At 71.2% G+C, this 115343-nt stretch carries 99 protein-coding genes, 1 tRNA gene, 1 other RNA gene and 1 pseudogene (1 of these 102 running past the window's edge); 27 read left to right on the top strand and 75 right to left on the bottom strand.

Going from position 1 to position 115343, the window contains the following annotated elements:
- Window positions 1-109: the 5' portion of a sensor histidine kinase gene (locus RS86_RS16765; RefSeq protein ID WP_045273409.1), read on the bottom strand. The gene continues 1160 nt to the left of window position 1, outside the view; 109 of the gene's 1269 nt are visible here — the first part of the coding sequence; it begins with the start codon at window positions 107-109; its stop codon lies beyond the left edge, outside the window.
- Window positions 110-205: 96 nt separating this feature from the next.
- Here RS86_RS16765 and RS86_RS16760 point away from each other — a divergent pair, with 96 nt between their 5' ends.
- Complete coding sequence (locus RS86_RS16760; protein ID WP_327037108.1) at window positions 206-679, top strand: DUF2871 domain-containing protein; 474 nt, start codon at window positions 206-208, stop codon at window positions 677-679.
- On the opposite strand, the gene RS86_RS16755 is transcribed toward RS86_RS16760, so the two are convergent.
- From RS86_RS16755 to RS86_RS16745, 3 genes are read right to left on the bottom strand one after another with little or no spacing between them, the layout of a single operon-like run.
- Complete coding sequence (locus tag RS86_RS16755) at window positions 645-1655, bottom strand: DMT family transporter (protein WP_235281810.1); 1011 nt, start codon at window positions 1653-1655, stop codon at window positions 645-647. The two genes, RS86_RS16760 and RS86_RS16755, sit on opposite strands and share 35 nt — an antisense overlap.
- Window positions 1652-2245: a recombination mediator RecR gene (gene recR / locus RS86_RS16750; RefSeq protein WP_045273408.1), complete on the bottom strand. Its 594-nt coding sequence runs from the start codon at window positions 2243-2245 to the stop codon at window positions 1652-1654. Before recR ends, RS86_RS16755 begins: the two co-directional genes overlap by 4 nt.
- A 56-nt stretch (window positions 2246-2301) precedes the next feature.
- On the bottom strand, window positions 2302-4737 hold the full coding sequence (locus RS86_RS16745) for a DNA polymerase III subunit gamma and tau (protein ID WP_045273407.1): 2436 nt from the start codon (window positions 4735-4737) through the stop codon (window positions 2302-2304).
- Window positions 4738-4901: 164 nt separating this feature from the next.
- On the opposite strand from RS86_RS16745, the gene RS86_RS16740 reads away from it, so the two are divergent.
- Window positions 4902-5081 carry a DUF1918 domain-containing protein gene (locus tag RS86_RS16740; protein WP_045273406.1) on the top strand — a complete coding sequence of 60 codons (180 nt, stop codon included), beginning with the start codon at window positions 4902-4904 and terminating at the stop codon, window positions 5079-5081.
- Window positions 5082-5159: 78 nt separating this feature from the next.
- Here the strand turns inward: RS86_RS16740 and RS86_RS16735 are convergent, their stop codons facing one another.
- The 5 genes from RS86_RS16735 to ffs form a co-directional block, all read right to left on the bottom strand.
- Entirely contained in the window at window positions 5160-7664 is a 2505-nt protein-coding gene (locus tag RS86_RS16735; protein ID WP_045273405.1) for a glycoside hydrolase family 65 protein, read from the bottom strand.
- Window positions 7665-7690: 26 nt separating this feature from the next.
- Window positions 7691-8428 (bottom strand): beta-phosphoglucomutase family hydrolase, encoded by a 738-nt coding sequence (locus RS86_RS16730; protein WP_045273404.1) that lies wholly within the window; start codon window positions 8426-8428, stop codon window positions 7691-7693.
- 114 nt (window positions 8429-8542) lie between these two features.
- Window positions 8543-9244 carry a hypothetical protein gene (locus RS86_RS16725; RefSeq protein ID WP_045273403.1) on the bottom strand — a complete coding sequence of 234 codons (702 nt, stop codon included), beginning with the start codon at window positions 9242-9244 and terminating at the stop codon, window positions 8543-8545.
- 87 nt (window positions 9245-9331) lie between these two features.
- Complete coding sequence (locus tag RS86_RS16720; protein ID WP_045273402.1) at window positions 9332-10936, bottom strand: HNH endonuclease signature motif containing protein; 1605 nt, start codon at window positions 10934-10936, stop codon at window positions 9332-9334.
- A 167-nt stretch (window positions 10937-11103) separates the two neighbouring features.
- Window positions 11104-11200: signal recognition particle sRNA small type (gene ffs / locus RS86_RS20205), an RNA gene on the bottom strand.
- Window positions 11201-11313: 113 nt separating this feature from the next.
- On the opposite strand from ffs, the gene RS86_RS16715 reads away from it, so the two are divergent.
- From RS86_RS16715 to RS86_RS16695, 5 genes are all read left to right on the top strand, one after another.
- Window positions 11314-12342 carry an AAA family ATPase gene (locus RS86_RS16715; RefSeq protein WP_082076852.1) on the top strand — a complete coding sequence of 343 codons (1029 nt, stop codon included), beginning with the start codon at window positions 11314-11316 and terminating at the stop codon, window positions 12340-12342.
- Between the two features lie 62 nt (window positions 12343-12404).
- A complete protein-coding gene (locus tag RS86_RS16710) occupies window positions 12405-13640 on the top strand; it encodes a DUF58 domain-containing protein (RefSeq protein ID WP_235281809.1) in 1236 nt (411 codons plus the stop codon).
- Window positions 13630-15945 (top strand): transglutaminaseTgpA domain-containing protein, encoded by a 2316-nt coding sequence (locus RS86_RS16705; protein WP_045273400.1) that lies wholly within the window; start codon window positions 13630-13632, stop codon window positions 15943-15945. Before RS86_RS16710 ends, RS86_RS16705 begins: the two co-directional genes overlap by 11 nt.
- A 145-nt stretch (window positions 15946-16090) precedes the next feature.
- On the top strand, window positions 16091-18022 hold the full coding sequence (locus RS86_RS16700; RefSeq protein WP_052680344.1) for a DEAD/DEAH box helicase family protein: 1932 nt from the start codon (window positions 16091-16093) through the stop codon (window positions 18020-18022).
- A gap of 27 nt (window positions 18023-18049) precedes the next feature.
- Window positions 18050-19078: a hypothetical protein gene (locus RS86_RS16695; protein ID WP_045273399.1), complete on the top strand. Its 1029-nt coding sequence runs from the start codon at window positions 18050-18052 to the stop codon at window positions 19076-19078.
- A gap of 25 nt (window positions 19079-19103) precedes the next feature.
- On the opposite strand, the gene RS86_RS16690 is transcribed toward RS86_RS16695, so the two are convergent.
- The 3 genes from RS86_RS16690 to RS86_RS16680 form a co-directional block, all read right to left on the bottom strand.
- Entirely contained in the window at window positions 19104-19814 is a 711-nt protein-coding gene (locus RS86_RS16690) for a DedA family protein (RefSeq protein ID WP_045273398.1), read from the bottom strand.
- A 108-nt stretch (window positions 19815-19922) separates the two neighbouring features.
- Window positions 19923-20819 carry a rhodanese-related sulfurtransferase gene (locus tag RS86_RS16685; RefSeq protein WP_045273397.1) on the bottom strand — a complete coding sequence of 299 codons (897 nt, stop codon included), beginning with the start codon at window positions 20817-20819 and terminating at the stop codon, window positions 19923-19925.
- Window positions 20820-20828: 9 nt separating this feature from the next.
- Window positions 20829-22211 (bottom strand): LssY C-terminal domain-containing protein, encoded by a 1383-nt coding sequence (locus RS86_RS16680; protein WP_052680343.1) that lies wholly within the window; start codon window positions 22209-22211, stop codon window positions 20829-20831.
- 160 nt (window positions 22212-22371) lie between these two features.
- Here RS86_RS16680 and RS86_RS16675 point away from each other — a divergent pair.
- Window positions 22372-22459 (top strand) — tRNA-Ser (locus tag RS86_RS16675).
- 166 nt (window positions 22460-22625) lie between these two features.
- Here the strand turns inward: RS86_RS16675 and RS86_RS16670 are convergent.
- Both RS86_RS16670 and RS86_RS16665 read right to left on the bottom strand, forming a co-directional pair.
- Window positions 22626-23315, bottom strand: a complete 690-nt coding sequence (locus tag RS86_RS16670) for a TetR/AcrR family transcriptional regulator (protein ID WP_200892828.1) — start codon at window positions 23313-23315, stop codon at window positions 22626-22628.
- A complete protein-coding gene (locus RS86_RS16665) occupies window positions 23312-25063 on the bottom strand; it encodes a glycoside hydrolase family 3 protein (protein ID WP_045273396.1) in 1752 nt (583 codons plus the stop codon). The genes RS86_RS16670 and RS86_RS16665 overlap by 4 nt, the downstream gene beginning before the upstream one ends.
- A 216-nt stretch (window positions 25064-25279) precedes the next feature.
- Here RS86_RS16665 and RS86_RS16660 point away from each other — a divergent pair, with 216 nt between their 5' ends.
- Complete coding sequence (locus RS86_RS16660) at window positions 25280-26635, top strand: MFS transporter (RefSeq protein ID WP_045273395.1); 1356 nt, start codon at window positions 25280-25282, stop codon at window positions 26633-26635.
- Window positions 26632-27432: a tyrosine-protein phosphatase gene (locus tag RS86_RS16655; RefSeq protein WP_045273394.1), complete on the top strand. Its 801-nt coding sequence runs from the start codon at window positions 26632-26634 to the stop codon at window positions 27430-27432. Before RS86_RS16660 ends, RS86_RS16655 begins: the two co-directional genes overlap by 4 nt.
- 144 nt (window positions 27433-27576) lie before the next feature.
- Here the strand turns inward: RS86_RS16655 and RS86_RS16650 are convergent, their stop codons facing one another.
- From RS86_RS16650 to RS86_RS16630, 5 genes are all read right to left on the bottom strand, one after another.
- Entirely contained in the window at window positions 27577-28185 is a 609-nt protein-coding gene (locus tag RS86_RS16650) for a GNAT family N-acetyltransferase (RefSeq protein WP_045273393.1), read from the bottom strand.
- A 66-nt stretch (window positions 28186-28251) separates the two neighbouring features.
- Window positions 28252-28905 (bottom strand): phosphatase PAP2 family protein, encoded by a 654-nt coding sequence (locus tag RS86_RS16645; protein ID WP_045273392.1) that lies wholly within the window; start codon window positions 28903-28905, stop codon window positions 28252-28254.
- Between the two features lie 109 nt (window positions 28906-29014).
- The gene (locus RS86_RS16640) at window positions 29015-29983 is read right to left on the bottom strand and encodes a carbohydrate ABC transporter permease (protein ID WP_045273391.1); all 969 of its coding nucleotides are present in this window, start codon (window positions 29981-29983) and stop codon (window positions 29015-29017) included.
- Complete coding sequence (locus RS86_RS16635) at window positions 29983-31332, bottom strand: carbohydrate ABC transporter permease (RefSeq protein ID WP_082076850.1); 1350 nt, start codon at window positions 31330-31332, stop codon at window positions 29983-29985. Before RS86_RS16635 ends, RS86_RS16640 begins: the two co-directional genes overlap by 1 nt.
- Before the next feature lie 116 nt (window positions 31333-31448).
- Window positions 31449-32780 carry an ABC transporter substrate-binding protein gene (locus RS86_RS16630; protein WP_045273390.1) on the bottom strand — a complete coding sequence of 444 codons (1332 nt, stop codon included), beginning with the start codon at window positions 32778-32780 and terminating at the stop codon, window positions 31449-31451.
- Between the two features lie 236 nt (window positions 32781-33016).
- On the opposite strand from RS86_RS16630, the gene RS86_RS16625 reads away from it, so the two are divergent.
- Entirely contained in the window at window positions 33017-34036 is a 1020-nt protein-coding gene (locus RS86_RS16625) for a LacI family DNA-binding transcriptional regulator (protein WP_045273389.1), read from the top strand.
- A gap of 67 nt (window positions 34037-34103) precedes the next feature.
- Here the strand turns inward: RS86_RS16625 and rplL are convergent, their stop codons facing one another.
- The 3 genes from rplL to RS86_RS16610 all read right to left on the bottom strand — a co-directional run bounded on the left by rplL (window position 34104) and on the right by RS86_RS16610 (window position 36437).
- Complete coding sequence (gene rplL / locus RS86_RS16620; RefSeq protein WP_045250549.1) at window positions 34104-34487, bottom strand: 50S ribosomal protein L7/L12; 384 nt, start codon at window positions 34485-34487, stop codon at window positions 34104-34106.
- A 48-nt stretch (window positions 34488-34535) separates the two neighbouring features.
- A complete protein-coding gene (rplJ, locus tag RS86_RS16615; protein WP_045273388.1) occupies window positions 34536-35024 on the bottom strand; it encodes a 50S ribosomal protein L10 in 489 nt (162 codons plus the stop codon).
- 414 nt (window positions 35025-35438) lie between these two features.
- Window positions 35439-36437, bottom strand: a complete 999-nt coding sequence (locus RS86_RS16610; protein ID WP_045273387.1) for a hypothetical protein — start codon at window positions 36435-36437, stop codon at window positions 35439-35441.
- Between the two features lie 299 nt (window positions 36438-36736).
- On the opposite strand from RS86_RS16610, the gene RS86_RS16605 reads away from it, so the two are divergent.
- The gene (locus RS86_RS16605; protein ID WP_045273386.1) at window positions 36737-37414 is read left to right on the top strand and encodes a YqaJ viral recombinase family protein; all 678 of its coding nucleotides are present in this window, start codon (window positions 36737-36739) and stop codon (window positions 37412-37414) included.
- 16 nt (window positions 37415-37430) lie between these two features.
- Here RS86_RS16605 and RS86_RS16600 read toward each other — a convergent pair whose 3' ends face one another.
- The 10 genes from RS86_RS16600 to RS86_RS16555 form a co-directional block, all read right to left on the bottom strand.
- Window positions 37431-37973 (bottom strand): hypothetical protein, encoded by a 543-nt coding sequence (locus RS86_RS16600; protein WP_045273385.1) that lies wholly within the window; start codon window positions 37971-37973, stop codon window positions 37431-37433.
- Window positions 37970-38614: an LPXTG cell wall anchor domain-containing protein gene (locus RS86_RS16595; protein ID WP_045273384.1), complete on the bottom strand. Its 645-nt coding sequence runs from the start codon at window positions 38612-38614 to the stop codon at window positions 37970-37972. Before RS86_RS16595 ends, RS86_RS16600 begins: the two co-directional genes overlap by 4 nt.
- Window positions 38611-39228, bottom strand: coding sequence for a signal peptidase I (locus RS86_RS16590; RefSeq protein WP_082076849.1), 618 nt, complete (start codon window positions 39226-39228; stop codon window positions 38611-38613). The genes RS86_RS16595 and RS86_RS16590 overlap by 4 nt, the downstream gene beginning before the upstream one ends.
- A 31-nt stretch (window positions 39229-39259) precedes the next feature.
- Window positions 39260-39922, bottom strand: a complete 663-nt coding sequence (locus RS86_RS16585) for a SipW-dependent-type signal peptide-containing protein (protein ID WP_235281808.1) — start codon at window positions 39920-39922, stop codon at window positions 39260-39262.
- 3 nt (window positions 39923-39925) lie between these two features.
- On the bottom strand, window positions 39926-40549 hold the full coding sequence (locus RS86_RS16580) for a SipW-dependent-type signal peptide-containing protein (RefSeq protein WP_045273383.1): 624 nt from the start codon (window positions 40547-40549) through the stop codon (window positions 39926-39928).
- A 215-nt stretch (window positions 40550-40764) separates the two neighbouring features.
- Window positions 40765-41916: an SseB family protein gene (locus RS86_RS16575; RefSeq protein ID WP_045273382.1), complete on the bottom strand. Its 1152-nt coding sequence runs from the start codon at window positions 41914-41916 to the stop codon at window positions 40765-40767.
- Window positions 41917-41981: 65 nt separating this feature from the next.
- The gene (locus RS86_RS16570) at window positions 41982-44483 is read right to left on the bottom strand and encodes an ATP-dependent helicase (protein WP_045273381.1); all 2502 of its coding nucleotides are present in this window, start codon (window positions 44481-44483) and stop codon (window positions 41982-41984) included.
- A 77-nt stretch (window positions 44484-44560) separates the two neighbouring features.
- Complete coding sequence (locus RS86_RS16565) at window positions 44561-45586, bottom strand: ABC transporter permease (RefSeq protein ID WP_045273380.1); 1026 nt, start codon at window positions 45584-45586, stop codon at window positions 44561-44563.
- On the bottom strand, window positions 45583-46551 hold the full coding sequence (locus tag RS86_RS16560; RefSeq protein ID WP_045273379.1) for an ABC transporter ATP-binding protein: 969 nt from the start codon (window positions 46549-46551) through the stop codon (window positions 45583-45585). Before RS86_RS16560 ends, RS86_RS16565 begins: the two co-directional genes overlap by 4 nt.
- A 47-nt stretch (window positions 46552-46598) precedes the next feature.
- On the bottom strand, window positions 46599-47597 hold the full coding sequence (locus tag RS86_RS16555; protein WP_235281807.1) for a glycerophosphodiester phosphodiesterase family protein: 999 nt from the start codon (window positions 47595-47597) through the stop codon (window positions 46599-46601).
- A gap of 87 nt (window positions 47598-47684) precedes the next feature.
- Here RS86_RS16555 and RS86_RS16550 point away from each other — a divergent pair, with 87 nt between their 5' ends.
- A complete protein-coding gene (locus RS86_RS16550) occupies window positions 47685-48647 on the top strand; it encodes a Bax inhibitor-1/YccA family membrane protein (protein ID WP_045273378.1) in 963 nt (320 codons plus the stop codon).
- A 72-nt stretch (window positions 48648-48719) separates the two neighbouring features.
- Here RS86_RS16550 and RS86_RS16545 read toward each other — a convergent pair whose 3' ends face one another.
- Together RS86_RS16545 and RS86_RS16540 are read right to left on the bottom strand one after the other, a co-directional pair.
- A complete protein-coding gene (locus RS86_RS16545) occupies window positions 48720-49994 on the bottom strand; it encodes an RNA polymerase sigma factor (protein WP_045273377.1) in 1275 nt (424 codons plus the stop codon).
- Window positions 49995-49999: 5 nt separating this feature from the next.
- Window positions 50000-50425 carry a YciI family protein gene (locus RS86_RS16540; RefSeq protein ID WP_045273376.1) on the bottom strand — a complete coding sequence of 142 codons (426 nt, stop codon included), beginning with the start codon at window positions 50423-50425 and terminating at the stop codon, window positions 50000-50002.
- A gap of 117 nt (window positions 50426-50542) precedes the next feature.
- Between RS86_RS16540 and RS86_RS16535 the strand changes: the two genes are divergently transcribed.
- On the top strand, window positions 50543-51217 hold the full coding sequence (locus tag RS86_RS16535) for a DNA alkylation repair protein (protein WP_045273375.1): 675 nt from the start codon (window positions 50543-50545) through the stop codon (window positions 51215-51217).
- Window positions 51218-51331: 114 nt separating this feature from the next.
- Here the strand turns inward: RS86_RS16535 and guaA are convergent, their stop codons facing one another.
- The 8 genes from guaA to RS86_RS16495 form a co-directional block, all read right to left on the bottom strand.
- Window positions 51332-52918 carry a glutamine-hydrolyzing GMP synthase gene (gene guaA, locus RS86_RS16530; protein ID WP_045273374.1) on the bottom strand — a complete coding sequence of 529 codons (1587 nt, stop codon included), beginning with the start codon at window positions 52916-52918 and terminating at the stop codon, window positions 51332-51334.
- Window positions 52915-53400 (bottom strand): DUF3817 domain-containing protein, encoded by a 486-nt coding sequence (locus tag RS86_RS16525; RefSeq protein ID WP_045273373.1) that lies wholly within the window; start codon window positions 53398-53400, stop codon window positions 52915-52917. Before RS86_RS16525 ends, guaA begins: the two co-directional genes overlap by 4 nt.
- A 106-nt stretch (window positions 53401-53506) precedes the next feature.
- Window positions 53507-58498 (bottom strand): ExeM/NucH family extracellular endonuclease, encoded by a 4992-nt coding sequence (locus RS86_RS16520; RefSeq protein WP_235281806.1) that lies wholly within the window; start codon window positions 58496-58498, stop codon window positions 53507-53509.
- 306 nt (window positions 58499-58804) lie between these two features.
- Window positions 58805-59569, bottom strand: coding sequence for an SURF1 family protein (locus tag RS86_RS16515; RefSeq protein ID WP_082076876.1), 765 nt, complete (start codon window positions 59567-59569; stop codon window positions 58805-58807).
- Window positions 59570-59657: 88 nt separating this feature from the next.
- Window positions 59658-60779 (bottom strand): GuaB3 family IMP dehydrogenase-related protein, encoded by a 1122-nt coding sequence (locus RS86_RS16510; RefSeq protein ID WP_045273372.1) that lies wholly within the window; start codon window positions 60777-60779, stop codon window positions 59658-59660.
- Window positions 60780-60991: 212 nt separating this feature from the next.
- A complete protein-coding gene (locus RS86_RS16505) occupies window positions 60992-62680 on the bottom strand; it encodes an ABC-F family ATP-binding cassette domain-containing protein (protein WP_045273371.1) in 1689 nt (562 codons plus the stop codon).
- Window positions 62681-62788: 108 nt separating this feature from the next.
- Window positions 62789-63340 carry an OsmC family protein gene (locus RS86_RS16500; RefSeq protein WP_045273370.1) on the bottom strand — a complete coding sequence of 184 codons (552 nt, stop codon included), beginning with the start codon at window positions 63338-63340 and terminating at the stop codon, window positions 62789-62791.
- A 211-nt stretch (window positions 63341-63551) separates the two neighbouring features.
- Window positions 63552-64196: a TetR/AcrR family transcriptional regulator gene (locus RS86_RS16495; protein WP_052680341.1), complete on the bottom strand. Its 645-nt coding sequence runs from the start codon at window positions 64194-64196 to the stop codon at window positions 63552-63554.
- A 97-nt stretch (window positions 64197-64293) separates the two neighbouring features.
- Between RS86_RS16495 and RS86_RS16490 the strand changes: the two genes are divergently transcribed.
- A complete protein-coding gene (locus RS86_RS16490) occupies window positions 64294-65778 on the top strand; it encodes a DHA2 family efflux MFS transporter permease subunit (protein WP_052680340.1) in 1485 nt (494 codons plus the stop codon).
- 169 nt (window positions 65779-65947) lie between these two features.
- On the opposite strand, the gene guaB is transcribed toward RS86_RS16490, so the two are convergent.
- The 5 genes from guaB to groES form a co-directional block, all read right to left on the bottom strand.
- A complete protein-coding gene (gene guaB / locus RS86_RS16485) occupies window positions 65948-67450 on the bottom strand; it encodes an IMP dehydrogenase (RefSeq protein ID WP_045273368.1) in 1503 nt (500 codons plus the stop codon).
- Window positions 67451-67614: 164 nt separating this feature from the next.
- Window positions 67615-68094 carry a hypothetical protein gene (locus tag RS86_RS16480; protein WP_045273367.1) on the bottom strand — a complete coding sequence of 160 codons (480 nt, stop codon included), beginning with the start codon at window positions 68092-68094 and terminating at the stop codon, window positions 67615-67617.
- A 155-nt stretch (window positions 68095-68249) separates the two neighbouring features.
- The gene (locus RS86_RS16475; RefSeq protein WP_045273366.1) at window positions 68250-69167 is read right to left on the bottom strand and encodes a helix-turn-helix domain-containing protein; all 918 of its coding nucleotides are present in this window, start codon (window positions 69165-69167) and stop codon (window positions 68250-68252) included.
- Between the two features lie 232 nt (window positions 69168-69399).
- On the bottom strand, window positions 69400-70359 hold the full coding sequence (gene rarD / locus RS86_RS16470) for an EamA family transporter RarD (RefSeq protein ID WP_045273365.1): 960 nt from the start codon (window positions 70357-70359) through the stop codon (window positions 69400-69402).
- 205 nt (window positions 70360-70564) lie between these two features.
- Window positions 70565-70861, bottom strand: coding sequence for a co-chaperone GroES (gene groES / locus RS86_RS16465; RefSeq protein WP_045273364.1), 297 nt, complete (start codon window positions 70859-70861; stop codon window positions 70565-70567).
- Window positions 70862-71248: 387 nt separating this feature from the next.
- Between groES and RS86_RS16460 the strand changes: the two genes are divergently transcribed.
- Complete coding sequence (locus tag RS86_RS16460; RefSeq protein WP_045273363.1) at window positions 71249-72457, top strand: THUMP-like domain-containing protein; 1209 nt, start codon at window positions 71249-71251, stop codon at window positions 72455-72457.
- A 6-nt stretch (window positions 72458-72463) separates the two neighbouring features.
- On the opposite strand, the gene RS86_RS16455 is transcribed toward RS86_RS16460, so the two are convergent.
- The 7 genes from RS86_RS16455 to RS86_RS16425 form a co-directional block, all read right to left on the bottom strand.
- The gene (locus tag RS86_RS16455; RefSeq protein ID WP_045273362.1) at window positions 72464-73684 is read right to left on the bottom strand and encodes a hypothetical protein; all 1221 of its coding nucleotides are present in this window, start codon (window positions 73682-73684) and stop codon (window positions 72464-72466) included.
- A gap of 4 nt (window positions 73685-73688) precedes the next feature.
- The gene (locus RS86_RS20000) at window positions 73689-74129 is read right to left on the bottom strand and encodes a hypothetical protein (RefSeq protein WP_052680339.1); all 441 of its coding nucleotides are present in this window, start codon (window positions 74127-74129) and stop codon (window positions 73689-73691) included.
- Window positions 74129-75238, bottom strand: coding sequence for a tRNA (adenosine(37)-N6)-threonylcarbamoyltransferase complex transferase subunit TsaD (gene tsaD, locus RS86_RS16445; protein ID WP_045273361.1), 1110 nt, complete (start codon window positions 75236-75238; stop codon window positions 74129-74131). The genes RS86_RS20000 and tsaD overlap by 1 nt, the downstream gene beginning before the upstream one ends.
- Window positions 75231-75842, bottom strand: coding sequence for a ribosomal protein S18-alanine N-acetyltransferase (gene rimI, locus RS86_RS16440; RefSeq protein WP_235281805.1), 612 nt, complete (start codon window positions 75840-75842; stop codon window positions 75231-75233). The genes tsaD and rimI overlap by 8 nt, the downstream gene beginning before the upstream one ends.
- Window positions 75839-76489, bottom strand: coding sequence for a tRNA (adenosine(37)-N6)-threonylcarbamoyltransferase complex dimerization subunit type 1 TsaB (gene tsaB, locus RS86_RS16435; RefSeq protein WP_045273360.1), 651 nt, complete (start codon window positions 76487-76489; stop codon window positions 75839-75841). The genes rimI and tsaB overlap by 4 nt, the downstream gene beginning before the upstream one ends.
- A gap of 66 nt (window positions 76490-76555) precedes the next feature.
- Window positions 76556-77710 (bottom strand): hypothetical protein, encoded by a 1155-nt coding sequence (locus RS86_RS16430; RefSeq protein WP_052680338.1) that lies wholly within the window; start codon window positions 77708-77710, stop codon window positions 76556-76558.
- Window positions 77707-79302: a sensor histidine kinase gene (locus RS86_RS16425; protein WP_045273359.1), complete on the bottom strand. Its 1596-nt coding sequence runs from the start codon at window positions 79300-79302 to the stop codon at window positions 77707-77709. Before RS86_RS16425 ends, RS86_RS16430 begins: the two co-directional genes overlap by 4 nt.
- Before the next feature lie 235 nt (window positions 79303-79537).
- Here RS86_RS16425 and RS86_RS16420 point away from each other — a divergent pair, with 235 nt between their 5' ends.
- Window positions 79538-80755: a chitinase gene (locus RS86_RS16420; protein WP_052680337.1), complete on the top strand. Its 1218-nt coding sequence runs from the start codon at window positions 79538-79540 to the stop codon at window positions 80753-80755.
- A gap of 252 nt (window positions 80756-81007) precedes the next feature.
- On the opposite strand, the gene RS86_RS16415 is transcribed toward RS86_RS16420, so the two are convergent.
- The 8 genes and pseudogenes from RS86_RS16415 to coaA form a co-directional block, all read right to left on the bottom strand.
- Window positions 81008-81919 (bottom strand): response regulator transcription factor, encoded by a 912-nt coding sequence (locus RS86_RS16415; RefSeq protein WP_045273358.1) that lies wholly within the window; start codon window positions 81917-81919, stop codon window positions 81008-81010.
- 117 nt (window positions 81920-82036) lie between these two features.
- The gene (gene tsaE / locus RS86_RS16410) at window positions 82037-82525 is read right to left on the bottom strand and encodes a tRNA (adenosine(37)-N6)-threonylcarbamoyltransferase complex ATPase subunit type 1 TsaE (protein ID WP_045273357.1); all 489 of its coding nucleotides are present in this window, start codon (window positions 82523-82525) and stop codon (window positions 82037-82039) included.
- Complete coding sequence (gene alr, locus RS86_RS16405; RefSeq protein ID WP_045273356.1) at window positions 82522-83631, bottom strand: alanine racemase; 1110 nt, start codon at window positions 83629-83631, stop codon at window positions 82522-82524. The genes tsaE and alr overlap by 4 nt, the downstream gene beginning before the upstream one ends.
- Window positions 83632-83807: 176 nt before the next feature.
- A pseudogene (locus tag RS86_RS16400) lies at window positions 83808-84155 on the bottom strand (holo-ACP synthase); the annotation flags it as partial.
- Window positions 84156-84354: 199 nt separating this feature from the next.
- The gene (glmS, locus tag RS86_RS16395; protein ID WP_045273355.1) at window positions 84355-86205 is read right to left on the bottom strand and encodes a glutamine--fructose-6-phosphate transaminase (isomerizing); all 1851 of its coding nucleotides are present in this window, start codon (window positions 86203-86205) and stop codon (window positions 84355-84357) included.
- A 95-nt stretch (window positions 86206-86300) separates the two neighbouring features.
- A complete protein-coding gene (locus RS86_RS20485) occupies window positions 86301-87170 on the bottom strand; it encodes a helix-turn-helix domain-containing protein (RefSeq protein ID WP_045273354.1) in 870 nt (289 codons plus the stop codon).
- Between the two features lie 155 nt (window positions 87171-87325).
- The gene (locus tag RS86_RS20680; protein ID WP_045273353.1) at window positions 87326-88363 is read right to left on the bottom strand and encodes a MauE/DoxX family redox-associated membrane protein; all 1038 of its coding nucleotides are present in this window, start codon (window positions 88361-88363) and stop codon (window positions 87326-87328) included.
- Between the two features lie 47 nt (window positions 88364-88410).
- Entirely contained in the window at window positions 88411-89361 is a 951-nt protein-coding gene (gene coaA / locus RS86_RS16380) for a type I pantothenate kinase (RefSeq protein WP_045273352.1), read from the bottom strand.
- A gap of 242 nt (window positions 89362-89603) precedes the next feature.
- Here coaA and RS86_RS20845 point away from each other — a divergent pair, with 242 nt between their 5' ends.
- The 4 genes from RS86_RS20845 to RS86_RS19995 all read left to right on the top strand — a co-directional run bounded on the left by RS86_RS20845 (window position 89604) and on the right by RS86_RS19995 (window position 93047).
- Window positions 89604-90113 carry a hypothetical protein gene (locus tag RS86_RS20845; RefSeq protein ID WP_045273351.1) on the top strand — a complete coding sequence of 170 codons (510 nt, stop codon included), beginning with the start codon at window positions 89604-89606 and terminating at the stop codon, window positions 90111-90113.
- Window positions 90114-90231: 118 nt separating this feature from the next.
- Entirely contained in the window at window positions 90232-91173 is a 942-nt protein-coding gene (locus RS86_RS16370) for a Ppx/GppA phosphatase family protein (RefSeq protein ID WP_045273350.1), read from the top strand.
- A gap of 43 nt (window positions 91174-91216) precedes the next feature.
- A complete protein-coding gene (locus RS86_RS16365; protein ID WP_052680336.1) occupies window positions 91217-92071 on the top strand; it encodes a hypothetical protein in 855 nt (284 codons plus the stop codon).
- Window positions 92072-92210: 139 nt separating this feature from the next.
- Window positions 92211-93047: an AraC family transcriptional regulator gene (locus tag RS86_RS19995; RefSeq protein WP_052680335.1), complete on the top strand. Its 837-nt coding sequence runs from the start codon at window positions 92211-92213 to the stop codon at window positions 93045-93047.
- An 18-nt stretch (window positions 93048-93065) separates the two neighbouring features.
- Here RS86_RS19995 and RS86_RS16355 read toward each other — a convergent pair whose 3' ends face one another.
- Together RS86_RS16355 and RS86_RS16350 are read right to left on the bottom strand one after the other, a co-directional pair.
- The gene (locus RS86_RS16355; RefSeq protein ID WP_052680334.1) at window positions 93066-94154 is read right to left on the bottom strand and encodes a PqqD family protein; all 1089 of its coding nucleotides are present in this window, start codon (window positions 94152-94154) and stop codon (window positions 93066-93068) included.
- The gene (locus RS86_RS16350; RefSeq protein WP_052680333.1) at window positions 94151-95629 is read right to left on the bottom strand and encodes a polysaccharide biosynthesis tyrosine autokinase; all 1479 of its coding nucleotides are present in this window, start codon (window positions 95627-95629) and stop codon (window positions 94151-94153) included. The genes RS86_RS16355 and RS86_RS16350 overlap by 4 nt, the downstream gene beginning before the upstream one ends.
- A 155-nt stretch (window positions 95630-95784) precedes the next feature.
- Here RS86_RS16350 and lepB point away from each other — a divergent pair, with 155 nt between their 5' ends.
- Window positions 95785-96498: a signal peptidase I gene (lepB, locus tag RS86_RS16345; RefSeq protein ID WP_052680332.1), complete on the top strand. Its 714-nt coding sequence runs from the start codon at window positions 95785-95787 to the stop codon at window positions 96496-96498.
- On the opposite strand, the gene RS86_RS16340 is transcribed toward lepB, so the two are convergent.
- From RS86_RS16340 to RS86_RS16325, 4 genes are all read right to left on the bottom strand, one after another.
- Window positions 96476-97528 (bottom strand): hypothetical protein, encoded by a 1053-nt coding sequence (locus tag RS86_RS16340; RefSeq protein WP_045273349.1) that lies wholly within the window; start codon window positions 97526-97528, stop codon window positions 96476-96478. The genes lepB and RS86_RS16340 overlap by 23 nt on opposite strands.
- A gap of 116 nt (window positions 97529-97644) precedes the next feature.
- The gene (locus RS86_RS16335; RefSeq protein ID WP_045273348.1) at window positions 97645-98148 is read right to left on the bottom strand and encodes a hypothetical protein; all 504 of its coding nucleotides are present in this window, start codon (window positions 98146-98148) and stop codon (window positions 97645-97647) included.
- 164 nt (window positions 98149-98312) lie between these two features.
- Window positions 98313-98627, bottom strand: coding sequence for a hypothetical protein (locus RS86_RS16330; RefSeq protein ID WP_045273347.1), 315 nt, complete (start codon window positions 98625-98627; stop codon window positions 98313-98315).
- 207 nt (window positions 98628-98834) lie between these two features.
- Complete coding sequence (locus RS86_RS16325) at window positions 98835-100331, bottom strand: helix-turn-helix transcriptional regulator (RefSeq protein ID WP_045273346.1); 1497 nt, start codon at window positions 100329-100331, stop codon at window positions 98835-98837.
- 149 nt (window positions 100332-100480) lie between these two features.
- Between RS86_RS16325 and RS86_RS19990 the strand changes: the two genes are divergently transcribed.
- On the top strand, window positions 100481-101521 hold the full coding sequence (locus RS86_RS19990) for a glycosyltransferase (protein WP_052680331.1): 1041 nt from the start codon (window positions 100481-100483) through the stop codon (window positions 101519-101521).
- Window positions 101522-101621: 100 nt separating this feature from the next.
- Here the strand turns inward: RS86_RS19990 and RS86_RS16315 are convergent, their stop codons facing one another.
- Window positions 101622-102434 (bottom strand): hypothetical protein, encoded by an 813-nt coding sequence (locus RS86_RS16315; RefSeq protein WP_200892842.1) that lies wholly within the window; start codon window positions 102432-102434, stop codon window positions 101622-101624.
- A gap of 22 nt (window positions 102435-102456) precedes the next feature.
- Here RS86_RS16315 and RS86_RS20840 point away from each other — a divergent pair, with 22 nt between their 5' ends.
- Window positions 102457-102672 carry a hypothetical protein gene (locus tag RS86_RS20840; protein ID WP_200892841.1) on the top strand — a complete coding sequence of 72 codons (216 nt, stop codon included), beginning with the start codon at window positions 102457-102459 and terminating at the stop codon, window positions 102670-102672.
- 10 nt (window positions 102673-102682) lie between these two features.
- On the opposite strand, the gene RS86_RS16310 is transcribed toward RS86_RS20840, so the two are convergent.
- Complete coding sequence (locus RS86_RS16310; RefSeq protein ID WP_052680330.1) at window positions 102683-103582, bottom strand: glycosyltransferase; 900 nt, start codon at window positions 103580-103582, stop codon at window positions 102683-102685.
- Between the two features lie 135 nt (window positions 103583-103717).
- On the opposite strand from RS86_RS16310, the gene RS86_RS19985 reads away from it, so the two are divergent.
- Genes RS86_RS19985 through RS86_RS16295 form a run of 3 tightly spaced genes read left to right on the top strand, consistent with a single transcriptional unit; the run spans window position 103718 to window position 108698 of the window.
- Window positions 103718-106942, top strand: coding sequence for a glycosyltransferase (locus tag RS86_RS19985; protein WP_152642214.1), 3225 nt, complete (start codon window positions 103718-103720; stop codon window positions 106940-106942).
- On the top strand, window positions 106939-107775 hold the full coding sequence (locus RS86_RS16300) for an alpha-1,2-fucosyltransferase (RefSeq protein ID WP_045273344.1): 837 nt from the start codon (window positions 106939-106941) through the stop codon (window positions 107773-107775). Before RS86_RS19985 ends, RS86_RS16300 begins: the two co-directional genes overlap by 4 nt.
- Entirely contained in the window at window positions 107772-108698 is a 927-nt protein-coding gene (locus tag RS86_RS16295) for a glycosyltransferase family 2 protein (protein WP_160299705.1), read from the top strand. Before RS86_RS16300 ends, RS86_RS16295 begins: the two co-directional genes overlap by 4 nt.
- 4 nt (window positions 108699-108702) lie before the next feature.
- On the opposite strand, the gene RS86_RS16290 is transcribed toward RS86_RS16295, so the two are convergent.
- The 5 genes from RS86_RS16290 to RS86_RS16270 all read right to left on the bottom strand — a co-directional run.
- A complete protein-coding gene (locus RS86_RS16290; protein ID WP_045273343.1) occupies window positions 108703-109806 on the bottom strand; it encodes a glycosyltransferase family 4 protein in 1104 nt (367 codons plus the stop codon).
- Complete coding sequence (locus RS86_RS16285) at window positions 109803-111620, bottom strand: ABC transporter ATP-binding protein (protein ID WP_045273342.1); 1818 nt, start codon at window positions 111618-111620, stop codon at window positions 109803-109805. The genes RS86_RS16290 and RS86_RS16285 overlap by 4 nt, the downstream gene beginning before the upstream one ends.
- Entirely contained in the window at window positions 111614-113878 is a 2265-nt protein-coding gene (locus RS86_RS20195) for a glycosyltransferase (protein WP_082076843.1), read from the bottom strand. The genes RS86_RS16285 and RS86_RS20195 overlap by 7 nt, the downstream gene beginning before the upstream one ends.
- Window positions 113871-114809: a glycosyltransferase family 2 protein gene (locus tag RS86_RS16275; protein WP_045273341.1), complete on the bottom strand. Its 939-nt coding sequence runs from the start codon at window positions 114807-114809 to the stop codon at window positions 113871-113873. The genes RS86_RS20195 and RS86_RS16275 overlap by 8 nt, the downstream gene beginning before the upstream one ends.
- Window positions 114806-115343 (bottom strand): glycosyltransferase (locus RS86_RS16270; protein ID WP_045273340.1); only part of this gene is annotated, 538 nt, incomplete at its 5' end. The genes RS86_RS16270 and RS86_RS16275, both read right to left, overlap by 4 nt.

Here is a 115343-nt window from a genome sequence, read left to right as displayed (position 1 = left end):
TGCCCGCACGCGCCGTGGTGACGACGACCAGCACCACCGTGATGAGGTGCAGGGCGAACCGCGCACCGCGCAGCATCCGCTGACGGGCGGATCCGGATGCGCTGCTCATGCTCCGATTCTCCCGCGTGGACGGGCCTTCTGCCCAGCGCGGAGCCTCGTTCGTTCGATGGATGCGCCCGGGAAGGGATGCGCGCAGGCTGGCATCATGACCTCTTCTGCCGACATCACCGCACCGTCTTCCTCCACGCCCGCACAGCGACGCGCTCTGACCCAGCTCTTCGTCGCCGCCGTCGTCTGGATCGCGCTGGGCCTCCTTGCGGGGCTGTTCTACCGGGAGTTCACGAAGGCGCAGGGCTTTCCGAACGGCGTGAGCGGGCAGCTCGCACTGGTGCACACCCACCTGCTCGCGCTCGGCGCGCTCGTGACGCTCATCGTGCTCGCCCTCGAGAAGACGTTCACGCTGTCCGCGAGTCGCCTGTTCTCCTGGTTCTTCTGGATCTACAACGCCGGCGTGCTCGTGACGGGCGCGATGATGGCCTGGCACGGGACTCTCGACGTGCTGAAGGTCGAGGCGTCGAAGGCGATCTCCGGGATCGCCGGTGCCGGTCACATCCTGATCGGAGCGGCCTTCGTGCTGCTGCTGATCACTCTGTGGAAGGGGATCCGTCGGGCGTCCTGACCTCCGAGCGGACGGCCGGGTCCCGCGGGGGCGACTCCACCGGCGGCACCGGCTCGGCCGTCAGCTCCACTGCGGTCTCGTCGACGGCGACCCTGGGTCGCAGCCGACCGCCGGTACCGGCGAACCAGCACCCGATGAGCACCAGCGGGAAGCCGATGATGAGGCCAGGGGTGAACGGCTCGGCGAGCACGATCGCCCCCAGGACGATCGCGATCACCGGGTTGACGTAGGTGAACAGCGGCGCGCGGACCGGGCCGACCTCCTTGATGAGGGCGAAGAAGGCCAGGAACGCGATCGCCGTGCAGATGACGCCGAGGGCGATCAGCGCGGCGATCGATGGCAAGGTCGGCACCGTGTGCTGGGTGAGCAGCGCGATCGGCAGGTAGAGGATCCCGATGAAGAGCAGCGCGAGCGTGATCGTGCCGATCGACGGCACGTGGCCGAGCTTGCGGGCGACGATGAACGGCGCGGTCGCATAGAGCACGGCGACCAGCAGCACCTCCCCCGCCGCGAGGAAGTCGACCTTGCCACCCGCGAGACCGGGGCCCGCGACCACGACGCCGACGCCGACGAACCCGACCAGCAGACCGATCAGTCGCGCCGGGCTCAGCACGCCGCGGTCTCCGCCCCCCAATGCGATGAGCGCCGCGAACAGGGGAACCGTGGCGACGAGCAGACCCGTCAGCCCGGAGGGCAGGGACTGCTCGGCGTGGCCGAGGAGGAAGAACGGACCGGCCATCTCGACGAGGCCGAATGCGAGCACCCAGGGCCAGTACTTCCACGCAGCTTTGATCGCGCCGCTGCGGATCGCGAACGGGAGCAGCAGGAGCGCGGCGATGAGGGTTCGTCCCGCGACCATCGCCGCCGGGGAGAACGACTCCACGACCACGCTGATGAGCAGGTAGGGCACACCCCAGAGCAGGCACATCGCGCCGAAGAGCAGCCAGCCGCGACGGCTGAAGCCCGTACCGCTCACAGCACGCGCCGCCCCTCGAAGGCGCGTCCGAGCGTGACCTCGTCCGCGTACTCCAGGTCGCCGCCCACCGGCAGACCGGACGCGAGACGCGAGACGGTGATCTGCATGGTGGTGAGCAGCCTGCTGAGATAGCTCGCCGTCGCCTCGCCCTCGAGGTTCGGGTTCGTCGCGAGGATGACCTCCTGCACGGTGCCGTCGGCGAGCCGCGTCATCAGCTGGGCGATGCGCAGGTCATCCGGCCCGACGCCGGCGATCGGGCTGATCGCGCCGCCCAGCACGTGGTAGAGCCCTCGGAATTCACGCGTGCGCTCGATCGCCGCGACGTCCTTGGCATCCTCGACCACGCAGATGAACTCGGGGTTGCGGCGCGGGTCGCGGCAGATCGCACAGCGCTCCTGCTCCGCGACGTTGCCGCAGATCTCGCAGAACCGCACCCGCTCGCGCACCTCGGAGAGCAGCTCGGAGAGCCGCTTCACATCGAAGGAGGGCGTCTGCAGGATGTGGAACGTGATGCGCTGCGCGGATTTCGGGCCGATACCCGGCAGGCGACCGAACTCGTCGATCAGTTCCTGGACGATGCCGTCGTACATCTCATGATCCTCATGATCGCTCGTTCACTTCTCCTGGTCGCCGCTGTCGCGGTTCCTCACTGGAACCGGGTCTGCGGCTCGTACGGCTCCTCGCGGAGGAACCTCGCGCCGAGCACCTGGCGCACCACCGCCTCGCCGTAGCGCTGCACACCGGGAGCGCCGGAGCGCGGAGCACGGTCGATGACCGCAGGCGCGGGAGGCGCGGCGCGCGGCGCCGGATCCGGCCGTGCCGCGGCGGCTGCGGGTGCAGGACTCGGATCCGCTCCGCCGACCTCGGCCAGGGCCTGTCCGACCGGAGCCAAAGCGGGCTCGGGGGCAGCGCTGTAGCGACCGGGACCGGCATCCGGGCCCGGATCGTCGGCGTCATCGGGGAACGGAGGTTCGTCGTCGAGGACGTCCCCGTCGTGCCCGGGCTCGTACCAGCCGGACGCCGGCATCGCCTCGATGTCGGCGGGTTCCTCGTCGACCGGGAACTGCGCCACCTGCGATGCGGACGCGGCGGGTTCGGCGTCAGGCGCGGGAGGTTCAGTCGCAGCGGGCGCGGAAGCGGCCGCTTCCGCCGGCGGGGCGGGCTCCGACTCCCCTTGCGGAATCGCGGCGACCGCCCACTCGGTGACGGGGGCGGCGGCCGTCGGAGCCGGGCGCTGCGGCGCCCGAGCCGTGCTCGACGACGGCGGGGGCGTCGCGGGCGATGCCGAGTCGGGTCCGCGCTCCGCGGGCTCGGCCGAGGTCTGGTCGGAGGGGCGCGGGGCCTTCCCGCTCTCTGCTAACTTCCGTTCGGGAGCCGCCGCGGGCAGCGGGGCCGGCAGGTATTTGACCTTGACGGCGAGCTCGCCCTCGATCGCGGTGCGCAGGTGGTCGGACGGGCCGTCACCGGGCTTCGTACCCTTGAACCGCGCGACGTCGTTCGGTCCGGGGAACCCGAGTGTGAGTACCTCGGTCTCGGCGTCGTAGGCGAGCGGCTGCACCGCGGTGACCACGAGCCAGGACCCGCGGCTGATCTTCTCGAGTCGTCCGAGCACCGCGGTCCAGGAGGCCCGGACCCGGTCGAAATCGACGGGACCGGCTGCGGAGGCCGACGCGGCCGCCGGGGCAGGCTCGGGCGTCGACTCAGCCGCCGAGGCCGGCTCGGGCTGGGGCGCGGGGGCAGGCTCGGGCTGGGCCACGGGTGCCGGCTCGGGCTCAGCAGCGGAGGCCGGGCCCGCAGCGTCCGCCGGGGATGCGGGCGGCACCGGGGCAGCGGGCTTCGCCGCCGGCGAGGCCGGGGCGACCGCCGCGGCCGGAGCCGGGGCAGCAGTCGGCGCCGAGGCAGCAGCAGCAGCAGCAGGGGCAGCGGCGACAGGCGCAGCAGCCGCAGCGGGGTTCGCCACGGGCGCCGTCTCCCCGCCCCCGGCGAGAGCCGTGAGCACGCGGGCGACGAGCAGCTCGAGATGCAGACGCGGCGACGTCGCTCCCGACATGTCGTCGAGCGCCGAGCTGACCAGGTCGGCCGCGCGCGACAGACGCGGACCGCCGAACGCCATGGCCTGGCCGCGCATGCGGGTCAGTTCGTCCTCCGGAACCCCGCGCAGCACCGCAGAGGCCGCATCACCGACCGCGGCGATCACGATGAGGTCGCGCAGCCGCTCCAGCAGGTCGTCGACGAAGCGGCGCGGATCCTGTCCGGTCTGCACCACTCGGTCGATCGCGGGGAAGGCGGCGGCTGCGTCGCCCGCGGCGAGCGCGTCGACGATCTCGTCGAGCAGCGCGGAGTGCGTGTAGCCGAGCAGCGCGACCGCGCGCTCGTAGCTGACGTCGCCGTTCTCGGAGCCCGCGATGAGCTGGTCGAGCAGCGAAAGCGTGTCGCGCGGGGATCCGCCGCCGGCGCGCACGACGAGCGGCAGCACGCCCTGGGCGACGGTCACGCCTTCCTCCGTGCACAGCTTCTCGACGTACTCGAGCATGGCCGCGGGCGGCACCAGCCGGAACGGGTAGTGGTGCGTGCGGGAGCGGATCGTGCCGAGCACCTTTTCGGGCTCGGTCGTCGCGAAGATGAACTTGATGTGCGGCGGCGGCTCCTCGACGAGCTTCAGCAGCGCGTTGAAGCCCTGCGGCGTCACCATGTGCGCCTCGTCGAGGATGAAGATCTTGAACCGGTCTCGGCTGGGCGCGAACGTCGCGCGCTCGCGCAGATCCCTGGCGTCGTCGACGCCGTTGTGGCTGGCCGCGTCGATCTCGACGACGTCGAGGGATCCGCCGCCGTTGCGCGACAGCTCGACACAGCTCGGGCACACGCCGCACGGGGTGTCGGTGGGGCCTTCGGCGCAGTTCAGACAGCGCGCCAGGATCCGTGCGGATGTGGTCTTCCCGCAGCCTCGCGGGCCGGAGAACAGATAGGCGTGGCCCACCCTGTCGCCGCGCAGCGCGGTCATGAGCGGATCGGTCACCTGCGACTGCCCGATCATCTCCCCGAAATTCTCGGGCCGGTAACGGCGGTACAGGGCTGTGCTCACCCGACAAGACTACGGTGTGCGTCGGACATCGGCGCGGGCCATCCGGCGCCGATGCCTGGACGTCTGCGGCGTCGGCGCCGACGCCCCGCCGGACGGTGCGGGAGAAGCCCCGGCGAACCCCTGCCGCAGCCCCTCGAACGGACGTACCCTGAAGGAGGAGGTGGATGATGACGCAGGTGGCAGCAGGCGACCGGATCCGCATCCACGGCCGGGTGGTGGGCGGCGCGGAGCGATCCGGCGTGGTCCTCGAGGTGCGCGGCGAGCTCCTCGTCGTGCGCTACGACGACGGGCACGAGGCGGTGCTCTCACCGGGCAGTGACTGCGAGATCAGGCACGGCGAATAGGCCGCGGGCCGCGAAGCACCGGCCCGCGGCGGGCGCCGATCCCCTCGAGAGTCTCGGGGACCGGCGCCACGGTCGGGACTACTCCCCCGATTCTCCGACGTAGCCGACGATCGGGATGGCCGAGGTCGTCGGAACAGTGGGCGACAGGATCGTGCCGTCCTCGCGGCGCGCCTGCGAACCGAACTCCGGGCGCCCGCGCAGGACAGGACCCTGGTCCGCGAGATGCACGGCGGCCGGAGCGTCGATCGACGCCGTGTGCGCGGCTCCGCGCACCGAGAAGGAGACCGGATCGCCCGAGCGCACCTCGACCAGCAGCTGGTCCGCGGTCAGCGTGATCTGCAGCTGGGAGCCGTGCCACTGCAGCGGATACGACAGCTCCGGCCAGTCGGTCGGCAGACGGGGATCGAAGCTGAGCTCGCCGTCGTGGTCGCGCATGCCGCCGAATCCGCACACGAGCGCCGTCCACACGCCACCCGCGGACGCCACGTGCACGCCGTCCGAGGCGTTGCGGTGCAGGTCGCCCAGGTCGACGTAGATCGCGTGCTCGAAGTACTCGTGCGCGAGGTCCTGGTACCCGACCTCCGCGGCGAGGATCGACTGCACGACCGCCGACAGGGTCGAGTCGCCCGTGGTGAGCGGGTCGTAGTACTCGAAGTCGGCGAGTTTCTCGGCCTCGCTGAAGTGGTTGCCCTGCAGGAACAGCGCGAGCACCACGTCCGCCTGCTTCAGCACCTGGAAGCGGTAGATCACGAGCGGGTGGAAGTGCAGCAGCAGGGGGCGCTGCTCGGGCGGGGTGGCCGGCAGATCCCACACCTCACGCTCGAGGAACAGCGAATCCTGCGGGTGGATCCCCAGCGCGGGGCTGAACGGGATGTGCATCGCGTCGGCCGCGCGCTCCCACCGCTCGACCTCGGCGGGCTCGATGCCGAGCCGCTCCACCGCCGCGTCGTACGCCTCCGGCGCATCCGCGGCCATCTCCCGCACCACGCGCGCCGCGAAGCGCAGGTTGTACCGGGCCATGACGTTCGTGAAGAGGTTGTCGTTGACGACGGTGGTGTACTCGTCCGGGCCGGTGACACCGTGGATGTGGAACGTGTCCACGCCCGCGGCGGAGCGCCAGAAGCCCAGCGTCGCCCACATCCGCGCCGTCTCCACGGCGATGTCCACGCCCTGACGGTAGAGGAAGTCGTCGTCGCCCGTCGCGCGCACGTACTTCCCGAGCGCATAGCTGACGTCGGCGTTGATGTGGTACTGCGCGGTGCCCGCGGCGTAGTACGCGCTGGCCTCCTCGCCGTTGATCGTGCGCCAGGGGAAGAGCGCCCCGCCCTCGTTCAGCTGGCCGGCGCGACGGCGCGCGGCGGGCAGCATGTGCACGCGGCAGCGCAGCGCGTTGCGCGCGAACTGCGGCGACGTGTAGGTGAGGAACGGCAGCACGTACACCTCGGTGTCCCAGAAGTAGTGCCCGCCGTAGCCGGATCCGCTCACGCCCTTGGCCGAGACGCCGGCGCCGTCGGCGCGCGCGGAGGCCTGCGCGATCTGGAACAGGCACCAGCGGGTCGCCTGCTGCAGGTCGTCGTGTCCGGCGATGCGCACATCGCTGCGCTCCCAGAACGCGGTCAGCCACTCGGCCTGCTTGGCGAACTGCGCCTCGACGCCCTCCACCGCGGCACGGTCGAGCGTGCGCCGGCAGCGGTCGATGAGCTCGCGCGCCGGCACGCCGCGGGACGTGTGGTAGCTCACGAGCTTCGTCACGCGCGTGGGGACGCCGGCCTTCGCCTGCACCCGGAACACGTTCTTCGCGATGTCGGGCTCGACGAGCTGCCGTGCGGTGTACTCGTTCTCGGTCTCGACCAGGTGGTCGGCGACCACGGCGAGGGTCATGCCGGAGTCCGCGACGCGATAGGCGAGGGCGGAACGCCCGCCGTCCTGCCAGTACTCGGCGGGCTGCAGCACGCGGTCGCCGATCCGCTCCGCCTTGCGCGGATCGAAGCCGGCCTTCTCCCCCGGGGATCCCGCCGCCATCGACGGCACGCCGCCGTACACGTCCTCGCCGTCCTGCCGGTTCAGCAGCTGGCATGAGATCGTCACGGGCGCGTCGGAGTTCTCGACCGTGACCTCGAGGCGCAGCACCGCGAGGTGGCGCTCGACGAAGGACACGATGCGCTCGTCGCGGATGCGCACCTGCTTTCCCGAGGGCGTCTCCCACAGCACCTCTCGGCTGAGGACGCCCGTGCGGAAGTCGAGCTCGCGGCGGTACTCGCGCACGTCCGCCTCGTCGAAGCTCAGCGGCTCGTCGTCGACGTACACCCGCATGACCTTGGCGTCCGGGGCGTTCACGATCGTCTGGCCGACCTCGGCGAAGCCGAACGCCTGTTCGGCATGGCGGATCTTCCAGGTCTCATGCAGCCCGTTGATGAAGGTGCCGTGCTCGAGCGCGTTGCGGCCCTCGATGTGATTGCCGCGCAGGCCGAGATATCCGTTGCCGAGACCCATGAGCGTCTCCGAGACGCCAGGGTTCACGTGCGGATAGGACGTCTCGACCAGACGCCACGGGTCGACGGGGAAGAGGTCGCGATCGATCATGCAGTGCTCTCCGTGAGGGGATCGGTTCAGGACAGGAAGCGGTCGAGGTCGTCCACGACGACGGTCGCGCCATGGGCGAGGAGGCTATCGGATCCGGCTCCGCGGTCGACGCCGACGACCGTGCCGTAGCCGGCCGCGGCGGCCGAGGCGACGCCGCTGGTCGCGTCCTCGACGGCGACCGCGGATGCCGGGTCGACGCCGATGCGCTCGGCGCCCACGCGGAACACGTCGGGCGCGGGCTTGGACGCGAGGTGCTCACGCTCGGCGACGACGCCGTCGACGATCACCGTGAAGAAGTCGCGGATACCGGCCGTGGCCAGCACCTCCTCCGCGTTCTTGGAGCTGGACACGACCGCCATCGGCACCTCCGCGGCGCGCAGCTCCTGAAGCAGGGCGAGGGATCCGGGATACGGGGAGATGCCGTCGCGGCGCAGCGCCTCCGAGAAGGCGACGTTCTTGCGGTTGCCGATCCCGCAGACGGTGTCGACCTCCGGGTCGTCGTCGACGGACCCCCACGGGATCTCGACGTTGCGACTGCGGAGCAGGCTCGCGACGCCGTCGTAGCGCTTCTTGCCGTCGACGTATGCGAAGTAGTCCTCGTCGGTGTACGCGGGAGCGATGCCCCAGAGCAGGAACACCTCGTCGAACACCGCCTGCCAGGCGTGCATGTGCACCTCGGCGGTAGGCGTCAGCACGCCGTCGAGATCGAACAGCACGGCGGCCGAGCGATGCAGATCGGGAAGCGCTGCGGGGGTGTCGGGCACGGCGGAGCCTCCGGGTGGCTGAGAACGGGATCTTTCGGATCGGCACGTCTGGGTGCCACCCTGTCCAGGGTAGTGCGCACGGGGTGCCGCGGGAAGGCGTGCGGACGTCGAAACTCAGGGCAGGGTCGCGACCTTCTCGGTGGTGACGACCCGCAGCTCGGGGATCCCTGAGCCGTTGTACACCGTGGTCCGACCCGCCGCCGAGGGCACCACGAACTCGATCCGCAGCACGTCGCCGCTTACGGCAGCATCGAGCACCCCCGGATCCGCCGTCAGGGCGACCGGATTCGCGGCGTCCTGCAGCGTGCCCTCCGGCTGGGCGACGCCGACGAAGCCGATGAGCCCCGTGGTGTCGCGCAGGCTCTGCGGAATGGTCTCGGTGCCGACCTGGATCTCGACGTAGGCCGTGTGCTGCTCCCCCTCATGACCGGCCGGGTCGTGGAGAAGGGCCTCCAGCTGTGCGGGATCCAGCGCGGGATACCCCGGGTCGGCCGCCGGGACGGGTGGGGCAGGTGACGCGGGCGCGCCTGTCTCGACGACCGGCTGGACGCCGTCGGGCGCGGACCCCTCGGACGAGGACTGCTCCGACAGCCCTGCGACGAGCCCGAGCGCGGCGGGGATCAGGATGAGCGCCGCGATGCCGATGAGGATGAGGGGCGTCCACGACCGTCGCTGCGGAGGCGTTTCGGGCGCCGGAGCGCCGGCGGGACGAGGGCGGCCGTCCCGATCGTGTTCGAGCGGCGGGATCACGTACGGGGCCGTGAGGTTCTTCGGCACCGCGGAGTACACGGTGGGCCTGCGCTCGTCGCGTCCCATGCTCGGACACTAGCGCGTCTGCCAGCCGATCCTTCGAACCTGGTTCTGTCTACCGGGCAACTCGGACGCGGTGAGATCTCCCCTCCTTCACCTCAGTGAGCCGAGGTGTTCGGCCCGCGGCTGGGTCACCCCGGGTGGGCCGAGGGCATCGGCGAGGGTCCGGCGGACGGTGCTGGGGCTGCCGCCGCGGTTGCGTGGGCGGTGCCAGGCGTCGTGCGGGTCCCACCAGTGTGGTCCGCGGATCTCGGGGGCGCCGTGGCTCATGCGGATCCGCCATCCCGAGGTGTCGAGGGTGCGGTGGTGATTCCAGCAGAGGGCGACGCCGTTACTGGTGTGGGTCGGGCCGCCGTCGGCATGCTCTCGGACGTGGTGGATCTCGCACCAGGTCGCGGGCACATGGCAGCCGGGGATCACGCACTCTCGGTCGCGATGCAGGATCGCGCGGCGTTGCAGGGCGTTGAAGATCCGCGCCGAGGTGCCGAGAGAGACGATCTGGCCGTGTTCGTCGTACAGCACGCGCTGGATCCCGCCGGCGCAGGCGGTGTGGTGCGCGACCGACAGGGGAACGTCGTCGTTCGTGCCCTCGATGAACGCTCTTCCGGTGCCGCGGGCGTAGTCCGCCGCGGACACGGAGACGACCAGTGTCGGGGCCGCGCCGCCGAGCGTGGGCATGTCCGCATGGGCGGCGGCGACGTTCAGGATGGCGGCGAGGTTGTCGTGGTTGCGCTGCGCCCGGGTGCGGGTGTCGACCGGGGCGGGCGGGCCGGCTTCGAGGGCCGGATCGAGCGGGTCGTCGTCGGGTTCGCAGAAGCGCACGTCGCCGCGTCCGCCACCAGAATCATCGGATCCGACCGACGTGCCGGATCCTGAAGCAGGATCCGAATCGCTTCCGGCGCGCCTGCTCAGGTCGGGAGAGCCCGCGGCGGCGGGGTTGTTGAGCGCGTCGAACAGGCGCTCCAGCACCCCGGCGACCTCCGGCAGCAGCCCGCCCTGAACCGGACGCACGCCGTCGCGAAGGCGGCCGATCGTGAACCCCCGGTTGTGCTCTGCTCGCCGGTCGTCGGGCTCGGCGCCATCCGGGTCGATCCGGAGCATCAGGGCGCGGGCGAAGTCGGCGAGTTCGTCGGTGGACGGCGCGGGGCCGGGGTTGCCGCGCTCGTCGGGCAGGTCCCGTCCTCGGGCCGTGTTCGCGAGCAGAGCGTCGAGAGCTTCACGCTCATCGTCGGTGATCCGCGCGCGGGCCCGCTCGACGGGACCGATCGCGGCGAGCAACCCGATCACGGAGATCTCCCCGTCACGCAGGGCCTGCCCGAGCGCCTCGAACCGCGCCGGCGCGTGCTCTCCCGCAGACAGCAGGAAGTCGCACCCGACCGCGTCCGCAGCGCGCACGTACCTGCGGGCCGTGCCCACATCCGCCCGCAGTGCACGGCGCAGCAGCTCGGTCAGGTCGGCGCACCCGGCGGTAGCGCTGATCGTCGATGACGCGGCCCCGGCCTCCCGCTCCTTCGCATGTGCGGCCGCGGCCGTGATGCCCGCGTCGAGCAGCCGCTGCACGCGCCCGAGCGACTGCAGGATGCGGATCGTCTCGGGATCCGCGACGCCCTCGAACTGCGCCGCCACCTCAGCCGACGCGCACACCTGCTGGAGCAGGTGCTCGACCTGTTCCAGAGCCTCGCGCGTCGTCGATGTCATACCCCTATTCAACCCAGGGCCACGGACATTCGAACGCCCAGATCAGGGAACATTTCCGATCTGTGCAGAACTTCCCGGATCCGCCTGCTGTGCAGGACGGATTTCGCGCATGCCAGCGGCACAGGCAATACGCACGTTGAGGCGCACCGGAACCGGATCAGGGCAAAAGAAAAGACCCTCCGCGCACCCGGCAGAGCCTGGTTACCCTTGCTGCGTTTCCGCCCTGGGGGAATTGGCCTGGGTGCCGCCACGCGGAGAGCCGTCGTCCAGTCTACCCGAGCTCGCGGGCGGCCGAGACCGGATCCCCGCCCGCCCCGTCCCCGCCCCGGGTTACGATCAAGACGCGGGCGCACCGCGGCGCCCGGTGAGAGGGACGCATGCACGCCACGAACACCGCCGACGTCACCACGAGCACCGCCCTGGACGCGACCTCCCGCGACGCCGCCGGGATCGATGCGGCCGGCTTCGCCCGCCAGACCGCCGGGATCCTGTCCTCCATCACCGAGGTGATCGACGGCAAGGCCGATGCCGTCCGCAGCGCGCTGATCTGCCTGCTCGCGGAGGGGCACCTGCTCGTGGAGGACGTGCCGGGCGTCGGGAAGACCATGCTCGCGCGCGCTCTCGCGGCGAGCATCGATGCGACCGTGCGCCGCATCCAGTTCACCCCGGATCTGCTGCCCGGCGACGTCACCGGCGTGAGCGTCTACAACCCGGTCGCGCAGGAGTTCGAGTTCAAGCCGGGCGCCGTGTTCGCGCACATCGTCATCGCCGACGAGATCAACCGCTCTTCACCCAAGACCCAGTCCGCACTGCTGGAGGCGATGGAGGAGCACCAGGTCACGGTGGACGGGAACTCCCGGCCCCTCCCGGACCCGTTCCTCGTGGTCGCCACCCAGAACCCCCTCGAGATGGAGGGCACCTACGCCCTGCCGGAGGCGCAGCGCGACCGGTTCATGATGCGGATCTCGATGGGCTACCCGGATGCGGCGGCCGAGACGCTCATGCTGCGCCAGCGCGACACGGCCAACCCGCTCGACGGCATCCGCCCCGTGCTGACCGCGACCGACGTGCGCGCGCTCATCACCTGGGCGCGGGCGGTGCACGTCGCGCCGGCGCTCGAGGAGTACGCCGTGGCGCTGTCGCAGGCCACCCGGAGCGATCCGAACCTGCATCTCGGGGCGAGCCCCCGGGCGACGCTGCAGCTCGTGCGCGCGGCGAAGGTGCAGGCCGCGCTCGACGAGCGGGACTACGTCGTCCCGGACGACCTCATCTCGCTGCTCCCCGCCGTGTTCGCGCACCGACTGATCCCCGCTCGCGGGCTGCACCGGGCCGGCGCCCGCCCGATCGAGGCCGCACTCGAGGGCATCGTGAGGCGGATCCCGGTGCCGGTGGGCCTTCCGCGGTGAACCGGCGAGAGCGCGCGCACCGCGCAGCGGATCCGCCCGGCCGGAGGATGACCGGGCGCGGCGTGAGCGCGCTCCTGACCGGGATACTCCTCGTGATCGGCGCCAACGTGCTCGCCACGCCTGTGCTGCTGTACGTGGCCGCGCTGCTGTTCGCGCTGCTGGTCCTGGCAGCGCTGTTCGTGTTCGTCCCGCGCCGCCGCGCGCAGGTCGGCCGGACGGTCGCCGCAGACCTGCTCACGGTCGGCGACGACACCTCGGTGCGGGTGCGCGTGGATCTCCGCACGGTCATGAGGGAGCCGACAGGGCGCTGGCGCGATGGGCTGCCCGCCGCCGTGCACGGCTCCGCCACCGGCCCCTTCCCGCCCGATGACGTCGAGCGGATCCCCGGCGGGGCCACCATGACGATGAGCTACCCGATCTCGGGGGTGCGCCGGGGACTCGCCTCGCTCGGCCCGCTGCGGCTCAGCACCGCGGATCCGTTCGGACTGTTCGTCCGCACCGATGAGCTCGGCGATGTGACGCCGATCACGATCGTGCCGCAGGTCGTGCCGCTTCCGCGGCTGACCGACCGCACGGGGCGCGCCGGAGGCACGGCGCAGACCTCGTCGCACCGGCTCGGTCAGGGCGCGGACAACCTCTCCCCCCGCCGGTACGTCCCCGGGGACTCGATGCGGCGCATCCACTGGCGCGCGACGGCGCACCGCGGAGATCTGATGGTGCGCCAGGAGGAGCAGGAGTCGAGCCCCGACGCCCTGGTGGTGCTCGACCGCGCCGGTGCACGCTGGGTCACGGCGGGCGGGGACACGGATTTCGAGGCCTTCGACCGCGCTGTCATGGCCTGCGCCTCGATCGCCGTGCATCTCGTGGACAACGGCTTCGCGGTCGACGTGGTCGACGCGACCGGCGTGCTGATCGGCCGGCTGCGCGGCGCGGAGGACGAGCGCGACGGCCTGCTGGTGAGCCTCGCCGGCACGGCGCCGCGCTCCGGCGAGCGCGACCATGGGCTCCCGGCCGCGAGCGAGGGGCACACCGTCGGTCCGCTCGTCGTGATCACGGGCGCGATCGACGCGGCCGACGCCGGCACGCTCCCGCACGGCGGGGCCGGAACCCCGATCCTGATCACCACCGCCCCCGGGCCGGACGCGCTGTCCGCCGCCGAGACGCAGGGCTGGCGTGCGGCCGCCCTCGGCGACGATCCGGCCGACGCCTGGGCCGACACCGGCGCGGGCGAGCCCGGATCCGCGACGGCGGACGCCGGCTCCGCACACGGTGCGCAGGAGGCGGCGCATGTCCGCTGACATCAGCGCGTACGGGGGTCCCCCGCGGCAGCGCCGCATGGACGGCGGGCCCGTGGCGGCGGCACTGCTGACCGCGCTGGGGCTGGTCGTGGCAGTGTGGCCCCTCAGTGCCGTCGTCCAGCCCGGCGCGTGGGGCGCGGGCGCCATGGCGACCACGGGAACGGTGGTCGCCGCGGGCGCCCTCGTGCGCTTCCTCACCCGCCGGACTCCGGTGTGGCTCGCGATCCCGGCCGTGCCCGTCGTGCAACTCGGCGCGGGCGCCATCGCCCTCACGGTGTTCACGGCGCAGCAGGCCGGTCGCGGGTGGTTGCTGCCGACGCCCGAAGTGTGGCGCGCGATCGACGCGTTCTTCACCGCCGCGCTCGACGAGATCCGCGGCGGCGTCGCCCCCCTCGCATCCTCCCCCGCGATCGCCGTGAGCGTCGCGACCGTAGCGGGCCTCATCGCCGTCGTGCTCGATCTCGTGCTCGTGACGCTGCGCGCGCCGCTCATCGCCGCCGTGCTGGTCACCGCGCTCGGTGCGGCGCCGGGGGTCGTCGTGCACCAGGGCGCGAATCCGGTGTGGTTCATCGGGCTCGCCCTCGCGATCCTGTTCTTCCTGCACGTGCGGTTCGCGCCACCCGGATCCGAGCGCCGGGCGACGGCGCACGATGAGACGGCAGCGGTCCGCCGAGAGACTCCCGATGCACCGCTGCGCACGCGACGCCTGCCCGCCGTCGTCCTGGGCTTCCTCGCCGTGCTCGCGGCGCTGATCGTGTCGCCGCTACTGCCCTTGTCCGCCTCGGGGCTCAACGTCGGCGGGGGCAGCACCACACTGAGCGCGACCCTCAACCTGGGGCAGGATCTGCGCCGCCCCGCCCCCGTGACCGCGCTCACGCTGATCACCCAGGACGGCACTCCGCCATACCTGCGCATCGCGACCCTCACCCGGTTCGACGGATCCACCTGGCAGCCGGACCGGCCCAGCACGGTGCCGCTGTCGCAAGGATTCGGGGACGTCGCGGCTCCGGAGGGCGTCGCGGTGCACAAGACCAAGGCCACGATCCGCACGGCCGGGATCTCCGGGTCCTGGCTGCCCGTGCCCTACCAGGCCACGGCCGTGCGCGGAGAGAACGGCAGCTGGAACGCCGCCGCCGACAACCGCACCGTGATCGCGGCGAACGCCGACGCGGCCGACCAGAACTACTCGATCGACACGGCTGCGCTCCAGCCCACGCTCGATCAGATCCGCGCATCCACCTCGTCCGGGGCCGACGTCCCCGCCGACCTGCGCGCCCTGCCTGCCGAGATGCCCGCGATCATCACCGACAGCGCACGCGAGGTCGTCGGCGGCGCCACCACCGACTACGACAAGCTGATCGCACTGCAGACCTGGTTCCGCGCCGGGTTCCGCTATTCGCTGCAGACGCCGGTCGACGACGGCTTCGACGGCACCAACGTCGACGCGGTCGCGAGGTTTCTCACCGTGCGCGAGGGGTACTGCGTGCACTTCGCCGGGGCGTTCGCCCTCATGGCGCGTTCGCTGGGCATGCCGACGCGGATCGTCGTCGGCTACCTGCCCGGCACGGCCACCGACCGCCGCTCCGACGACGGCAAGGTCGTGTACGAGGTCTCCACGGACCAGCTGCACTCCTGGCCCGAGGTGTACTTCGCCGGCATCGGCTGGGTGCCGTTCGAGCCGACCGCGACGCGCGGCGTCCCGACCGCGTTCACCGAGGACAGCTCCGGCGCCGGCGGCAGCACGGCGCCCTCCGCCGGCGCGACGCCCGCTCCCACGTCGACCGGCGCCGCCAAGGATCCGAAGAACCTCGATGTTCCGAATGCGGGTGCTGCCGGCGCGTCGACGCCGACCGCGTTGCAGGCGATGCCGGTGGTCTGGACGATCCTGGGCGTGCTCGCGGTGCTGCTGATCCCCGCCCTGATCCGGCGTCTGCAGACGATGCGCCGCCGCGCCGCCGCGGGCCATGGGGATGCCGTGGCTGCGTGGACCGAACTGCGCGCGACGCTGCAGGATCTGGGCCTGCCGGCCTCGTCCGCGGAGTCGCCGCGCGCACGCGGCGCGCGCCTGGTGCGGGAGCGCGAGGTGGATCCCGCTGCCATGGACGCGCTCGTGCGCGCGATCGAGCACGCCAGCTATGCGCGGCTGGCATCGGGCTCCCCGCCGGAGGGCTCCGATCTGCGCCCGCCGCTCGACGCCATCCGGGCGCGACTGCGCGCGCACGTCTCCCGTCGCGACAGGATCGCCGCGGCGCTGACCCCGCGCTCGCTGCTCGGCTCCCGGTTGCTCGCGACCTCGACATCCTGATCCCAGGACGCGCCGCCGGGAACGCGCGGGTTCGACGCCGGGATCGTCCGGCGCCTGGCACCGCCCCGCGGCGGCTACGCTCGGAATCCGGTGCCGATCCGGCGGCGCCGCACGGCGGGGACGACGCCGGCACGGAGGGGGACGCATGGCGGAGTCGACCGCGCCCCTCAGGGATGCGCCCCTCGGCGACTGGCGCTTCACCGGCACCCTGCGTACGTACCAGGCGCAGGTGCTGGCGCAGTTGGCCTCCGGATCCCAATCCGAGCTGCACATCGTCGCGCCGCCCGGCTCCGGCAAGACGCTGCTCGGGCTGCTGCTCGCCGCTCGCGAGGGCGGACGCACGCTCGTGCTCGCCCCGAACACGACCATCCGCGAGCAGTGGGCGCACACCGCGTCCGCGCTCGCGCCCGATGCCGCGGCGGTGTCGACGGATCCGCTGCGCATCGGCGACCTCACCGCGCTCACCTACCAGGCGCTCAGTGTCACGGGCGACGGGTCTCCGTTCGAGGCGCTCGCCCGCGCGAGGTGGGCGGACGAACTCGTCGACAGCGGCCGCACGCAGGCCGCGGCGGAGACGTGGCTCGCGGAGCTCGCGGTCGACAACCCGGCGCAGTACCGCACGGGCCTGCGCGGGCGGGTGAAGCGGATCCGGCGCCGGTTCACGCGGGAGCGACCACAGGCGATCGCGCGCGTGCTGCATCCGAACGCGGTCTCGCTCCTGGAGCGGATCGTGGACGCCGGCGTCGACACCATCGTCCTCGACGAGTGCCATCATCTGCTGGATCACTGGGCGCTCGTCGTCGCCTACCTCGTCGGCGCGATCCGCGAGCGCGGCGGGCGCGGCCTCGTGATCGGGCTCACGGCCACCCTGCCGGATGTCGCGGACGGCACCGAGTTCGACAACTACACGCAGCTGCTCGGCGAGGTCGACTTCGAGGTGCCGACCCCGGCCGTGGTGAAGGAGGGCCATCTCGCGCCCTACCGCGACCACGTGTGGTTCACCGAGCCGGTGCCGGCCGAGGCCGCCTTCATCCGCCGGCACGGCGAGCACCTGGACGCCCTGCTCGCTCAGGTGCTGTCCACCCCCGATGGCATGCGCTACCTCGAGGAGCGTCTGCAGCCCGCGGATCCGGATCCGCCGGAACTCCCGGTCGCTGATCCCCTGGTGTCCGAGCGCGCCCCGGCCGCCGGGCCCCTCGACGCGACCGTCGTCGTGCCGCCGCCCTCCCCCGCGGCGCTCGAGCGTGCGCTCGCCGACGACCTCCCCCTCACGCGCTCCTGCGGCGTGGTGCTGCGCGCCCTCGCCCCGCAGCATCCGCTGTGCGCGATCCTGCCGCCCGTGCTGTTCGAGCGCTGCACGACCGACGACCTGCTCACCGTGCTGGCCCGCTTCGCGCTCACCCGGCTGCTGCCGGATCCGCGCGCGAAGCAGCAGTGGCGCTACGTCAAGAAGGCTCTCGCAGACTTCGGCCTGCTGCTCACCGATCGCGGACTCCGCCGCGGCAGGGATCCGGTGGAGACCACCCTCGCCTTCTCGGAGGCCAAGGACCGCGCCGCGGTGGACATCCTCCGCCTCGAGCTGAGCGGAGCGGACGGCGCGAAGGTCAAAGCCGTCATCGTGACCGACTTCGTGGAGCACGGCAACAGCCGCGGCCTCGTCGGCGAGACCGCGGCGGGTGCGCTCCGCGCCTACGACTTCGTCGTGAACGATCCGCTCACTGCGGCCCTGAACCCCGTGCTGCTGACCGCGGACCGCATCCGCGTGCCGGCTGCCCGCGCAGAAGAGCTCGCGGTCGCACTCACCGCCCGCGTGGGATCGGCCGTCCAGGTGCGTCCGGACGGCGTCGGACCGTGGCGCGACCTCGACGCCCCCGGTGTCGGCGCAGGGCGCATCGTCGCCGCGGTCTCGGCCCTGATGTCGGCGGGATCCGTGCGTCTCCTCGTCGGCACCCGCGGGCTGCTCGGCGAGGGCTGGGACTGTCCCGCCGTGAACACCCTGATCGACCTCACCACCGTGACCACCTCGACGGGCGCACCGCAGCTGCGCGGCCGCACCCTGAGGCTGGATCCGGCCTGACCGGAGAAGGTCGCGCACAACTGGTCGGTGAGCTGCCTGATCCCGGCCGACGTGGCCCTGGACGACGCCACCGAGCACCGCCGGCTCGCCCGGCGGCACGGCCACCTGCTCGGACTCAGCGCGGACGACGACGCGCAGATCGTCCGCGGTCTCGGCAACGCACTGTCCCACGGCGCGCGCGAGGCGCTGAACCGCGTGCTCGGCAAGGATCCCGAGGCGTCCGTGAGCGCGCTCGGCGATCTGGTGCGCACCGAGGTGATTCCGCGCACCGAGACCCGCGCCGCCTGGCGGATCGGGGAAGCCTACGTGGCGGAGGAGCGCGAGGCGCTCACGGTGCAGAGGGCCTCGGTCTCCACGCTCGTCCCCGCCACGCGTGCGGTCCGCTCGGCACTCCCGTGGGCCGTGCTGCTCGGCATGACGGGGAGCGCGGGCATCACCGCCCTCGTCGCGAGCGCCGTCCCGATCGCGCCGGCCGCGGGCGTCGGCATCGCCGTCGCGATCGGGGCGGCACTTTCGCTGAGCGGCGCGGTCGGACCGCTCGTGCGCGAGCGCCGCCGGCGGCGCGACCCCGCGGCGTCCATCAGGGGTGCGGCGGTGGCGCTCACGCGCACCCTGGCCGAGACGGGAAGGATCCGCCCGACGGACGAGGCGGCGATCGTCGTCCGCGACGAGGGCGACCGGATGAGGATCGAGCTCTCCGGCCCCGATCAGCGCCTCGTCGCGGATGCGGTGCAGGAGCTCTTCGCCCCGCCGTCCGCCCCGCGCTTCCTGCTGCGGACCGACCGCGACGATGTCGGCGGCGGGACCTCGCTCGTCGGCATGGTCGCCGCGATGCGGCGCGAGGATCTGCGCGGGGCGGCGTTCCTCGCGGTCCCCCGCGTGCTCGCCCGGCGTCGCGCCGACGCCGAAGCGTTCGCCCGGCACTGGCGCGAGAGCGTCGGCGCGGCAGAGCTCATCGAGCTCCAGGGCGAACAGGGCCTCGCGCTGCTCGCGCTCGCCCGTCGCACCCCGCGGGTGCTCGACGCCGCGGAACCGCGCACGACGCTCTGGGGCTGAGCCGACACCCGGCCGCCGGGGCGGCTCAGGATCCTTCGGACGACCCGCTCGCCGGGAGTCCTGCCGCGGAGGCCGGTTCGTGCCCCGCCGCAACCGTCGACGCGACGGCGGGAGAACCTGGTCGCGCCGGCTCCGCATCCCCGCGGCGTCCATGCCACCAGCGCAGCACATGGTCGATGCCGAACCCGAGGATGACGGCGAACACCACGGCGATGCCGACCCCGAGCAGCGGGTTCTCGTGCACCCACTGGCCGGCCAGCAGTCCGATGCCCAGGGCGTAGGCGACCCACGTGATGCACGCGAAGAGGTCGTAGAGGAAGAACTTGCGATGCGGGAAGCCCGTCTGGCCCGCCATGTAATTCACGGCGACCCGGCCCCACGGGATGTACCGCGCGGTGAAGATCAGCGCTGCGCCGCGCTTGTCGAGCTCGTAGCGGGCCCATTCGAACATCTTGTGCACCCGCGGCCGGCGCATCCACGCCCAGCGCTCGGTGCCGATCGTGCGACCGAGCAGGTACGCCATGTTGTCCCCCGCGACCGCGCCGACCAGGGCGACAAGCCCGAGCACGACGAGGTTCGGTTGGCCGTTGTGCAGCGACAGCGCGGCCAGCGCGACGAGCGCCGTCTCGCTGGGCAGGATGGTCGCGAAGCCGTCGATGAAGAAGAACACCAGCAGCACGGGGAACAGCCAGAGCTGCCCCGCAGCATGCAGCAGCCAGGCGTTCAGCAGGTCCATGCCATCCACGCTACGGCGCGCGGGAACGCCCGTCGTCATACCTGAGAGTGATGTTCCGTACTGTTCACCGCAGGCGGACGCCCCGGAACGTCACTGCGCGCCCGCGCCTCAGACCGCGGTCGCGTGTTCCGCGCACGGCACCGCCACGCACGTCGCGCAGACCACCGCCTGATGCCGGCACGAAGGATCGGGGCAGTTCGCGGTGCGGTTCGTGGCTGCGCCGCAGCCCGCGCACACGCCGACGACAGCCGCGTGATCGGAGAAGTCGACGGATCCGCGCCCGTCGAACACGTACAGGGATCCATCCCACAGCCCGTCGTCGCCGAACCGCTCGCCGTAGCGGACGATCCCGCCCTCGAGCTGGTAGACCTCGCCGAACCCGCGCGCCGCCATGAGACTCGACAGCACCTCGCAGCGGATCCCGCCGGTGCAGTAGGTGACCACGGGCCTGCCCTTGAGGTCGTCGTACGCGCCGGAGTCGAGCAGTCCGACGAAGTCGCGCGTCGTCTCGACGTCCGGCACGATCGCTCCACGGAACCGGCCGATGCCGGCTTCCAGGGCGTTGCGCCCGTCGAAGAACACGATGTCGTCCCCGCGTTCGGCGACGAGCTCGTGCAGCGCGTCGGGGCTCAGCCGGGCGCCGCCGCCGACCACCCCGCGCTCGTCGACCTGCAGCTCCCCCGGGGCACCGAACGAGACGATCTCGTCGCGCACCTTCACGCTGAGCTTGGGGAAATCGGCGCTGTATCCGTCGGCGTCGACCGCCGTTCCCTCGCTCCATTTCACGTCCGCGTCGCGGAACGGCGCGTAAGCGCGGAACGACCGCAGCCACTTCTTCACGGCCGGCAGGTCTCCGCCGAGGGTTCCGTTGATGCCGTGCGGCGAGATCAGGATCCGTCCCCGCAGGTGCAGCGCCTCGCCGAGGTCCCGCTGCCAGAGGCGGATCGCCTCCGGATCCGGCAGGGGCGCGAAGGCGTAGAACAGCACGATCTTCGGGGTGGGCACCCAGCGATCCTAGTCGCGCGCCGGCTGCGACCTCCGCCGCGCCCAAGCGCCCGCCGACTCGCTCGACAGGGCGAGCAGCGCCAGGCACTGCAGCGAGGCGGACAGCAGCGTCCCGTTGAGTCCGAGCGTCGCCGTGCCGTCGAGGTAGTCGATCGCGGTCGAGAGCACGCCGATCGTGAGCAGCACCATCAGGATCGCCCTGGACCGTCGTCCGCGGCGCAGCACGAACCAGACCACGACGAGCTGTGCGACCGCGATGAGCACCCCGAAGCCGAGCACCCCGAGCATCACCGCCACCACCTCGGGCGGCGCGGACACGAAGACCGATTGCACGCCGGGATCGGCGGCGGCGCCGAGGGTCAGGCCGAGGATGTCGCTCAGGGCGCCGAGGACGGCCACGCATGCGGCGAAGAAGGTCGACAGCGGCGCGCGCCGCATCGACCGCTCGGCCGTGGCACGCAGCGATTCGCCGTGCCCTTCTCCCGGACGGTCCGCGGCGGGATCCGCACCGAACTCGTCGTCGGATCCCTCCGTCTCCTCGTGCGGGGCGGTGCGCACTCCGGTCACGTCGATGATCGGCAGGTGCCCGTCGGTGATGAACCGGTCGCCCCCTCCATTGCGGGAGTGGTAGCCGGTGGTGAAGTCGCGGAGGTCCCGCACGCGCACCGCGGGATCGGCCTCGCGCGCGCTCTGCACCACGAAGTCGCGCTCGACGTCCGTGTTCTCGTCGATCCGGTGGGTGACCTGCAGCGTGAACAGGCTGAGGCCCACGTCGGTGTCGTACGTGCCGGCGCCGAGCCAGTCCGCCTTCGCGCCGCCGGGCAGCAGCCAGCCGGGAGGGCAGTGCCAGAAGCGCACGTGGTGGCGCTGCTTGGGGTTGCCGGCGACCTCCTGCTGGTAAGCCACGTCGTGCCGGCGGCCGAACAGCATGAGCGGCGACACCGGTGCCGTCGCATAGCTGCGCCGGGTGAGCGTCGAGACGATGATCCCCCAGGTCGAGGCGGCGGTGATCTCGTCGGCCCGGTGCCAGCCCGCCCGCGTCATGACGTCGTCGAGCTGCGCCGCCGTGCCGTCGACCCCGAGATTGACCGGATCCCCCAGCAGGCCGTCGCCCGTGCGCGTGCGCCCGAAGAAGTAGTCGGGCACGTAGAGGTCGCTCAGCAGCCGGTGCAGGCGCGGCAGCACGAGATACGCCATGATCGCCCACACCGGGATGAACAGCAGCAGCGCCCACGGCGAGCGGACGCCCTCGATCGAGATGATCGCCGCCAGCCAGACCGCGGCGACGGTGCCCACGAGGAACGCGATCCGGTCGAACACCGTCGACGAGGGCAGCGGCTGCTGCATCTGCAGCGCCCAGCGGCGCCTCGACGGATGCTCTGCGTCGCTCACGGCTGCCCCTCCTTCGCGGTCGTCCTCAATCCTGGCACGAGGGCCGGACGCCTGCCCGGAAGGTCCCCGCGTCGTCGCGCTCCCGGTCGGACGCGGTCGATCCGCCGCCCGGGTCAGGACCATCCCGCCGCATCGGATAGGATGATCAGGTTGTATTCCTGGTGACGTGTCCGAGCGGCCGAAGGAGCACGCTTGGAAAGCGTGTGTTGTGCAAGCAACCGCGGGTTCGAATCCCGCCGTCACCGCCAGATTGAAGCGCCGCCCCGAGATCCACGGGGTGGCGCTTCACTCGTCTCCCGGCCCGCGGGGTCTCCCGGCCTCATGGCCGTCCGCGGGCTCCCGCCGTTTTCGAGGACGTCTGCAACTCTGCAGGACGGATCCGCCCGGATCCTCCTGCGGAGTTGCAGGAGTCCTTCAGAGTTGCGACTCCACTGGCCCCGTCGGCTCCGCCGGCGGCGCGTCACCGCCCGGGCGGTGCGTCCGCGCACGGTCATAGAGTGCGTCCGCCGCCGTGCGGAACGTCGCGGCGTAGTCGATCCTGTCCGGCAGCGTCGACCACTGGTCGCGGATCCCCTCGTTCAGCGCCAGAAGCTCGAGGACGAGCTGCTGAGGATCCTGATCCGCCCTGATCTCGCCGGCGGCGATCCGATCTGCCACGAACGGCACGAGCGTGTCCAGAGCCGTCTCGAGAGTGCGCTGCGCGCGCCCCTCGACCGGATGCCCCGCGATCCGGGAGGCGCCGGTGAGCATGACCCGGAAGCGCAGCAGATCCGGTTCCTCCGCCGCGGTGGCGACCGCGGCGATGAAGTCGTCGAAGAGCGCGCGCACCGACGGCGCGGGCACCCTGATCGACTGGTAGGCCTCCTCGCGGCGCTCCACGACGGCCATGAAGAGATCGGTCTTGGTCGCGAAGTGGTGCAGGAGGCCGGCATCGGTCACCCCTGCTGCGCGGGCGATGTCCGCCACGCGCGCCGACTCGTACCCCTTGCGCCCGAACTCGCGGGTCGCGGCGGCGAGGATCGCGGCACGGCGGGTCTCCCCGCGGGCGATGCGCTTGTCGGTCTCGGCGGACTTGTCGGTCTCGGGCGTGGTGGCACGGGTCACACTGACGACCATACGAGACCCGCACCGCACCGGAACAACGGGTCGGCGGTGTCGAACGGCACGTCCTCCCTGGAGTCGATCACGGCCGACATCGAACGCGGCAGGTCGAAGGGCAGGCGCCCCGTGACGGCGGCGCGCCCGGAGACCGCATCCCAGAGGACGTCGTCGTCGACCCCGAAGGTGCCCAGGAGCACGATCGGCAGCGCGGCGAGCGGGGTGAGCACCGCCGCGCGTTCGAGGAAGACGTCCACGACGGTCGGCACCGTCGCCGCGATCGCCGCGATGCGCGCAATCTCCGCCGAGGGGAACTCCAGGCTCCCGCCGTGGAAGCCCTGCTCGAGAAGCCCCTCCGCCGCCTCGTACGGCGCCACGATCCGCAGGACCGCGACATCGGCCTCCTCCGGGGCGTCGACCACGAGGGCGCGACCATCGAGCACCCGCGCGTCGATGCCCTCGACGTACACCCTGGTCGTCGGGGCGATCTCCATCGCCGCGCCCTGCAGCGCGACGATGGACGCGCTCTGAGCCCTCCGGGCGAGGGCGCGATGGGCGGGTACCGCGATGCGCTCGGCCACATCTTCGACGGCCGCGACCCGGTCCGCCGCGTCCGAGAGCAGCCCGAGGCGCTCCTTCTCCCGCAGCACACGTCGCACCGACTCGTCGATCCTCTCGACCGGCACGAGCCCTCGCTCGATCGCGGCGAGCACGGGCTCGGGATCGTCCTCACCGCCCAACTGGTCCACGCCGGCGTCGAAGAGCCGTGCGACGCGCTCGACCGGATCCGCGTCGAGCATGCCCCAGGCGCGCACCGGCAGCTCCAGGCCGAGCCGGGGCAGGCGCATGCCGTGCACGATGTTGAAGTCGGTCACGACGACCCCGTCGAAGCCGAGGCGCTCGCGCAGGAGCCCCGTGATGATCCGTCGTTCGAAGGCGAAGCCGACCTCCGCGTAGTCGAGTCCGAGCGGCGCGGCATAGCCCGGCATCACGCGGACGACGCCGGCGTGCACCGCGGCGGCGAAGGGGGCGAGGTGGTCTTCGAACCGTCCTCCGGGATACACCGTGTGCGCCCCTCGCTCGAAGTGCGCGTCCTCGCCGCCGCGCTGCGGTCCGCCCCCGGGGAAGTGCTTGACGGTGGCGGCGACGCCGGAATCCTGAAGCCCCACGACGTAGGCCGCGACGAGCTCGCCGGCGAGCTGCGGATCCTCGCCGAACGTGCCGGCGACGCGCGCCCAGCGCGGCTCCGTGGCGAGATCGGCCATGGGATGCAGGGCGATGTGCAGCCCCGCGGCGCGCAGCTCGGATCCGATCATCCCGGCGATCTCGCGCACGAGCTCCGGATCGCGGGTGGCGGCGAGGCCGATCGGCTCCGGCAGCACCGTGAAGCCGCCGCCACTCATCGCGACCTGCGCGTTGCGGACGCGACCGTGCACGGGGTCGGCCGCGACCGACACCGGGATGCCGAGGCGGGTGTCCGCGGCGAGCGCGCGGACGGCGGAACCCCAGCGGGCGAGGTCGGCGACCGGTGCAGGGTTCATCAGGGTGAGGTGGGTCACGTGCCGATCGCGCACCAGCTCGGTCGTCGGGTGGAAGCCGAACGGGGATTCACCATCGGCGCCCTCCCACAGCGTTCCGTCGGCCCCGCACACGACGCGGGCGACGAGCAGGCTCCCCACCTTCTCCTCGAGGGTCATCAGACGCAGCAGATCGTCCACTCGCTGGTCGTCGATCGTCGTGGGCTCTGCGTGCATGACCGCTCCCTCAGCTCTCGCGCGGGGAACCGCTCCCCACGTCAGGAACCACAAACCTAGTGGCTACTAGGCGAGTCTTTCAGAAGCGATTGCGCCTCTCGGATCCGGCGAGCTACGCTCCCGAACGAGTTAACCTAGTCGTCACTAAGGCTTTACGGTCCGGACGTGAGGCGCTGGTCCAATGAGGGACCCGCACGATTCCGAGGAAGGATCACCATGACCACGCCCGTCACCGACGCATCCGCACCGCTGCGCGTGCCGATGTCCCGCGTCTATCTGCTCGCCCTCATCGAACTGGTCACGCTCGGCGCCCTTGTGACGCCGCTCGTGGTCTCCCTGTCGCTGAAGGTGCTGCAGATCGTTCCCGCCGCGCAGAAGGAGGGAGCGCTGGGCCTCGTCACGGCGCTCGGCGCGCTGGCGGCGCTGCTGGCGAATCCGGTCTTCGGCCACCTCTCCGACCGCACCCGCTCCCGCTTCGGCCGACGGCGCCCCTGGCTCCTGGCCGGCGCCCTCGGCGGACTCCTCTCGGCGGCGATCCTCACGGTCGCCCCGAACATGCCCGTCCTGGTCCTCGGATGGGTGCTCTCCCAGGTCGCCTACAACGCCACCCTCGCCTCGCTGTCGGCACTGCTGGCCGATCAGATCCCGGAGGAGCAGCGCGCCAAGGCCTCGGGGATCTTCGGCGCCTTCGGATTCCTCGGCCTGGTGCCGGCGATGCTGGTGGCGACCCTGTTCGCAGCCCACCTGCCCGTCGTCATCCTGGCGATGCCCCTGGTCGCCGTGATCATCATCGTGATCGTGTGCCTCCGGCTTCCCGATCCCCCCGCCTCGCACACCGCAGGCGAGCAGCGTTCGATCCGGCAGGTCTTCGCCGCGTTCGTGTTCAATCCGTTCCGGACGCGGGCCTTCACCCTCGTGTGGATCCAGCGCGCCACCATGCAGTTCGGATACTCCGTCGTATCCACGTTCGGACTGTTCTATCTGATGGTGCGTTTGAACCTGGAGCAGACCTCGGCCGCATCGCTCACCTCGGTCGCCACGCTGGCCGGCGCTGCACTCAACTTCATCGCGGCCTTCGCGTGCGGCTACTTCGCGTCCCGGCGCGGCAACTACACCCCGTTCGTGGTCGCCTCGGTCGCGCTCATGGCCGTATCTCTGCTGCTCAAGGCGTTCACCGACAGCACCGCGGTGTTCTGGATCAGCTCCCTGCTCGCCGGACTCGCGCTCGGCGCGTACTACGCGGTCGACCTCGCCCTGGCGATGCGCACGCTGCCGCTCGGCGAGGAGGGCAAGTACCTCGGCATCTTCAACGTCGCCAAGACGCTGCCCCAGTCCATCGCCCCCGCCCTGGCCCCTCTCATCGTGCTGATCGGAGGCGCGGATCCGATCTCGGGAGGCGACAAGAACTACGCTGCTCTCTATCTCGTGGGGACGGCGGTCGTGCTCGCATCGCTGCTGACCCTGCCAGGGCTGCGCGGTGTGCTGCGCCGCGACGCGTATGAGCGCACGCGCACCGAACTCGTCCGCATCCAGGCCGCCGCAGTGCCGGCCAACCGACAGGAGATCGTATGACCACCCTCATCGACGGCACGTACAACTCGCGAGACACGGGAGGGATGCCGCTCACCGGCGGCGGGTTCACGCGGCACGGCGTGCTCTACCGCTCTGACGCGCTCGGCACCACGACGGACGCCGGGCTGGACGCGCTCGCCGCCAGCCCGATCGGCACGATCGTCGACTTCCGCACGGAGAGCGAGAGGGCAGAGGCCCCCAACCGCCTGCCCTCGCAGCACTCGTTCCGGGTGCGCGAGCTCTCCCTCCTCGAGGGTGCGATGACCGGCGCTCCGGCGGCCGGACCGTCGAGCGCCGCCGGCGGCACGGGTGCGCCCGACGAGGAGACGATGCGGGCGATGCTCGCGCGGATCCCGACGCTCCCTGTCCTGTACACGGCGATGCTGGAGACCGCGGCGACCGCCTTCGCGGAGGTGGCGCGCATGCTCGTCTCCCCTGAGGATCCGGACCGTCCAGGAGTGCTCGTGCACTGCACGGCGGGCAAGGACCGCACCGGCGTGGCGACCGCGCTGCTGCTCGACGCCGCCGGAGCGGAGCGCGCCGCGATCGTCGCCGACTACGCCGCCAGCGAGCGCAATCTCGCCGGCGAATGGGCCGAGCGGATGCTCGCGCGCGCCCGGACCTGGGGGGTTCCGCTGGTTCCCGCGATCACCGATCTGGTCACCGCGACCCCGCCGTCCGCGATGGAGACGGCACTCGCTTGGATCGATGAGCGCGGCGGATCCGCGTCCTATCTCCTCGACGGGGGCCTGGCGCCGGCCGAGCTGGACCGTCTGCGCGAGCGCATCGCCGGCTGAGGTCTGAGCCGCCCGCGCACCGGCCGCCGTTTTCGAGGTCGTCTGCGACTCCGCAGGACGGATCCGCCCGGATCCTCCTGCGGAGTTGCAGACGTCCTGCGGAGTTGCGATGTCAGAGCGGAGCCCCTGCCGGCCAGAGGCGCGTCAGGCCGCGGGGATCCGGATCCCGTAGGTGGTGCTTCCCTCGCCCGAGGCGAGCTCGGTGAAGCCGAGGCGCTCGTAGAACGCACCCGCGGAGAGGTTGTCGGCGTTCATCCCGAGGTGCAGCGCCGGCACGCCGCGCCGGCCGAGCTCGGCCAGCAGCGTGTCGATGAGGCGGCGCCCGAGTCCCTGGCCCTGCGTCTCGGGCAGCAGGTCGATGTGCAGGTGCGCCGGGTACTCCTGCACGATCGGATCGTCACCCGGCGCCTGGCGGTCGCCATAGGCGATGAAGCGGTCCTGCGGCGTCGGCACGGCCGCGCCGGACGCACGGTAGCGGTCGCGGCGCGAGGGCCACCACTCGTCACGGAACCAGGTGGCGAACGCATTCGTGTCATCCGTGGCGACGATGTAGCCGATCACCCGCGCGTCGTCCGCCTCGACGACCCAGCAGAGCGCCGGGTCGCGCAGCGCGTAGGGCACCGCGAACAGGTCGCCCCACAGCGCGTCGTCCTCGAGCATGCCCGTGGCGTCCTTGCCGACGTCGGCGGTCTTCACGCACACGTCGGAGAGCGCGTCGACGTCTTCGGAGCGGAACGGTCGGATGCGTGCCACGGGGTACCTTTCGATCGCGCCCTTCGTCTCGCTACGCTCGCTCAGGGACCTGCGGATCCTCTCAGCCTAGCGAGGCGGATCCGCGCGGGGATCCCGCGCCTCGACGCCGTCGAGCACCGGAGGCAGCCGCACCCAGCGCCACAGCACGGCGGCCGCGAGGAACGCGGCGCCGGCGCCGATCAGGGCGCCGCCGACCGTGTCGCTGAACCAGTGCACGCTGAGCACGGTGCGGGAGAACCCCATCGCCGCCGTCCACACGGCTCCCCCGATCGCGACCCACAGTGTCGGGAACAGGAACCACAGCACCACCGCGAGGGCTGCGGCGTTCGCCGTGTGCCCGGATGGGAAGGATCCGAAATCGGAGGCGATCAGCAGATCCTGCGGACGGGCGCGGCCCAGGGCCTTCTTCACGAGCTGCACGATCCCCGCGCTCACCGCGAAGGCGATCAGCGCGAACAGGGCGCCGCGCCAGCCCCGCACGAGCCAGGCGAGGGCCGCGATCAGGAGCGGGGTGAGGATGGTCGCGACCCATCCCCCGCCGAGCACGTTCATGACCAGCGCCCAGCCGACGAGCACCGACCCGCGCCATTCCACCATCTCCAGGTTCCACGCGTCGTCGAGCGACACGATCACCGCGGGAGAGGTCGCCAGCACCACGGCCGTGGCGACCGCGATCGCCACCCCGACGATCCCGAGGACGAGAGCGAGCCGACGTGTCATCCGGCCATTCTCCCCTGCGCGCGGCGCCTCCCCCGGCAGCCGGGCCGGTGGCACGACGGAGGCCGGGGCCCGCGAGGTGCGGGTCCCGGCCTCCGGGGCGCCGAGCGGATCAGCCCTTCGTCGCGCCGGCCAGCAGGCCGCGCACGAAGAACCGCTGCAGGGCGAAGAACACGATCAGCGGAACGATGATCGAGATGAACGTTCCCGCGGACTGCAGATACCACTGATTGCCCCAGGTGCCGGACAAGGAGTTCAGCGTCTGGGTCAGCGGCAAGGACGACTCGGGCGCGAAGATCGTCGCCACCAGCAGGTCGTTCCAGACCCACAGGAACTGGAAGATCGCGAAGGACGCGATGGCCGGCATCGCCAGAGGCAGGATGATGCGGAAGAAGATCTGCCCGTGGCCCGCGCCGTCGACGCGCGCGGCCTCGACGACTTCGCTGGGGATCTCCGCAATGAAGTTGTGCAGCATGAAGATCGCCAGCGGCATCGCGAAGATCGCGTGCGCGATCCACACCGTGGCGAAGCTGTGGTCCACGTCGCGCAGGGTGAAGCCGGGGAAGATCTGCGTACCGAACAGCGTGAGTCCTCGAGAGAACAACGACAGCAGCGGGACCAGTGCCATCTGGATCGGCACGATCTGCAGCGCGAACACGAAGACGAACACGAGGTTCTTGCCCTTGAAGTTCATCCACGCGAAGCCATAGGCCGCGAGCGAGGCGATGAAGATCGGGATCACCGTGGCCGGGATCGTGATCGCCAGCGAGTTGAGGAACGAGGCACCGAGTGTCAATGCGGTGCCGCCCGAGGTCAGCGCGTCGGCGTAGTTGCTGAGCGTGAACGACGGGTTCACGAAGACCGTCCACCAGGCGGTGCTGTTCGAATCCGCGCCGGGGCGGAAGGACGTGATGAACAGCCCGAGCGTGGGGATCGTCCAGAAGATCGCGATGATCACCGCCGCGATCGTCGCTCCTCTCGAGGTGAGCCGTTTCTGCGCGGTGGCCTCATGGCGGCGGGTGTCGCGCTCGACCTGGCGCTTGGTGCGGTTGTCGGTGACGACGGCCTGTGTCGCGCTCATCAGCGGATCTCCCTCTGCTTGGCCATCTGCCTGGCGTTGTAGATGATCAGCGGCAGCACGAACAGGAACAGCACCACGGCCAGCGCCGAGGAGTGCCCGTAACTCTGGAAGCGCTGCTGCTGGTTGACCATCTCGAAGCCCAGCACGGTGCTGTTGGCACGACCACCCGTCATCACGGCGACGATGTCGTAGACCTTCAGCGAGGCGATCGTGATCGTCGTCAGCACGACGATGAGCGAGGAACGGATCCCCGGGACGGTGACGTTGCGGAACCTATCCCATGCGTTCGCCCCGTCGAGCGATGCGGCCTCGATCTGCTCCGTCGGCACCGCCTTGATCGCTGCGGAGAGGATCACCATCGCGAATCCGGTCTGCGTCCAGATGAAGACGATGAGCAGGCAGATCGTGTTGACCAGCGGAGTGGTGTCCAGCCAGGAGATCGGCTTGCCGCCGAACAGCGTCACGATCGCGTTCAGCAGACCGATCTGATCGCCCTGCCGGAAGTCGTAGATGAACTTCCAGATGATGCCGGCGCCGACGAACGAGATCGCGACGGGCATGAACACGAACACCTTGAGGATCTTCTCGCCGCGGGCGCGGTCGATGAAGACCGCATAGGCGAGACCGAAGATCGTCGACACGATCGGCGCGATGAGCGCCCAGATCAGCGTGTTGATGACCGACCAGAACCCCTCGGGGTTCGTGAACACCCATTGATAGTTCTCCAGTGCGACGAAGTCCTTGCCCGTCTTGTCGAAGAACGACTGGATGATCGTGCTCACGGCGGGATAGATGAGCCCGACGATGAGCAGCAGGGTGGCTGGAGCCATGAACAGCGTGAGCTGGAAGAGGTAGCCGGATCCCTCACGCGCTCGGTAGTCGGCGAAGAACAGCAGTCCGCCGGCGACCAGGGCGATCACCATGACGTAGACCACGGCGTTCTGGTACGGACGCAGCATCATGAAGGCGAGCACCGGGATGGCGAAGCAGGCCACCAGGCGCAGCCAGAAGTATCCCCGACCTGCGCGCGGCGCGTACTCGATGAGTACCAGCAGGATCCCGGCGATGACGCCGAAGACGACCAGCACGAGAGGAATCTGAACCAGCGGGTTCAGTCCGCCGAGCCAGATGAAGAAGCTGTTCAGCGAGAAGCCGAGCGACGTCGGCTTCGGGCTGTCCGCCGGGCCGCCGGCGATGAGGGCGATGAACACCCCGACGATGAGGATCGCGCCCACGATGTAGGCGCTGACCGTGACCGATCGGGACGCGGTCGTGCGTCCCGAACCCGCGGCACCGGTCTTGCGATCGGATCGCGCGGTCTCGGTCTCGGTCGCTGTGGCATGCGACATGTGAAGCCCCTTCCGGGTTCGACGTTGAACGCTGTCAGGATCTGCCCTGCGACGACTGCGGGGCCGTCCGACGATGTCGCGGACGGGCCCCGCAGCCCCGCAGGGTGATGCTCAGACTAGTTCTTGTAACCGGCCTGGATGTCGCTCAGCACCTGATCCGTCGGCTTCCCGTCGATCCAGCTGACCATGCCCTTCCAGAACGATCCGGAGCCGACGGTGGCCGGCATCAGGTCGCTCGCGTCGAAGCGCAGCGTCGTCTTCGGGTCCTGCAGTGTCTTCATCGCATCCTGCAGGAACGGGCTGGACGCGAGCGAGGCGTCCGCGTTCTTGTTGGCCGAGATCACGCCGCCGAGCTTGACGCGGGCGTTCGCGAACTCCGGCGAGGACATGTACGCGAGGACCTTCTTGGTCGCTGCGGTGTCGCTGAAGCCGGCGACGAACTCGCCGCCGCCCTCGATGGTGTTCTCACCCTCCTTGATGCCGGGGAGCACGAAGGCGTACACGTCGCCGTCGGGAGCCACGGTCGGCGCCTTGCCGTCCTTGGTCTTCACGTCGAGGAAGTTCGACGAGAGGAACGAGGCCTGGTGCGTCATCAGGCAGGTGCCGTCGGCGACCTTGGCCGCGACGTCCGCGAAGGCCGTCGAGTTGATGCTCTTCACGTCGCCGAAGCCCGCGTTGACGTACTTCGGGTCGAGCAGGATCGTGCCGACGGCATCGAAGGCCTGCTTGATCTGCGGGTCGGTGAACTTGACGTCGCCCGCGACCCACTTGTCGTAGACATCGGTGCCGCTCTGGCGCAGCACGAGGTCCTCGATCCAGTCGGTGCCCGGCCAGCCCGAGGCGTCACCGGAGGCGAAGCCCGCGCACCACGGGGCGGCGCTCGTCTTCTCCTGGAGCGTCTTCGTGAGCGTCAGCAGGTCGTCCCAGGTCTTGGGCACCTCGACGCCGAGCTCCTTGAACTTCGCCGGCGAGTACCAGACGTAGCCCTTGACGTTGGCGAGCATCGGGGCGGCGTAGAACTTGCCGTCGATCGTGCCGTACGTCTTCCAGTCCTTGGACCAGTTCTTGTCGACGTTGGTCGAGACATCGGCGGGGGCCTCTTTGACCTGACCGGTGCCGACGAGGCTCTTCAGCAAGCCCGGCTGCGGCACGATCGCGATGTCGGGAGCACTACCGCCGGACACCTTCGTGACGATGTTGCCCTCGAAGCCCTTGTCGCCGGTGTAGACGACCTTGATGCCGGTGTCCTTGGTGAACTGGTCGAAGGACTTGTTCAGCAGATCCGCCTCGGACCCCGTGATGCCGCCGGAGATCTTGACGGTCTCCCCCTTGCCGGACGAGTCTCCGCCGCTCGAGCTGCCGCCCTCGGCGCAGCCCGCGAGAGCGAGGCCGGACACCGCGAGCAGTGCCAGAGGCGCGATCAGGCGACGTCGCTGAGACATTCCCATACGTTTTCTCCTTCGAATTCGCGGGGGCGATTTCCCCAGCGCTGGGGGCTCCTTCAGGAACCGCTTCCAGGCGACACTAGTGACCCTCCTGCCCATTGCGCAACGGCTTTGGATCACAACTGCATAACCGGGCGCGTCGAGCCGCGGAATATATGGGACCGCTCTCAGGAAACCGGTTCCATAGTTTCTGAGATATCGCTATGGTGAGGGAATCCGTTTTTCGAGGAGGGGTCGCCGTGACCGGGATCATCGATGTGGCGCTGCGTGCCGGCGTGGCGAAGTCGACGGCCAGTCGCGCCCTCAGCGGGAACGGCTACGTCTCGGCCGAGACCAGGGAGCGCGTCGAACGCGCCGCGCGGGAGCTCGCCTACTCGGCGCACTCGAGCGCATCCAGCCTCGCGACGGGGCGCACCTCCACGATCGGCGTCATCATGCCGATGGCGGACCGCTGGTACTTCGCCGAACTGCTCGCAGGACTCCAGCAGGCCCTCATCGACGACGGCCTCGACCTCGCGCTGTACGGCGCCGCCGAGGGCAGCGAGGAGCGCGCCCGCATGCTGGACCACGCCCTGGCCGGGCGGCGCTTCGACGGCATCATCGCCGTCTGCCTGCAGCCGGGGGCGCACGAGCTCGAGCGTCTGGCCGGCACCGGCCTGCCCCTCGTCTCCGTAGGCCCGTTCGCCGAGCATGCGGACACCGTCACGATCGACGACGTCGTGGCCGCACGCGTCGCCACGGAGCATCTGATCGACCTCGGCCATGAGGACATCGCGTTCCTCGGCGACGCGGAGGACGCCGACCGGTTCAGCTTCGGCGAGCGCAAGCGCCTGGACGGCTACCGCCAGGCGATGATCGCCGCAGGGCTGGAGGATCGCATCCGCGCAGTTCCCACGCAGTCCACGATCCCCGAGGCGTTCGCGACCGCGGCGGCACTGCTCGCGGACCGGCGGAAGCGGCCCACGGCGATCGCGGCGGTCTGCGATGAGGCGGCCGTAGGGGCGATCATCGCCGCGCAGCGCCTCGGCATCGGCGTGCCCAGCGAGCTGAGCGTGATCGGGATCGACGACCACCGCTACGCCGAGATGTTCAGCCTCACCACGATCCGGCAGAATCCGCGGGAGCAGGGCGTCGAGGCGGTCCGCCTGCTGCAGGCACGGATGCAGGACGCCGAGGCGCCGCTCGAGCATGTGATCTCCCCGGCGACGCTCGTGGCCCGACAGTCGACGGCCGTCCCCCGTCTCGACGCCGCACGCTGACGGATCCGCCCGGAATGCACGAAGGCCCCGGGAGAACCCGGGGCCTTCGCAGCGTCGAAACGCGAGATTACTTGAGGGTGACCGTAGCGCCGGCCTCCTCCAGGGAAGCCTTGGCCTTCTCGGCGGCCTCCTTGTTGGCGCCCTCGAGGACGGCCTTCGGAGCGCCGTCGACGACAGCCTTGGCCTCGCCGAGGCCGAGCGAGGTGAGCTCGCGGACGACCTTGATGACCTGGATCTTCTTGTCGCCGGCAGCCTCGAGGATGACGTCGAACGAGTCCTTCTCCTCCTCGGCCTCCGCGGCACCAGCGCCACCCGCAGCGCCGGCGACGGCGACGGGAGCAGCAGCGGTGACGTCGAACTTCTCCTCGAACGCCTTCACGAACTCGCTGAGCTCGACAAGGGTCAGACCAGCGAACTGGTCGAGCAGCTCCTCAGTGGTGAGCTTCGCCATGATGTTTCTCCTAATAGATGGGGTTTGTGGGGAAAAGACCGGGGAGGCTCAGGCAGCCTCAGCGGTCTCCAGCTTCTCGCGAAGAGCATCGATGGTGGCCGCAGCCTTGCCCATCGTCGCCTTCATCATGCCCGCGGCCTTGGCCAGCAGAACCTCACGGCTCTCCAGCGAGGCGTACTTGTTGACCTCGTCGGCACTCAGGGCGTTGCCCTCGAAGATGCCGCCCTTGATCACGAGAAGCGGGTTCGCCTTGGCGAAGTCACGCAGAGCCTTGGCGGTGGCGACGAAGTCACCGTGCACGAAAGCGACGGCCGACGGACCCTTGAGGTCGTCGTCCAGCGCCGTGATCCCCGCGTTGTTCGCGGCGATCTTGGTCAGCGTGTTCTTCACCACGGCGTAGCTCGCGTCCTGACGGATGTTGTTGCGCAGCTGCTTGAGCTGGGCAACCGTCAGACCGCGGTACTCGGTCAGCAGGACGGCGTTCGAGTCCTCGAAATTCTTCGTGAGCTCGGCGACCGATGCATCCTTCTGCGCCATGGTCACTCCTTGATGGGTACGGGATGCTCCACGGCAGTGGAGCACCGACCTGGACCGCCGCGCTCTGCAGGCAAACAAAAACGCTCCGGCGCAAGCGCACGGAGCGTGATCCAGAATCCTGGAGATCGTTCGTGACACCTGCGCGGGCCTCTGCCATGCGGATCCATGATCCGGCAGTGCTTCGATCGCCTCATGCTCGCGCACACGACGATGACCAGCGGTCTTCGGTTACGACAAGACTACGGCATCCCGACTGCTCCCCCAAATCGGGGCGGTTCGGGCTTCGCGCCTGGCCCGCAGGATCTCGCCGAGCACACGGGATCCTGCCGAGCGCACGGGAACTTCGCGTCAACAAGCGGTGCGCCCGGCAATTACCCGTGCAGTCAACGGATCCGCGATTCCCCGCGCATCCCATCACGGCGGGCTGATCCCGAAGGATTCGAGTCGCCTCCCGAGCGCCCGCGACGTGCCGATGTGCTCGGACTCCCACCGGGCGAATCGCTGTTGCGTCCTGCCACGGATCCAGTCCTCGCGCCGCTTCTCGTCGTAGATCACCTGCTCGATCGAGCGGCCGGAGCGCATCGCTTCATCGAGATACTTGCCCTTCCCGTCGAACTCACCGAACGAGCCGACCGCATCCATCCCGAAATCGACGTAGTACATGCGGCCATCCGGACCAGGGATCGGGACCTGCAGTGCAGGGGGCGCATATCCCAGCCGTCGCAGCTGCAGTCTGCTGACGCTCTCCCCCGGCAACTCCGCCCGCCCATCGGCGAAGGCGAAGACCCATCGCGCCTGCCGGATCCCGCGCATCCCGCCGGCCTCGCCGAGCCGTCGAGACAGACCGAGTCGCCAGGAGGTCACGGCTTCGACGTCCCACTCCCTCAGCCGCAGCGCCATCTGTCGTTCCGCGGCGTCGGCGAGCGCCACCGCGGCCTCGAGCGGCAGGGTGCCGATGAGGTCGAAGACCGTCCGAGCAAGCGATGTGCACCGGATCCCGTCGATGTCGACCACGTCCTCGGCGTCGATGGACGTCGCGTGCCTGATGACGTCCGGTGCGCTCGATATCCGTCGCGCCCGACTCGTCGTGAGATGCACACGGGCGCATCGGATGCGATACAGCGGAAGTCGCCACAGCACCGCCGCCGACGTGTGCGACGCGATGGCGCCGCCCCGACCGTCCCGCGCCACGGCGATCACGTGCGCCCTGTGCTGCTCCTCCGGCCAGAGACCGGAGCGTTCGTCCGCGTCGATGTACCAGCCGCGACGGATGTGGAACAGCACGCCTGCCTGCACCGCGGCGGCGATCCGCCGGTCGGTCCAGCCGTTCAGGATCAGATCCTCACGCGAGCGCACGAGATGCTCAAGGATCGGCTCATGGTGCGGGACGACCGCCTCGGAGATCAGTGCCATGCCTTATCGTGAACACTCGTGCAGGGCGGCCGAGCAGCGATCACGGAACCGGTGCGAAGCTCCCCTGCGCGGCCTTCCGTGCAGGACGATCGCGCCGCAGTCTGGCTCGACATCGGATCCCGCCGAGAACACCTGTCACTGCCCCGGATCGGATTCCGCCGAGAACACCGGATCCTGCCGAACGCACCGGAACTCGACGCCAACAACCCGTGCACCCGACAACAACCCGTGCACTCGGCAACCCGCGGAGCGCGGCGCGCCAGGTCGTGGGCGTCGGCGGGCGGAGGTAGCCTCGACAGGTGACCCCGGAGCTCGAAGCGCGCATCATCGCGGATTCCCGCGATCGGGTGGCGTGGCTGCGAGCCAGGGCGCGCGGCATCACCGCGACCGACGTCGCAGGACTCACCAGCGCCGGGTCCATCGCCCGCGCGGCGGACGCGAAGCTCGGCGCCGGACCCCGCTTCGGCGGCAACGCCTACACGGACCACGGCCGACGGCGCGAGCCGGAGATCGCCGCCTGGGTCGCGGCCACACACGGCATCCTGCCCTCGTCCGCGCTGTTCTGCGCCGAGGTCGAGAAGCGGCACTTGGCGACCCCTGACGGCATCGTGCAGGAGGCCGACGGACGAGTCCTCCTGGCGGAGATCAAGACCACCAACAAGTCGTGGCGGTCCATCCCCCGCACCTATCTGCGTCAGGTGTGGTGGCAGCAGCATGTGCTCGGCGCCGAGCGCACCCTGTTCGTATGGGAGGAGCACGACGACTTCCAGCCCATCCACGACGAGCCCAAGTCGGTGTGGATCGATCGCGACGATCGCGAGATCGGCCAGCTGGTCGGCCTCGCCACCCGCCTGATCGACGAGCTCTATCACCGCACGACGGGCCAGACGCCTCCCCGACCTGCGCCGGCCGCGCCCAGCAGCCGGGACGCGCTGCGCGAGCGCGACATGTTCCGCGCGCTCGCCCTGGCGGAGTGACCGGACGCGAGCGCGATCAGCTCCCGTTCGCGAACGTGCAGGTGGGAGTGCTCAGGATCGGCTTGGTGTAGGTGAGCGTCGACACGGTCGGGGAGACCCAGCCCGTCCATGCCTTGGTGCGCACATTTGAGCTGAACGTCTCGCCGAGCAGCCCGCCCAGCAGGCCCGACAGCAGGCTGCTGGTGAAGGTCGTCGTGTAAGTTCCGTTCGCGTCCGGACCGGTGGTGGGCACCGCCTGCCAGGCCGTTCCCGCGATCTGCCACTCCGTATCGGCGGCCGCGGTGAATCCGGAGTAGGGCGCGGTCTGCGCCGTCCACTTCCACGTGACCACCATGATGTTGCCGCCGAGCAGCGCGCTGCGGCACGTCGAGACCCCGGTGATCTGCGGCGGCACCAGTCGGACCGCATTGACCCCGCTCCCTCCCGCGAACTCGGCGTCGGTGTACGACGCGTCGGTCTTCTGCAGAGGCGGAGCCCACAGCATCAGCCCGAGAAGCAGGACGCCGAAGAGCGCGAGGATCCCGGTGAACGTCCTCCGTGCCCCGTCGCGGCGGCTCATCGCTCACCGCCGTCACGCCGGCGTCGTGCCGCGACGACGAGGATCACCACGGCGGCGACGACGAGCACGCCACCCACGACGATCACGGGCACCGGTATGCCACCACCCGTCGCGGGAAGGGCATGCTCCGGTCCCGGCCCGATCTGCAGGGCGTCCCCGAGTCCGTCGGCGTGCACCCTGATCTGCGTGGACGCGCCGCGCTGCGCGTCGTCGCCGACCCGCACGTCGAGGCGCAGGTGCGCGACGGCGTCCGCGGGCATCGCCTCGATCTCGACCGGCTGCCCGCCGCGCGGCACCGCCCAGTCCGCTCGCAACGTGCGCTCCCCCGACGAGCAGTCCGAGCCCCGCCACGGCTCCGCACACGTGCGGACGTCGATCGCGAGCGGCACGGCGCCGGTCGCGCTGACGCTGACCCGGACGGATCCGGGATCCGGGGCGTGCGCGCTGACCGTCAGGTCCCAGCGCACGCTCATGCCGTCCGTCATCGCCGCCGCGGCGGACCAGTCCGCGCTCGACACGATGCGCACATACCGCCCCTGCACGGTCTCGGTCACGACTGCGGCCTCCGCCGGCGCCGCGGTCAGCGCCGCGAGCAGCCCTGTCAGCAGGACGGCCGCCGCGCAGCGGATCCGTCTCGTCATGAACCCGGGTCGCCCTCGGTCGCCTCGTCGACCCTCCTGGTGCGGCCGCCCGTCCGGGGCCAGAACGCCCAGATCACGAGAGCCGTCGCGCCGAGCGTGAGCCCACCGAGCACGAAGGGATTCCCGAACGCGACGATGACGGGCGCGAGGCCGGGGATCGCGAAGCGCACGATGCGCACCGTGCTCACCGGATAGGGCGCGGGGTCGTCCTGCGCGTTGGCGTCTCCACGCAGCGTGATGAGGCGCTGGGCCGACGACGCGCCGTCCTCCACCGCGCGCACCCGGTGGGTGACGGGCAGCTGGCCGGGACGATCCACGGTCACCACGTCGCCGACGTGCACCTGGCCGGCCGGGATCTGCTGCACGATCGCGACGGATCCCGCGGGGATCGTCGGTGACATGGATCCGGTGCGGAACATGATGAGCGTGATGTGCGCTGTGAACGCCAGCACCACCAGCACGATGCAGATCAAGCCGGCGAGCGCCGCGACCCACAGCAGCACCTCGCTCAGCACACCGCGCGCCGTCGACCGACGTCGTGGGGCCGGGGCGGTCGATTCGGACTCGCGCTGGGCACGGCGGGTCAGCGGTGCCGGGGTCGTCGCCTGGGTCACGGTCCTTCTCCTTCTCGTGCGGTGTGCGATGTCAGCTCGACGTCGCGACGAACTGCCAGGTCTGGGTCAGTGCCAGCCCCTGCGCACCATTGCCGACCGTGGACGGCATGGTGATCGCGAAGCAGTAGTTCACCTGGCTCCCGCCGTTCGCGGCGACGGTCTGGGATCCGGCCGCCGAGGTGCTCAGCATGGCCCCGTCGGCGATGACGACCGCGGATCCCGCCGCCGCGTAGTCGGCGGCCGACGCGCATTGCGCGGCCGTGACCGTCTTCACCCCGTAGGTGAGGTAGTCGGCGAGCGTGCCCGCGGCGTACGTGCTCGCGGTGAGCTTGACCGTTCCGGCGACGGACGGGTTGGTGGTCTTCACGCTGAACAGCGCGTAGACCGTCTTGCCCGGCGCCAGCGCCGCCGCATCCGCTGCCGCGGCGAAGGTCATCGCGATCGCCGCGCCCGCCGTCGCATGGCTCGCGAAGGTCGTGCCGTTGATGCTGCCGACGACATCGAACCTCCCGGCGGTGAACGTGCCGGTGGCGTACTCGCCGTCGTTCCAGCTCGCGAGCGTCACCGTGGCGCCGACGCCGAGCACGAGCCCGCCGGCGAGCACCGCCCTGATCCGTTTCAGGGCGAGCCCGCGCCGGCGCGTGCGGAGGCGGCGACGCGTCGGCACGACGGTCGTGGTCTCCCTGGAAGGCATGGGTCAGCTCGAGGTGGCCGTGAACGACCAGGTCCCGGTCGCAGCCCCTCCCTGGGCGAGGGATGACTTCGCGGTGGCGACGAAGCACAGCTGCGTGGCGGTGCCCGCCGTTCCCGCGGTCGCGCCCTTGCTGAGGGCGACGCTGGATCCGGCCGTGAAGGTCGTGAGGTCGGTGCCGGAAGCGACGAGGGTTCCGGTGGTGGCGGTCGCGTCGCACGTCGCGGCGGGCGCGATCGAGTACACGGAGTAGGAGATGTTGCTCGCGTTGGCGCCCGTACCCGTGCCGGTCGACGCCACGAGAGTCGCGTTGTTGGTCGTCGTGCTGTCCAGGCGGACCCAGAACGGCGCGTAGACGACATCACCCGGCGTGAGGTTGCTGAACGGCGCGCTGAAGCTCAGAGCGGCGGCCGTGTCGCCCTTGGTCACGTTGTGGTTGCTGAAGCCGGCCGTCGCGGAGGTCGTGGATCCCTCGAGGTTGAAGGAGCCGGCGGTGAAGGTGCCGGTCGCGAACTCGGAGTCGTTCCACGCGGCGAGCGTGATGGCCGCGCCCACGCCGAGGACGAGGCCTCCGGCGAGCACGGCGAGGATCTTGCGACGGTTGCGTGTGGACGATGCCTCGGCGTTCATGATGTTTCCTTGCAGTCAGGGGCTGATGCACCCCATCCTGGAAGCCGGAATACCGGTATGCAAGGCACCCGCGCGTTCTTCAGGATTCCTTCAGGGAACCTTGAGGAGCGGTGTTTCGTGATGCCGGCATGGTTGCCGCAAGGCCCTCCGGCCCCACGAGGAGCGGCTCGTACGCCTTCCCCGGCGCCGGGATCCGACCCTCGCGGCGAGGCGTCCTACTCTGCCGGCGCGAGCGCGATCACGGGCGCGAGAGCCTCGCGGCTCACGGCGATCGCGGGGCCCGCGGCGTCGACGAGCACGCCGCTCATCCCGGGCTGCTGCACCAGCACCCCGCCGATCTGCTCAGCCGTGAAGGGCAGCGGCTGATCGCCGCGGCCGAGCGCGATGACCTCGAGAGGGTGGCTGAACAGCTGCAGGTAGCGCGAGCCGTCGGCGGTGTGCGCCTCCGCCACGCCGTACTGGCCGTCGCCGTCCACGTCGCTGACCGCGACCCAGAGCCGGGCTGTGGTGAGCGCCTCGGCGACGCGCGCCTCGGAGTCCGCCTCGCGGGGCGCCGCGAGCAGGGTCTTGACGGCGAACGTCGGATCCGCCTCCTCGAGCGCCTTCTGCAGGATCTCCGAGGGGAACACCACGCGATGCGGCTCGGAGGCGTTGTCGATGATGAGGCCCGCGAACGGTCCGTCGATGACGTTCTGGTAGACCGCTTGCACGGGCTGCACCACGGCCGAGGTCTCCGCCGGGTCTTCATCGCCCTGCTGCACGGAGTCGCGCACCGCGGCGGCGGAGCTGAACGCCAGCATGAAGGAGCTCTCGCCATCGTTGACGACCGCGATGGCCAGAGGCCTGCCCTCCTTGATCTGCTCTCCGGCATCGCCGCTCACGCGAAGGAAGAGGTGGCCCTGCAGCGACTGCCGCAGCACGCCCAGCAGCTCGGCCTGACTCGCGTCGTCGCCGAGCTGCGCCAGCGCGTCGCGCAGCAGCGCGTTGTCGGGCATGCCGGGGATCGACTCGGTCTGCTCGGGCGGATCCACCGGGGCGAGGGGAAGCGGAGGACGGCCCGACGGCGACTGCGCCTGCGCGGGCGCGATCGGCGTCTCGTCCGCGACGGGGTCGATCAGGTCGTGCCCGGCCTCCGGGGTTTCGGCAGGAGGGGCGACCGCAGGGCCGGAGGGCGACCCCAGGCCGCGGAAGGCCTGCACGGAGACGTTGACCACGGGAGCGGCGGCTTCGCCCGAGGGCTCGGATCCCGGCGCGATGCCGGACGCGCTCACGCTCGTCTCGGCGTCCGAACCGACCTCTGCGGCGGCGGGAGCGGACTCCGGCGTGACGTCGTCGTCCTGCTTCTTACGGCGCGAGAAAAGGCCCATTGCCCCAGCCTAACCGGGACCGCCCTCCGCCACGCCCCCGCGTGTCCACGATCGCCGAGCGGCGGTCAGAGCTTCTCGATCGGCGCGATCTTGACGAGCAGCTTCTTCTGGCCTGCAGCATCGAAGCGCACGTGCGCGATCCGCTTCGCCCCCTCGCCGGTGATGGCCTCGACCTTGCCCTCGCCGAAGTCGTCGTGCCTGATGCGATCGCCCGCGGCGAGCTCGAGGTCGCCGTTGTCGCGCACCTTCGCGGTGACCCGGTTCGGGAACTTGTCCATCGCGGTCGACAGCGGCTTGAGCCCGTCCCGCTTCGGCAGCGCCCGCGGAGCGAACCTGTCGCCGGAGCCGCCGCCCGAACCGCCCGATCCGTATCCTCCGGATCCGCCGGGCCGACGGGCGTTCAAGGCACGCGACTGGATGCCGCCGCGCGAGTTCACATCCCCCGGGGACTGACGCCAGTCGATGAGCTCGGCCGGGATCTCCTGCAGGAACCGGCTCGGCATCGCGACCGAGACCTCGCCGAACTGCGCACGGGTCATCGCGAGCGAGATGTGCAGACGCTTGCGGGCGCGCGTGATCCCCACGTAGAAGAGGCGCCGCTCCTCCTGCGGACCACCGGGCTCGTTCGCCGAGATCCGGTGCGGGATGAGGTCCTCCTCCACGCCGGTCACGAACACGGCGTCGAATTCGAGGCCCTTCGCCGTGTGCATCGTCATGAGGGAGACCACCCCGGACTCGTCGTCGAGGTCGTCGGCGTCGGAGACCAGCGCGACCTCGGTGAGGAAGTCGGCGATCGTGCCCTCCGGGTTGTTCCGCGCGAAGTCGCGGGTCACCGCGATGAGCTCGTCGAGGTTCTCCAGCCGCGCCTCGTCCTGCGGGTCGCGGCTCGCGCGCAGTGCGTCCATGTAGCCGGTCTTCTGCAGCAGCAGGGTGAGCCCCTCGGCGACCGCGGTGGGCGGCGCCACCTCGCCGGAGGCGGGCAGCATGATCTCCGTCGCCTCGCGCAGCACCGCGTCCAGCAGCGCGATCGCGGCCTGGATCTTGGGGCCGACGCCGAGCTGGGCCGGGTGCGCGAGCGCGTCGCGGAAGCTCAGTCCGTGCTCTTCCGCGAAGCGCGCGATCGACGTCTCCGTGACGTCGCCGATGCCGCGGCGCGGCTTGTTCAGGATCCGCCGCACCGCCATCTCATCGGCCGGGTTCGCGATCGCGACGAGATAGGCGAGCGCGTCCTTGATCTCGGCGCGTTCGTAGAACTTGGTGCCGCCCATGATCTTGTACGGCACGGCGGAGCGGATGAAGATCTCCTCCAGCGCGCGGGACTGCGAGTTGGTGCGGTAGAAGACCGCCATCTCGCCGTAGGGCATGCCGGCACGGCGCAGCGACTCGACCTCATCGGCCACGAACTGCGCCTCGTCGTGCTGCGAGTACCCGGTGAATCCGACGATCGCGTGGCCGGAGCCCTTGTCGCTCCAGAGCTTCTTGTCCTTGCGATCGAAGTTGTTGCTGATCACGGCGTTCGCCGCCGACAGGATGTTCTGCGTGGAGCGGTAGTTCTGCTCCAGCAGCACGACCTTGGCGCCGGGGAAGTCGCGTTCGAACTCGCTGATGTTGCGGATGTCCGCGCCGCGGAAGGCGTATATCGACTGATCGGAGTCGCCGACGACCGTGAGAGAGGCGCCGGGCTCGGCCCCGGCCGCCTCGTGCGGGTCGGGCTCGAAGATCATCATTCCGTTGGAGGCATACGGCTCGGGTGCATCACCGTGCACCGGACGGGTGAGCTCGTGGATCAGGGCGTACTGGGCGGCGTTGGTGTCCTGGTACTCGTCCACGAGGATGTGCCGGAAGCGACGGCGATAGACGTCGGCGACCTGCGGGAACGCGCGGAAGAGGTACACGGTCTGCCCGATGAGATCGTCGAAGTCGAAGGCGTTGGCCTTCTGCAGCCGGCGCTGGTAGTCGGCGAAGACCTCGACGAAGACGCGCTCCGCCGGATCCGACATGTTCGCCTGCCGGGCGTATGACTCGGCGTCCTGCAGCTCGTTCTTGAGCTTCGAGATCCGCGACTGCATCGCCGCGGGGGTGAAGCCGAACGCATCGGCCTCGTGGTCCTTCACGAGGCGCTTGATGAGGGCGCGCGAGTCGCCGGAATCGTAGATCGTGAACGACTTCGTGAAGCCGAACTGCTCGGCCTCGCGACGCAGGATCCGCACGCACGCGGAGTGGAACGTCGAGATCCACATGCCGCGCGCGGAATCGCCCACGAGCTGCGCCACGCGCTCGCGCATCTCCCCCGCGGCCTTGTTGGTGAACGTGATCGCCAGGATCTGGCTGGGCCAGGCCTCCCGCTGGCGCAGCAGCAGGGCGATGCGGCGCGTGAGCACGCTGGTCTTGCCCGACCCCGCGCCGGCGACGATCAGCAGCGCCTGCCCGCGGTAGGTGACCGCGTCGAGCTGCTGCGGGTTGAGCCCCGTGAGCAGGTCGTCGGCGGAGGCGCCGGAGGCCGGCCCCGCCGGCCCTCGGTGGGAGGATCCGGGCGGGAGGATGACGGGGGAAGGGGCTTCGCTCATGACCTCACAAGTCTAGGTCCGCCCGCCGACATCGAACCCGGCCCAGCGCGGTCGCAGGGCCTCGAAGGGACTCCCGTTCAGGCGATCCTGGTACCGGGCGGCAGACGCCGTGCCGGGGTTCGCGTACGCGCCCAGGCTCCGGCGAAGAGCCCTCCCGCGAGCACGATCTGGATCGACAGCCCCACGAACCAGCTCGGCGCACTGGATTCGATGGTCTCCCTGGGCGTCGGGCGCGAGTTGTCGGCCCGGTACGCGCATTCGTCCCAGATCTGGACCTCGGGCGGGTGCTGAGCCGCTCTGATGCCGGCCTTGAACTGCCCGAACACGTCCAGCGGGTTGCCGTAGTCGTCGTACGTGGTCGGGGTGGCGTCGGCGAGCACCACGAACGGGTTCGCGGCGAGGAAGCCCCACACGTAGTCGAACCGCGGCTGCCGCACGCTGTCCTCGACCCAGCTGTCGCAGATCGGCTGCCCGGTGGCCTGATCGTACGGACGGTGCTTCGAGACGGTCTCGGTCTGGATCGCCGCTCCGCCCAGCCAGAAGGCGATGAGCGTTCCGACGGTCAGCGCGGCGACCACGAGATAGGTGCTCGCGACCGAGAACAGCGGCCGAGACAGCAACCCGCTCCAGCCGACGCCGATCGCGGCCACGATCACGATCTCCGCCGCCAGCACGAGCAGCGACACGATCAGGGCGCCCGGGGTGACAAGCCCGGCGAGCATCCCGACCAGCAGGAACGGCACCGCGATCGCGAGGAACGCGGACCCTGTGAGCACGGCGGCGAGGAGCTTTCCGAGCATGATGTCGCCCGTGGACGCGAGCGTCACCTGCACACTCGCCAATGTCGCGGCCTCGCGGTCGCCATTGATCGACGAGCCGCTGAGCGTCGGCGAGATCAGCACGACGAGCAGCAGCACCAGCATCACGATGACGGAGTAGATCCCCGCGCCCGTCTGGGTCTGGAAGGAGAAGGACAGGAACGACAGCACCGTCGCGATGAGCATGACGAGGGCGAAGACGCCCAGCAGCACGTACCAGCCGGCGCTGCGCAGCCGTTGCGTGAGCTCGAGACGGGCGATGGTCCAGATCCGCGCGGCGCTCATCGGACGCTCCCCCCGCTCTGCGGCGCGTCCCCGAGGGAGAGGAAGGCCTGCTCCAGTTCGCTCTGCGCCGGCGCGAACGCGCTCACCGTGACTCCGCTGCCGATCAACCGGGCGAGCCCCGCCGCCGCGTCGCGATCGTCGCCGAAGACCGCGAGCACGTCGCCCCGGTCGATGCCGAGCGAATCCGTCGCCACACCGAGCGCGGCCGCGACGCCCGCACGGGGATCGGATCCCGCCGCCGCAAGGCTCTCCGCCCCTGAGGCATCGGAGTGCGGCCCCTGGAGGATCCGGATCCGCCACGCGCGCGACTGCACCGCGGGTGCGTCGACGACCGCACCCGCCACGAGGAACACCGTGTCGTCGACGACCTCTTCGAGTTCGGACAGCACGTGGCTGGAGATGAGGACCGTGCGGCCCTCCGCGGCGAGGCGACGCAGCAGCACCCTCAGTTGCACGCGGGCTTCGGGGTCGAGCCCCGAGGCCGGCTCATCAAGCAGCAGCACCTGCGGGTCGTGCACGAGCGCGCGGGCGAGACCGAGCTTCTGCTTCTGCCCTCGGGAGAGCACCTTCGCCGGCGACGACGCGAGCGGCTCGAGACCCACCAGGCTCAGCAGCTCGTTCACCCGCCGCGGGGCGTCCTCCCGGGCGAGGCCGTGCAGTCGGGCCATCGTCAGGATGCTCTCGTGCACGGTCAGCGAGGGCCAGGCCCCCAGCGCATCGGGCATCCACCCCAGCACGCGGCGGGCACCCGAGGGATCCGCGATCGGGTCGATACCGCCGACGCGGATGCTGCCGCGATCGGGCGCGAGCAGCGAAGCCAGCATGAGCAGCAGGGTCGTCTTCCCCGCGCCGTTGGGCCCCACCAGCCCGGTGACCCGTCCTGCCTCCGCTCGGAACGTCGCATCGCGCACCGCGTGCACGCGCCCGAACGACCGGCCGATCCCCTCCGCGACGATTCCGTCCATGCGGTCAGCATAGGAGACTCCTAGAAATGATGCCCGGGAACTCGCTCTCAGTCCCGGAACACGACCTGTCCGAGATCGGGATGATCCACGAAGACGCCGTCGACGCCGGTGCCGGCGATCGCCGCCCATTCCGCCCGGTAGTCCCCGAAGGCGGCCTGGGCGCCGTGGCGGAACCTCCGGTCGAGGAAGGCGTTCTCCGGGCGGCAGGTCCACGTGAACACGACGAGGCCGCGTGCGTGCGCCTCCGCGACCAGCTCGCGGCCCGAATGCCGCAGCAGGATCTGCTTGTCCACACTGATGCCGTCGACGCCGCCGTTCAGGGCGTCCAGCCCCGCCGGGGTCAGGGTCTGGGCGTAGTCCGGCGCGGCGGCGCCCTCTCGGGCGACGAGATCCGCGGGAGCCCCCTCGGCCTCGAGCAGGTAGACGTAGACGGCCGGCACTCCGCGCGCGCGGAGATCGTCCAGCACGCTCCGCTCGAAGGACTCGACCCACAGCGGGTGCTCTCCCGAGGCCCAGCCCGCGGCTCGCAGGTCGCGCTCGACCAGCGCCGCGAGGTCGTGCCCGATCCCGGCGAAGAACGTGGCGTGCTTGATCTCGAGCACGACGCCGAGTTCTCTGCCGTGCTCGGTCGAGGCCTCCGCGACGAGCGTCAGCAGATCGGCCAGGCGCAGGATCGGCTCGGTGTCGTCGAACCCTGCGGATCCTGGCCTCAGCGCAGGCACGCGCTCGCGGCAGCGCAGCGTGGCCAGCTCGGCCCAGGTGAAGTCCTCGGTGAACCAGCCGGTGAGCGCCACCCCGTCGATGCGCTTCGTGGTGCGCCGATCGGCGAACTCGGGATGGTCGGCGACATCGGTCGTCCCGGAGATCTCGTTCTCGTGCCGGATCACCAGCACGCCGTCGCTCGTCGCCACGACATCGGGTTCGACGGCGTCCGCGCCCATCGCGAACGCGAGGCGATAGGAGGAGGCGGTGTGCTCCGGACGATAGCCGGGAGCGCCGCGATGGCCGATGATCAGGGGGACGTCGATCGGGATCCGTCGGGTCACGCTCTCAGCGTACGACAGTGCCGCTCAGAGGATCCGCCGCTATCGTAGAAGGAAGATGACCACCACTTCTGAGGAGTGAGGCCGACCATGAGCAACTTCGCCTTCAACAACCCGGCGTTCAAGGACAAGGATCCGCGCGCCGTCGCGACCTATCCCGGGGGCCCGCAGGCGGGTGCCCAGAACGCGCAGTACGCGCCGCCGCCGCCCGCCGGGCAGTTCGCCGCGGCGCAGCAGGCCGCCGTGAACGCCAACCTCGAGGGGATGTACGCGGCTCCGCCTGCGGGCGCCATCGAGACCGACCGCATGACGGTCGAAGACACCGTGTGGAAGACCGCGGGCCTGTTCGCCATCCTGCTGGTCTTCGCCGTGATCGGCTGGTTCTTCACGCTCGGCGGTGCTGCGCTGCCCAACACCTCCGACCCGTACGTGCAGGCGGCCGCCCTCGGCAGGATCCAGATGTGGCCGTGGCTCGTCGGCGCACTCGGCGGCTTCGTGCTCGCGATGATCGTGAGCTTCACCTCGCGCAAGAAGGTGCGCCCCGCGCTGATCTTCGCGTACGCGGCGTTCGAGGGCCTGTTCGTCGGCGGCATCTCCGCCTTCTTCGAAGTGCGGTTCCCCGGCATCGTGCTGCAGGCGAGCCTCGCGACCATCGCCGTCGTCGCGGTCACCCTGGCGCTGTTCGCCAGCGGCAAGGTGCGCGCCTCGGCGAAGATGACCAAGATCGTGATGATCGCGATGCTCGGCTACCTCGTCTTCTCGCTGCTCAACGTCGGGCTGATGCTCTTCGGCGTGCTGCCGCAGAACCAGATGTTCGGCCTCCTCAGCCAGGTCAAGATCCTCGGCATCCCGCTCGGCCTCATCATCGGCGTGCTCGTGGTCTTCATGGCCGCGTACTCGCTGGTCCTGGACTTCGACCAGATCCAGCAGGGCGTCCGCAACGGCGCTCCGCGCGTCTACGGCTGGCTCGGCGGCTTCGGCATCATGGTCACCGTCGTCTGGCTGTACGTCGAGATCCTGCGCATGATCGCGATCGCCCGAGGCAACAACTAGTCGCGCTCGGAATCAGACGAAGGCCGCTCTCCTCGGAGGGCGGCCTTCGTCGTTCCTGCAGGGCGGATCCGCTCAGCCGCGCGCCTTCTGCTCGAGCAGCGCGCGCTCGCGGTCGTTGCCCGCGAGGGCTGCGGCGACCGCGAACTCCGACCGCGCCTCCTCCTCGCGCCCGAGCCGCAGCAGCAGCTCGCCGCGGGTGGCGGGCAGCAGGTGGTAGCCGCGCAGTGCACCGCCTTCGGCGAGGGCGTCGATGATGCGCAGCGCAGAGGCGGGTCCCGTGGCCATCGCGACGGCGGCGGCGCGGTTGAGCTCCACGACCGGCGACGGCGCGATCCGGCCGAGCGCCTCGTACAGCAGCACGATCGTGGCCCAGTCGGTCTCCTCGACCGAGGGCACCACCGCATGGCATTCCGCGATCGCGGCCTGCAGCGCATAGGCGCCGCGCCCACGGCCGAACGCGTCCGCGCGGGCCAGGGCGGCACGTCCGCGCGCGATCCTGCCGCGATCCCACAGCCGGCGGTCCTGATCCGCAAGAAGCACCGGATCCCCCTGCGCGTCGACCCGCGCCGGGAAACGGGCGGCGGTGAGCTCCATGAGCGCCAGCAGCGCGTGCACATCGGGCTCGCCGGGCAGGAGCGCGGCGAGCACCCTGGCGAGCCGGATCGCCTCGCGGCCCAGATCCGGACGCAGCAGGTCCTCCCCCGCGGTCGCCGCGTGCGCCTCGTTGAACACCAGGTACAGCACGCCGAGCACGGCGCCGAGCCGCGCCGGGAGATCCTCCCTCGACGGCACCTCGAACGGGGCCTTCGCCGCGGCGAGCGTCTTCTTGGCGCGCACGATCCGCTGCTGCACGGTCGCGGTCGGCACGAGGAAGGCGCGCGCGATCTGCTCGGTGCTGAGACCGCCGACCACGCGCAGCGTGAGCGCCACACGGGCCTCACGCGACAGCACGGGGTGACAGGCGATGAAGACGAGCCTCAGCACGTCGTCGTCGATCGCGTCGGGATCCCACGGCGGCGCGTCGAGGGCGTCGTCCTGCTCGCGCGCGAGGTCGTGGGCGATCACCGCGAGCCGGTCGTCGTAGCGCTCCCTGCGCCGCCAGCCGTCGATCGCGCGGCGCTTGGCGACCGCCGTCAGCCACGCTGCGGGGTTCGCGGGGACGCCATCCTGCGGCCACTGCGCGAGCGCCTCCAGGAGCGCGTCCTGGGCGAGGTCCTCCGCGAGCCCGAAGTCGCCGGTGTAGCGGGTCAGGGTCGCGACGATGCGCGCCGACTCGATGCGCCACACCGCGGCGACGGCGCGCTCCACCGGGGAGCCCGCCGTCGCCGAGGAATCGGATCCCGGCATGGTCCTCACTCGGCCGCGCGGGCGGCCGCCTCCTCGCGCCAGCCGGCCTCCTTCTGGATCCACTCGTTGTCGGCCGGGAAGTCCTCCATCTCGGTGACGCGACGCACCTCGAGGTAGGCGCCGGCGCTGAGCGGGGCGCGCTTGGCCCACTCCGCAGCCTCTTCGCGCGTGGACACCTCGATGATCCAGAAGCCGTTGAACAGCTCCTTGGTCTCGCCGTAGGGGCCGTCGGTGACCAGCGGCGCCTCGGCGGAGAAGTCGACGACGAAGCCCTCGGCCGCGTCGGTGAGTCCCTCGCCGGCGATCAGCACGCCCGCCTTGATCATCGACTCGTTGTAGCGGCCCATCGCCGCGATGACCTCTTCGAACGGCATGTCCTCGTACGCCCGCACACCCTGCTCGTCCGCGCGCATGATCAGCATGAACTTCATGGTCTCTGTCTCCTCGTCTCAGGTCGTGTCTCGACCCTCTCACTGAAGACGTCGAACGAGAAGACACCGGATCGACAGTCCGTCGAAGATTCTTCGAAAGATTTCTACACTGCTGATGTGACCTCCTCCTCGCCCCTCGCCGCCGCCGTCCGAGAGGCCCTGCGCGACGCCGCGGATCCTGCCCTCGCCCCCGGTCAGCAGGCCTACATGAAGTCGGCCATGCCGTTCCTCGGCGTGCGGGTGCCCGAGGCCAGGCGGCTCACCCGGGAGGCCGCGCGCGGCATCGCGGATGCGGACGAGCTGCGCGACGCCGCGCTCGAGCTGTGGCGCACCGCCGGCCACCGCGAGGAGCGCTACGCTGCGCAGGCTCTGATGGCGCTGCGGCCGCTGCGCGGGCGCCTCGACATGCTGGACGTGCACGAGGAGATGGTCCGCACCGGCGCCTGGTGGGACCACGTCGACGAGGTCGCGCACCGCCTCGCCGACCTCCTCGACGCGCATCCCGCTGAGCTGGCCGTGGAGCTGCGGGTCTGGGCCGACGACGAGGACTTCTGGGTCCGCCGGGTCGCGATCATCGCGCAGTTGCAGCGCAAGGACGCCACCGACCGTGCACTGCTCACCGACGCGATCGAGCCGAACCTCGCGGATCCGGAGTTCTTCATCCGCAAGGCGATCGGCTGGGCGCTGCGGGACTTCGCTCGCACGGATCCCGAGTGGGTGCGCGCGTTCGTCGATGCCCACCCCGGCCTCTCGCCGCTGAGCCGCCGCGAGGCGCTCAAGCACCTCGGCTGAGCCAGAACGCCCTTCTGTCCGCGAGACTGCAACTGGGCGACGAGAATGCGCTTCGCAGCCGCATTCTCGTCGCCCAGTTGGAGTCTCGCCGTCAGCGGAGAGGGGGCTTCGGGGTCACTCCCACTCGATGGTTGCCGGCGGCTTCGAGGTCACGTCGAGCACGACGCGGTTGACCTCGCGCACCTCGTTCGTGATGCGGTTCGAGATCTTCGCGAGCACGTCGTACGGCAGGCGGGTCCAGTCGGCGGTCATCGCGTCCTCGGACGACACGGGGCGCAGCACCACAGGGTGGCCGTAGGTGCGGCCGTCGCCCTGCACGCCCACCGAGCGCACGTCGGCGAGCAGCACGACAGGGCACTGCCAGATCGTCTGGTCGAGACCGGCGAGCGTCAGCTCCTCGCGGGCGATCGCGTCGGCCTCGCGCAGGATCTCGAGGCGCTCGCGCGTGACCTCGCCGATGATACGGATCCCGAGCCCTGGCCCGGGGAACGGCTGGCGTCCGACGATCGCGTCGGGGATCCCGAGCTCGCGGCCGATCGCGCGCACCTCGTCCTTGAACAGGGTGCGCAGCGGCTCGATGAGGTCGAAGTCGAGGTCGTCGGGCAGGCCGCCCACGTTGTGGTGCGACTTGATGTTCGCGGTGCCCGCGCCGCCGCCGGACTCGACGACGTCGGGGTACAGCGTGCCCTGCACGAGGAACTTGACCTTCTCCCCCGATGCCCTGGCCTCCTCGACGAGGTCGCGCTGCACCTGCTCGAAGGCGCGGATGAACTCGCGGCCGATGATCTTGCGCTTGGTCTCCGGATCCGTGACACCGGCGAGGTGTCCGAGGAACGTGTCCTCCGCGTCGACCGTGATCAGGCGCACGCCGGTCGAGGCGACGTAGTCGCGCTCGACCTGCTCGCGCTCGCCCTTGCGGAGCAGGCCGTGGTCGACGAAGACCGCGGTGAGCTGATCGCCGATCGCCTTGTGCACGAGCGCCGTGGAGACGGCGGAGTCGACGCCGCCGGACATCGCGGAGATCACGCGGGCGTCGCCGACCTGGGCGCGGATGCGCTCGACCTGCTCGGCGATGACGTTGCCGCTGTTCCAGTCGGCCGGGAGTCCCGCACCCTTGTGCAGGAAGTTCTCGATGATCTCCTGACCGTGGTCGGAGTGCTTGACCTCGGGGTGCCACTGCACGCCGTAGAGCTTGCGCTCCTCGTCCGCGAACGCGGCGACCTTCGTCGAGCCGGTCGAGGCGAGCACCTCGAAGCCCTCGGGGGCGCGGGCGACCTGGTCGCCGTGGCTCATCCACACGTTCTGCTCGGCGGGCTGGCCGCCCAGCAGGGTGGAGTCGTTGACCGGGATCATCGCGTCGGTGGCGCCGTACTCGCGCAGGCCCGTGTTCGCGACCTCGCCGCCGAGCGTGCGAGCCATGTACTGGAAGCCGTAGCAGATGCCCAGGGTCGGCACCCCGAGCTCGAACACGGCCGGGTCCAGCTGCGGCGCGCCCTCCTCGTAGACCGAGGACGGACCGCCGGAGAGGATCAGGGCGACCGGGTTCTTCGCCGCGATGTCGGCGGCGGTCGCGGTGTGCGGCACGATCTCGCTGTAGACGCCGGCCTCGCGGACGCGGCGGGCGATCAGCTGCGCGTACTGCGCACCGAAGTCGACGACGAGGGCGGGGCGCTGCTCGGTGTCGGGAGTGTTGTCGGTCAACGGGCACCTTCCGTGGCGGGAGTGGTCGAGGAGGTCTGGTCGGAGGAGGCTTCCCGCGTGGCGAGATACGCCTTCACCTCACGAGCGACGCGGGTCTCCATGATGAAGGAGAGGAACGGCACGACGCCGCCGAGGGCGAGCATGATGAAGCGGAGGAACGGCCAGCGCATCAGGCTCCACACCCGGAAGCAGGCGAAGAGGTAGACGACGTAGAACCAGCCGTGCGCGACCAGGATCCCCATCGAGAGGTTCAGGCCGTTGCCCGTGGACTCGAGGCCGCCGTGCAGGCCCTCGACGACCGGGGCGAACCAGAGGAAGCCGCCGGATCCGCCCGCGAAGAGCTCGAGGTGGATCGGGGTGTACTTGAGGACCATCTCCGTGACCAGGAGCAGGAGCATGACGCCGGTGATCACAGAAGCGATCTGGTAGAACTTCAGCGCTCCGCGGATGGCCGGGAAGCTCGCGGCTTTCGGTTCGGGCATGGTTCCAGTCTAAACGCCGGACCTGTGCGCGATTCCCGGGCCTCTGGAACGACGAAGGCCGTCGGATCCGAGGATCCGACGGCCTTCGCAGGTCAGCGCGGGAGGATCACTCCGCGCGCAGGCGACGACGGGCGACGATCAGGCCCAGGCCGAGTGCGAGCAGCACCGCGGCGAGGAGCAGGAACGAGCCGGAGTCCGCACCGGTCAGTGCGAGACCGCCCCCGCTGACGGATCCCGCCGCGGCGACCGTGATCGCCGCGGTGATCTGGGAGCCGTCCGCCAGGATCGCCACCACGTGGTGCTCACCGGGGGTGGTGCCCGCGGGGATCGTGATGGTCGCCGAGAACGCGCCGTCCCCGTCGGTCGTCACGGAGCCCAGCGAGACCGGGGTGGAGTGCAGCTCGAGCGCGATGGCCTGGTTCTCATCGAGACCGGCTCCCGCGATCGTGACGCTGCCGCCCGCGGCGACCGAGGAGGAGCCGAGCTTGAGCTGGCCCTTGCCGCGGACCACGGTGACGGCGGCGGTCGCCTCGTCACCGTCGGCCTGGGTCGCGGCGACGAGGTAGTCACCGCCCTTGGCCGAGCGCGGCACCACCGGCGACACGGAGAACGTGCCGTCGCCGGCGACCTTGACGGTGCCGAGGTCGATGACCGTGCCCTTCTTGCCCTGCTCGCGGAGCTGCAGCGTCAGCGTCTCGCCGGGCTCGAAAGCCTGGCCGGTCAGCGTCAGCTTCTCGCCCGCGAGGACCTTGGCCGCTCCGACCGAGACGGTGCCGTTGAAGGATCCGGTGTCGGATCCGGCGACCGTGATCGGCAGCTGCACCGAGGTTCCGGTGCCGGCGACCGAGACGTGCAGAGCCTGCGCGCCGGTCACACCCTCGGGGATCGTGAACGTGAGCGTGGCCGTGCCGGCCTCGTCGAAGGCGTCCACCGTCATGGCCGGGTTCACCGGAGCCGTGACCAGATCCTTGCCGCCGAGCGAAACCGTCACATCACCGGGCGCCTTCTCCCCCGCGGTGAACGCGAGCGAGCTGAGGTTCAGCGTGACGCTCTCCCCTGCCTTGTAGCCGGCCGCATCGGCGGGAACCGAGAGCACCGTGCCGACCGCGCGCTGTGCGAGGTCCGGGGACGCCGTCTTGTTCGCCGCGAACCAGTCGACCATCGACTGCAGGTCCACCTTGCCGGTGTCCTTCTTGTCGGTGCCCTTCTGGAATGCGGTGAACGCGTCGCCGCCCGCTGCGAGGAAGGCGTTCGCCCCCACCGTGTAGGTCGCGGCCGCATCGATCGGTGCGCCGTTCACGAAGATGCCCGTGATGTGCGACCCCGCCGCGGCGGCCGGGTCGTACGTGTAGGTCAGCTCCTTGGAGACGCCGAGCTTGAGGAACGGACGTGCCGAACCCGTGGGCTGCCACTGCTGCTCGAGCACCTGCTTCACCTGCGCTCCGGTGAGCTTCACCGTCATGAGCGTGTTGGCGAAGGGCTGCACGGTCGCGGCCTCCTTGTAGCTCACGCTGCCGTCCGCATCCCCCGCGCCGCTCGACGCGTAGGTGAGGTTGGCGCGCAGACCACCCGGGTTCATGACCGCGAAGTCCGCACCCGTGGACCACTTCTGGACGTCGGCGACGAAGTTGCCCAGGGTGGACTCGCCACCCCGGTTCTCCGTCTTTCCGTCGCTCTGCCGGGCGCGGTTGAAGTCGGCGGTGATGTCGCCGAGCTTGACGGAGCCCAGCTCGGCGGCCTTCGCCTTCGCGGCGTCCACGATCGCCTGCACCTCGGGATCGGCAGGGAAGGCGGGCTTGCCGCCCACCGTGAGCGGCTTGATCTCGTTGGTGATCGAGAGCAGTTTCTTCGTGGTCGGGTCGACCTTGATGTCCATCAGACCCAGGTTCTCGCCGTACTGGCCGGCGGAGACCACCGGACGTCCGTCGATCACGTGGTTGTACGCGAGGTGCGTGTGCGCCGAGACGATCGCGTTCACGCTCTTGTCGACGCCGTTCACGATCTCGCCGAGACGCGACTCGGGGGTGATGCTGGCCACGTCGGTCGTGGTCGCGCCCTCGTGCACGAGCAGGATGATCACGTCGGCCTCGCCGTTGGAGGCGTCGCCGTCGCGCAGCTGCTTCGCGACCTTGTTCACCGACTCGGGGATGCTGCGGACCTCGAGGCCCTTCATCCCGTCCGGCGAGACGAGGGTCGGCAGATCCTCGGTGACGGCTCCGATGAAGCCGACCTTGACGCCCTTGATGTCCTTGACCCAGGCCGGGGTGAGCGCAGGCTCTCCGGTGGCGGTGAGGAACACGTTCGAGCTGAGGTAGGTCCAGTCGGCGCGCTTCTCCACACGATCGCGGAGGTCGGCGTAGCCCTGGTCGAACTCGTGGTTGCCCGCCGCGCTCACATCGAGACCGGCCGCGTTGAGCGCGTCGATCGTCGGGTTGTCCTGCTGGATGAAGGACGTGAACGTGGAGGCGCCGATGAGGTCTCCGGCGGCCGCGAAGATCGTGTTCGGGTTCTGCGCCCGGATCTGCTCGACCGCTCCGGCCAGCACCGCGGCTCCGGCGGCGGCGCCGTCGGCCTCGATGCGCCCGTGGAAGTCGTTGATCGTCGCGACGTTGATGTCGATCGGATCCGCCGCGCCCTTGACACCGACCAGGATCGGGTCGTGGTCGCTGGAACGGTACGGCGTACCGGACTCGGTGGCGGCGAACGCGTAGCCGCGGTCGCTCCACTCCGGGGAGTTGATGTTCCAGACCCCGGCGCCGGTGATGGCCTTCGCCGCGGACGGCGACGCGATCACATGGTCGAGGGATCCGAGCTCGCCGTCGAACGAGTAGGTGTACTGTCCTGCGGCGTGCGTCGGCTCGACGTCGGTCCACCCGGCCTGGGTGAAGACGTCGATCGGGTCCTCCTTGCCGTAGGCGTTGAAGTCTCCGACGAGGAAGACGTCATCGCTGCCGGAGTCCTTCTGCACCTTCTGCGCGAACGCGAGCTCGGACTTGGCCTGTGCCACGCGGTCGGCGTTGAAGAAGCCCTGGCCGTCGGCCGGCTCCGGTCCCGCGTTCTGCGGCGGGGACTTCGACTTCAGGTGCGTCGTGACGACGGACAGCACGCGCCCCTGGGCGGTCTGGAACGTCTGCGCGATCGGCTCGCGGGCGTTGCCGAAGACGGTCTCGTCGACGATGGTCGACGCGTCGCCCTTGAGCGTGACGGACGCCTTCTTGTAGATGATCGCGGTCGTGATCGCGTCGGTGATCGACGGGTCGTTCAGCGCCGCGGGCGTGCGGACGTAGTCCCATACCTCGGATCCGGCCGCGTCGTTGAGCCCCTGCACGAGGTTCTGGAGCGGAGCGTCGAGCGCGAGGCCGAACTTCGGTCCGTTCTCGACCTCCATGAGACCGACGACGTCGGCGCCCAGGCCGTTGATCGCCGAGACGATCTTGGAGCGCTGGATCTGGAACTGCGCGTCGGTCTTGGCCCCGCGGGCGTTCGCATCCTGGCTCGAGAGCGTCGTGAAGAAGTTGTAGACGTTGAACGACGCCACCTTCACGTCTCCCCCGACGGTCGGAGGTGCGGCCGGGCGCGGGTTCTCGCTGCCGAAGGTCGGCTTGTGTGACGCATCGCTGGTGCCGGAGATCGGCACCACCGGCTGCAGGCGCCAGTCGTCGAAGCCGTACTGCAGGACCTCGCCCTCGGCCGGGAAGTTCACGGTGTCGCCGTTGCGGACGACCGTGTCCTTCGTGAAGTACGGCTGGCCGCCGGTGTGGCCGCCCTTGCCGATCTGCGAGGACCAGCCGTCGTCGAGCAGGATCCGGTTCGCGCGGTTCGCGGCCGTGATCGCGTCGGCGTCGGCGCCGGGGCGTGCGAGCTCCGTCGCCTTGACGTTGAGCTTGTCGCCCGCGTTGAGCCACAGCGCACCGAAGTTGTAGAGCTGGTGACTGGAGGCGAGCTTGTAGGTGCCGGTGGGCGAGACGAGCATGTTCTCGTACGCCTCGCGGTCGGCGCCGCGCACGCTGTCGGGCAGCGCGACCGGCTGCGGCACGCCTGCGCCGGCCGTCACGACCGAGACGTCCCCGACCGAGGCCGGGTTGATCTGGGTCTGACCGAAGTACTCGGAGACCTTGCCGGTCACGGTGACGAGGTCGCCGCGCGCCACGGACGGGGCGAGCGCGTTCAGGTAGACGAAGATGCCGTCCGAGGCGCCGTCGGTCTTGACGTCTCCGCCGGTGCCCTCGGTCTGGATCGTGATGCCCTTGTATCCACCGGTGCGGTAGTCGCCGGTCACGATGCCCTGCACGGTGACGGTCTGGTCGACGAGCGGCGACGTGTCGGTGGTGCCCTGCACCTCGGCGATGGTCTTGGTCTCGCCGGGAGCCTGGGTGTCGGTCGGTGTCGGCGTGGGGGTCGGCTCTGGACCGGTTCCGGGGTCGGTCGGGAACTCGGCCGCGGCGGACGTGTTCTTCGGGGTGAGCGTGGCGGACAGCGTGAAGTCGGCGCTGTTCGAGTCGGTGTCGGCCCCGTTCGTCCGGTTGAGGGACTTCACGTCGGTGTTGCCCGCGGGGGCCGTGGCGGCTGCGCCCTCGAAGGTGTTGGACGTGCCGTAGCCGAGCAGGTCGATCACATCGCCGTTGCCGGCGACGGATCCGGTCGGGAGCGTGATGGCCGAGGCGCCCTTGACCAGCGCGATCGTGCCGGCGCTGCCGCTCGGGTTCAGGCCGCTGGTCGCGTCGGGCGCGGGCAGGGCCTCGCCGTTCGTCCCGTTGGTGCCGCCCTGGATGAGGTAGTAGCCGCCGGCCGCGATCGTGCCGGAGAGCGCGAAGGCGCCGCTTGAGTTGCCGGTGGCGGTCGCCGAGCGGTACTGCAGGGACAGCCCGTCGAGCGCGACCGCGTCGTGCGTCGGGTTGTAGAGCTCCACGAACTTGTTCTTGTAGGCCGCGCCGGCGCTGCCGCCGGAGAGGTAGGCCTCGTTGATCACGACACCGGTGCCGGTCGTGTCGGCGAACGCCGGGACGGCCGCGAGGCAGCCGAAGCTCAGCGCCGCGACGGTGGTCGCGGCGAGGGCGCCGAGTCGCGCCCCTCTTCTGCGGAACGACGAGGAAACCATGCGGTTCCCTCCATCGGGGACGGACTTCATCAGCGCTGCCTCCACGGAACGGATGCGACGGCTCCCGGTCGGGATCGTCGGTGTGCAGCGCATTCGGGCGGCCGCACACCTCACCGACGATAGGCGAGGCTATGGACCCTCTTCAAGGAAGATATGCACTGGCTGAAAGCTGTTCACCGGCTCGTCACCAACGGAGGACTGGGGTCGCGGCAGGGCGTCCGCGCGAACGCGCACCCGTGCCGCTTCCGGCGCTCAGAAGTGCACCTCTGGAGTGCGCAGAAGAGCGCAGACGGGACTCGATCCGCCTCAGTCCGCGGCGCTGTTGCGCTCTTCGAACTCCTCGACCTCGCGCTCCCAGGCGTCCTTGGCCAGGCGGTACCAGAGGTAGAACGCGAAGCCGGCGAAGATGGCCCACTCCACGGCGTAGAAGATGTTCAGCCAGTTGACCGAGGAGTGCTCCTCCGGCGCCGGCGAGGAGATCGTGTCGAGACCGCCGAGCGGGGCGCCCGAGGCCAGGTACGGCCGGTAGACGTCCAGTTCGGCGGTGTCGTGCCAGAAGCCGAGCAGCGCTGCCGGAGACATCCGGTCCATGCGCGCGGGCTGGTCCTGCGGCGGCGCGACGGGGCCCTCGTCCGAGATGAGGCGCCCGGTGACGGTGAGGACGGATCCTTCCGCCGTCTTCTCCAGTCGCTGCACCGCGGCCTTGGCGGCCTTCTCGTCAGGGGCCCATCCGATCGCCACGGCGAGAGAGGTGGGCTTCGCCGTGCCGGCGATCCGCAGCTGACCGGTCACCCAGTAGCCCTCGACCCCGTCGTTGAAGCGCGACGAGACGACGAGGAAGTCGCCGGGGACCCAGGATCCGCTGGTCTCGGCGCGCTGCCCGACAAGGGGGCCGTCGAGGTACGCGCCCGGCTTCACCACCTGATCGATCGGCAGCACCTTCTCGGTGGCTCCCGGTGCCGGCGGGTTCGTGTCGATCGCGCGGCCGAGCTGCCACTGGCCGAGCCAGGCGAACACCCCGGCGACCACCAGGCAGAGCAGCAGCATGCCGATCCAGCGACCGCGCAGCATCACCTCGCGCAGGGTCGGCGGGAACTCGGCTGCTGAGGCGACGGGGCGCTGCGGAGACGACACGGGAGGGTTCAAGAACGGCGGGCGTTCAGGACTCGTAAGGAGACAGCACGACCTCGACGCGCTGGAACTCCTTGAGATCGGAGTAGCCCGTGGTCGCCATCGATTTGCGGAGGGCGCCGATGAGGTTTGCGGTGCCGTCGGCCACGGGGGCCGGGCCGTACAGGATCTCCTCGAGCGTCGCGACGCCGTCGACCGCCACGCGACGGCCGCGCGGCAGCTTCGGGTGGTGCGCTTCGGGACCCCAGTGGAAGCCCTGACCCGGCGCGTCCGTGGCACGCGCGAGGGCGACGCCGAGCATGACGGCGTCGGCGCCCACCGCGAGCGCCTTGACGATGTCGCCCGAGGTGCCCACACCGCCGTCGGCGATCACGTGCACGTAGCGTCCGCCCGACTCGTCGAGGTAGTCGCGGCGCGCCGCGGCGACGTCGGAGACCGCGGTGGCCATCGGAGCGTGGATGCCCAGGGTGGCGCGCGTGGTGGAGGCCGCTCCCCCGCCGAAGCCGACGAGCACGCCCGCCGCGCCCGTGCGCATGAGGTGCAGGGCCGCGGTGTAGGTGGCGGCGCCGCCGACGATCACGGGGACGTCGAGGTCGTAGATGAACTTCTTCAGGTTCAGCGGCTCGGCGACGCTCGACACGTGCTCGGCCGAGACGGTCGTGCCGCGGATGACGAAGAGGTCGACGCCCGCCTCGACGACGGTCTGGTACAGCTCCTGGGTGCGCTGCGGCGTGAGGGATCCGGCGACCGTGACACCGGCGTCGCGGATCTCGGCCAGGCGCGCCTTGATCAGCTCGGGCTTGATCGGCTCGGCGTAGAGCTCCTGCATGCGCGAGGTCGCGCTGGCCTCGTCGAGGCCAGCGATCTCTGCCAGCAGCGGTTCCGGATCCTCGTACCGGGTCCACAGGCCCTCGAGGTCGAGCACACCCAGGCCGCCGAGCTGACCCAGCATGATCGCCGTGCGGGGGCTGATCACCGAGTCCATCGGGGCGCCGAGCACGGGGATCTCGAACGGGAACGCGTCGATCGTCCACGCGGTGGACACGTCCTCCGGGTTGCGGGTGCGCCGCGAGGGCACCACCGCGATGTCGTCGAACGTGTATGCGCGGCGCGCGCGCTTGCCTCGGCCGAGCTCGATCTCCTGGGTCACGAACCCAGCCTACCCGGGTTGCCCCTGTGGCTCAGCGGGCGCGGGCTCCCGCCGGTGCGGGTCCGGCTCGCGCCTGCGCCGGTGCGACGGACGCACGATCCCGCGACGGATGCACGATCGGATCGGCGGATCCGTCGTGCATCCGTGACGACGTCGTGCATCCGTCGCTGCGTTCGGGAGAGGCCGCTCAGAGCGGGCGCGCGGCGCGGGCCTCAGCGGGCGCGGGCGACGCGGCGCTCGTCCCACACCGGGGCGTCCGACTCGTAGACGCCGCCGTCTTCGCCGAACACGAGGAAGCGGTCGAACGAGCGCGCGAACCAGCGATCGTGGGTGACCGCCACGACCGTGCCCTCGAACCTCGCGATCGCCTCCTCGAGCGCCTCGGCCGACTCGAGGTCGAGGTTGTCGGTCGGCTCGTCGAGGAGGAGCAGGGTCGCGCCGGACAGCTCGAGCAGCAGCACCTGGAACCGGGCCTGCTGCCCGCCGGAGAGCTGCGAGAACTCCTGCTGCGCCTGGCGCACCAGACCGTAGCGGTCCAGTGCCGAACTGGCGGCCTCCCGGGGCATCCCCGCCCTGCGGTCGTCGCCGCGGTGCAGGATCTCGAGCAGCGTGCGTCCGGCGAACTCCGGGTGCGCGTGCGTCTGCGCGAACAGCCCTGGCACGACGCGCGCGCCCAGCACCGCCGTGCCGGCGTGGGCGACCTCGTCGAGCCGCTCCCCGGCACCCGTGAGATGTCCGAGAGTCGGATCGGGGTCGCTGCCGCCGCGGGCCAGCAGCCGCAGGAAATGCGACTTGCCGGATCCGTTCGAGCCCAGCACGGCCACACGGTCGCCGAACCAGAGCTCGGCGTCGAACGGCCGCATGAGACCGGTCAGCTCGAGATCGGTGCAGACGATCGCGCGCTTGCCGGTGCGCGCGCCCCGCAGCCGCATGTCGAAGTCCTGCGCGGGCGGACGCTCCTCAGGCGGACCCGCCTCCTCGAACTTCCGCAGCCTCGTCTGCGCCGCCTGGTAGCGCGAGGCGAAGCCGTCGTTCGCAGACGCCTTGACCTTGAGGTTCGCGACCAGGGTCTTCAGCTTCTCGTGCTGCTCGTCCCAGCGTCGGCGCAGCTCGTCGAGCCGGTCCATCCGGTCGACCCGTGCCTGGTGGTAGGTGGCGAACCCGCCGCCGTGCACCCACGCGGTCGCCCCCGCACCGCCCGGCTCGAGCGTGACGATGCGGTCGGCCGCCCTGGCGAGCAGTTCGCGGTCGTGCGACACGAGCAGCACGGTCTTCGGCGTCTCGCGCAGTCGCTCCTCGAGCCAGCGCTTGCCCGGCACGTCGAGATAGTTGTCCGGCTCGTCGAGCAGCAGCACGTCATCGGGGCCGAGCAGCAGCGCCTCGAGCGCGAGCCGCTTCTGCTCACCGCCGGAGAGCGTCGCGAGATCGCGGAACCGCGCCCGCTCGAACGGGATGCCGAGGGCGGCGACCGTGCACTGGTCCCAGACCGTCTCGTGCTCGTATCCGCCGGCATCCGCGTATTCGGCGATCGCCGTCGCATACCGCATCTGCGTGGGCTCGGTGTCGTCCTCGATGAGGGCGTTCTCCGCAGCCTCGAGCGCCTCGGCCGTGGCCCGGATGCGCGCGGGCGAGACCGCGATGAGCAGCTCGTGCACGGTCTGCCCTTCGCGGCCGTGGCCGACGAACTGGTCCATCACGCCGAGGGATCCGTCGATCGTCACGACACCGGCGTCGGGCGCCTGTTCGCCGCGGATGATCCGCAGGATCGTGGACTTTCCGGCGCCGTTCGGCCCGATCAGGGCGCTTGTGGATCCGGCGCCGACGCGGAACGAGGCCTCGTCGAGCAGGGGGCGGCCGTCGGGCAGGGTGAGCGAGACGCCGGCGACATCGATGTATCCCACGGTGGTGGTCCTTCCGCCCGCGCGCGTGTGCGCGATAGCGAGCCGACCAGGCTATCAGGAGGAGCGGCGGGCGGGTTCCACCCGGGGGGGGATCCCGCCCGCGGCCCGTCAGGCCAGGGCGCCGGTGGTGGGCACCGAGTTCGCGAAGAGGTCGAGAACCGGGCAGTGCTCCTCGACGACGGCGCGGAGCTTCTCGTACTCCTCCGCCGTGTTCGGGCCGGTGATGTCGACACGCACGCGCACGTCGTGGAATCCGGCGCGGCCGGACTCGTCGATGCCGAAGAGCTTGCGCACATCGAGGTCGCCCTGAGCCGTGATCTCGATGTCGTCGATCGTGAGCCCCAGCGCCTGCGCGTAGAGCCGGAACACGACGACCTGACACGAGACCAGTGCGCCCAGCGCGTATTCGACGGGGCTCGCCGCGGCGTCATCGCCGGCGAGCCCCGCGGGCTCATCGACGAGGAAGCGGTGCTTGCCGGCACGGATCTCGGTCCCGACGGATCCGATCCCCCGCCCGGTGACGGTGTAGGTGAGCTGCGCGTTCGCAGCGTCGGCGGCGATCCGCTCGGTCCATGCGGCGCCGGCGTCGCTCAGGCGCTCCGAGCGCTGCTCCGGAGTGACGTCGGCGATGAGGGCGGTGGGGTCCTGGAGGAGAGTCATGGCGCGACGATATTCGGGTCCGGTGCTCCCGCGCGCCGAACCCGTCATCGGCGGTCATCTTCCGTCACGCGGCGTCGCGCTGTATCGCGACACCCGCAGGACTGCGCGACGTCTGCAGGGCTGAATCACCGGATCCGTCCGGCATGCGTCGCAGCATCGTGCATCCGTCGCAGCCGTACGCCACTCACCCGCGGGGTCGCTGCTCCGCGGGCTAGAGACGGTGCTCGTTGCGCGGCAGCACCTCGAGCACATGCGGCAGCTTGTTCGGGAAGCACGCGCGGAACAACTCGGTGATCTGCGGATCGGATCCGTAGTCGTCGACGATCCGCAGGCCGATCATGGTGCTGATCAGCATGCCCTCGGCGAGGAAGGTGCGGGCCTCGTCGGCGTCGAGGCCGACCTCGTCGCGGAAGAAGCGCCAGACCCGGACGAATCCCTGACGCGCGGCGGCGCCGATGGCCGGGTTGCTGCCGAGCAGGTAGGCGTGCGCGAGGGTCTGGTGGAGCCCCCGCACCTCGATGAGATCGACATAGGCCTCTCCGATGCGCTTGCCGACCGGACGCTCGCCCCCCTCGTCCGAGGCGGCGAGAGCAGCGCGGAACGCCGCGAGCAGGCGGTCGAGGGAGAACTCGATCGTCGCGAGGAAGAGGTTCTCCTTGGATCCGAACAGACGCACCACATACGGCTGGCTGACGCCGGCGGCCTTGGCCACCTGATCGGTCGTGGCGCCCTCATAGCCGCGCGAACCGAAGACCGTGAGCGCGGCCAGGATGATCTGCGCGCGGCGCTCCTGGGAGGAGAGGCGGCGGCCGGGCTCCTCGCCGACGTCGGGATCCGTGGGGGCTGCTGAGGTCATGGCGAAAGGTTATCAGCGAATGACTTGACTTTGTAATCATTCGATTACTACATTGACTCAAGCGCTAGTAATCATCCAATTACAACTGGAGCTTCCCATGACCGTTCCCTCGCCCGCACCGGCCGCTCGCCGGAGCCGGTCCGCCCTGATGCCACGGCGTTCGCGCCCGGTCGCGCTCATCATCGCCGCAGCCTCTCTGCCGATGTTCATGGCGACCCTCGACAACCTCGTCATGACCAACGCCCTCCCCGTGCTGCACCGCGAGATGGGCGCCACGATCGAGCAGCTGCAGTGGTTCGTGAACGCCTACACGCTGGCGTTCGCCGGGGCGATCCTCATCGCCTCCGCGCTCGGCGACCGGTTCGGCCGCCGCACCGTTTTCGCACTCGGCATCGCCCTGTTCGGGGCGGGTTCGCTGTTCGCCGCACTCAGCTCGGATCCGGGCCAGCTCATCGCCGCCCGCGCCGTGCAGGGACTGGGCGCGGCCGCCGTCATGCCGCTCTCCCTCGCCCTGCTCACCGGAGCAGTGCCGGCCGCACGACGCCCGCTCGCGATCGGCATCTGGGGCGGCGTCTCCGGACTCGGCGTCGCCGTCGGACCGCTGATCGGCGGCGCGATCATGGAGGGCTGGAACTGGCAGGCGATCTTCTGGATCAACGTGCCCATCGCCGTGATCGCGATCCCGCTCGCCCTGATCGTGCTCAGCAACGACTTCGGCGCACGGGTGCGCATCGACGTGCCGGGCGCGGTGCTCGCGGCCGGCGGCGTGCTCGCGCTGGTGCACGCGATCGTGCGCGGAAACGACGACGGCTGGGACACGGTCGGCGTGATCGCCGAGCTCGCCCTGGGCGGCGCACTCATGATCGCCTTCCTCATCTGGCAGCTGCGCTCGGCCGCGCCGCTGATGCCGTTGCGGCTCTTCCAGGACCGGTCGTTCTCGATCACGAACGTCGTCGGCTTCGCGTTCAGCTTCGGAACGTTCGGATCCGTCTTCATCCTCATCCAGTTCCTGCAAGTGGTGCAGGGGGCCACCCCGCTCGAGGCCGCCGTGCAGACCACGCCCTGGACGCTCGCGCCGATGTTCGTGGCGCCGCTCGCAGGCCTGATCGCCCCTCGCGTCGGCACGCGGGTGCTGCTCGTCACGGGCCTGCTGCTGCAGGGCGTCGCGCTGGGCTGGCTGGCCGCGCTCCTCGCCACGGACGTGCCCTACGCCGACCTCGTCGCACCCTTCATCCTCGCCGGCATCGGCATGGGGCTCGTGTTCGCCCCCTCCGCGACAGCATTGCTCGCCACGCTCGGCCTCGTCGACCACGCCAAGGCCTCCGGCGTGAACTCCACGCTCCGCGAGCTGGGCGTCGCCCTCGGCACCGCCGTGATGACCGCGATCTTCGTCGGCGCCGGCGGACAGCTGCTGCCCGATCACTACGTCGATGCCGCCCGCCCTGCCGTGTTCACGGGAGCCGCGGTGCTGCTCGTCGCCGCCGTCATCGCGCTCTGGCTGCCTGCCGGGAAGGGCGGCCACACGGACGGAGAGGTCGCGGCCGAGACGGAGTCGGCCGAGGCGGAGCCCGTCTCTGCCTGAGGGACGACGAAGGCCCCGGATCCGTGAGGATCCGGGGCCTTCTGCATGGGAGGTTTCGGCTCGGTCGCCTTCGGCGTCCGGTTCCTGAGCGAGCGGAGCGAGACGAAGGGCGCTCAGCCTTGAGGCGCGATCGGGTCACGTCCGCTTCGCGGCCGTGACCCGATCCGACTCAACGCTTGTAGTTCGGCGCCTCGACCACGATCTGCACGTCGTGCGGGTGCGACTCCTTGAGCCCGGCCGCGGTGATCCGGACGAACTTGCCCCGGGTCTTGAGCTCCTCGATCGTGCGCGCACCGACGTAGAACATCGACTGGCGCAGGCCGCCGACGAGCTGGTACGCGACGGCGGCCAGCGGGCCGCGGTAGGGCACCTGACCCTCGATGCCCTCGGGGATGAGCTTGTCGTCGCTGGGCACGTCCGCCTGGAAGTAGCGGTCCTTCGAGTAGGACGTCTGCTTGCCGCGCGTCTGCATCGCGCCGAGCGAGCCCATCCCGCGGTACAGCTTGAACTGCTTGCCGCCCTGGAAGACGATCTCGCCCGGGGACTCCTCGGTGCCGGCGAGCAGGGAGCCGAGCATCACGGCGTCGGCGCCGGCGACGAGCGCCTTGGCGATGTCGCCCGAGTACTGCAGACCGCCGTCCGCGATGACCGGGATGCCGGCGGGGCGAGCGGCGAGCGACGCCTCGTACACGGCCGTGACCTGAGGAACGCCGACACCCGCGACGATACGCGTGGTGCAGATGGAACCGGGGCCGACCCCGACCTTGACGGCGTCCACGCCGGCGTCCACGAGCGCCTGGGCGCCCTCGCGGGTCGCGACGTTGCCGCCGATGATGTCGATGTGCGCGAAGGACGGATCCGCCTTGAGCCGCTTGACGAGGTCGATCACGCCCTGGGACTGGCCGTTGGCGGTGTCGACGACGAGCACGTCCACGCCCTTGTCGCGCAGCGCCTCGGCGCGCTCCCAGGCATCGCCGAAGAAGCCGATCGCGGCGCCCACCCGCAGGCGGCCCTGGTCGTCCTTCGTGGCGAGCGGGTACTTCTCGCTCTTGTCGAAGTCCTTGATGGTGATGAGGCCTGCGAGCTTGCCGTCGTCGTCGATGAGTGGGAGCTTCTCCACGCGGTGCTTCGCGAAGAGCGCGATGACCTGCTCTGCGGCGACGCCGACGGGCGCGGTCACGAGGTTCTCGCTCGTCATCACGTCACGGGCGAGCGTGGTCTGCTTCGCGGACCCGGAGACGAAGCGCATGTCGCGGTTCGTCACGATGCCGAGCAGGCGCCCGTCGGGATCCACCACCGGCAGGCCGGAGATGCGGTACTTCGCGCACATCGCGTCGACCTCGGCGATCGTCGCGTCGGGGGTCGTCGTGATCGGATCCGTGATCATGCCGGACTCGCTGCGCTTGACGCGGTCCACCTGCGCGGCCTGATCGGCGATCGACAGGTTGCGGTGCAGGATGCCCAGGCCGCCCTCGCGCGCCATGGCGATGGCCATGCGCGCCTCGGTCACGGTGTCCATGGCGCTGGAGAGCAGGGGCGTCGCGACGGAGATGCGGCGCGTCACGCGCGACGAGGTGTCCGCCTCGCTCGGGATCACATCCGTATGCCCCGGCAGAAGCAGAACGTCATCGTAGGTCAATCCGACAAAACCGAACGGGTCGTGCTGCTCCATGGGTTGCGGGGCTCCTCTTCTCGCGCGCGTGTATCGATTCTAAGCGCCGCCGGAGGTGCGGTATTCCCAGGAACGGAGCTCGTGGAGCGGACCCCCGGGAAACCGGTGCGGCCGCCGTTCCTGAGAACGGCGGCCGGGTGGGAGGACCGCAGCCCTCGGCGAACTCACGCGGTGATGGTCGCCGTGCCCGTGCCGCCGAGCACCTCGGCGATGATCGCGCCGCCCACGGGCGCCACATTGTTGAACGTGACCTTGACCTGGCTGGTCGTGGTGGACGTGACCTGGAAGATCACCGGACCGCCGGTCGCAGGATCGCCGCTCACGAACGACAGCCCGGACAGCCCCGAGTAGGAGGCCGCTGTCGCACCGTTCGCGAACGTGAAGGTGACGAGAGTGCCCGCCTTGAGGGCGCCGTCCACGTAGTTCGCGCCATCGGTGTACTGCCCCTGGATCTTGAAGTTCGGGTTGGTGCCGACCTTCGGGTTCGCGGTGGCGGTCACCTCCGCGTAGTTCGCCTCCGGCGCCGTCTCGCTGGCGGCCGCGAGCGGCGTCGCCGCCGCGACGGCGATCAAGGGCACCGACCAGGCGGCGCCCTTGACGATCGCACGGCGCGAGACGTCGCGTGCAGGAAGGTTCTCGGTCATGTTTCTGCTCCAGTTCTGTCGGCGTCCGCGTACGGCGGCGCTGTTACCGCCCCCTCGGGTGCTGGAGCGGTGGCCCTCCGGTATCCAATCCGGCGATCCGCCCGTCTCGTCCTGGGTCTTCGGACCTGGTCGCCCCGTGTGCCGAGCCGGTCGTGTCAGGTGTGAGCGCGGCTCGGAACACCGCTGCCCGAGCCGCGGGCGCGTACGCGCGACGGTGAGGGCAGGCCCTCGGCCGCGGTCGCCCTGGCGAGGCTCGAACCGTTGCTGAGACCGACCCGCACCGCGATCGCATCGATCGTGAGCTCCGCGCTCCGGTCCCCTTGCAGCAGGGCGACCGCGGCCAGGACCCGGACCCTGCGGATCTCCTGGCGGATGGTCCTGCCCGAAGGCTGGAACTCGCGCTCGAGCTGGCGCAGCGACACATGCAGCTCCGAGGCCACGCGCGCAGGAGTGAGACCCGCTTCCGCGAATCGCCGCTGCAGGATCGCGGTGGCGCGGTGATGGAGCGAGGGCGCAGGGGATGCGATGCCGGCGATCGCTCGCCGGACGGCGACCAGGACCAGGTCGCGGAGGATCCCTGCGAAGCGCTCGCGCGAGAGCGCATCGAGCGGATCTCCCCCGTGGACGGTATGCGCGAACGCACCGATCGGGCGCATCAGCGCCGCATCCTCGATGGCGATCGCTGAGTTCCTCGTCAGCGACAGCCCGGGAAGCGCATCGACGGGCATGCCGACCGCGATGATCTCACCATCGCTCGACGGCATCATCCTGACCGAAGCGGTGCCGATCACCAGGAGGCCCTGACCGTCATGGAGGTCGACGAATCCTCCCCCGGACGGGATCCGCACGGATCCTCCGCGCACCATGAGCAGCTTGATCCGGCCGGAGGCGACCCCCGACGTGCGATCGGCGCCGGCGCGGAGGCCGTGCACCGCGATCGTGTTGGCGCCGAGGATCATGCGCGTCGAGGGGGCGGCGGGACCCGGGCGTTCCCCGCCCTCGCCGGCGTCCCGGCGCCGACGGGTCTCGTCGGCGAGCGGCAGTCGCTGAGCCAGCTCTCCGCGCGTCCCCATGGCTTCCCCCGCATCCAGCCCGAACCGGTGCGGACTTCGCGTCCGCGCCCCTCCGGTTCGGGATCAGAGCCGTTCCCCGTCGCATCACGCACGGCGACGCGGACAGGCTCTCTTCCGTGGACGACTGCTGAAGGCAGGTCGACGCACTCCCGTTTAGAAGGAGCAGCCGATCACGGAGAAGTGACGTGCGTCTCGGACGGGGGCCGTCGGCGGACGCAGCGCGGGTCGGGGATCAGGGTACGGGGATCGTGTCGGTGCCGGGGTTCGGCTCCGCGATCGCACCGCGGTTCGCGCGCATCCGGCGGGTGGCGAGCGCGAGGTCGATCAGGAACACGGCGATCGCGACCCAGACGATCCCGAACCCGATCCAGCGCTCGACCGGCATCGGCTCGTGCATCACGAGCACGCCCACGAGGAACTGCATGATCGGGGTGATGAACTGGATCATGCCGATCACGGTCAGTCCGATCCGGCGGGTGCCCGCGGCGAACAGCAGCAGCGGCACGGCCGTGGCCACGCCGGCGAAGGCGAGCAGACCCGCGTGCAGCGGACCGTTGGCTCCCATCGTGATGCCGGTGGTGAGCCCGACGGCGATCAGCTGCACGACGGCGACCGGCAGCAGCCAGAACGACTCGAGGGTGAGGCCGCTCAGGGCGTCGACCGAGGGGCCGATCTTCTTCTTCACCAGTCCGTAGATGCCGAAGGATGCGGTCAACGACAGCGCGATCCACGGGAAGGTGCCGTGGGCGAAGACGATCACCAGCACCGCGATCGTCGCGATCCCGATCGCGACCCACTGCAGCCGGCGCAGCTTCTCCTTCAGCACGAACACACCGAGCAGCATCGTGCCGATCGGGTTGATGAAGTAGCCGAGGCTGGTCTCGACGATCTCGCCGTTCAGGGTCGCGAGGACGAACACCTGCCAGTTGATGTAGATCAGCACTCCGGCGAGCGCGGTGAGGGCGAGCAGCCGAGGCTGCCGCACGATCGCCATCAGCGGCTTCCACCCGCGGGTGATCGCCAGCAGGACGAGGCAGAACACGAACGAGAGCCCGACCCGCCAGGCGACCAGCTCCCACCCCTCGGTGGGCCGGAGCAGCAGGAAGTACAGCGGCAGCACGCCCCACAGCAGGTACGCGCCGATCGCGGAGGCGACGCCCACGGTCTGGGCGCTGCGCGGGGTGGTGGTCACCGGTCAACCCTATTGCCGCGCAAGGCCATGACGGCCTGCCGCCGGCTATCTCCGAGTCGTCCCCGTGAGCGGAGCCCCCGGCGTCCGCTCATGGGGACGACTCGGAGGTGGGGGGACGACGAAGGCCCGGATGCGAGGCATCCGGGCCTTCGTCAGGAACCGGCCCGCACGCGGCGGGGCACTCCCTGGAGAACTCGAAGGGTGCTCAGCGCACCACGACGGCGAGCACGTCGCGCGCCGACAGCACGAGGAACTCCTCGGCGCCGAACTTCACCTCGGTGCCGCCGTACTTGCTGTAGAGCACGCGGTCGCCGACGGTGACGTCGAGCGGAACGCGGTTGCCGTTGTCATCGATGCGGCCGGGGCCCACGGCCACGACCTCGCCCTCCTGGGGCTTCTCCTTGGCGGTGTCGGGGATGACCAGGCCACTCGCGGTGGTCTGCTCGGCCTCGACCTGCTTGATGACGATGCGGTCCTCGAGCGGCTTGATGGAAACCGACACGGTCTACCTCTTTCTGACGGTTCAAGACTGATTAGCACCCTCAGCCTGAGAGTGCTAACCACAGTCTAGGCACATCGCTGGCACTCCCGCAATCAGAGTGCCAGCCCGTGCGCCACCGATCGCCCGGGTTGTCGCCGACCCGCCCTGCGAGCGCACGGGTTGTCACCGAGCGCACGGGTTGTTCGCGCGGGGATCCGATGCGCTCGGCAGGATCCCGTGCACTCGCGGCAGGTTCCCGTTCTGACCCCCCGAGTGCACGGAGTGCTGCCGAGGGCACGGGTTGTTGACGCGAAGATCCGGTGCGCTCGGCAGGATCCCGTGCATTCGAGAGCCCACGCACTCGCGGCAGGTGCCGGGCCGAGCCACGACGTCGATAGCCTGGACCGCGTGGATATGAGCGAACTGCGAACGCTGCTGACGCCCGAGGCGCTGCGGATGCTCGACGCCCTCGGGCCCATCGCGTCCACGGATGCCGCCGCCCGCGCGGTCATGCGGCTGCGCGCCGAGGGGCACTCCCCCGAGTTCGTCTCGGCCGTGGTCGGCCAGGCACGGCTGCGCACCAGGGCGACCGCGAAGTTCGGGGAGTTCGCGGACCGGATGCTCTTCACCCGTGCCGGCCTCGAGCAGGCCACGCGGCTCGGTGTCGCCGCAAGGCATGCCGGCCGGATGCGCGCGGCAGGGATCGCGCACGTGTCGGACCTCGGCTGCGGGATCGGCGGCGACGCGCTCGCCTTCGCCGGCGCAGGCCTCGGGGTGACGGCGGTCGACGCCGACGAAGTGACAGCGGCACTGGCGGCCTACAACCTCGCCCCGTTCGGATCCGATGCCGAGGTGCGGCACGGGTTCGCGGAGGACCACGCGCCCGCCCCTTCGACGGCCTCGGATTCCGAGACGGCGGCTGTGTGGCTGGATCCGGCCCGGCGCACGGCGGGGCATTCCGAGACCCGCCGCGTCGCCGCCGACGACTACTCCCCCTCGCTGGACTGGGCGTTCGCGCATGCGGAGCGGATCCCCACCGGCATCAAGCTCGGCCCCGCGCACGACCGCGACGCGATCCCCGCCGACGTCGAGGCGCAGTGGGTGAGCGCCGACGGCGACGTGGTCGAGCTCGTGCTGTGGTCGGGCGTCCTCGCGCGCGAGGGCGTGCGGCGTGCGGCGCTCGTGATCCGCGGCGACAGGGCGCACGAGCTGACCGCGCCCGCCGACACCGACGATGCCGAGGTGCGCGAGCTCGGCGCCTACGTGCACGAGCCCGACGGCGCCGTGATCCGCGCCCGGCTGATCGGCGACCTCGCCCGCCGGCTGGACGCCGGCATGCTGGATCCGCACATCGCCTACCTGACGTCAGACTCCCCCGCCGACAGCCCGTTCGCCGTCTCTTTCCGCGTACGCGAGGTGCTGCCGATGAACCAGAAGGCGATCTCGGCGGCGCTGAAGAAGGCCGGGATCGGCCGCCTGGAGATCAAGAAGCGCGGCGTGGACGTGGATCCGGCCGCGTTCCGCAAGAAGCTGACCCTGCGCGGATCGGCCGAGGCGACCCTGATCCTCGTGCGCGCGGGCGACAAGCGGCACGCGATCCTGGCGGACCGGCTCTGAGAGCGTTCAGGCCGCGGGCTTGAGGCCGAACGGCGGCGTCGGCTGCGGATCCGGGTTCGCGGTGACCACCAGGTACGACGAGAATCCGGTCCAGTACTCGAGCCGGTAGGCGACGTGCTGGTCGGTCGCCGGCAGATCCAGGACGAGGGTGGGCGGAAGCTCATCCGTCCCGAAGCGGGACGGTGAAGCGACTCCGGACTGCTGTCCGCAGTCCTTGTAGGTCTGCCCGTCCTCGACGATGAGACAGAGATCGCCCTGGTCCCGATAGCCGACCCAGATCGGGATCCCGCTCATGCGCCCGGCGATCATCGTCGCCTTGAATCCGTTCTCGGACGTGACGCGCTTCCAGATCGCGGTCTCCTCGGGGCTCAGCCCCGGGTCGGGATTCGCCGCGAAGGACCAGTGCTGGAGAGACCCCATGGGCGCCCCCGTCCCGCTCAGCGTGACGGCGCCCTGATCGCCGGCCACGTTGCCGTCCGCACCGGGCTTGCTCTGGCTCACCACATCGAGCGGTTGCTCGCGAATCGCTCGTCGCGGCAGGCAGTTGTGCTGCGGCGGGGACCCCTTGACGTCGATGATCGCGCAGAGGAGGTCACCGCGGGACTGCGTCGCGTACCAGAGCAGCGCGTGGTCGGAGCGGGCCAGCAGGGCGAGGGATCCGGGGTCGAAGTCGGCGCGCTCCGCGACCTTGTCCCGTCGTTCGCCTTCGCCCGCCCGCAGCGCGAGTCCGACATCCGGAGGTCGCGGGATCGCGACGCCGATCAGGACTCCGACCAGGAGCAGAGCGATCAGGCCGCCGATGAGGTAGCGCGGGCGCTTCCAGCGACCGGTCGCGAGCCAGGCCGAGACCTCGGCACGGAGGCGGCCGATCGGCGGGCGCGGTGTCTTCGCGGGAATCGCCGGCCCCTCGGAGGCCGAGTCGGCGACGGCGGACGGGGCGAGTCCGGGCGTCGAGGCTGCGACGGCGACGGCGGGCGTCATGGGCCGGGTCCCGTCGAGAGCCCCGGGGATCAGGGCGGGCCCGGGGATCGGGGCGAGCGACCCGGGCAACGGGGTCGCCGCTTCGAGGCTCGCGCCTGGCTCAGGGATCGGATCGCGTCGGGCGGCGTCCTCGTGGCGCAGCTCCGACAGGCGCGCGGCCTCGGCCTCGCTCAGTCCGGATCCGTCCTTCCCGAAGGCACGGCGCTCCAGTTCGCGCCGCTCTTCACCGTGCCCCGGATCCGTCATGCCGCTACCCGAACCAGCCGAACCGGTATCCCGCCCAGACGAGCCACCCTGCACTGTAGAGCGTCGCCACGATCCCGAGCGCGAGCGCCCAGACGGCGACCGCGCGACTCTCCCCCGACCGCCGCAGCGACATGATCGCGGCGATCACGGAGACGATCGCGACCGGGATCCCCCAGCCGACGAACAACGAGGCGAACAGGGCGACGATCGCCGACAGCAGCGCCCACGGCGCGAGCCGGGGTTCGGCGGAGGCACGCACCGGGGCCTCGGTGCCGTCCGTGGGGTGCCACTCCTCATGGGCCACCGCCGCGCCATCGCGGTCGAGTTCCAGATCCTCGGGCTCCAGCCCGCCGTCCAACTGCGGGCCGCTCTCCATGCCCACGGGCACGGGCGCCGTCGGCAGCCGCGTGTAGCGCTTCGGGTCCTTCCCGTCCTCGGTCGACATCATCCGACCTCGAGGCCGGCGCGGACGGGGGCGTCCTCCGCGGAGGCCCGGTCCTCGGCGACCTGGATCTCGGTCACCGGCAGCGTCGAGTCGGCGCCGAACGCGAGTGTGGAGGGCTGCCGACCGGAAGCGATGAGCTCGGCCGCGAGCCCCGCGATCATCGCGCCGTTGTCGGTGCACAGCGACAGCGGCGGGATCCGCACCGTGGCCCCGACCTCGGCGGCGCGGGCGAGCGCGACCTCGCGCAGTCGGCGGTTCGCGATCACGCCACCGCCGAGCAGCAGCCGGGGAACGCCCCGGTCGGCGCAGGCGGCGAGCGCCTTGGTCACGAGCACGTCGACCACGGCCTCGCGGAAGCTCGCCGCGACGTCCGCCACGGGGATCTCGGAGCCCGCGGCCTGCTCGCGCTCGATCCAGCGGGCGACGGCGGTCTTCAGCCCGGAGAAGGAGAAATCGTAGCGGTGCTTCTCCAGATCAGATGCACGGGACAACCCGCGCGGGAAGCGGATCGCCGCCGGATCGCCGCCCACGGCGGCCCTGTCGATCTCCGGTCCGCCGGGATAGGGCAGACCCAGAATCCGGGCGACCTTGTCGAAGGCTTCTCCGGCGGCGTCGTCGACCGTCTCGCCGAGCAGCTCGACGTCGGTCGTGAGGTCGCGCACGTGCAGCAGCGAGGTGTGCCCGCCGGAGACGAGCAGCGCGATCGTGGGGTACTCCAGAGGCACGGAATCGGGCGTGAGGATGTCGGCCGCGATATGCCCGACGAGGTGGTTCACGGCGTACAGGGGCTTGCCGAGCGACACCGCCAGCCCCTTCGCGGCGCCGATGCCGACCATGAGCGCCCCCGCGAGGCCCGGCCCGCTCGTCACGGCGACGGCGTCGAGATCCTCGAGCCGCACCTGCGCCTCGGCGAGCGCCCGCTCGATGGCCGGCTGCATCTCCTCCAGGTGCGCACGGGCGGCGACCTCCGGCACCACGCCGCCGTAGCGCGCGTGCTCGTCCATGCTCGACGCGATCGTGTTGGACAGCAGGGTGCGCCCGCGGACGATCCCGATCCCGGTCTCGTCGCAGCTCGTCTCGATCCCGAGCACGAGAGGCTGGTCAGTCATCGGATCCCTTCACGTCTGCAGGATTCCTGTCATTCTGCAGGACGGATCCGGCCGGATCGCCCTCAGAACCGGCATTCGTCCTGCCGTCTTGCACGTTCGCGTCCGCCGACGCAGGGCCCTGGGACGTCCACGCGCGGAGGTCGAGCCTCATGATCACGGCGTCCACGTCATCGGGCTGGTAGTAGCCGGCGCGGCGTCCGATCTCGGCGAACCCCTCCGAGAGGTACAGCCTCTGGGCCACCGGGTTGTCCGCGCGCACCTCGAGGAACACCTCGTGGGCGCCGCGCGCTGCGGCCTCGGCGAGCAACGCGCGCAGCAGCGCCCTGCCGCGGCCGGATCCGCGATGCGCGGCATCGAGCGCGATGGTCTGGATGTCGCTGTCGGCGGATCCGCGCAGCGCGCGCACGCCTCCGTAGCCGACGACGACCTCGCCCGCACCCTGCGCCGAGGAACCTGTCGCCGGCTCCACGTCGACGAGGTAGCGGCCGTGCGGGCTCGAGAGCTCGGCCGCCATCAGCTCCGCGCTCCACGCGTCGGTCGGGAACGAGCGCCGTTCGATGAGCATGATCGCGTCGAGGTCGGCGGCGGTCGCCGCGCGGATCACGGCCCGACCTTCTTGGGCGCCGACGGGACGCGCGCGTCCGGAGGGCGCAGGTAGAGCGGCTCGGATCCGGTGAGGGTGCGACCGGCTGCGACGGCGCGGCGGGCGATGCGCGCGACGGCGGCGCCCGAGATCGCGGTGACCTCGATGCGGCGCAGCGCGCCGAGCTTGCGGTCGACGTCGGCCTGCGGCACGAGCACCGTGTCGACCACCGCGTGCGGGATGCCGTCGACGTCGATGCCCTCGTACACGGTCACCGCGGTCTCGCGGCGGCGGGCGTCGGTGAGGATCGCGAACGGCTCGGCGGGGGCGTCGGTCTCGATGACCTCGAGTGCCGCGGCATGGTGGCTCGGCACGGCGATGACGGGGACCCCGCGGCCGAGGGCGAACGCGCGCGCGGCGGCGATGCCGATCCGCAGTCCCGTGAACGGGCCTGGCCCCATGCCGGCCGCGACATGCGTGAGCGGATCCGGATCCGGCTCGTCATCGGACTCGGGGGACGGCGCAGCGGCCAGGACCTGCTCCAGCAGGGAGCCGATCGCCTCCGCGTGTCCGAGGCGACCCGTCTGCGACACGTCGGCGAGGGTGCGTCCGTCCCGGCCGATCAAGCCGACGGCCGAGCCGAGTGAGGTGTCCACGCCGAGAATCACCCCTCCAGGTTAGCCGCCGCCGTCCTCGACCGGTCCCTGCGCGCGGCCCGCCGCGGATCCCGCGGGTCAGCGGGCCAACGCCCCTGCCCGCTCCCAGCGATCGCCGCCGCGGTCCTGGGCGAGGGTCGCGGCGTCGGCGGCGGCGGCCGACAGCCCGTCGAGGTCGTAGTCCGCGGCCGCAGCTCCCGCCCAGCCGACGCTCGCCGACACGCGCACAGAGGCGCGGGGGCCGGAGTCCTCGATCGTCGAGACCTGCTGCAGCAGGACGCGCAGCTCGCGGCGCACGGCCTCCTCTGAACCGGGCAGAAGGGCCAGCGCCTGCACGTCGGAGACCCGCTCGACGTCGGCCGTCACGGGCAGCGCGTCGAGCACGTGTGCGTGGAACGCGTCAACGATGCTGGCGAATGCAGCGGTGCCGGAGGCCTCCTGCAGGTCGGTGGGGTCGTCCAGCCGGATGTCCAGCAGCGACCAGGACGGATCCTGCGCGCGCTGTGCGCGGGCGAGACGCGCCCGCAGCGCCGTGCCGTCGCCCTCGGGCCGGCCTCCCCTGCCTCCGCCGCGCAGCAGCACCTCGCCGCGGGCGAGCAGCACGATCGTGATGGCGGCGCACTGACTGGTCAGCAGGATGCCGACGCCGTTGATGTCGCGGAGCATGCGCAGCTCATCGCCGGGAGCGGATCCGACGCCCGTGAGGCCGGCGACGATGCCGAACGCGGCGACCACGACGAACGCGGACGAGATCAGCGCCAGCGGCAGCACGACGTCCCGCGCGCTGATCCGCAGCCGGAACAGCTCCCACGCGGAGAGCCCTGCGAACACGGCGGCAGCGGAGAACACGATGCGGAACACGGTCGGATATGCGTCGGAGGTGCTGGACGCCGTGAGCAGCGCAGGACCGATCACGACGAACGCCACCGCGGCGGGCCAGAGCGGGCGCTTCCCGGCGTAGTAGCGGATGCCGAGCCACAGTAGCGGTTCGAAGCTCACGATCAGGCCCGACGACAGCGCACGCAGCGGGGCGCTGTCGAACTGGTTCGCGGCCACCCACACGTAGGTCGCGAGCATCGCGACGCCGAACCCGACCGACCACGTGATGGTCGCCCTGCTGGGGCGCGGCATGAGCGCCAGACCGAACACCAGCGCGGCGGACAGGGTCACCAGCGCGACGAGCGTCACGGACGTGTTCACGGTGATGCCCACGGGGGCGGTGAGCGGGGTCATGCGTCGTTCCTCTCCGGGCGCCGCGGCAGGAGGACGCGCATGCGCGTGCCTTCGCCGAGCCTGCTGCTGACGTCGATGTCGCCGTGATGGGCGGTCACGATGTCCCGCACCGCCACGAGGCCGAGGCCGGTCCCCGGCACGCCGCTGCGCTCGGCCCGCTCGCCGCGGAAGTACGGCTGGAAGAGCTGCTCCACGTCGGCGGGCGCCATGCCGGTTCCGGTGTCCTCCACGACGACCTCCGCCCTGGCGTCGTCGGCGACGCCGAGCGAGATGAGGATGGATCCGCCGGCGGCGGTGTACTTGACGGCGTTGCTGAGCAGGTTGTCGATCACCTGCCGCAGGCGGAACGCGTCCCCGTAGATGAGCAGCGTCGTCTCCCCCGCCAGGTCGACCCGCAGCCGGTTCGCCGTCGCCGTGGGCAGGAACGAGGACACCGACGCCTGCACCAGGGCGTGCAGGTCGACAGGCTCCGACAGCACGCGCGGGCGGGGCCGGGACACGTCCAGGGCCGTCGTGACCAGATCCTGCATGCGTTCGGCGGCGCCCGCGACGACGCCCAGCTGGTCGGCGGCGCGGGCCGGCAGATCGTCGCGCTCGAGCAGCAGGTCGACGTGCCCGACGATCGCGGTGAGCGGGTTGCGCAGCTCGTGCGTGAGGATCGCCGACATCAGCCGGCGCTCCTCGGCCGCGGCGAGCCGGGCCGTGACGTCGTCGATCTTGACCAGCATGACCGCGCCCTGATCGGCGTCGCTCGCGATCGGCTGCGCGTCGACCTCGAGCGCCCGCCACTCGCCGTCGGCGCCGTAGAGCCACACCCGCTCGCCCGCGAGGTGCTCGCCGCGCGCGGCCCTGGCCAGCACGGTTCCCTCGACCGGGATCGACTCTCCCTCCCGGTCGTCGTACTCCACCGCGAGCGCGGGCAGCGCGAGCCCGTCGGCGTCCAGGCCGTACAGCCGCCGGTACGCGTCGTTCGCCTTCAGGATCGCGCCGTCCTCGCCGACCGCGGCGAGCGCCGTGTCCAGCGCGTCGATGATCTGGGTGACCCTGCGCTCGTGCGTCTCGGCCCGCCGCGCCACGCGGTCGATCTGCTCGGATCGGCGCCGCAGCAGACGGCGGGACGCACGCGAGCGGCGCACGCCGATCCGGATGGTGGTGCCGAGGAACCCGAGTCCGAACGCCGTGATGAGCACGCGCAGCACGACATCCGAGATCAGTCCGGTCTGGTTCGCGACGGTGAACAGGAACGCCGTGATGAGGGCGATGCCGCCGAACACCGCGATCATCGAGTAGTAGGTGGCGATCCACGTGATGGGAATCACCCAGAGGAACCCGAGCCGGATGTCGGGCGCCTGCGTCGTGAGGCCGATCGCGCAGATGTCGATCATCGGGACCGCGAGGATTCCCGCGGGCGGAATGCGGTCCCACGGCAGCACCAGCACCACGGCCGTGGTCAGCACCGACAGCGCGAGCCCGGCGGTGAAGAGCGGCGTGGCGAAGATGGTCGGCTTGAGGGCTGCCACGAGCACAGCGATCGCGACCGTGGTGCTGACGAAGATGAGCTGCCAACGCCAGATCGACGCCCTGCGGGACATGCCGATCCTCTCTCCTGCGCGGCGCGGAACCTGATGCGGGATGCATCGGCGGGGCCCGGCCCGGCCGGGTCGCTCAACGCTTCCGCAAGGTTATCCAAAGAAGCGCCGAAGGCCCTTCAACGGATATATCGCGCCGCCTAGCATCGCAGCAACGAAGGTCCCCCACCAGACCGGATCCCCACTTTCCATGGCGGATCCCTCGACGCCACGACGGGCAGAAAGCGAGCGTGCTGCGATGACCAGCCCCTCTGCAACCCCGTCCGGCGGGCGCTCGTCCGTCTGGCGTGTGCTGGTGGGCCTGCTCGTCGCCCTCACCGTCGCGACCGGCATCATCGTGGTCCCGTGGTTCCTCCTCCGCGACGAGGCGGCTCCCGGCGCCTCCGCGGGCCCCCGCTGGTTCGGCGGCTACTACGACGTCACGGCGGCGCACCCGGACACGGCCGCCCTGCCCGGCGCCGGCTCCGATGCGGTGGTGCTCGCGTTCGTCACCGCCGGGCCCGGCGGTGCGTGCACCCCGACCTGGGGCGGCGTCTACTCGCTCGCCGAGGCGAGCCGGGCACTCGACATGGACCGCCGGATCGCCCAGAAGCGCGAGGCGGGCGCCGCCGTCACGGTGTCGTTCGGCGGCGCCAGGGGTACCGAGCTCGCCAGCGCCTGCGGAACGGTCGGCGATCTGATCGGCGCCTACGCGAACGTGCTCGAGCGCTACACGATCACGACGGTCGACCTCGACCTGGAGAACGCGGCGCTCGGCGATGTCGTCGCCGGGGACCGCCGCGCGGCGGCGATCGCGGGGTTGCAGGGGCGAGCGCGGGCGAAAGGCTCGGATCTCTCCGTCTGGCTCACGCTCCCCTCGGACCAGGAGGGGCTCGGCACCGACGGGCTGCGGGCGATCCGCCAGCTGCTGCAGGCGGGCGTGCGTCTCGCCGGTGTCAACACGATGACGATGGACTACGGCGCACCGCTCGCAGACCGATCGATGGCAGGGGCCGCGATCACGGCACTCACGGCGGTGCACGATCAGCTCGGCCGCCTCTACGAGGATCTGCACCTCGCCCTGCCCGCGGGCGGCGCGTGGGCGATCATGGGCGCGACGCCGATGATCGGGCAGAACGACGTGCACGACGAGGTGTTCGCCCTCGACGATGCGGCGACGCTGAACGCCTTCGCTCAGAAGCAGCGCCTCGCCCGCGTCTCGATGTGGTCGCTCAACCGCGACCGCGCCTGCGGCGCCGACCACCCCGATGCGCGCACCGCCTCCGATTCCTGCAGCGGCATCGCGCAGGGCGAGGCGGACTTCGCCGCCGTGCTGGGCCGCGGGTTCGCGATCGACCCGACGCTCGCCCCGAACCCCGCACCGACCGCGTCCGCGGCGGGCGAGGCGACGGCGCCGTTCACAGGCTCGCCGGCACCGCCGCCGGCATCGACCCCCGCTCCGACCAGGGACCCGTAACCGGGACGGAGCGGGTGGCGCCTCGGGACAAGGCGCCACCCCGCTCCCGGGACCCTGCCCGGGAGCGGGACCGGACACCGATTGGGGAGTCGATGCCGGTATGCGGAGGCCGGGTGCCGATCGGGATCGGCGCCCGGAACTCCCGCGGGCCGCACGGGACCGGCCCGCGCACACGGGGCGATGAAACGGATCGCCGACGGGGCGCCGAGCGGGGGTTCGGCGCCCTGCCCGTGCGCCGCGGCGAAAGGCCGATCAGCTCCGGACCGGCGCGCCGTCCGAATGCGCGGTGAGGCGGTAGCCCACGCCGCGCACGGTCTCGATGTACCGCGGCTCGGCGGTGCTGTCGCCGATCTTGCGGCGGAGGTTCGCCATGTGCGCCTCGATCGCGCGCTTGTCGGGCTCGCCCACGTACGACGCGGATCCGAACGCCTCTCCGCGCAGCACGAGCGCCAGATCCGCCTTGCTGCGCACGCGGCGCTTGGATTCGAGCAGGGTCGCGAGCAGGTCGAACTCGGTCGGGGTCAGCTCGACCTCCCGCTGTGCCACGAGCACGGTGTGCGTGACCGGATCCAGGCTGATGTCGCGGTGCGCATGCCAGTGCCCCGCGCCGCCGGTCGCAGAGACCGCGGCCGTGGCGGAGGGGTTGCGGGCGGGCGCCGGCTGTCCGTCGATAGGGGCGCCGGGCTCCGGGGCGGTACTCGCGGCGCGCGGCGGCTCGGCTGTGCCTGTGGCCGCGCTTGTGGCCGCCGGCCCCTTGCCGACTGGCCCCGCGCCGACCGGATCGGCGTTGCGCGGACGGCGCAGCAGCGCCTCGATGCGGGCGCGGAGCTCGCGGGGACGGAACGGCTTGACCAGATACTCGTCGGCGCCGGAGGTGAGGCCCAGCACGACGTCGGACTCCTCGCCCAGGGCGGACAGCATGATGATGAAGGTCGCGCTCACGGCGCGGATCCGCCGGGCGGCCTCGAAGCCGTCGATCCCGGGCAGGTTGATGTCGAGGGTCGTGATGATCGGCGCGTGCGCCGCGACCGCCGCCACGCCCTCGAGGCCCGTTCCGGCGAGCACGGTGCGGAAGCCGGCGGCACGGAACACCTCGTCGAGCAGTGAGCGGACATCCGGATCGTCCTCGATGATGACCGCGGTCTTCGTGTCGTCTTCGCTCATACTCTTCCCTGCGCTTCGGTCGTCTGCATCATACCGATATGCCCGTGAGGCGATGCCACGCGGATCCCTCGGCCGTGGCGTCGCCCCGGCGGCGCGGGCGTCTCCGCGGCAGTCGCTTCAGCGGGCGGTCGCGCGCGTGATCGTGACCATGCGCGGGGCGTCGGCGTCGAGCTCCTCGGGTGAGAGGTCGTCGGCGCCCGCGCCGACCGGGCGCTCGAGCTCGATGTCCCACCAGGCGTCGGCGAGCTCCTCGGCCATACCTCGCCCCCACTCGATCACGACGACGGATCCCGGCGCGTCGACGTCGAGGTCGTCCAGCTCCGCGGCGGATCCGAGCCGGTACGCGTCCATGTGCACGAGGGGGGCTCCCCCGACCAGCGAAGGGTGCGTGCGGGCGATCACGAACGTCGGGCTCTGCACGGGTCCGCGCACGCCGAGGCCTTCGGCGAGTCCGCGCGTGAACGTCGTCTTCCCCGCGCCGAGCGGGCCGGTGAGGATCAGGACGTCACCGGCGACCAGGTCGGATCCGATCCTGCGGCCGATCTCCTCCATGGCTTCGGAGGTGCGGATCTCGTGCCGCCCTGCCAGGTCGTCGAGCGCGGTCACGACACGCTCCGGCGCGGCACGCGCTGCCCGATCCTCGTCACGATCTCGTAGTTGATGGTGCCGGCGGCTTCGCCCCAGTCCGCCGCGGAGGGCAGCCCGAGCGTCGGATCGCCGAACAGCACGGCCTCATCGCCCACGGCGACGGGGGCGTCGCCGACGTCGACGAGGAACTGGTCCATCGCGATGCGCCCGGCGACCGTGTAGCGGCGCCCGCCGATCTGCACCGGACCGCGGCCCGAGGCGCCGCGAGGCACGCCGTCGGCGTAGCCGAGCGGGATGAGCGCGAGCGTGGTCTCGGCCTCCGTGCGGTGCGTGTAGCCGTAGGACACGCCGGTGCCGGCGGGCACCCGGCGCACCGCGGCGACGGCGCCGCGCAGGGTCATCGCGGGGCGCAGGCCGAGATCGGCCGAGCTGCGGTCCTCGAACGGGCTGAGCCCGTACAGCCCGATCCCGATCCGCACCGCATCGAGCCGGGTCTGCGGCACGTCGATGGCCGCGGCGGTCGCGGCGATGTGGCGCACCTCCGGGGCGATGCCGAGCGACGCCGCCTCGGCGCACGCCGTCTCGAAGGCGGCGAGCGCGGCCAGATCGTCCTCGGGCGACGTGTTGGACACATGGCTGAACAGGCCCACGATGCGCAGGCGCCCGATCCGTTCGAGGCGCGCCGCCTCCGCCAGCAACCGGGAGCGGTCGTCCGGGGCGATGCCGTTGCGGCTCAGTCCCGTCTCGAACTTGAGGTGCACCCGGACCGGATCCGACCCGTGGCTCGCCTCGGACGCGGCGAGAAGCTGCTCGAAACTCGAGATCCCGAGATCGATGCCGGCCTCGGCCGCGTCGTCGAAACGGCGGCCGGGGGCGTGCAGCCAGGCCAGGATCCGCGCGTTGACGCCCGCGCGGCGCAGGTCGAGACCCTCCTCGACCGTGGCGACGCCGAGGCTGGTCGCCCCGCCCGCGAGCGCGGCGACGGCCGCCGCGGCGGCGCCGTGCCCGTACGCGTTCGCCTTCACGACACCGATCACGTCGACGCCGGTGAGTCGGCGCAGATGCCGGGTGTTGTCGCTGATCGCATCGAGGTCGATCGTCGCCTCGCGGAAGGGCGCGGTCATGCCTGCCCCTCCCCCGCGACGCGGTCCCGGCCCGCCGGATCCTGTCGAGGCCCCCCTGCAGCATCCGCGCCCCCGCTGAGGTGCGCACCTGCGAGGGGGTCCCGGTGCTCAGAGGGGGCGTCGACGGATCCGGCCCGGACGGATCCGGCCCCGCCGGGCGCGGCCTCGGACTCGCGGGACTCCGCCACCACGTACGCGGAGGCGAGCCCCGCGTCGTGGGTGAGGGAGAGGTGCAGCGTGGTGATGCCGCGCTCGGCGACGGCGGCCGCGGTGCTGCCGCTCAGCACGAAGTACGGCCGGCCCGAAGGCTCGGACGCGATCTCGATCTCGGTCCAGTGCACCCCGTCGGATCCGCCCAGCGCCTTGATCAGCGCCTCCTTCGCCGCGTAGCGCGCGGCGAGCGACGGGAGCCTCAGCCCCTGCTCCGACGGCGCGAACAGCCGCTGCATGAGCCGCGGCGTACGGGCGACGGTCCGCTCGAATCGCGGGATGTCCACGAGGTCGATGCCGGTGCCGATGATCACCGATTCAGCCTACCGGGCAGGATCCGCGCCACCTGGACCCACCGGCAGGATCCGCGAACTCACCGGATCCTGCCGAGTGCACCGCCTCTTCACGTCAACAACCCGTGCACTCGACAAGTACCCGTGCACTCGGCGCGGATGGACCGAGCCGAAGCGAAACCCGGGAACCGGAAACCCGGGAACCACAGAAGCCCCGGCGTCACTCCACCGTGACGGACTTGGCCAGGTTGCGGGGCTGGTCCACGTCGAGGCCCTTCGCGGTGGCGAGCGCCATGGCGAAGATCTGCAGCGGGACGACCGCGAGGAGCGGCTCGAACAGGGCACCGGCGAGCGGGATGCGGATGACCTCGTCGGCGAACGGCAGCACGGCCGCGTCGCCCTCCTCGGCGATCACGATCACACGGGCGCCGCGCGCGCGGATCTCCTGGATGTTGGAGACGACCTTCGCGTGCAGCAGTGCGGAGTGCCGCGGCGACGGAACGAGCACGAACACCGGCTGGCCGGGCTCGATCAGGGCGATCGGGCCGTGCTTGAGCTCGCCGGCGGCGAAGCCCTCGGCGTGGATGTAGGAGATCTCCTTGAGCTTGAGCGCGCCCTCGAGCGCGATCGGGTAGCCCACGTGGCGTCCGAGGAACAGCACGGAGCGGGTGTCCGCCATCCAGCCCGCGAGCTGCGTGACGTGCGCCTGCTCCTCCGCGAGCACCTCGGCGATCTTCGCGGGCAGCGCGTCGAGCTCGGCCACGGCGGCCGCGCCGTCGGCGGCGGAGAGCGTCCCGCGCACCCGGCCCGCGTGCAGGCCGAGCAGCAGCAGCGCCGTGATCTGCGCGACGAACGCCTTGGTCGACGCGACCGCGACCTCGGGGCCGGCGTGCGTGTAGACCACCGCGTCGGACTCGCGCGGGATCGTGGCGCCCTGGGTGTTGCAGATGGACAGGGTGCGCGCGCCGCGCTCGCGGGCGTACTTGACCGCCATGAGCGTGTCCATCGTCTCGCCGGACTGGCTGATCGACACGACGAGGGTGTTCTCGCCGATCACCGGGTCGCGGTAGCGGAACTCGTGCGCGAGCTCGACGTCCACCGGCACGCGCGCCCACTGCTCGAGCGCGTACTTGCCGACCATGCCCGCGTACGACGCGGTTCCGCAGGCGGTGATGATGATGCGATCCACGCCGCGGAACAGATCGTCGGATCCGTCCAGCTCCGGGATGACGACGGCGCCGTCCCGCACGCGGCCGCGGATCGTGTTCGCGACGGCGTCGGGCTCCTCGGCGACCTCCTTGGCCATGAAGCTCGGCCAGCCGCCCTTCTCGGCGGACGTGGCGTCCCACGAGACGTCGAACGGCTCCGGCGTGACGGCCGCGCCGGCGAAGTCTGTGACGGTGACCTCGGAGGGCGTGATGGCCACGATCTGGTCCTGGCCGATCGCGAGCGCACGGCGGGTGTGCTCGACGAAGGCGGCGACGTCCGATCCGAGGAAGTTCTCCCCGTCGCCGAGGCCGATCACGAGCGGCGAGTTGCGACGTGCGGCGACGACGAGACCCGGCTCGTCCTGGTGCACGGCGAGCAGGGTGAAAGCGCCTTCGAGGCGGTTCACGACGGCGCGGAACGCCTCCTTGAGATCGCCCGTGCGGCGGTACTCGCGGCCGACGAGGGCCGCGGCGACCTCGGTGTCGGTCTCGCTGCGGAAGGTCACGCCCTCGGCCTCGAGTTCGGCGCGGAGAGCGGCGAAGTTCTCGATGATGCCGTTGTGGATGAGCGCGAGCTTGTCGTCGTCGGCGAGGTGCGGGTGCGCGTTCGCATCGGTCGGGCCGCCGTGCGTGGCCCAGCGCGTGTGCCCGATCCCGGTGCTGCCGTCGGCGAGCGCGGCGTCGGCGAGCGAGTCGCGCAGCATCTGCAGCTTGCCGGCCTTCTTGCGCATGTTGAGGGATCCGGCCTCATCGATGACGGCGATGCCGGCCGAGTCGTACCCGCGGTACTCGAGGCGGGCGAGGCCCGCGAGCAGGATGTCCTGGCTGGGGCGCGGCCCCACGTATCCGACGATTCCACACATGGATTCCAGGGTACGGCCGTGATTTTGCGCGGGTTCCGTACGAATCTAGGTCGCGCTCGATCACGGGATCGGATCCCGAGGCCGTCCGCGCTCCTTCAGGCGCGTCCGGCCCGGCGCACGATGCGCGGAGACGGCAGTCCCGACCGGGCGAAGGCGCGGCGAAGCCCTGCCGCGTCCGGGAAGCCCGAGTGCGCCGCGATCTCGGCGATGCCGAGCGGCGCGCAGTCGGCGTCGCTCATGAGCTCACGGGCCAGCTCCACGCGGATCCGGCGCAGCTCCTCCGCGGGCGCGCTGTCCTCGGCCGCGAACAGCCGCTGCAGCTGCCGCACCGACATGTGCATGTCGTGCGCGAGCGCCACGACGCCGAAGTCCCGCTCCGCCCGCCGCGCCCGCATGATCGAGCGCGCCCGATCGATGCGCCCGGCCTCGCCGTCGTGGAGCACATGGGGGGCGGCCTCCACCAGCACGCCGAACACCATCTCGGCGAGCAGTCGTTCCACGAGGCGATCCGTGATCACCGTCGGCTCGGTGTGCTGCGTGAGCAGCGAGGACAGGAACGCCTGCAGGCCGAGGCCCAGCGGACTCGGCGCGATCACCAGGCCGGTGCCGGGCAGCACGGGCTCGATCTCGGAGAGCGCGGACCACGGCACCCACAGGCACATCACGGCGCCCGCGCCGATCGCGATCACCCTCGTGTCGTGGTGAGGGCGGAGGAAGCAGAGGGATCCGGGCGGGGCCTGCTGCGGCGCGCCGTCATCGCAGGAGATCGTGAGCGGGATCTCGGCGATGAGCATCACGGCGCTCTCCTCGCCGTCGGCCGGCCGGGCGGGCCACCACCATTCGGCCCCCGCCTGCAGGGTGTGCCCTGTCGCCAGCACGCCATGGAAGCGTCGAGCGACGTCGAGCTGCTCCTGCCGCATCCCCCGCGGCAGCATGGTCGCGCGGGTGTCCACCACGATCCCCATCGGAGACCTCCCCACAAGGTCCCGCGGGTGCGGCTCCCCAGCCGCAGGAACCCGCGTTTCCGTCACTCTACGCCTGTGGCGCCCTTCAGGAGGATCGCTTTTCCGAACGGAGGAGAGATTTTCGCGAACGCCCTGCGCGCGGCCCGCCCTCCCGCTCACGGCGCGGGCGGCCGCTCCCCGTGCAGGCTCTCGTAGATGTCCTCCACGAACTCGGCGACCTGCGGTGCGCCGGACACGGGGCCGCCCGCCAGCAGGCCGTCGGCCCCGAGCAGGATCGCGCTCGGCGTCATCCAGGCATCGGCGAAGGTCGCACTCACGTATCTGCTCGCGTCGTGCAGCGTCTGCGGCTCCTCCGCCGAGGTGAGCGTGCTGCCCTCGGGATCGCTGCGCAGCAGGAACCGCACGGAGACCTCCGGCAGCAGCTCCCGGTAGCGTTCGACGCTCTCGATCACGGGCGTGCAGGATCCGCATCCCTCCGAGACCGCAAGGAGCAGGACGGGCTCGCGCGCGGAGAGCTCCCTGAGCGTCACGGTCGTGCCGTCCCCGAGCTGCACCGGGACGGCGGGGGTGCGGCTGCGGAGGTAGTCCTCCGGTTCGCCCTCGTATCCGATCGCCGTCGGCGCCAGGGCGCCGGGACCGCTCACCGCTTCGGCGGACTCGGATCCCTTCTCCTGCACGAGCACGAACGTCGCGGCGACCGCGGCGAGCGCGACTGTCCACGGCCACAGCGCGACGGCGAGCACGGCGACGCCGCCCCACAGCGGCTGCGCGCCGATCGTGACCGCCGAGATGAGGGCCAGCAGCACGAGCCAGGCGTTGCGCAGCAGGGTGCGTCCGGTGATCGGGCGACGCTCCCCGAAGCACGCGCACGAGGCATCGGGCGTCTGCCGCCGCGCGCGCCACACCATCGCCAGGTAGGCCGCGAACAGGAGCACCGCCACGACGGCCGCGGCGATCCCGAGCGCTCCGCCGAGCAGCAGCAGCGCGACGGCGAGCACGAGCTCGCCGATCGGGTGGAACCGGATCAGCCACTCCCTGCGCAGCCCGGCGGGAACGCCCATGGCCTCCCAGCCGGCGGCGTCATCCGGGGTGCGGAGTTTTGCCACGCCGCTGACGACGAGCACCCCGATGAGGATGAGGGTCGACGTCCCGGCTGCGGCCGGGAGCAGGAAGGCGAAAGGAGCAGTCCCCATGGAGTCAGTATCCCAGCCGAGTGCGACGTCGGGGCGCGGTCGGAGTGTCAGAGCTTGCGCAGCAGCACGGACTCCACGGCGTGCGAGGCGCCCTTGTTCAGCACGAGCGTCGCGCGGTGCTTCGTCGGCATCACGTTCTCGATGAGGTTCGGCAGGTTGATCTCGTTCCAGTACCCCATCGCCGTCGTGACCGCCTCCTCGTCGGTGAGATGGGCGAAGACGTTGAAGTAGGACGACGGGTTCGTGAACGCGCCCTGCCTCAGGGCGAGGAAGCGGTCCACGTACCACTGGGCGATGTGGTCGAGCTCGGCGTCGACGAAGATCGAGAAGTCGAAGAGGTCGCTCACGGCGACGTCGTTCGGGGCGGGCGGCGGCTGCAGCACGTTCAGCCCCTCGACGATCACGACGTCCGGGCGGCGCACCACGACATGCGCATCGGGCACGATGTCGTAGCGGATGTGCGAGTAGAACGGGGCGCGCACCTCGGCGGCGCCGCTCTTCACCTTCGTGAGGAACTCGATCAGCGCACGGCGGTCGTACGACTCGGGGAAACCCTTGCGGTCCATGATCCCGCGCCGCTCGAGCTCGGCGTTGGGATACAGGAAACCGTCCGTCGTGACCAGCTCGACGCGCGGCGTGCCCGGCCAGCGGCTCATGAGCTCGCGCAGCAGGCGGGCGATGGTCGACTTGCCGACCGCGACGGATCCGGCCACGCCGACGACGAACGGCGTGGTGTCATCGGCTTCGCCGAGGAACTGGTTGGTGGCCTCGCCGAGACGCTTGGTCGAGGTCGCGTACAGGCTCAGCAGCCGGCTCAGCGGCAGGTAGACCTCCTTGACCTCTGTGGGGTCCAGCCGGTCGCCGATGCCGCGGATCTCGACGACCTCGGTCTCGCTGAGCGGCTGGTCGAGGTCGGCGGCGAGGCGCGCCCAGTCCGCACGGTCGATGCGACGGTACGGCGACAGCGGCGCGAGAGTGTCGGAGCTCACGCGCTCCATCGTATCGGCGTGCCGCCCGGCAATCGGCGACGCCGCGATTCCCGGGCCGGGACGAGCCGCTGATCGGATCACGACCGCCGTGGATCATTTGGCGACTCCGGCGTCATCCGTACGCCTGCGCGCGGCCAATCTGACGCTAGCAACTACCGACCTGACGCGCCATCCCCATGCGCGTTCGGTCTGCTCCCTGGGGAGGGGCCCTCTCCCCGGAGAAGTTCCGCAACAAGACACCGGAGTTATGCATGGAAGACACCACCTCGTCCCCCGCCCGTAGCGTCAGCCGCCGCGCACTCGTGAAGGGCGCCGCCTGGTCGGTACCCGTGATCGCCGTCGCCGCCGCGACCCCGCTCGCCGCGGCCTCGACCGCCACCAACGTCGGCGACTTCCACATCGACGGCACCTGTGGCGTCCTCGGCGTGCTCGGCCCCGGCTTCACCCTGACGGCCGGCTCCGCGCCGCTCCCCACGGGCACGATCATCAACATCACCGGCTCGGGCGTCGCGAACGTCGGCGTCTTCTCGGTCACCGGTGGCACCGCGACCGTCAACGTCCTCTCCGGCACCGCGCGTCAGATCACCCTGACCGCTCCCCTCGCCGCCGGCGCCACGATGGACTTCCGCACCACGCTGTCGATCTCGGTCGCGTTCCAGCTGACCGCCTCCACGACGCTTCCCACCGGCTTCGTCGCCGGTGGCGGCGCCAAGCAGAGCGGTGGCGTCAGCGCCACGCTCATCCTCTGCAGCGCCAGCTGAGCGGATCCATGCTGTCGGCTTCGGCCGGCGAAGGGGGCCGGGTCTCGTACCCGGCCCCCTTCTTGGTTCCGTGACATCGTTCCGCGGCCGGTTCACGCGCAGCGAGTAGTCTTCCTCCGTGCGTCTCGGAGTGCTCGACATCGGATCCAACACCGTCCATCTGCTCGCCGCCGACGTGCATCCCGGCGGCAGGCCGCTCGCGACCACGAGCGACCGCACCGTGCTGCGTCTCATGCGCTTCCTCACGCCGTCCGGCGCGATCAGCGAAGAGGGCGTGCAGGCGCTCGAGGCCTCGGTGCGGCAGGCGCGCGCGGTGGCGGCCCAGCAGCGCGTCGACGCCCTGCTCGCGACGGCGACGAGCGCCGTGCGCGAGGCGGCGAACGGCGCCGAAGTGATCGCCCGCGTCGAGGCCGCGCTCGGACAGCCGCTGCAGGTGCTCGACGGCGAGACCGAGGCGCGGCTGACCTTCCTCGCGGTGCGCCGCTGGTTCGGCTGGGCCGCGGGGCAGATCCTGCTGTTCGACATCGGCGGCGGATCCTTCGAGATGGCGGCGGGATCCGAGGAGCTCCCGGACATCGCCGCCTCCGTGCCGCTCGGCGCCGGGCGCTCCACCCTGATGTTCCTTCCCGACGATCCGCCGGGCGAGGAGGCCGTGGAGCGCCTCCGGGAGCATGCCGCAGATGTGTTCGCGCCGGTCGCGGCGCGGTTCTCGACGCTCCCCCGTGCCGAACACGTGGTCGGCTCGTCCAAGGCGATCCGATCGCTCGCCCGGCTCGTCGGCTATCAGGCGCCGGGCTGGTCGGGATCGGAGCGGATGCTGCTGCCGCGCGCGTCGCTCGGATCCTGGATCCCGCGTCTCGCGCGCCTGCCCGCCTCCGCTCGGCAGGAGCTGCCCGGCATCACCCCGGATCGCACGTTCCAGATCGTGGCGGCCGCGGTCGTGCTGCACACCGCCATGACCGCGATGAGGGTGGACGAGCTCGAGGTCTCCCCCTGGGCCCTCCGCGAGGGCGTGCTGCTGCGCTACATCGAGGATCGCGCGCGCGACGACGACGCCTGACGGATCCGCTCGCGAGCGGATCCGGATCCCCTACCCTGGTGTCATGAACGACGCGAGGGACCGGGGGACGCCGCGCGGCGAAGCGCCGAAGGGACTCACCCGACGAGAGCTGAGGCAGCGCCGCGAGGCTGCGGCGATCGCCGAGGTGTCAGGAGAGCGGATCGATCCGGGATCGGAGACGACGCCGACGCCGGATCCGTCCACGGAGCGGCATCCCGCCGCGCCGGCCTCCGAGGAGTCCGTGCGACCGCCCGGCGGCGTCTCGTTCGGCTCGCTCGCGGGCATGTTCGCGGCGCCCGCAGAGGAGACCTCCCCGCGTCCCACCGTGCTGACCGTGTGCACGGGGAACATCTGCCGGTCGCCGCTCGCGGAGTCGCTGCTGCGATCCCGGCTCGCGGAACTCGACCTGCGCGTGCACAGCGCCGGCACGCAGGCGCTCGTGGGCCACGGGATGACCGAGCCCGCCCAGAGGATCGCCGCGCAGCGCGGGGCGGCCGAGGCCGTCACCGCCGCGCACCGGGCACGGCTGCTCACCGAGCCGCTGCTCGACGATGCCGACCTGATCCTGACCATGACCGCCGAGCAGCGCGACTACGCCGTGCAGATGCTGCCACGGCGCCTGCACCGGATCTTCCCGGTCCGGGAGTTCGCCCGGCTGGTCCAGGGGGTCACCGACGCACAGGTGCGCGTGATCGCCGACGGCGCCGGATCCGATCCGCGCCGACGCCTCGTGGCGGTCGTCGAGACCGTCGCGGAACGCCGGGGAGGCTCCGCGCCGAAGGGCGAGGACGTCATCGACCCGTACCGGCGATCGGACGAGGTCTACGAGCAGTCGGCCGCCCAGCTGGTGCCGGCCCTCGCCGAGGTGGAGCGCGTGATCCGCGCCGCCCTCGCCTAGCAGGGCTCCCTCTGCATCACGGCCCTGCGCGACACACGAAGCGTCAACGTTCGACCTGATGTATACCTAAGCGTCATAATGTTTGCGGGGGCGGGACTTCTTGTCGGCATCCGCACGTCCGAAAGGGCATATCTCGCCAGTGTCATCCCCCACACGTCTGCTCGAGTCCCACCTGGGTCTCACCTCGCATCATGCCGGCCTGATCAGCGCGCGCACCTTCCGATCGATCTTCGTCACGGTCCATCGCCCGCACCGCCGGCACTGGACGTGGGACGACACCGAGATCGGCGAACCCTATGCCGTGGTGCTCTTCCCCAGCGGCGAAGGACCGGACGGATCCCCGCTGCCGATCGGGCAGTTCATGCCCCCGCAGACGGGCACGAGCATCGAGTGGGGCCTCGCGAACGAGGTGGTCGGCGTCTGGGTGCCCGTCGAGACGCTGCGGGACTTCATCCACGATGCGCCGCTGCGACCCCTCACGCTCGATCCGACGCCGATGGTCCTGGCCTTCCGGGCGTTCACGCTCGCCCTCGCCCGCAACGTGGAGGACACCTCGTCGATCTCGCGGTACGCGATCGAGCGGCTGCTCGCCGAGATGGTGTTCGGCGCGCTGCTCGAGCTCTACTCCTCCGATCTGCCCGAACGCGGACAGGCGCCGCTCGTGGACCGCGCGCGCTCGGCGATGCTGGTGCACCGGGAGGATCCCCGGTTCACGATCGCGGAGCTCGCGACCGAGCTGCACGTGTCGCTGCGGCACCTGCAGCGCGCGTTCGCCAAGATCGGCACCACGCCCGGCGACGCCCTGCGTCATCTGCGCGTCGAGTTCGCCGAGTCGCTGCTGCGCAATCCCGACTACGCGGTGCTCACGATCGAGGAGATCGCGGCGCACTCCGGCTTCTCCAGTGCGCTGCAGCTGCGCCGCGCCCTGCGCGCCGAGGGCCTGCCGTCGCCGACCATGATCCGCCCCGCGCACTGAGCTCCGGCGGAGACGGGCTCAGGGCTTCCGGGTCAAGATCCCGGACTCGACCAGCTGGTCGATGGCGGCCACGACGAGTTCCCGCGGGTCGCCCGACGCCGGCCGTCCGAACGCGGCCACGACATCGTCCACGATCTCCTCGAGGCCGCGGCCCTCGCGGAGCGCGTCCCAGATCACAGGCGCGATGCCGTCGAGCACGTGCACCCACCGGTCGGCCAGCACGACCACGCGGTCGTTGCATCGGATCGCGTCGGAGACGGGCGAGAGGTCGAACTCGGGGTTGTCGCCGTGGACGGTCGCGGGCTCCCAGTCCTCATGCACGCGGGCGTGATCGAGCAGCTCCGGCACGATCGGCGGCACGGTGGATGCGTCCGGATACGTCAGCCGCACGACACCGCCGATGCGGTCGCACACCGCGGCGAGCGTCTGCAGCGGGCGAGGCAGCTCGGCGAGATAGCTCATCTGCGGCGCGAGTTCGGCGATCGCCTCGGGGAAGGCCACCTGCTCGATGCTCGGCGCCGGGTGCTCCGCATCGCGGGAGATGAGCACCAGGGCGGCGAGCCGCAGGGGCGCATCCGGAGCCGGCCTCAGCCCTGCGGAGTCCGGGGAGACCTGCTGCTTCGGCCTGCCCGTCCGCACCACCGAGAGCGGCTTGCGGTACGGGTGCACGGCGAGCCCTGGCTCCACCGCGATCGTCTCATCCGAGATGTAGCCGTGCTGCGCTCCGAGAGCGCGGCTGAGCGTCGTCTTGCCGCGTCCCGACGGTCCGACGAACGCCGCGACCCGTCCGGTCGGATCCGCGACCCCGCAGGCGTGGAACATGAGCAGATCGCCGCTGCGCTGTCCCAGTGCGGCGAGGGTGACCCGCACTGTGAGGGACTCCGCGAGCGCCTCCGGCTCGAGCTCGGCGTCGACGCGTACGTGGTCGTCCGGCTCCGCCGTCTCGTCGTACGGCAGCTCCGCGCCCTCCCAGGACGCGCGGATGGCCTCGACGGTCGTGTCGTCCAGGCCGTCGGCGAAGGTCAGTCGGATGCGGGCGCCGAGGGCGTTCACGTCGAGAGGCGTGCGCCCATCTGCGGACGGCGCATCCTCTTCGGGGGCGGTCACGCCGCCTCCGCGTCTCCTCGACGCCGGGGCTTGTCGCCGCGCACAGCGCCCGTCGGCAGCTCCTGGTCGTCGCCGCGGTAGTACTCGCCGTGGTACTGGTAGCCGTAGTACGCGGCACCGCTGCCGCGCTTCGGCACCCGGTTCAGCACGAGGCCGAGCGCACGCGCTCCGGCGCGCTCCAGGTTGCCGATGGCCTTCCCCAGCACCTCGAACGTGGTCTTGCCGATCGTGCCCACGATGACCGCACCGTCGGCGCTGTGTGCGAGCACGGCGGCGTCGGTGACCGGGATGAGCGGGGGTGCGTCGATGATGACGATGGCCTCGCGCGCGATCGACTTCAGCAGTTCGCGCATGCGGGCGGATCCGAGGACCTCGCTCGGGTTCGGCGGAACCTTGCCCGCGGTGACGACGAGCAGCTGCCCGTTCCCGAAACGCTGCGCCACCTCCGCGATCGTGGCGCGACCGGCCAGCACGTCGGAGATGCCGGCCCCGCGGGGCAGGCCGAAGACCGTGTCGATCATCGGACGGCGCAGGTCGCCGTCGATGAGCACGACCGGCTGACCGCTGGAGGCCAGCGTCACGGCGAGGTTCGAGGAGATCGTCGACTTGCCGTCACCGGGCAACGGGCTCGTCACCACGATGATGCGCGGCGGGTTGTCGACGTCCATGTACTGCAGGTTCGTGCGCAGCTCGCGCATGGCCTCGCCGATGCCGAACAGATGGGCGCTCTCGCTCGAGCTGCTGGTGCCGCCGTCGAAGGGCAGCAGGCGGTTGTCCGCGGTGAACGTCTTCTCTTCGGGGATCGTGCCGACGACCGGCTTGCCGGTCTCGCGCTCGACCTGCTCGACCGAACGGATCCGGCGGTCGAGCGTGTAGCGCAACAGTCCGTAACCGACGGCGATCGCGAGGCCCACCAGCCCGCCGAGGGCGAGCGCGAGCCGCGTGTTCGGCGACGACGGGGAGTCCGGAAGCCGTGCGGAGTCGATCGGGCTGAGGAAGACCGCACCCTTCTTCCCCGGGTCGCTCGTCTCGAGGCGGTTGACCTCCGCACCCATGGAGCGGACCCATGCCTCGGCGACATCGCGCGCCTTCTCCGGCGTCGCCGCGTCGGCCGTGACCTTGAGCGTCGTGGTGTCGACGGTGTTGGTGACCGTGACCTGCTTGACGAGCTGGTCGGCGGAGACGTCGAGACCGAGATCCTTGATCACGCCGTCCGCCACGGCGCGCGACTGGCCCAGCGCGACGTAGGTCTTGACGCGACCCGAGGTCAGCGAATTCCCGAGCATCGCGGAGCTGAGGTTGCTGTCCCCCGCGTCTCCCGCGGTGTTCGCCTGCACGATCGCGGAGGCGTCGGCGGTGTAGACCTTCGGCTGCAGAAGGGTCCACCCGAAGGCGACCGCGACGCCGAGGAGCGTGATGAGGACCATCCCGAGCCAGTGCGCACGGAACACCCGAAGATACTCACGCAGATCCATACGGCTGGTTCCCCCTCGCTCGGCTCACCCTGCGAGGGCGACAGTCAACGGCGTCTCGATGCTACCGGACGCGCGATCCCGGCCGCGACAGGGCGTCGAACGACCCTCTGGGGGCGCGTGGGGCTTCGCGGCCCGCGACCGGGCATGATGGACCCATGACCGATGACGCTCCCGTCTCCCGCCGCCCGCTCTGGCGCCGGATCACGGGCAGCTTCCTGTTCCAGCTGTGCGCGGCCTTCGTGGTGTTCGGGCTCATCCTTTCCTTCGTCGCCAAGCCCTACTGGGTGCCGTCCGGATCCATGGAGCAGACGCTGCAGGTGGGCGACCGCGTGCTGGTGAACCGCCTCGCCTTCGCGGGCGGCGCGACGCCGCACACCGGCGACATCGTGGTCTTCGACGCGGACGAGGCCTGGGACGGCGGAGCGCGCACGCCCTCGAATCCGCTCACCGCCGCGCTGCGCTGGATCGGAGAGGTCACCGGCTTCGGGCCGTCCGGACCGCACACCCTCATCAAGCGCGTGATCGCAGGCCCTGGGCAGACAGTGAGATGCTGCTCGGCGGACGGCAGGCTCATCGTCGACGGCACGCCGCTCGACGAGCCCTACGTGTTCCAGGACTTCTCGTTCCAGCCGGGAACGCTCGACTGCACGACGACGCCGGTGTCGCCGCGCTGCCTGCCCGAGGTGACCGTCCCGAAGGACTCCTACCTCGTGATGGGCGACCACCGCTCGAACTCCTCGGACGGCGCGGCGCAATGCCGGGGGCGCACCGACCCCGATCCGGGCTGCTGGCGATGGGCGCACTCGGCGGAGATCGTCGGGAAGGCCGTGGTGATCCTGTGGCCGGTCAACCGGTGGTCCGGGCTGTGACCACCCGCCGGCGCACGATCAGCGGTTTGGGCCGACCGGAGACCGCGCCCATCAGCCACTCGACCGGACCGGTGCCGACGAAGCGCCACCAGAGCCAGGCGACCGCGAGCGGCGCGAGCACCACGCTCGCCCACGCGAGCGGCATGTTCGCGGCGGGCCAGCCGATCGACCTGGCCCAGAGCGACACGATCCACACGTGGAGCAGATAGAGGCTGAGCGCCAGCTGCCCCCAGACGCGCAGGGGGGCGAACGCCCCGTCCACCACCGGGCCGCGCCGGGGAAGGCCCGCGAGCAGCACGATCGCCGCGTACGCGACGAACACGAGACCGACGTCGTGCAGCGTGTCGGGGTAGCTGCCCGACACGAAGGCGGGCTGGTGCAGTCCCTTCTCGAGAACCGGACGCACCGCGTAGGCGAAGGGAGCGACCGCGAGCATGATCCACATCGTGCGATCGCGACGCAGTCCGCTCCGCAGCAGGAGGGCGCCGAGCAGGAAGAACGGCAGCAGGTTCGTGAGCCGGTAGGAGTGTCCCAGCACCGTCCAGTCGGCCAGCTGCTGCACCACGATGTTCGAGGAGAGGATCTGAGCGACCTGCCCACGGGCGAGCTCATTGAGCGGGGCACCGACCAGGACGACGATTCCGAGCACGACCGCCAGCGCACGCGATCCGAGCAGCAGCAGCGGCGCGCCGACGATCAGGAGCACTCCGAGGGCGGGCAGGACGATCACGACCCACGATCCCCAGGCCAGCATCCACAGCCCCAGGGCGATGAGCAGGATCCCGCGAAGCGCCTGCTGGAGCAGCGTCGTGCTCACCCGTCGGGACGTGTTCCATACGAGCTGCGCCGACATGCCCATGACCAGCGCGAACAGCGGGGAGGCGAGATCGTTCACATTGCCGACCAGGAAGCGCACCGCCATCGGCAACTGCGGAAGGAGGGGGTTCGCGTGCGCGATCAGCATCGCGACGATCGCGACGCCCCGAAGCACATCCGGGACGATCAGCCTCTCCGTGCGCGCGACAGCCATCCGGCTCCTCTCGTCGCCAGAAAGCTATCGCATCCTTGGCCGCGCAGAGAAGGAGAACGGGGTGGAGGCAGCGCCGGCCGCGCTGCTCCACCCCGTTCGTCACGGGTGATCGATGATCAGGGGCACACGCATCCCGGAGGCGTGCCGTTGATCACGATGTGCACCGGGATCGGCGAGTGGTCGTGGTCGGATCCGTTGGCCGCGTGGCCCCACGTGATGTTGAAGTCGAACGATCCGGTGACGTTCGCGCTGTTGCTCGACTTCGCCTGGAACACGACGTTGATCGTCGCACCGGGGTTGATCTGGATCGGCAGGGCCGGCGACGAGGCCGGGGACAGCGCGATGCCCGTCGTGTTGTTCGTGATCGTGATCGCCGTGATCCAGATCGTCTTGGTGGGATCAGGGTTGTGCACCGTCGCGGGGACGTTGTAGCCCTTGGGGAACGTCGAGCAGCTGTTGCCCGGCGACTTGCAGGCCGCGCCCGCATTGATCTGCGGCGGTGGTCCCGACACCGCGAACGCAGGGATCGGAGCGGCCAGCGCAACAGCCGGCACCGCCCAGGCCATGGCCTTGGTCACCGTGCGACGACTGACGCCCTTCGGCTGTTCGAGTTCAGACATGATAAGTCGCTCCTCCGGGTTGTCCCATCACCCGAATCCCCAGAAGACGGCGGGCGAGCACGGCGGACCCGGGAGGCTCCGTCGTGCACGAGAATTATCGCACAGCCGACGCGCCGGACAAAGGCCGATGCGGTGATTCGCTCGAAATGTGATATATCGATAGCTCACTCCTCGGCGAGAGGCTCCCCCGTCTCGGGATCGAACTGCAGGTCGAGGCCCGCCTCCTCGGTGCCGTCCATGGCCAGGAGGACCACGGGCAGCCTCCATGCGGCGCCCAGCACCACCGGTCGCACATCCTCGAGGGCCTCGTCGTCGGACGGCCATCCGGGCTCGGATCCTTCCGGCGCGACGAGCCCCGGCTCGTCCTCGGCATCGGATTCCTGAGCCGCGGCCTCGGCTCCCTGGCCTGCCGGCGTCCCCCCGCCTTCGACACCGCCGCCCGGCAGGATCGCACGTCGACCACCGCCCTTCGCGTTCATCAGCAACGCGCACTTCCCCTCTGCAGATCCCCTCCCCAGGGGCCCCGTCGCAGGGCTCGGAAGCCCGCGACGGGTCATGATCGCCGACGGCTTCGGGTGGCCGCGGCATCCTCATTCAACGGTGAAAAGCTGGGAACCGTCTTCACCCGGGTCGAAATCACCCCCGGCGTCACCCCTCGGCACGGCCGGCACGAGCGCGCGGCGCTGTCAGAGGTAGCCGAGCGCTGTGGCGCGCAGCACGGCCTCGCGCCCCGACGCGACCCCGAGCTTGCGGTACAGGGATCGCTGGTGCGTCTTCACCGTGTTCACGGAGCGGAACAGCGACGACGCGATCTGTCCCCTGGTCTCGCCGCGGGCGAGGCCGGCCAGCACGTCGAGCTCGTGCGTGGTGAGACGGGGATCGTCCAGAACTCCGGGACGCGGGCCCGCCGCGCCGTGGGCGAGCAGACCGGGGACGAACTCTCCGAGCGTGCCGAGCAGACGTGGGGAGAGCATGCGGAGCACCGCGACCTCGTGCTGCCCCGACTCGAGGTTGAGCAGGCTCATGCGCTCGACCGCCGCCGAGGCGGCGAGCGCGTTCCCGCTGAGGTGTTGCGCCAGGGCGAGGAGCATCGTGCGCTGACGATCGGCCTGCCGGAGGCCCGCCGTCTGCGGGGCTGCGGCGTTCAGGTCGGCGATCGCGGTCTTGGTCGCTCCAGAGGCGATGCGGATGAGGTCGAGGACGACGCGGGACGGCCAGCTGCCGTCGGCGACCGCACGCGCCTCCTCCCTCGCCCTCGGGATGTTGCCGCTCAGCAGCGAATCGAGGGCGAGCAGCGACTGCGGGACGGATCCGGGCAGACCGGATGATCCCGCGCCGAGGCCCGCGAAGAGCAGGGCCTCGATGCGCTCCCGGCTGTCGACACGGCGCTCCGCGAGCACCCCGGCCCGGTGCAGGGCGAGCAGCTGCAGAGGCCAGATCTCACCCATCCGCGCGTAGGTGAGCTGGAGGATCTCGGCGAAGGAGCGCTCCGGCTCCCCTTCCCGGAGGAAGGCCTCGACGAAGCGCTGCTCCGCGTCGAGCTGCGGCTCGACCCAGCTCGGCGATCGCACGAGGCGCTGCGCCTCGGTGAGGTGCGCGACGGCGGCGTCCGGCGTTCCGTAGATTCCGTGGATCAGCGCGGAGCGGAGGTGGGCCTCGCGGGAGAGGAACGTCAGATCCGTGACCGGCTGCACGCAGAGCGCGCGCTGATACAGCGCGAGCGCCTCGCGGAAGCGTCCGGACAGGGCGGCCGTGAGCGCGGCCTGGTTCAGGAACAGGCTGCGCACACCGCGGGTGGGATCCACGAGCGTCGGATCCGCCTCGGTGATCTCGGGCAGCCCGATCAGCACCTCGTACGCGGTCTCGAGATCTCCGCCGAGCCGCGCCTGCCATCCCTCCACCAGCGCCATCCACCGGCGCAGGTGGGGAGGCAGGTCGTCCCGCCGCCCGACCGAGAAGCCGGACGGGTCCTGCAGCAGTCCCGGCGCGAGCAGTCGCGAGGCGAGGGCGGCCTCGGGGCTGAGCCGCAGGCGATCGGGCGGAAGGTCCGAGATCATCCGCGAGAGGTCCTCGGGCGGCACGGTGAACCACAGCTCGATCGAGCGCGTGGCCATGAGGCGGATCAGCTCATCCGCATCCCCGGCGAGCCAGGCCGCAGTGGCTCGCCCGGCGATGTCTCGCACTGCCCCTCACCCCGTTCACGGCCCGCGGGGACCGTGACGCCGAGCATACCCAGGGCTTCCTGATCTGTCGCCCCATGCGGTGAGGCGGCGGTGGTCGCGCCGCGCACGTTCCTGTCGCGCATACCGCTCCTGCGTGTGACGATGGTCGCGTGCGCCTGGTCTACGTCTCCCCCGGCCCGCTCGACGCGAAAGCCGTCGAGGGGCTCTCCGAGTTCGCGACGACGTGGCCGGGCGACGTCGTTGCCGTGGCCCCGGAGGCCGGCATCGCAGCCCCCGAGCGCGTGCGGGTCGTCGCCGAGCCCGCGCCCTCCGCCGCCTCCGTGCGAGCCCTCGCCCCGGATGTCGTGCTCGCGCTGCACCGCCCGGAGTTCGGGTGGCTGACGGAGGTGGCCCCCACCGTTTTCACGGCCGAGTTCGACCGCCGGATCCGCCTCGAGCAGCAGCACCTCACGGCCGAAGGCGCGATCGATCGCGCCCGGATCGCCCTCGGCCAGCTGCGCCGCGAACGCGCCTACCGAGACGTCGCCCGCCGGGCCGCGGGGCTGCAGTGCAACGGCTACGCCGCATGGGACGCGTACGCCGCGCTGAGCCCGCGGCCGCTCCTCTTCCGGGACCACCGGATCCGCCGCGCCGACCTCACCGCCGCGATGGAACGGCCGACATGGCGCGGCGAACGCCCTCTGCGCGTCGCGTTCTCCGGGCGGCTGACGGCGGTGAAGGGCCCCGGAACGGTTCTCGAGGTCGCCCGGCTGCTGCCGGAGGTCGAGTTCCTCCTGCTCGGCGACGGAGAGCTGCGCGCGGACCTGCAGCGCGCCGCGCCATCGAACGTGCGGTTCGAGGGCTTCCTCGACTTCGAGACCTGGAAGTCGAGGATGCGGGAGGAGGTCGATCTCGCCCTCCTCCCGCATCCGCAGGGCGATCCCTCCGGCACGTACTACGAAGCGCTCGGCTGCGGCGTGCCCGTGGTGGGCGTGCAGAACGCCACCTGGCCCCGGCTGGCCGCCGAGGGTCTGGGCTGGGCGGAGCGGGACGCGAAGGCGCTCGCGCATCGGATCCGATCGGTGGGTCCGGAGCAGCTCGACGCCGTGCGCACGCGCGCCCTCAGCGGGTTCGAGCCGTTCGAGTCCGTCGCCGCCCGCCGTGTGGCGCACCTGGTCGAGATCGCGGGGCGCGCACGCACCGACCCCTGACCCGTCGCTCCCGGTCGGAGGCGATGGCCGCCCCGCTCGGCGTCCACCTGTGCCGTCAGCACACCGATCTTGCGGAGTCGGTGGCCCACCGCATGACCGGTCAGCAGGTCTGACCGACGCTGGGGAGTGTGCCCGCGGCCGCACACGAGATGAACGGGTCTGTGATGCCGATGTCATCGCTTGTGCGCTGGATGGTCTGGCCGTTCACGGTCACGCTACGTGTGCCGCCGGTCAACGGGGCGATGAAGTTGACGTAGCGCACGTAGATGGTCGAGGTCGGCGGGACGACCGTGAGCACGTAGGTCATCTGATCGGAGAAGTTGATCCCCTGCACGGCCGGTCCCGTCTGTACGCCGGTGTGCAGGTTCTGGAACTCCGGCCATCCGTCGAAGGTTCCGGCCGTGACGCTGGCCTGCGACCACGAGTTCCACGCGGAGTGGCCCCACGTGATCGGCGTCGGCCCTGCCGGGACGCAGGTGGTCGAATTTCCGCTGCCGTTGTTGATGGGAAGCGCAGTGGTTCCCACGGCGCCCATGCCCGACCGCGTGACAAAGGAGGCGGTTGAGTACGACGTCCAGGTGAGGCCGTCGAGGCTCGTCTGCACGAGCAGGCCGGCAGGCCTGGAGGCAGGCATGGAGTTGCTGCCGAAGTTGGCCTGAACGGTGCCCGAGATGTTCACGGGACTCCCTGGAGTGACCGTGACAGGCCAGGTGCGCGTGTAGGTGACGTAGTTCGCGGGCACGTCCTGGATGGTGCTCGAGTAGGTCCCGTCGGGCCACTCCCACCACAGGCCTGGCACGTTGCCGAGCCCGTGGTAGCCGTTCGTGCCGGTGTTCGGGCTAGGCACTCCGCGTACGAACGCGGAGCTCTTGTTCGGCAGCTGCTGCGAGGTGCAGCCTGACGCCGCAGCCATCGGTGCAGCGAATGCGGCAGCGATGACCGGCACCGACCAGGCAGCGCCTTTGATGACGGTCCTGCGTTTGATTCCGGCCCGGTCCGTGGCAGCGTTGCCACTATTTTCGGGCGCGATGAAAGATTTCCCCAGCATGTTGTTCTCCCCAGATCAACAAGGCCCTCGGACAGGGCCAAACGAACGGTACACCTCCTATGCCGCTCTCGACAAACTCCCGGCGAGCCGTTCAAAAGTTTGAGCAAACCGCGTCATAGATGCCCGATTCCGTCGTCTCTGCGCCGTCCACGACCGATCCTGCGCACGCCGTCGCGCACCCGTTTCCCGGCCGACACGATGCGCGGGAATCGAACGCGCAGGCGCTCGAGCGCCGCGTACCGGAACCGCAGATCCGCAACCTGGTCGTGCTGATCGAAGATGAAGCGGAACAGGTCCTCCGCGTGGTCCGCGTACGCCTGGGTGCTGTTGCGGAAGATCTGGGAATGCGCTGCGATCAGATCCTCACGATCCATGCTCGAGTTGACGGAGGAGCCGTCGGCGCCGATGCGGTAGAAGAACCGCACGGCGTCGAGGCGAAACGGCTCGCCACCGCGCGCCAGCACCCGCATCACGAAATCGTGGTCCTCCCGACCTCGGCGCATCGACTCGTCGTACCCGCCGATGGCTGCCCAGTCCGTGCGCCGGAACAGCGCGGACGGGAAGATCTGATTGTGGATCAGGAATCCTGCCCAGTCGAAGTCGGGGAGCCGCCATCGGCCCGTGTACCGCCCGAACAGCTCCGCTCTGGCATAGACGAGCGGGACGTCGGGACGTTCCTCGAGCACCTCGACGGCCTCGGCGATGTAGCTCGAAGCGATCCGGTCGTCGCTGTCCACGGGCATGAAGTAGCGGGCGCTGCTCGCGGAGATGCCCGCGTTGCGCGCGGCCGACGGGCCGGCGTTGTCCTGCCGGATGACCCGCACCCTGCCGTCTTCGCGGAGCGCATCGAGCACATGCAGCGTGAGGGGATCCGTGGAGCCGTCGTCGACGACCATGATCTCGAGAGCAGGGTGCGTCTGCGCGAACACGGAGTCCAGGGTCTCGGGCAGGGTCGTGCCGGAATCGAACACAGGGATGATCACGGCCACGCGCGCCTCCGGATCCACCGTCATGCGCCGCCCCTTTCCCTTCTGCGGTGCTGACATCGTATCGGCGACGATTCCGCCGTCGTCCCGCTCGGGAGCCGTCCGGATCCTGCCGGCGGCGGCTCCGGAACCCATCGTCGGGGCGCTCACTATGCTGTGAGCGTGCGCACCCCCAGCGATCACCGGCACGGAGCGCGCTCGCCGTCGCGAGGTGAGGCGCCGGGCGGGCCGCGGATCGTGATCGTCGCGCAGGAGGCGCCGACGCTGCGGGCGGACAACGCCGGGGCCGCGTATCTGATGAGGCTCGTGCGCGAACTGCGCGACGGCGGGGCGGCGGTCACCGTGATCGTCCAGGATTCGCCGGAAGGTCGCAGGGCGCTGGCGGATGCCGACGGATACGGAGTGATCCTGCTGCCGCCGGCGGCGCCGCTGAGAGGCCTGCGGGCATCCGTGAGCAGCGTCACCCGTCGCCTCGCGCCGATCAGGGCTCCGCGCGGGCTCCTGGCCGCGATCCGCCGCGATCCCGGTGCCAGGGCGGCGCTGGCGTCGGCGGACGTGCTCGACGTGCAGTGGCCGACGATGGCGGCCCTGCTCCCGGCTCTGCGCCACGATGTCGCCGCCGGTGCCAGACGGATCGCGACGCTGCACGACGTCGCCAGCCAGGGCCTGCGCCGGCAGAGGCGGCGGAGCGGATCCTGGCGCGCCAGGGTGCGCTTCGGGACCGCGACGATCCTCGCCCGGCGGATCGAAGCGCGCACTGTCGCGCTCGCGGACGCGACCATCGTGTTCAGCGAGAAGGATCGTGCGCTGCTGCCGCGGTCGGAGCGCGTCGAGGTGATGCTCCCGCCGCTCGCCGCCGTTGCGGCGCCCTCCGCGCCGGGGGGCGCGCCGGACGATGCACCGCCGTTCGCACTCTTCGTGGGGCCGATGCATCGCGGGGAGAATCGCGAGGCGCTGCAGTGGTTCGCCGACCAGGTGTGGCCGCTCGTGCGGGCCAGGGTGCCCGATGCCGAACTGCGAGTGGCCGGGCAGGCGACCGATGCGCAGCGCGCAGAGTACGGAGCGACGCCGGGGATCGGGATGCTCGGGTTCGTGGACGACCTCGATCCGCTGTACGCGAGCGCCGCCGCGGTCGTCGCCCCGCTCTGGGTCGGCGCCGGCGTGAAGTTCAAGGTCGTCGAGGCGCTCGTGCGCGGCGTTCCCGTGGTGGGCACCGCGGTCGCGTTCGAGGGGATCGGCGATGCCGAGCATCTCCCGGAGGCGCAGGAGACCGCCGCAGGGTTCGCGGACGCGCTGGTCGAGGCGCTGCGGGATCCGGCCTCCGCCCGCCGGGCCGCGGCACCCTGGCGGACGTGGGCGACCGAGACCTATTCCGAGCACGCATTCGCCCGCCGGGTCGCCGGCCTCTACGGGCTCACGGGCTCGTCCGGAGCCGGCCCCCTCGCGGATCCGGCGACGCCCCTCTCCGCAGGATCCGCGGATCGTCCACTCGCGACGGTCGTCATCCCCGTGCGAGACGGCGAGCACGGCATCGCGCGACAGCTCTCCGCGCTGGCGCGCCAGGACATCGCCGGAGGGCTCGACGTCGTGATCGCGGACAACGGGTCGCGCGACCGCACGGCTCAGGTGGCTCTGGCGTACCGAGGCGACTTCGCCGATCTGCGCGTCATCGACGCCGGGGCCAGGGTCGGCGTGAACCACGCGCGCAATGCGGGGCTGCTCGCCGCGCGTACCGAGGCCGTGCTGCTGTGCGACCACGACGACGAGGTGCACGACGGCTGGGCTCGCGCCATGGTGCAGGCACTCGCCTCGGCCGACCTCGTCGGAGGCCGGCTCATCCACGTCGAGGACCGCGGCGGCCGCTCGACCGCCGCGGGCGAGTCCGCCGGGCTGGGTTCCGTGCTGGGGCACCTGCCCTACGCGACGGGGGCGAACCTCGGGGTGCGCAGATCGGCCGCGCTCGGCATCGCCGGTTTCGACGAGAGCTTCCGCCGCGGTCATGACGAGGTCGACTTCAGCTGGCGCCTGCAGCACTCCGGCGGGACGCTCGCGTATGCGCCGACCGCCGTCGTCTCCTATCGCCAGCGGTCCACCCTGCGCGGCCGCGCGCGGCAGTACTACCACTCGGCCAGGACGAGGGTGCTGCTGTGGATCCGTCACCGCGACGGCGCGGAGCTCGACGCGCTGTCGGGCCGCGGGGCGTTCGGCGACGTGTTCCGGGCCTGGCGCCACGTGCCGGAGCTGTTCCGACCCGAGAAGCGCGACAACGCGGCGCGGGCGCTCGGATGGGCATGGGGAACCCTGGACGGGCACGTGCGCTACAGGTTGCTCGGAAGGCCCCCGGAGGCCCGGACGATCGCACCGGAACTCCTCGCAGCCGCCTCCATCGCCGTACCGGATGCCGAGGAGACGCAGGACGCGCCGGTCGTCAGCGTGATCATCCCCGTGTTCGACGGGGCCGCCACGATCGGGCAGCAGCTCGCCGCGCTGGACACCCAGATCGATGCGCCACCCTTCGAGGTGATCGTGGTCGACAACGCGTCGACGGACGACACGGCGGCCATCGTGCGCGCGACGGTCCTGCGTCGCGCTCGGCTCCGGCTCGTGTCGGCGACCGAGCGGGGAGCCTCGTTCGCACGCAACGTCGGCGCCGCGCACGCGCTGTCCGATCTGCTGATGTTCTGCGACGCCGACGACGTGGTCTCCGCGCACTGGGTCGACCACGGCTACCGGAACTTCGCGTCGGCGCGGCTGTGGAGCGGCTGGGTCGTGCCGGCCGCGGCCGAACTCTTCGAAGGCGGCATCGAGACCGTGCGCGGCGTGCTCGACGAGGGCGACGGCGCCCCCTGGCACGCGCCGCAGCCGCGCACCGACACCCCGTTCCCCATGCTGCAGGGCGGCAATTTCGGCATCACCCGCTCGCTCTTCCTCGAGCTCGGAGGGTTCGACCAGTCGCTGCCGTCGTCGTTCGAGGACCTCGACCTCGGGTACCGCGCCCGCCGCCGCGGCCTCGAGGTCGCCTTCGCCAAGGACACCCGCCTCGCCTACCGGCTGCGCGCGCAGGGCTCCGAAATCGCCGTCCGCCAGGTGCGGATGGCGCAGGCGAAGGTGCTGATCGCGACCAGGTACCGCGTGCAGGCGGAGGTCGCGGATCCGCCCTGGCCCGCGCTCGCGCTGCGCCTCGCCGGCGCGGCCGTGCGCATGCCCGCGCGTCCGCGCGCCGAACGCGACTGGCCCGGTCTGGCCGGCCGCGCCCTGTTCGTCTGGGGCGTGTTCTCCGGCACGGTGCGCTATCGGTACCTCCGCCTGCTCCCCCGTCCACGGCTCGGAGCCGGGCTGCCCGCGCGCGCGACGGCCGGCCCCTCCCGCTCCCGGGGGAGCGCATGACCGGGGCAGCCCGCGTGCGGGCGGCGCTGAGGACCCACGCGCTCGTGCCCCTCGGGCGTCTCTTCGGCGCCCCCCGCGTGCAGCTCACCTCCCCGCTCACCGGCGCCGGCAACCACCTCTACGACTGGCTGTGGGCGTACCGGCACGATCGGCCGGGATCCCCCGCGCGCGTGCAGCATCAGCCGAGCATGGATCCCTGGCTGGCGGAGTTCCCCCTGCTGGACGGGCTGACGATACCGCTCGCCGACGCGCCGCGCCTCGTCGCCGACTTCCGGGGCTCGCACGAGGACATGTTCGGGCAGCACTTCACCCGTGCCGAGGTGGACGGATTCTGCCGCGCGCTGGTGGCGTCGTCGTCGTCCTTCCGCGAACGGCTGTCGCGGGCGGAGGATGAGCTCGGACCCGGTGCGGTCGTGGTCAACGTGCGCCGGGGCGACTACTACGCGCACGACTTCCTGGAGGCCGCCTACGCCCTGGACATCGAGGGCTACGTCGGCGCGTCCCTGCACGAGCTGCGCGAACGGGGAATCCGGGCCGACGAGGTCGTGATCGTCTCCGACGACGTCCCCTGGTGCCTGCAGCATCTGCCCGCCGTCGTGGATCTGCCGCTGCGCCCTCTCGCGCACCGCACCTCGCCCCTCGACGACTTCGCCGCGCTCGCGGCCGGCCGCACGCTCGTCCTCGCCAACTCCACGTTCTCGTTCTGGGGCGCCCACGTCGCGACGGCGCTGCGTCCCGACACCGTCGTGCTCGCCCCTCCCTACCACCTCATCGACGACGGCGTGCCCGACCGGAAGCGGTTCGACCCCGCATGGCAGGTGATCGACCCGTGAGCGCGCCAGAGGTATCGGTGATCCTCTGCGTGCGCAACGGCGCCGCCACGATCCTCCGCCAGCTCCACGCCCTCGACGGGCAGCAGGATGCGCCGTCGTTCGAGATCCTCGTCGTCGACAACGGCTCGACGGACGACACGGCGGAGATCGTCCGGGCCTGGCTGAGCGACGCAGGACGGCCCGCTGTGCCGGCCCGCCTCGTCTCCGCCCCCGACCGGGCGCACATCCCCTATGCCCGCAACCGCGGTGCGATCGCCTCGCGCGGCCGGATCCTGGCCTACTGCGACGCCGACGACGAGGCGGATCCGTTCTGGCTCTCGGCGCTGACCGGATGCCTCGACCAGGACGGGATCGCCGGGGGGCGGATCGCGGCGCGTACCGCCGAGGGCGTCGAACAGCCCGGCGTCTTCCCCGATGCACTGGTCGCCACGCACTACCTGCCGCACGCGGGCAACGCGAACCTCGCGCTCACCCGCGCCTGCTTCATCGCGATCGGCGGCTACGATGAGTCGCTGCCGCGATACGGCTACGAGGACGTGGATCTCTCCTGGCGCGCCCAGGAGCAGGGGTTCCCGATCGGGTACTGCGGCGGGGCGGTCATGAACTTCACCCTGTCCTCGAGATCGGCCGCGGTGCGCAAGCAGTATCTGATCGCCCAGGGCAGAGTGCTCATCTCGCTGCGCCACCCGGCCGCGTATCAGCCGTTCACCCTCGCCGGATGCCTGCGGGTGCTCGGCGGCAGGCTCGCCGCCCTGCCGTACCGGATGGTGCGCCCCGGGCCGCACCGCAGGAGCCGCCATCTGGCCTGGGTGGTCAACGCTTTCGGCAACTTCACCGGCTGGTGGACCTACGTGCACCGGGGGCGCGACGCGGATCCGATACTGCTCGCGCCTTCGGACTTCGCCGGGCCTGCGGCCGCCTGAACCCTCAGCGCAGCCGCTCGCCTCGACCTGCGACCTCTCGCAGCACCTCGGCGACACGCGCCCAGGTGCGATCGAAGGTCAGCCGGGTCTCGACCTCTGCGCGCGCCGCATCGCCGACGCGATGCCGCAGCCCCGGATCGCCGATGGCACGGCGCACGACGCGCGCGACGCCCTCCGGATCGTGCAGTGGGAGAGCCAGGTTGCTGCGCCCGTCGTCGAGGTACTCCGCCATCGCGGCCGTCCGGGTCACAGCCGTGCACCGGCCGCAGGCCATCGCCTCGAGCAGGACGCTCTGCCCTGTCGGGTAGGCCAGATCGTAGGTGGGCACGATCACGAGGTCGGCGGCGCGCAGGTTGTCGCGATGCGCGGGCATCGGCACCGGCGCGTGCACGGCGACGTTCGGCGGGAGCGGGATCTCCGCGAACCGCTCGGGCTGGGTGAACAGGTCGTAGCGGATCTCGGGGGTGAGCCGGGCGGCGTCGACGAGCGTGAGGTAGTCGCGGCCACGATCGATGCCCATCGCCGCCACCTGCAGGCGCGGACGCACCGGCTCGGCGGGCGTGTACCAGGCCTCGTCCACTCCGAACGGGACGGGCACGACCTTGTCCGCGACGCCGATCCGCGCGAACGCCTCGGCCTGGTTCTGCGAGAACACCACGATGGCGTCCAGCGCTCGGGCCGTGCGGGCGATCCGCCGCCGCTGTTCGTCCGAGCCGTGCAGGATCTCCTCCGCCCACCAGCACGACACCGCCACGATCGGCGGACGCGCGTACGGCGGGATGCGCCGGCGCCGCAGCGCGGCGGGGAGCACCGCCTTGTCCTCGAGCAGGCACAGCACGGCATCCGCGCGGAAGGCGTGTCGGGCGCCACGCAGCGCCAGGTCCTGCGCGACGCCGCTGCGATGCTCTGCCACGTCGCGCAGCTTGAGATGCAGCGCCGCGCGCGCCGGGGGCACCGTGACGAGATCGATCCCGTGCGCGGCGAGCAGATCCACGCGATACGGACCGGCGATCCGCTCGGCCCCTCGCTCCCTGCGCTGGTCTCGACCCATGCCCGCGTGGTCGAACAGCCCGAGAACGCGCAGCTCGCGACTCCCGGAGGCGCTCACGAGCGCTCGGCTCCGAGCTCTCCCAGCTCGACCATCCGCGCGAAGGCGGGGACGGTGTCGCGCACCTGCGCGAAAGTGCCCTCCGCCTGAATCAGGCCGTCCCCGAGGAAGACGAGCTTGTCCACGTCCCGCACGGTCGACAGCCGGTGCGCGACGATGATGATCGTCAGCTCGCCGTGCATCGCCGCGAGCGAGCCCGCGATCTGCGACTCGGTCTCGTTGTCCAGCGCGGAGGTGGCCTCGTCGAGCACGAGTACGCGCGGCGAGCGGTACAGGGCCCTGGCCAGGCCCAGCCGCTGCCTCTGGCCGCCGGACAGGCGCGTCCCGCGCTCGCCGATCGTCGTCTGCAGCCCCTCAGGCAGCTCGGCGACCAGCGCGTCGAGTCGTGCGAGCCGCAGCGCCCGGTCGACCTGTTCCCGGTCGATCCTCTCGGCGGCGACGCCGAACGCGACGTTCGCCTCCACCGTGTCGTTGAGCAGGAACACGTCCTGCGGCACCACGCCGATCCCGGCGTACCAGCGCGCCGGGTCCTCGAGGATCGGCACGCCGCCGCATTCGATCCGCCCCGCCGTCGGCGTGAGCAGTCCCAGGATCAGATCGATCAGCGTCGATTTGCCGGCCCCGCTGGATCCGACGAACGCCGTGGTGGTGTGCTCGGGGATGACCAGATCGACGGCGCGCACCACGGGGTCCGGGGAGTCGGGGTAGGCGAACTCCACGCCGCGCAGGGTGATGTCGCCGCGCAGGGGCTCCGCCGTGGCGGGCTCCTCGACGTGCGGATCGGCACTGGTCAGGTCGTCGATCGCATCGGTGAGGATCCGCATGCTGGCCTCGGCTCCGCGCACGGCCCCCACGTTCTGGGCCATGAGGTTCATCGTGGGCAGCGCGCGCATCGCGGCGGCGCCGAAGAGACCGAGGGTTCCGATCGTGCTCGCCGCGGATCCGGTCGTGAACAGGGCGGCCGAGACCACGGCGATCGAGAGCGCGAAGAGCACCTGGGACACGGCGGCGGGCACGGCTCCCAGCGTGGTGAGCATCCGGTTCGCTCCGGCGAGCTCCTTCTGCGACTGCTCGTAGCGTCCGAGCAGTCGCGCCCCTGAGGCGGACAGCCGCACCTCGCGGAAGCCGTGCACGAGCGGGATGAGCGTCGCCCAGCCGCGCAGGTTCGCCGCGGTCGATGCCTCCCCGGTGCGCCGCTGTGCCGGTTGCAGCGAGCGCTGCATGATCGCCATGGTTCCGCCGAACAGGGCGACCGTGAGCACCGTGACCACCGGCGACACGACCAGCAGCACCGCGCTGATCGCGACCAGGGTGAGGGCGCTCGTGTAGATCGTGAGCACGCAGGTGAGGGCGGCGCCCACGGTCGCCGTGCCGCCGATGTTGCGCAGGATCTCCGCGTCGGAGCGGCGACGATGCGAGACGTAGGGCTCGAGGCTGTAGGCGCGCAGCATGGCCGTGTTCGCCGCGACGGCGAGCCGGGCCGAGCGGCCGGCCTGCCACCACACCAGGAGCACCGAGAGCCCGCTGCAGACCAGGAACAACAGGGCGATCAGGACCGCGAATGCGGGGATCAGCCGTTCCGGCTGTGCCGATCCGAGCAGGCCCGCGACCCACTGCACGACGCCGGCGTCGCTGTGGCCCTGTGCGATCAGCTCCACGAGCGGCACCATCGCCGCGACGGGGATCGTGCCCAGCGCGGTCTGCGCGAGCATCAGCACCGCGGCCAGCGCGATCCACGGCACCGGCCGCATGCCGGAGAGGCGCAGGAGTGCGCCCAGGCCCCGGCGCACCGTGCGGTCGAACACGATCAGCATGCGCTCTCCCCCTTCCCGGTGCTCGTCGTCGCCCTCTGCACGGCCTCCGCGTTCCCCTCGTTGCCGACGACCCCGCGATAGATCCGTGCGACGGCCGCGGTCATCTCGTCCGTCGAGTTCAGTCGATCGTAGGGGACGCGGGGGGCGTCGAGGAGTGCGGCGGCGACGGCCGGGATGTCATCGGGATCCACGAGCCGTTCCGCTCCGACGATCTCTCCGTTCCCTCCCGCAGCGGAGGCCACGACGCCGAGGCCGTGGGCGACCGCGTCGAGCAGGGTGTACGAGCAGTTCTCCCAGACCGAGAGCTGCGCGATGACGTCCGCCTCCGCCATCGCGGACTCCGGATCCACGAATCCCGGGAAGGCCACGACGACGCCGAGTCGAGCGGCCTGCGCCTCGAGCTCGGCGCGCAGCGGGCCCTCGCCCGCCACGGTCAGCGTCGCCCCCGGCTGTTCCGCCTGCAGCGCCGCGAACGCGTCGATGAGGGCGTCGATCCGCTTCTCCGGCGCGAGTCGGGACAGGGTCAGGATGCGCGGGGCACCGCCCTGCTTCCGCAGCGCGGCGGGGGCGGAGACCTCGACGCCGTTCGGGATCACCGCGATCGGCCCGCGCGCATGCCACTTCGCGCGCATCGCGGTGCGGGTCGCCTCGGCGACCGCGATCACGGCGTCGAAGCGCCGCAGGCGGATCCGGTGCACGAGCGCCATGCCCCTGGCCTGCATCGAGGAGCGGTGGTACACGCCGTCCTCACCGGCGATCCCGTGCTCCGTCGTGATCCGCCGCACCCCGCGCGGCAGCGGCGTGCCCGCGACGACGATGTCGGCGAAGGCGAGGTGCGAGTGCACCACGGCGGGCCGCACCCGGCGGACCGCCGCGAGCAGGGTGCGCCCGGAGGCGACCGCGCCGGCGGCCGGACCGAAAGCGCCCGTGATCACCGTCGTCCCCTGCTCCCGCAACCGTGTGGCGAGTGGTCCCTCCGGGCACAGCACGGTGACCGTCCAGCCCGGGATCCCGACTCTGGTCGCGTCGAGCACGTGCCGGGCCACGCCGCCGATCTCCGCGACAGGGACGACCCAGAGCGCGGTCGGCCCCGCGCTCCCCGCGCCCTCCCGCCACTCCCGCACCTGCGCGATCCAGCGTTCGGCCATCGCCTCGGCCGTGAGCGTGCGCTCGTATGCGGGGACGTTGCCGGCTCCCCAGTCCGGATCCTCGGCCAGCCGGGACAGCGCCCGGCGAATGCCGCCGGCCACGTCGTCCGGCGCGCAGAGCACCGAGTCCGACAGCAGCCGGTGCTGGTCGATCCCGCCGCCGACGGCGGTGAACACCAGTCCCCGCCCGAGGGCCGCCGCCTCGAGCGGCAGCAGATCGAAGTATGCGACGCGGTTCGGCACCACGAGCATCTGCGCGGCCGCGATGACCGGCACGGGGTCGTCCCTCCAGCCGAGGTCGCGGACGGCGGGCGACGATCGCCGGGACGGTCCCGCCCCGAGTGTGCTGAAGCGCAGCGCAGGGTTCTCGGCGTGCAGCGCCTCCGCCGCCGCGAGGAAGCGGTCGTAGCCCTTGTCGGCGACATAGCGGCCGACGAACAGGATCCCCGGGTCCTCGTCCGAGGAGGCCGCAGCCCCGTGCTCCCCCGGCGGACGGCGGGGCTTCGGCACCCCGGAGAGGATGTGATGCACCGGGGTCCCGGCGAGGATCTCCCCGAACGCCTCGACATAGGCGGTCTCCGCGTTCGGGGTGGGGAACACCAGCGCATCGGCCGCGCGGAAGAGCTCCCCTTCGACCCGGATCATGCGCCGGCGGATCAGAGCGCGGCGGATGCCGCTCTCATGCGGGTGCATCGCCGCGTGCTCGTCGGCGGCGATCGTGGGGCTGTGCGGCATGTACCAGACCGCCGCGCCGCTGCGTCGGGCGAGTCCGGCCCGCCGCGCGTCCTGATAGCCCTGGAGGATGACGAGGTCGGCGGCGGCGATCTCGCCGCGCAGCGGATCCGGAATCCCGCCCTTGAGCGCGACGCCCACCCGATGCCGGAGCCTTCCCAGTGCGGCGCGCGGATTCGAGCGCCGGCGGCCCCTGCGGGCCGGCCGCTCACCCGTCGCCCTGTTGCGGCGCACGGTCACGATCCCGGAGAACCGGACGTCGAGATCGGGCGGCGCGAGGGCGGTCAGCGCCTGACGCAGGTTCCAGGTGTAGCCGGCAGGGCCGCCGCCCGGGGCGATGAGGTCGCACACCACCAGCACCCGGGTGACGTCAGACATCGTTCACCACCTCGTCGGGGTGCCGGTGCCCGGACAGTCCCGCGGCTTCGACGAGCCAGGCGACGCGCTTCTCCGCGGCCCAGCGCGGCATCCGGCCCAGGGCGCGGTCCGCCCGGCGTGCGCGTGCCTCGAGCTCTGCCCGCCCGTCGCTGGCGGCCGTGCGATCCACGATCCGTGCCCAGGCCCCGCGTGCGAGCGGTGCTGGGCCGAGCGCGGCGGATCCGTGCTTGGCCTCGAAGGCCCGTCGCGCGGCACCGGCGTGGAAGGCGCGCCGCACGCGGCCCTCGGTCGTCGTGGCCGCGACGTGGTGCGGCGTCTCCAGCTCGGGTGCGAGCGCCACGGGCACTCCGGCCGCGTGCAGCCGGTACCCCCAGTCCACGTCCTCCCAGCCGTAGGCCCGGAACGCGGTGTCGTACCCGCCGACCCTGTCGAACGCCTCGCGTGTCACCGACACGTTGCCGGCCCAGTACCTCCAGCGGCGGTCGGCGGGCGCGGCGTAGGCCTCGGCGCGGAACCGCTCATCGCGGGGCTCCCCGTACACGCGTGCATACGGCGTCGGAGGGAACACGTTGCGGTACAGGCCCACGACGCCGCAGGGCGCCTCGGCATGCCGGGCGAGGTGCGCCGCCACGTAGTCGGGTCGGGGGCGGAGGTCGTCGTCGCAGCGGATCAGGACCTCGCCGCGCGCTTCGGCGAACCCCGCGTTGAGCGCGGCGGATCTGCCCCGGTTCTCCGGCAGCACGAGCGCGCGCACGGGCAGTTCTCCGGCCGCCAGCTCCACCACCGCGGCAGATTCGTCGACATCGCCGTCGATCACGACGATCGCCTCCCAGGAGGACTCCGTCTGCGCGCGGAGGGCGTCGAGAAGGTGCAGCAGGCGCGTCGCGCCGCCCCGGGTCGGGACCACGATGCTGGCGCGCGGCGCGGTCATCGTGCGGCCTCCTCGCGCACCCGCGCACACAGCCCTGCCACCCGCTCGCCCCAGGTCGCCCAGTCCAGCGCCTCGGCGTACCAGGCGGCGGCGGTCGCACGCGAGACGCCGCCCCACGAGCCCCGGCCGAGCGCTGCGAGCAGCTCCGCCGCCGCGGAGCTCGCCGCGTCATCGGGCACGAGCCATCCGCTGCGCTCCTCCGCCACGATGCTTGCCACGCCGCCGACGGCGGTCGCGATCGCCGGAAGCCCGTGAGCGGCTGCATCGGTGAGGGTGACCCCGGCGGCGTTCGCGCGCGCGAGCTCGAGCAGCACGTCGGCGCGCGAGAACTCGGCCGAGAGCTCGTCCGCGCCGAGCCGCCCCGGTGCGCGCACGTCGTCGGGGAGGGAGGGAGCGGATCCGATCACGGTGAGCGCGATGTCCGCTCCTGCCGCCCGCGCCTGCGCCACTGCGGCGAGCGCCCGGTCGCCGCCCTTGCGCTCCCAGTCGCTCGCGACGACCAGCACGCGCAGCGGTGCCTCCGCCGTGCCGCGG

This window comes from Microbacterium azadirachtae (genome assembly GCF_000956505.1).
GTDB classification, from domain to species: Bacteria; Actinomycetota; Actinomycetes; order Actinomycetales; family Microbacteriaceae; genus Microbacterium; species Microbacterium azadirachtae_A.
This window is presented reverse-complemented; position numbering and strand designations above follow the sequence as displayed.

Excerpts from the sequence above, each read along its gene's own strand:
- RS86_RS16760 (WP_327037108.1), top strand. The coding sequence starts at position 206 with ATGACCTCTTCTGCCGACATCACCGCACCGTCTTCCTCCACGCCCGCA.
- recR (WP_045273408.1), bottom strand. The coding sequence starts at position 2,245 with ATGTACGACGGCATCGTCCAGGAACTGATCGACGAGTTCGGTCGCCTG.
- RS86_RS16740 (WP_045273406.1), top strand. The coding sequence starts at position 4,902 with ATGATGACGCAGGTGGCAGCAGGCGACCGGATCCGCATCCACGGCCGG.
- RS86_RS16735 (WP_045273405.1), bottom strand. The coding sequence starts at position 7,664 with ATGATCGATCGCGACCTCTTCCCCGTCGACCCGTGGCGTCTGGTCGAG.
- RS86_RS16725 (WP_045273403.1), bottom strand. The coding sequence starts at position 9,244 with ATGGGACGCGACGAGCGCAGGCCCACCGTGTACTCCGCGGTGCCGAAG.
- RS86_RS16720 (WP_045273402.1), bottom strand. The coding sequence starts at position 10,936 with ATGACATCGACGACGCGCGAGGCTCTGGAACAGGTCGAGCACCTGCTC.
- RS86_RS16715 (WP_082076852.1), top strand. The coding sequence starts at position 11,314 with ATGCACGCCACGAACACCGCCGACGTCACCACGAGCACCGCCCTGGAC.
- RS86_RS16705 (WP_045273400.1), top strand. The coding sequence starts at position 13,630 with ATGTCCGCTGACATCAGCGCGTACGGGGGTCCCCCGCGGCAGCGCCGC.
- RS86_RS16700 (WP_052680344.1), top strand. The coding sequence starts at position 16,091 with ATGGCGGAGTCGACCGCGCCCCTCAGGGATGCGCCCCTCGGCGACTGG.
- RS86_RS16690 (WP_045273398.1), bottom strand. The coding sequence starts at position 19,814 with ATGGACCTGCTGAACGCCTGGCTGCTGCATGCTGCGGGGCAGCTCTGG.
- RS86_RS16665 (WP_045273396.1), bottom strand. The coding sequence starts at position 25,063 with ATGCACGCAGAGCCCACGACGATCGACGACCAGCGAGTGGACGATCTG.
- RS86_RS16660 (WP_045273395.1), top strand. The coding sequence starts at position 25,280 with ATGACCACGCCCGTCACCGACGCATCCGCACCGCTGCGCGTGCCGATG.
- RS86_RS16655 (WP_045273394.1), top strand. The coding sequence starts at position 26,632 with ATGACCACCCTCATCGACGGCACGTACAACTCGCGAGACACGGGAGGG.
- RS86_RS16645 (WP_045273392.1), bottom strand. The coding sequence starts at position 28,905 with ATGACACGTCGGCTCGCTCTCGTCCTCGGGATCGTCGGGGTGGCGATC.
- RS86_RS16640 (WP_045273391.1), bottom strand. The coding sequence starts at position 29,983 with ATGAGCGCGACACAGGCCGTCGTCACCGACAACCGCACCAAGCGCCAG.
- RS86_RS16635 (WP_082076850.1), bottom strand. The coding sequence starts at position 31,332 with ATGTCGCATGCCACAGCGACCGAGACCGAGACCGCGCGATCCGATCGC.
- RS86_RS16630 (WP_045273390.1), bottom strand. The coding sequence starts at position 32,780 with ATGGGAATGTCTCAGCGACGTCGCCTGATCGCGCCTCTGGCACTGCTC.
- rplL (WP_045250549.1), bottom strand. The coding sequence starts at position 34,487 with ATGGCGAAGCTCACCACTGAGGAGCTGCTCGACCAGTTCGCTGGTCTG.
- rplJ (WP_045273388.1), bottom strand. The coding sequence starts at position 35,024 with ATGGCGCAGAAGGATGCATCGGTCGCCGAGCTCACGAAGAATTTCGAG.
- RS86_RS16610 (WP_045273387.1), bottom strand. The coding sequence starts at position 36,437 with ATGGCACTGATCTCCGAGGCGGTCGTCCCGCACCATGAGCCGATCCTT.
- RS86_RS16600 (WP_045273385.1), bottom strand. The coding sequence starts at position 37,973 with ATGAGCCGCCGCGACGGGGCACGGAGGACGTTCACCGGGATCCTCGCG.
- RS86_RS16595 (WP_045273384.1), bottom strand. The coding sequence starts at position 38,614 with ATGACGAGACGGATCCGCTGCGCGGCGGCCGTCCTGCTGACAGGGCTG.
- RS86_RS16585 (WP_235281808.1), bottom strand. The coding sequence starts at position 39,922 with ATGCCTTCCAGGGAGACCACGACCGTCGTGCCGACGCGTCGCCGCCTC.
- RS86_RS16580 (WP_045273383.1), bottom strand. The coding sequence starts at position 40,549 with ATGAACGCCGAGGCATCGTCCACACGCAACCGTCGCAAGATCCTCGCC.
- RS86_RS16575 (WP_045273382.1), bottom strand. The coding sequence starts at position 41,916 with ATGGGCCTTTTCTCGCGCCGTAAGAAGCAGGACGACGACGTCACGCCG.
- RS86_RS16570 (WP_045273381.1), bottom strand. The coding sequence starts at position 44,483 with ATGAGCGAAGCCCCTTCCCCCGTCATCCTCCCGCCCGGATCCTCCCAC.
- RS86_RS16565 (WP_045273380.1), bottom strand. The coding sequence starts at position 45,586 with ATGAGCGCCGCGCGGATCTGGACCATCGCCCGTCTCGAGCTCACGCAA.
- RS86_RS16560 (WP_045273379.1), bottom strand. The coding sequence starts at position 46,551 with ATGGACGGAATCGTCGCGGAGGGGATCGGCCGGTCGTTCGGGCGCGTG.
- RS86_RS16550 (WP_045273378.1), top strand. The coding sequence starts at position 47,685 with ATGAGCAACTTCGCCTTCAACAACCCGGCGTTCAAGGACAAGGATCCG.
- RS86_RS16545 (WP_045273377.1), bottom strand. The coding sequence starts at position 49,994 with ATGCCGGGATCCGATTCCTCGGCGACGGCGGGCTCCCCGGTGGAGCGC.
- RS86_RS16540 (WP_045273376.1), bottom strand. The coding sequence starts at position 50,425 with ATGAAGTTCATGCTGATCATGCGCGCGGACGAGCAGGGTGTGCGGGCG.
- RS86_RS16525 (WP_045273373.1), bottom strand. The coding sequence starts at position 53,400 with ATGCCCGAACCGAAAGCCGCGAGCTTCCCGGCCATCCGCGGAGCGCTG.
- RS86_RS16520 (WP_235281806.1), bottom strand. The coding sequence starts at position 58,498 with ATGGTTTCCTCGTCGTTCCGCAGAAGAGGGGCGCGACTCGGCGCCCTC.
- RS86_RS16515 (WP_082076876.1), bottom strand. The coding sequence starts at position 59,569 with ATGCTGCGCGGTCGCTGGATCGGCATGCTGCTGCTCTGCCTGGTGGTC.
- RS86_RS16500 (WP_045273370.1), bottom strand. The coding sequence starts at position 63,340 with ATGACTCTCCTCCAGGACCCCACCGCCCTCATCGCCGACGTCACTCCG.
- RS86_RS16495 (WP_052680341.1), bottom strand. The coding sequence starts at position 64,196 with ATGACCTCAGCAGCCCCCACGGATCCCGACGTCGGCGAGGAGCCCGGC.
- RS86_RS16490 (WP_052680340.1), top strand. The coding sequence starts at position 64,294 with ATGACCGTTCCCTCGCCCGCACCGGCCGCTCGCCGGAGCCGGTCCGCC.
- guaB (WP_045273368.1), bottom strand. The coding sequence starts at position 67,450 with ATGGAGCAGCACGACCCGTTCGGTTTTGTCGGATTGACCTACGATGAC.
- RS86_RS16480 (WP_045273367.1), bottom strand. The coding sequence starts at position 68,094 with ATGACCGAGAACCTTCCTGCACGCGACGTCTCGCGCCGTGCGATCGTC.
- RS86_RS16475 (WP_045273366.1), bottom strand. The coding sequence starts at position 69,167 with ATGGGGACGCGCGGAGAGCTGGCTCAGCGACTGCCGCTCGCCGACGAG.
- RS86_RS16455 (WP_045273362.1), bottom strand. The coding sequence starts at position 73,684 with ATGACGGATCCGGGGCACGGTGAAGAGCGGCGCGAACTGGAGCGCCGT.
- RS86_RS20000 (WP_052680339.1), bottom strand. The coding sequence starts at position 74,129 with ATGTCGACCGAGGACGGGAAGGACCCGAAGCGCTACACGCGGCTGCCG.
- tsaD (WP_045273361.1), bottom strand. The coding sequence starts at position 75,238 with ATGACTGACCAGCCTCTCGTGCTCGGGATCGAGACGAGCTGCGACGAG.
- RS86_RS16430 (WP_052680338.1), bottom strand. The coding sequence starts at position 77,710 with ATGACCCCGCTCACCGCCCCCGTGGGCATCACCGTGAACACGTCCGTG.
- RS86_RS16425 (WP_045273359.1), bottom strand. The coding sequence starts at position 79,302 with ATGTCCCGCAGGGCGTCGATCTGGCGTTGGCAGCTCATCTTCGTCAGC.
- RS86_RS16420 (WP_052680337.1), top strand. The coding sequence starts at position 79,538 with ATGACCAGCCCCTCTGCAACCCCGTCCGGCGGGCGCTCGTCCGTCTGG.
- RS86_RS16415 (WP_045273358.1), bottom strand. The coding sequence starts at position 81,919 with ATGAGCGAAGACGACACGAAGACCGCGGTCATCATCGAGGACGATCCG.
- alr (WP_045273356.1), bottom strand. The coding sequence starts at position 83,631 with ATGACCGCGCCCTTCCGCGAGGCGACGATCGACCTCGATGCGATCAGC.
- glmS (WP_045273355.1), bottom strand. The coding sequence starts at position 86,205 with ATGTGTGGAATCGTCGGATACGTGGGGCCGCGCCCCAGCCAGGACATC.
- RS86_RS20485 (WP_045273354.1), bottom strand. The coding sequence starts at position 87,170 with ATGGGGATCGTGGTGGACACCCGCGCGACCATGCTGCCGCGGGGGATG.
- RS86_RS20680 (WP_045273353.1), bottom strand. The coding sequence starts at position 88,363 with ATGGGGACTGCTCCTTTCGCCTTCCTGCTCCCGGCCGCAGCCGGGACG.
- coaA (WP_045273352.1), bottom strand. The coding sequence starts at position 89,361 with ATGGAGCGCGTGAGCTCCGACACTCTCGCGCCGCTGTCGCCGTACCGT.
- RS86_RS20845 (WP_045273351.1), top strand. The coding sequence starts at position 89,604 with ATGGAAGACACCACCTCGTCCCCCGCCCGTAGCGTCAGCCGCCGCGCA.
- RS86_RS16365 (WP_052680336.1), top strand. The coding sequence starts at position 91,217 with ATGAACGACGCGAGGGACCGGGGGACGCCGCGCGGCGAAGCGCCGAAG.
- RS86_RS16350 (WP_052680333.1), bottom strand. The coding sequence starts at position 95,629 with ATGGATCTGCGTGAGTATCTTCGGGTGTTCCGTGCGCACTGGCTCGGG.
- lepB (WP_052680332.1), top strand. The coding sequence starts at position 95,785 with ATGACCGATGACGCTCCCGTCTCCCGCCGCCCGCTCTGGCGCCGGATC.
- RS86_RS16340 (WP_045273349.1), bottom strand. The coding sequence starts at position 97,528 with ATGGCTGTCGCGCGCACGGAGAGGCTGATCGTCCCGGATGTGCTTCGG.
- RS86_RS16335 (WP_045273348.1), bottom strand. The coding sequence starts at position 98,148 with ATGTCTGAACTCGAACAGCCGAAGGGCGTCAGTCGTCGCACGGTGACC.
- RS86_RS16330 (WP_045273347.1), bottom strand. The coding sequence starts at position 98,627 with ATGAACGCGAAGGGCGGTGGTCGACGTGCGATCCTGCCGGGCGGCGGT.
- RS86_RS16315 (WP_200892842.1), bottom strand. The coding sequence starts at position 102,434 with ATGGCTGCGGCGTCAGGCTGCACCTCGCAGCAGCTGCCGAACAAGAGC.
- RS86_RS20840 (WP_200892841.1), top strand. The coding sequence starts at position 102,457 with ATGACCGGCACCGACCAGGCAGCGCCTTTGATGACGGTCCTGCGTTTG.
- RS86_RS16310 (WP_052680330.1), bottom strand. The coding sequence starts at position 103,582 with ATGACGGTGGATCCGGAGGCGCGCGTGGCCGTGATCATCCCTGTGTTC.
- RS86_RS16300 (WP_045273344.1), top strand. The coding sequence starts at position 106,939 with ATGACCGGGGCAGCCCGCGTGCGGGCGGCGCTGAGGACCCACGCGCTC.
- RS86_RS16285 (WP_045273342.1), bottom strand. The coding sequence starts at position 111,620 with ATGCTGATCGTGTTCGACCGCACGGTGCGCCGGGGCCTGGGCGCACTC.
- RS86_RS20195 (WP_082076843.1), bottom strand. The coding sequence starts at position 113,878 with ATGTCTGACGTCACCCGGGTGCTGGTGGTGTGCGACCTCATCGCCCCG.
- RS86_RS16275 (WP_045273341.1), bottom strand. The coding sequence starts at position 114,809 with ATGACCGCGCCGCGCGCCAGCATCGTGGTCCCGACCCGGGGCGGCGCG.